The following is a 115343-nucleotide window of genomic DNA, read 5'->3' as shown; positions in this document are numbered from 1 at the left end:
CTTAACGACGTATGAAAATGTTGAACTTCCGCTCACTTTAAAAGGTGTGAAGCCGTCTGAACGAAAGGCGAAAGTAGAAGAAATGCTGAAACGAGTAGGTCTAGAAGATCATGCAGGGCATTACCCGAATGAGTTGTCAGGCGGGCAGCAGCAGCGTGTGAGTATTGCAAGAGCCTTGATTTTAAATCCATCTATTATTTTAGCGGATGAACCAACAGGCAGTCTAGATTCAGAAACCGAAGGAGAAATTTTAGCCTTTATCCAGCAGCTCAATCGTGAAAAAGGAATCACGTTTGTTATTATTACACATGACGATGAAGTCGCTTCAATCGCAGATACCACGTTCCAGCTTCATGATGGTGTATTAAAGAAAGGGGAACAATCCATTGAAATTTAGAGATCAGGTCAAATTCATTAGAAGAAACATGAAGAAAAATAGATTGCGTGTGTTTATGACCATTATTGCGACGACAATGGCATGTTCTTTCTTAATCGTTTTAGCATCTGTTGGTTTTGGTCTGCAAAAATCGGCGCAAGATGAAATCATGAAACAGCAAATCATCACAGAAGTGAAAGTGTTAGGCAAGGAAAAAGGTGACGTCAAAGTAGATGATTTAAAGAAATATGATCATGTGAAATCTGTCGTCTCGAGAACGGCGCTCATTCCAACGGTAAACGTCGAGCTCGATGATCGCTCAGGTGAAACGCAGGCTGCTCTAACCGATATGAAAGAAGAAAAAGAAGCAGGGCTTGAGCTAGACCGAGGGAAAGTCCCAACATCAGCGAACGAAATTGTGGTCGGGTATCATATGGCTGAACAACTGTGGACAAAAAAAGAACGCCAAGCCTATGAAAAAAAAATAAATCAGACATCAAATGGTGAAGAAATGCCAAAGGAGCCTAAGGGCTACACGAAAGATATTTTAAATAAAGTGATTCAAGTCAAAGTACCAAAACTCAATGAAGAAAATGAAGTCGTCAAAGAAAAAACATTTGATTTCCGTGTAGTAGGTGTGTTGAAAAAGCCGAATCTGGAGTGGCAAGAGGATCATAAAATTTTTATTCCGAATGCGTATGAAAAGGAATTTGGTCAAATACTCGATCTATCTCCTGAAGCAGGAAATGTCGAGAAAATGACTTCTGTTTATGCAGATAAATTCGACAATGTCGGTGCACTCACGAATAAGCTGACAGATGAGGGCTACCAAGTCATCTCTGTGACGAATCAGCTTGAAGGTATGGATATGTTCTTTACAGTCTTCAAAATTGGACTTATTTTTGTTGGATGTATTGCGGTCATTATTTCTGCAATTGGTATTTTTAATACGATGACAATGGCAGTAACAGAGCGAACACAAGAGATTGGTATTATGAAAGCCATTGGCGCGAATCCATCGATTATCAAGCGAATGTTCCTGATGGAAAGTGCTTATATTGGGGTGATTGGGTCAATCATCGGAATTATCATCTCATATATCATTAGTTTCGCCGTCAATTTAATCATTCCAGCTATTTTGTCGTCCATGTCAGAGGGAGGGTCAAGTGATCAATTCTCGATCACCTTCTCCTACATTCCACTCAGCCTTGTGATTACGGCAACAGTGATTAGCGCAGGGGTAGCGATCCTTTCAGGGCTCAACCCAGCACGTAAAGCAACAAAAACGAATGTATTAGCAGCATTAAGAAGAGAAATCTAAAAAAAGAACCTCCTAAGGCACCCAATTGGGCTGACAGGAGGTTCTTTTTTTCGTGACAAAAATGGCTATTGCTTAGGTGCCCGGTACCCTGCACGCTCTGCTTCTTCTACGGAGCAAAACATTTTGGTTACATTTTTGGTTCTAGAGTAGTATCTGCTGCTCGGTGTGTGATAAATACCGTTGACACTTCCTTTAATGTTACAGGCTGCAGATTCTTTTTTTGTTTCCTTCTGTGATTCATGACCGCCTGTGCTTTTTCCTTCATCTTTAGGAGCGGAGCGCTGAACGGTAGAAGACTCCGTATCGCTGCTATTTTTCTTGTTCTCTTTTTTAAGTGTTTCAATGCTTGAGGCAAGCTTGTCTATTTTCTCTTCAAGCGCTTGAATGGTCTTTTCTTGCTTTTTGACTGTTTCTTTTTCTGAGGTGATGGTTTCTAGCTTTTTCGCTAGTTTTTCTTTATCCTTTGTTGCGTCCTCTAAAGAAGCGGTAAGTTCCTCTTTATCAGCTTTTAAGCGCGTTATGTCAGATGTGAGCTGCTTTTGATCCTTTAACAGCTGTTCTGAAGATGGATCTGCTTGTGCCTTCGGTGCATCTGTGGCAGCAAACGGTAATGACATAATGGAAAAGATGAGACCCAAGATCAAGAAAGGATAAAATAGTTTCTTTGAAAAGATCTGCGCATTCTGGTGTTTGAGTAATAAGAAATTGACGGCATATCCTATGGCAAAACAAACACATAAAAGACCTATGATGAGTAACATCATCATCTAGTAGCCCCCCTACATCTTTCATTACACCTATCATACCTCATTTTTCCATTTTTAGGGGGCGTTTCAACTAAAAAAACCCTGTTTTACACAGGGTTTTCAGCTAATGGTAATCCTTTGATTGCTTCCTTAACCGTCAAATAAGTGATTGTATCCTGAAAATCTGTATCCAAGTCTTTCATTTTCATTGCAAGCTGCGGTTTGATCCCTGTGATGATCAGTTCGGTTCCGGTTAGATTAAGAAGACGATGCAGCTTGAAAATGCGTGCTGCAACGGAATCATCGACATCGATTAAACCAGAAAGATCGACAATTAAATAATCATCCTTTGAATCATCTAATATACAAGTTAACTTCGCGACAATGGCATCAAAGCGTTCTTCAGATAGTTTTCCAATGAGTGGGAGAGCAGATACACCATTTTTGATTGGGACGATTGGCGTCGAAAGAGAGGTGACTTCCTGTAAGGAATCTTCTAGGAGCTGTTCATATTCTTTCTGTTTCGTAATATCCTTTTGAAAGCCAATGAAAAATGTTTTATCATCTTGTTCAATGTATAGAGGATCTATATTGAGTTCATTCCAAAAAAAAGTTCCGTCTTTTTTATAATTTTTTAGCTGTGTGGTAATAGGTGTTTTATTCTGTATTCCATGACGTATTAAATCGAGCTGCTTTTGATCTGTGTCTTTCCCTTGAAGGAATCGACAATTACGCCCAAGAATCTCATCTGGTTTGTATCCAGTCATGTGTGTAAAGCCATGATTCACATAAACGATAGGGTTATCCTCTAAAGAAGGGTCTGTAATGACAACACCGATCCGCGCATGATCTAGCGCTTTTTTTATGAGTTCAAGCTGTTTTTGTAAGCCGAAGATGTTCGAGCTGACCATATTACCCTCCTTTGTTGCTGCTATCAGACATATCAAATGGTTGTCTTTTCAACCAAAGGTATTCCTTACTAACGTAACATAACATATGTTCTGTTTCAACGATTGCAATGGCTTTGTTAAATTTGTCATCATAGTTTGTCCTCCATTAGAATATAGTAAGTAAGGAGACTTTTCTTTAGAAAAAGAAGGAATCAATTTCTTATAATTCATAAAATGACATAAATAGTTAATATGAATTAGGTAAAAATGATTCCAATGCATCAAGATTGTTTTGGGTCATTCACATATAATGGAAGAAACAAGCTTTTTTTCTTCGTTAGAGAGAATAGACCTTTTACATGGATTATGACGGAACAGCAGAATGGCATTACAGGGGGCTGGACAGCCTGAAGTCGCTTTACTATTCTAAGGGCTTTAGGAAGGTGATGAAAATGCTGCAACAAGTCATTATTGCTTGCGCCATTGGAGGGGTCATGGGCATTCTCGGTCACGTAAAGAAAAAAGGCAGGCTAGAGAAGCCCAGAATGACAAAAAAGTTTATTTATTTAGGGTTTATTGAAGATTGGCTCGTTGGGATGATTGCCGCTACACTGCTTGTCTTATCCTCAAATCCCGATTCTAGTCTGCACTTGGTCATCTTATCAATTATTTCAGGTTACGGAGGAGAAGCAGTTCTGCGAAGCTTTGATTTTGTAAGAGAACAGCATTCACAGAATGCAGACTCCAACCGTCATAACCGATCTCCACACGAATAATATCCTCTACTTTACCCTGATCTAGGGTACATTCCCATTGTATACAAACCTGCTTGCACTTATGATCATAATTCTATAAAATACTACTTAGATGACGGTTACGATAAGAACAGTGAAGAGGAGTAGTAGGAAAGCAGTATTTGTCTTTAGAGAATTGACGGCTGGTGAAAGTCAATCAAATCTGCTTCTGAACTCGCCTCAGAGTTGCAGTTGCGTTAAAGCTTCTGTCGCATGTCTGCGTTAAAGATATTAAGTGAGCGTACAAACAGAAAGTTACGCTAACAAGGGTGGTACCGCGGGAACCAAAAAATCTCTCGTCCCTTTCCAGGGATGAGGGTTTTTTGTTGATTTTAGAAAAATCTGAATTCTTGCAGTGGTCATCTGAGCAGATACAGCCGTACATATTAAAGGAGGTTTTCACATTGAGTTTTCAGCATCGGGAAATTGAAAAGAAGTGGCAGGATTATTGGCTGACACATAAAACATTCGCCACATCTGACTCGGAAGATAAACCAAAGTTCTATGCACTTGATATGTTTCCATACCCATCAGGAGCAGGACTTCATGTCGGGCACCCTGAGGGCTACACAGCAACGGATATTTTATCACGCATGAAACGTATGCAGGGATATGATGTTCTTCATCCAATGGGATGGGACGCATTTGGTCTTCCAGCAGAACAGTATGCACTAGATACAGGGAATGATCCGGCGGTCTTTACAGAAGAGAACATCAATAACTTCCGCCGCCAAATTCAATCACTAGGGTTCTCATATGATTGGGATCGAGAAATCAACACGACTGATCCAAATTATTATAAATGGACACAATGGATTTTCTTGAAATTGTACGAAAAGGGATTGGCGTATATCGATGAAGTACCAGTGAACTGGTGCCCAGCGCTTGGCACAGTCCTTGCAAATGAAGAAGTCATTGATGGAAAAAGTGAACGCGGAGGGCATCCGGTTGAAAGACGTCCGATGAAGCAATGGATGCTAAAGATTACGGCATATGCGGACAGGCTGTTAGAAGATTTAGAAGACATTGATTGGCCTGAAAGCATTAAAGATATGCAGCGTAACTGGATCGGACGTTCAGAAGGTGCACATGTTCATTTCGAAGTAGAAGGACATGATGAACAGTTTACTGTATTTACAACGCGTCCTGATACATTATTTGGTGCAACCTATGCGGTACTTGCACCAGAACATGCACTTGTTGAAAAAATCACAACAGCTGCTCAAAAAGAAGCAGTCGAAGCATATATGAAAGAAATTCAATCTAAGAGCGACTTAGAGCGGACAGATCTTGCAAAAACGAAGACGGGTATTTTCACAGGCGCTTATGCCATCAATCCATTAAATGGTGAAAAGATGCCGATCTGGATTGCAGATTACGTGCTGGCTACTTATGGAACAGGCGCGATTATGGCGGTACCTGCCCATGATGAGCGTGACTATGAATTTGCCAAAACATTTGATCTGCCAATCAAGGCAGTTGTCGAAGGCGGAGACATTGAAAAAGAAGCTTACACAGGTGATGGAAAACACATTAACTCTGATTTCCTCGATGGATTAGGAAAAGAAGAAGCGATTGAAAAAGTCATTGCATGGCTGGAAGAACATCAAAAAGGCGAAAAGAAAGTCACTTATCGTTTAAGAGACTGGCTATTTAGCCGCCAGCGTTATTGGGGTGAGCCAATTCCAATTATTCATTGGGAGGATGGAACTTCTTCAGCTGTTTCTGAGGAAGAGCTTCCACTGATTTTGCCTAAGACGACTGAGATTAAGCCAAGTGGTACAGGTGAATCACCTTTAGCCAATATTAAAGATTGGGTTGAGGTTGTCGATCCTGTTACAGGTAAAAAAGGACGCCGTGAAACCAATACAATGCCGCAATGGGCAGGCAGCTGCTGGTATTTCTTACGTTATATTGACCCGCATAACTCAGAAGAGCTTGCATCTCCTGAGAAGCTAAAGAAATGGCTTCCTGTTGATGTATATATCGGCGGAGCAGAACATGCTGTACTTCATCTTCTATATGCACGCTTCTGGCATAAGTTCTTGTATGATATCGGTGTTGTTCCGACAAAAGAACCTTTCATGAAATTGTTCAACCAAGGAATGATTCTTGGGGAAAATAATGAAAAAATGAGTAAATCAAAAGGAAATGTCGTCAATCCAGATGATATCGTAGAATCTCATGGTGCGGATACATTACGACTTTATGAAATGTTCATGGGACCTTTAGATGCATCAATCGCTTGGTCTGAAACAGGACTTGATGGCGCTCGCCGTTTCCTTGATCGTGTATGGCGTCTATTCACAAATGAAGATGGCACAATCAGTGATAAAGTAACGAAGCAAACTGGAGGCGCATTAGAACGAAGCTATCATGAAACCGTGATGAAGGTAACAGACCATTATGAAGGCCTGCGCTTCAATACAGGGATCTCACAATTAATGGTGTTTATCAATGATGCCTACAAGGCTGATACACTTCCGAAAGAATATGCAGAAGGCTTTGTGAAACTACTTTCTCCAATTGCACCGCATGTAGCGGAAGAGCTTTGGAATAAACTTGGTCATGAAGGGTCTATTTCTTATGAAGCATGGCCGCAATATGACGAGTCAAAGCTTGTCGACGATGAAGTAGAAATTGTCGTACAATTGAATGGGAAAGTGAAAGCAAAATTAACCGTTCCTGCTGATGCAACAAAAGAACAGTTAGAAGAGCTTGCGAAAAATGATGCACGTGTAAAAGAACAGCTTGAAGGGAAAACCATTCGCAAAGTGATTGCGGTTCCTGGGAAGCTTGTCAATATTGTTGCGAATTAGTGATGACACCCATCGGTATGAACCGGTGGGTGTTCCTTATTTCCCGGGACATAATTTTGTCGAAAACAAGGTGATTGCACTATCGATCTCGTATGTTAACAGATGATCAACAAAAGGAGGAGTGACGTCAATGGAAAAGGAAAGCAAACGTGAACAACTGCTCAGTCTGTTAGGAGAAATGCCAGAACGCCATCGCGTGGAGGCATATACGTTAAAGATCGAGGATCGTGAATCGTACGTAGTCGAAACACTCATTCTTTCAATTCATGGTGTGGAGGAAGTGCCCGCTTATTTTGTGAAGCCAAAGGATACGGTGAAAAAAAGACCCGTTGTGCTCTTTCAGCACTCTCATGGTGGGAACTACGTCGATGGGAAGGAAGAGCTCATCAAGGGTGCTCATTATTTGCAAGAGCCTTCATATGCGAAAGAGTTCACCTCAAAAGGCTATAGTGTCCTGGCTATTGATCATGCAGGATTTGGTGAGAGAAGAGGAAGAACCGAAAGTGAAATTTTTAAGGAAATGCTTTTAACAGGGAAAGTGATGTGGGGCATGATGCTGTATGAAAGCATGTGTGCAATTGATTATGTGCTGTCTCGACCTGATGTGCTGCCGGACCGGTTAGCTGTTTTTGGAATGTCAATGGGCGGGCTTCTTTCCTGGTGGACGGCTGCGCTTGATGAGAGGGTCAGTGTGTGTATTGATCTTTGTGCACAGGTCGATCACCACACATTAATTGAAACGAACAATTTAGACAGGCATGGCTTTTATTACTATGTACCAAGCTTAGCAAAGCACTTTACGGCAGCTGATATTCAAGCAATGATTTTTCCAAGGCCGCATTTAAGCTTAGTTGGAAAACTTGATCCACTCACGCCTGCTGAAGGCGTCGCACGCATTCAAAAGGGATTGAGCCAAACTTATCAAGCGGCTTCATTGAAAGAACGGTATCAGCTTGTTGGTCTTCATGCAGGTCATTTTGAAACAGCCGCTATGCGTCACGAGGCCACTCGATTCTTAAAAAAATGGCTGTAATCTATAAAGGCTTGGACATACTACGTCATTAGAAAGGAGGAGACACATGAAGAAGATCACGATCATTGGCGGGTGCGGTGTGATCGGCCTTATTTTAACAAAAACGCTCTCTTCTGAGTATGAGATCACCATTATTGATCAAGCGAGCTGTGTAAAAGGAGTTATTATTGCAGATGCAACGAATGAACAGGAATTATATGAGGCGATTCCGCGAGATACAGATGTCATCATACACCTTTTAAACATGGAGATGACGCATGATGTGATGAATCATGAGGAGTTTGAAAAAATGAATGATATTTTTTGGAGGAGCTCTTATTCTATGTTTCGATCAGCTATAAGTCTCGGCATACGAAAAGTCATTTTTGCAAGCAGCAATCATGTGACTGATCGTTATGAAAAAGATGGACGCTCCTTACTAGGGAGACATATTACAACAAACGATGTACCTGCGACTAAAAATGTCTATGGCATTTTAAAATTTGCTTCTGAACAGCTAGGCCGTCTGTTCCACGATCAAACGGGAATGTCTGTTATCAATTTACGGATTGGAACGGTTGTGACAGATGAGATGGAGGCATTACACGAGAAAGAACGGACGAAACGAACACTTCTTTCACATGAAGATCTAGCAGGGATGATAAAGGCAGCGATTGAAACGGCCGTTCCCTTTGGGACATATTATGCCGTATCAGAAAACGAAGAAAAGCCTTGGTCTACGGAAAACACGAAGCAGGAGTTAGGCTACAGACCTGATGTGAATACGACGGAAATCCTTGAAGAAAATGATCGGGCGTAGGGCATAATCATGTCATTAGCTGATGATCTTATTCTTTTGTTTCATGAGCATAAAAGCACGACTGACAGGATCGACCCAGTTGGACTGTCAAGATGATTATAGACGCTTTCTTCCCCCATTTGTTACATTTTAATCACGATATCGTCACAGGCTGCAGCTTATTTTCGGATAAAATGATAACGCTTTCAAAGAAAGGGTGTGATGAACATAGATCGTTCTATTAAAGGCCGATTGTTCAACTTATTTAATTACTCTTTTCTACTCATGTTCGCATTAATATGTGTGCTTCCGTTCATCCATGTCATTGCAGCCTCTTTTGCTACAGTAGAAGAGGTCATCACGAAGAAGTTTATCTTGTTCCCGACCACGTTTTCTTTAGAGGCCTATCGGTATATTTTCTCTACGGATATTGTGTACCGCAGCCTTATCGTGTCCATTCTTGTGACACTCGTTGGAACAGCTGTCAGCATGTTTTTGTCCTCACTCATGGCATATGGGCTGTCTCGTCAGGAGTTAAAAGGCCGGAGAACATTGATGTTTCTCGTTGTCTTCACGATGCTATTTAGCGGAGGCATGATTCCGACGTTTATTGTGGTGAAAACACTTGGTCTACTTGATACCTATTGGTCACTGATTCTACCGGTTGCGATCAATGCGTTCAATTTGATCATTTTGAAAAACTTCTTTCAAAACATTCCGGCAAGCCTTGAGGAATCAGCAAAGATGGATGGCTGTAACGATTTAGGGATTTTCTTTAAAATTGTGCTGCCACTTTCTTTGCCAGCTATTGCGACCATTTCACTTTTTTATGCCGTGACGTATTGGAATACGTACATGACCGCCATCCTGTATTTAAATGATTCAGTGAAATGGCCGATTCAGGTACTTCTAAGGCAGATTGTCATTGTTTCGAGCGGAATGCAAGGGGATATGTCGGATATGGGATCATCCACACCACCGCCAGACCAAACGATTAAAATGGCTGTCATTGTGGTAGCCACCATTCCTGTTCTGCTTGTCTATCCATTTATTCAAAAGCATTTCAACAAAGGGGCATTACTAGGTTCTGTAAAAGGTTAAAAAGAAGGAACAACGGAGGGATCTTATGGGGAGAAAGAAATTATGGTTGATTGCGTTTGTCCTGTTATTTGCAGCAAGCGGTATTCTATCCGCATGTTCAAGCAAAGGAACAAGTTCATCAGATGAAAAGGTTGATTTAGACAAAAAAGTGAAGCTGACATGGATGGCCATTTTGTATCATCAGCAGCCGCCGAAAGATTCGGTTTTAAAAGAGATTGAGAAGCTCACAAATACAGAACTTGATATTACGTGGGTGCCGGATGCTGTGAAGGAAGACCGGTTAAATTCTGCACTTGCCGCCGGGAATTTGCCGCAGATCGTGACGATTCAAGACATTAAGAATTCGTCTGCTATTAATGCGTTCAGATCAGGTATGTTCTGGGAAGTTGGTCCGTATTTAAAGGATTATCCAAATTTAAGTAAGATGAACGAACTGATTAATAAAAACGCCTCTATAGACGGTAAGCTTTATGGCATTTATAGAGAGAGACCACTTTCAAGACAAGGAATTGTCATTCGAAAGGATTGGCTTGAAAATTTAAATTTGGATACACCAAAAACCTTAGATGATCTTTATGAGGTAGCGAAAGCCTTTACTGAAAAAGATCCGAATCAAAACGGAAAAGCGGATACAATTGGCTTTACGGATCGGAACGATTTGATTTATGGCGCATTTAAAACACTTGGTTCATATGAGGGAATGCCAACAGACTGGAAAGAAGAAAACGGCAAATTCACGCCAGACTTTATGACAGATGAGTACATGAATACGATGAATTATATGAAAAAACTGCGTGATAATGGCTATATCAACAAAGACTTCCCTGTGACAAGCAAAACACAGCAGCAGGAATTATTCTCACAAGGAAAAGCAGGAATCTATGTTGGAAATATGGTTGATGCTGTGAACTTGAGAGATGACGCGACAGATAAAAACATGAAAGTCGATATCTTGAACCGAATCAAAGGTCCAGATGGCAAAGAACGGGTGTGGGCATCAGGTGGTCATAATGGCATCTTCGCATTCCCTAAAACAAGCGTGAAATCAGAGGCAGAATTAAAGCGAATTTTGGCCTTCTTTGATCGCATTGCAGAAGAAGATGTCTATGGTCTCATGACGTACGGTATAGATGGTGAGCATTATAAGAAAGAAGAAGGGAATACATTTGTCAGGGAAGAAAGCCAAGTGAAAAGCTGGCAGACAGATGTACAGCCGCTTGTCAGTCTAGTAGGCATTGATAAACGTTACTTGAAAAATAAAGGGGATGCAGTTCGTACAAAATATGAAGAGCTAGAAGAAGACAATCAAAAGATCATCGTCGCCAACCCTGCTGAAAGCCTGTATTCAGAAACAGCCTCAGAACGAGGAAATGAATTGAAAAAAATCATCGATGATGCGACCTATAAGTTCATTCTTGGAGACATCAGTGAAGATCAATTTAAGAAAGATGTAGAGAAGTGGAAATCAAATGGTGGTCATAAAATCATAGAAGAATATGAAGCTTCCTTTAAAAAATCAAAATGATCAACATCAACACCCCCGCACAGTTAAAGAGCGGGGGTGTTTTTATTAAAAATCAAAGTTGTCTGGGTCTGGACCGATACGTTTGTTTTCATTTAAGTCAGAAAGACGTTTCATATCCTCATCAGATAAGACAAAATCAAATATATCTGCATTTTCTTTTAAACGATGCGCTTTCGTTGATTTTGGAATGGTAATGACGCCTTTTTGCACATCCCAGCGCAAAATAATTTGAGCAGGTGTTTTGCCGTATGTGTCCGAGAGTTCTTTGATCACCGGATGATGAAGCAGTTCCCCCTGCATTAGCGGTGACCAAGCTTCCATTTGAATACCATGTGTGTTCAAATACGTATAGAGTGCTTCCTGCGTTAGTTTTGGGTGAAACTCGACTTGATTGATGGCTGGTATGATGTCTGCATCTTTTAATAGTTCGTCTAGATGATGCGGCTGGAAGTTGCTCACACCAATGGCTCTAACCTTTCCTTCACGATACAAGGTTTCCAGCGCACGCCAAGCGTTTTTATATTTTCCTTCAACCGGCCAATGGATTAAATATAGATCCAAGTAGTCAAGCTGAAGTTTTTTCAAGCTTTCCTCATATGCTTGTAGAGTGGATTCATATCCTAAATCGGCATTCCACACTTTTGATGTCACAAAGAGGTCTTCGCGGCGCAGTCCTGTTTCTGCAAGACCAAGTTGTATGCCTCGTCCAACCCCTTCCTCATTGCCATAAATAGCCGCTGTATCAATACTGCGATATCCTATTTGAATGGCTGTTTTGACGGCGTCTATTAATTCTGCACCATCTTCCACCTTGAATACACCGAGACCAAATCCTGGCATGTGGACCCCATTGTTTAATGTTTTTGTACTTTGTAAATGATTCATATTGAACACTCCTTAGATGGTTTGATTTTGTTCTTGTTGTTCCATTCGAAAACTAATCATCGTGAGAATCGCTGCGATGAGGACCATGATACCGCCGACCCAGCCTGTATGCACAAGCCCAAGAGTATCTGTCACGATGCCTCCTAAAAATGAGCCGATGGCGATACCAGCATTAAAGGCAGCAATATTCATAGCGGAAGCGACGTCGACTGCTCCTGGTGTGTATCTTTCTGCAAAATCAACGACAGCTACTTGAAGCCCTGGTACATTCATGAAAGCAAACAGTCCCATCAGCATGACGGTTGCGATGCCTAGCACCGTAAATCCAGCAGTCAAGCTAAGGATAAACAAAATGATGCTTTGGATGATAAACATGTAAATCAGTGCTTTCATTGGCTGCTCATTAGCAGCCTTTCCGCCAATGACATTTCCAGCTGCGATCGTGATCCCGTATAAAAGCAAGATCAATGCCACCGCCCCAGGCGCAAGACCTGTCACATGCTGTAAGAGAGGGGATAAATACGTAAAGACGACAAAGGTTCCTCCGTATCCTGTTGCTGTAATGACAAATAGAAGCAAGATTCTTTTTGTTTTTAATAAAACAGCTTGATCCTTAAATGATGTTTTCACGCCTTGCTTTAATTGAGATGGAACAAGAAAATAGTTAGATATTAGTGAAATCAGACCAATAATGACAATCACACCGAATGATGTCCGCCACCCGAGCTCATGGCCAAGAAATGTCCCGAATGGTACGCCCGTCACAGTAGCAACTGTTAATCCAGTGAACATGAAGGCAATCGCACTTGCCCGTTTTTCTTTCACTACAAGGCTTGCAGCAATCGTAGAGCCAATGGACATAAAGATTCCATGGGACAAGGCTGAAATGATCCGTCCGATTAAAAGTACTGAAAAGGTCGGAGCCATCGTTGCAAGTGTATTTCCAATCAAAAAGACGAGCATAATGAGCAAAAGCAATGTTTTTCTTTTCATCGTTGAAGTCAGAGAAGTCAAAATAGGCGCGCCAAATGTCACACCAAGTGCATATAAAGAGACGGTCCAGCCCGCCTGGCTGACGCTCACTCCAAAGTCCTCCGAAATCATTGGCAAAAGACCGACACTAATAAATTCAGTGGTTCCTATAGCAAAAGCACTAATAGCTAGCGCGAGAAGGGCAAAGTGGTTTTGTTTTTTCTTCATGAATCAGTTCACATCCTTCTGTGATGACATTTTGATAGACGAAGCCGATCGGCAAGAGTTATTATCTAACATAGATGACGAAAAAAAAAGTACGTACTTTTTTGTAATATAGGTACTAAAAAGTGCCTGTTCGTATAAAGAGGAGTGAGGATTTAATGGAAAAGAAAAAATATAATATCTCCGTGGAAGCGACCCTTGAGGTCATTGGCGGAAAGTGGAAGTGCGTGATTTTATGTCATTTAACACATGGGAAAAAACGTACAAGTGAATTGAAGCGGCTCATGCCAAACATCACACAAAAAATGCTTACACAACAGCTGAGAGAGCTTGAAAGTGATGGGGTGATTAACCGGATTGTGTATGAGCAAGTGCCGCCTAAAGTGGAATATGAATTAAGTGAATACGGTCAGTCGCTCGAAAGAATTCTCAATGCGCTATGTGATTGGGGAGCAGCTCATATTGAACGTGTGTACGGAGAGCCGCTTTCAGTGCTAGAAGACAGCATTTTAAATGAACAGTTTAAATAAAAAAGTCCCGCTTCCTATGAGAGCGGGGCTTTTTGTCTTATATGCCTTTTTTCTGGTCACGGTATTTGCCAGGGGTCGTGCCTTCTAGTTTTTTGAAGGAACGGATGAAGTTTTGCGGGTTTTTATATTTCAGTTTTTCCGAAATTTCTTTGACAGACATATCGGTCTCCACGAGCCAGTTTTTGGCGACATGGTGTCTGTAGGATGAGAGATATTCACTAAAGGAAATATCCATTTCCTTTCTAAAAATACTGCTTAAATAATTTGGGTTGTAATGCAGGCGTGTGGCAATTTCATCCAATGTGAGATCTGAGTCGAATTCTTGATGAATGATATGGATGATCTTTTCTGAGATGTTTTTGTATTGTGATTCCTCGCGTGCACCTAGCTGGTCAATAATCGGCCGAATGATCTCATGTTTCAGCCATGCTTCGGTATCTTCAAACGTTTTAAATTCAAAAATCGTATCATACAGCATTTTATTGTCTTCGACCTCAAATAATTCAATGCCAAGCAAATGCATCAGCTCAATCAAATTGTTTAAAAAACGGGCGAGGGCGATATGGTACTCGTGCGGTCCTGCATTTTTAGAGAAAATGGATTGCAGGAGCACATGTAAATAGTGATCTGCCTTCCCTTGATCACCTGCTTTCATCGCATCAAATAGATCATGCTGCAGCTGCTTTGGAAAATGGGTTTTAAACGTTTTTCCTTGCTGGATATGTTCATATAAGATAATGGACTTTTTCTCTGCTTTGAGTCTGTATTTTAAGGCCTCTTTTCCTTCAATGTAAGCCTGTTTTGCCATCGTGAGCTCCTGAAACTGACGGCTGATTCCGATGCTGATCGATAAACCAAGCTGTTCCTCGATACGCAGCTGAATCGTTTCCGCTAATTGGTTTAAATATTCAGTAAACTCTTCATCTGACTTTGAGTGATTTAGGATAATCGTCGTTTGATGCTGATTGACAACTGTTGGCTGAAGGTGCTCCTCTTGCGGAATAATCTGCTCAATCAGTCCATTGATCGCAAATAAAAGTAAGTCAGCATCCTTTTTTTCATAAGGTGTTCCTTTTAGCGTATCAATTTGGGTCACAAGCATGGATAAATGAGACCAGTCCTGAGGGAATCCTAAACTTTGGAACCGGTTGTTAATTTCTTCTTCTGTCAGCTTTCCGAGCAATAGCCGCACCATAAAGTATTGCTGGAGGTGCGTGACTTGCTGCTCAATACGTTCCTCTAAATCATTGTTTTGATCCTTCATTTGTTTAATACTCGACTCAATCAACTCAAATTCATTTTGAAAAGGCTGCTTTTGCAAAAAGGATTCATTGCGTGCAAAGGACTCGTATAACAAGCGGATTGGTTTATAAAAATGTCTGGACCCAAACCATGAAAATAGTAATGAAAGCGCTAACAAAATAAAACAGATAATAAAGGTGATCCACCCAATTGATTTCGTTTGTGCCTTGAGTTCTGGAATGGAAACAAAGGATAGGTACGTCCATTCGTTATAGTCTGATTTTTGAAACGTAATTTGATAGTTTAGTTCCTCGATCTTCATGTTAAATTGACCTGATCGCTCTTCACGTGATAGGACATGCTTGACGAACTCTTGATTTTTCAAGGATTCACCAATTTGTTCTTTGCGGTTATGTAGCAGCACTTTTCCATTAGTATCAATGACAAACATACTGTCAGATTGAGAGAAGTCAGGCATATTGTCAGCAATCATGCAGCTCGGAATGCTGGCGACAGCGATCCCTTTTTTCTGGACACTGTTCATAGGGAGTTGTTTGATTAAGTTCACATTGTATTTGCAAAAGGAGGCTTTTCCTTCTTTTGTCGCAACAAGTGGATTATTCTCTTCAAGTGCCCAGCTGGAATGACTCGGAATATTGAGGTAAGAGGTGAGCGCTTTCTCTTGGTCTCCGCTTGTGACATGATAAAGCCCTGAATTGTTCATGTACCAGTCTTCCATTTTACTGACGAGCGTAATATTGGAAAGATCGGTGTCAAAGGTTTGCAGGTAGTTCAGTTCCTGCTGTACTTGATTATAAAGCTGGAATTGGTCTGGATTTAAAGGTTCTGCCAGTGTTTGAAGGAGAGGCGGCGAACTGACATAGTGAGTGAGAGAATGATCAACTGTCTTTAAAATATGCTCAATATTGGATTGCGTTTGTTTAACGCTGTCCAGCTTTTCATTTGAGATATTTTCGAGTGCTGTTTTTTGTGAATGCTGATAAGAAAAAATACCGACAATGATGACAGGAATCGTACTAAGCATGAAAAAAAACGTGACGAGCTTGTAATAAAATTTATATTGCCTTCTTTTCATAAAACCCCCCATTTCAAACGGAACAATCTTTTCCTCTTTATTTATTAATCCAAAAATCTGGTAGGTTTGTCAATAATCATTTTCTGAGATTAGGATCATTTTCTCATGTTTTATGTAACGTTTTGAGTAGCTTCCCCTAAGTAAATATGATCTGATGATATGATTGTAGACGGATTTTTCATCCTTAAGATACAGTTAACACATGCATCAGCATGAGGGGAGGCTTTATCTATGAAAACAGAGGATGTCATTGCCAAGGGTATGCCTGCGGCAGCTTTGAAAAAAGAAAGAAGAAAGCGCTTACTTAATCAAATGCTTAGTCAAAAGTTTTTGTATGTCATGATTTTGCCAGGGCTCATTTATTTTCTTGTCTTTAAATATGTGCCGATGTGGGGGCTGATCATTGCCTTTCAAGATTATCAGCCGTTTCTCGGTATTCTTGGCAGTGAGTGGGTTGGCTTCAAACACTTTATTCGATTGTTTACAGAACCAACATTTTTCATCTTATTAAAAAATACACTGATTTTATTTGCCATGAATGTTGTGATTTTCTTTCCAATTCCGATCTTATTGGCCTTGCTTTTAAACGAGGTCAGATTGGCCTTGTTTAAGAAATTTGTGCAGACGATGATATACATTCCTCACTTCATGTCATGGGTGATTGTCGTGTCCTTATCCTTTGTTTTGTTAACAGTAGATGGCGGGTTAATCAATGAATTGATTGCTTTCTTTGGAGGGGAAAAGATTAACTTCCTTCTTAGTCAGGAATGGTTTAGGCCGATGTACATTTTACAAGTGATTTGGCGGGAAGCAGGCTGGTCGACGATCATTTACCTTGCGGCGATTACAGCGGTAGATCCGCAGCTATATGAAGCAGCGAAAATGGATGGAGCCGGCAGACTGAGACAAATGTGGCACATCACTCTCCCTGCCATTAAAAGCGTAATTGTCGTTCTGCTTATTTTAAAAATTGGTGACACATTAGAGCTTGGCTTTGAGCATGTCTACTTATTACTCAATGCAACGAACCGGGAAGTAGCAGAAATCTTTGATACGTACGTTTATACAGCTGGTCTTAAGCAAGGGCAATTCAGCTATAGTACCGCTGTTGGTCTATTTAAAGCAGCCGTTGGACTCATTTTGGTTATGCTGGCGAACCGTTTAGCGAAGAAATTTGGGGAAGAAGGTATTTACTAAAAAGGGAGATGAAAAAGAATGACATTATCGACTAAAAAGGGATCACCACTTGAGCATGCAGAGAAATTAGCACAAACAATTATGAAAGCGCATACACCAATCGAGCTGCCTCCAGCTGGAAGATGGCATTATCATCAAGGCGTTTTTCTTTGCGGTGTGATGAAGCTATATGAGTCAACGGGGAACGAGACGTATTTCAATTATGTGAAAAGCTACGCAGATTCGCTCATTGATGAGTATGGAAACCTGTTATTCCGGAGAGATGAGCTTGATGCGATCCAAGCAGGGCTCATTTTATTCCCTCTTTATGAACGAACAGGAGAGAAGCGGTATGTGCTGGCAGCAGAGAAGCTCCGCGGGCTTTATCGCACATTGAATCGCACATCTGAGGGCGGATTTTGGCATAAAGACAATTATGCTTATCAAATGTGGCTGGATGGTCTCTACATGGGCGGACCTTTTGCCTTAAAGTATGCAAAGCTGAAAGGTGAAGAGGACCTGGTGGATATGGTGATCCAGCAAGAGCATCTCATGAGAAAGCATACAAAAGATGAAAAAACAGGTCTGTATTATCACGCGTGGGACGAACGAAAAGTGATGCCATGGGCTGATCAAAAGACAGGCTGTTCTCCCGAGTTTTGGGCAAGGTCATTTGGCTGGTATGTCCTTGCATTAGCAGATATGATCGAGGATCTGCCAGAGCAGCATGAGGGGCGAAAGGTGTGGAAGGAAACGCTGACAGACATGCTGGAAAGTGTAGCTAGGTACCAGGATCAAGACACAGGTCTCTGGCATCAAATCATTGATAAAGGTACTCATAGCGACAACTGGCTTGAAAGCTCTGGATCGTGTTTATTCATGTACGCCATGGCAAAAGCCATGAACGAAGGATATGTCAGCCTTCGCTACGCTGATCATGTGGTGAAAGCATATCAAGGCTTAATTCAGCATAAGACGGCTGAGACAGAAAACGGTGATTTTACCATCAATGATATTTGCATCGGAACATCCGCTGGATTTTATGATTACTACGTCGGTAGAGAGAGAAGTACAAATGATTTGCACGGGGCAGGCGCTTTTATTATGGCATTAACTGAGCTAGAGAAGCTGCCTGTTTTTCAAAAGGCATGAAGAGGCAAAAAAGGGCTGCTGCATGGCTCATCAGCTTCATCGCTGCCTTTTGTTTGTCAGCCTGTCATGGGAAAACAAACGGTATCGATGTTCTGATTTTTTCTGACATGTCAAAGGGGATGAAGGATCAATTAGTCGAGAAGGCTTTTCAAACGGACCAAGAAACGTATAGCGTCCACATCTTTCCGGCGATTCCTGAAAAGCTTCTTGTTGAAATTACCGCAAAAGAGGGGGACATCATGCTTGTCCCGGAAGAAATGTTTCGAACGTATGATGATCCTGAAAGCTTTCAACTGCTTGAAGAGATGGGCATAGATGATCAAGCGGCAGGGCCATATACGATCGAAGATCAAAAGACAGGGAAAATGGTCGATTATGCGGTTCAAGTCAATAAAGGCACGAAAAAGCTAAACGGCTATACCTTTCGATTACATCGAGATATGGTCGCTTTTATTCCCGTTTATGCAGACAAGTCCAAAGAGGCGCTGTCTCTCATGAAACAGCTTCGTGAAAATCGATAGAAAAAGGGGTGGGGCCTGTGAAACGGATCGTGGTTTGCGGACTCAGTCATCGTGCGTTCAATATGTTTATTAAACCACTCACAGAGGATTTCAATGAGCATTACAGGATTACAGGGCTTTTAGATATAGATCATCATCGTTATACACTTTGTCAGGAGCGTTTTCCATCACTGCGGGGCGTCTCGTTTTTTCATGAAGAGGCATTTGATCAAATGGTGAAGGAAGCAATGCCAGATATCGTCATTGTGGCAGGCAGGGATGACACACATGTCACCTATATTTTGCAAGCACTTGACTATGATCTCGATGTCATCACTGAAAAGCCGATGGTCACAACAGCAAAAGATGCCAAAAAAGTAATGGAAAAAGAAAAGGAAAGTAAAGGGAAGGTCACAGTCACTTTCAATTATCGCTACAATCCATTTCATCGAAAGATCAAAGAACTCATTTTAGAAGGAAAGATTGGAAGGGTCACATCTGTTGAACTGAGCTGGCTCATTGATACGTATCATGGTGCTAGTTATTTCAAAAGATGGAACCGAACGCGGCAATTCTCTGGCGGGCTATCCATTCATAAATCGACTCATCATTTTGATTTGGTCAATTGGTGGATCAATCAAAAGCCGAAGCAAGTATTTGCCTATGGGGCGCGGAACTATTACGGAGATAAAAGTCCTTGGAATCCTTTGCAGGGGGGAGAAAACAGGTATTGCGGAACATGTCATGTGAAGGATACATGTCATTATGAAGCAAGGTGGAATCCGAGGGTAGTACGCTCAAAGGTCGAGGACGATCATATCGAATCCGGTCAGGAGCAAACGCAGCAATACGCCAATTATCGCCCAGACGCCTGTATTTTTGATGAGGAAATTGACATTGAGGATACATATGTGGCATCAGTGGCATATGACCAAGGGGCTCTCTTCAGCTATTCGATTCAATTCTCAGCTCCATATGAAGGATATCGGCTTGCCATAAATGGGACGAAGGGGCGCATTGAAACAAATGAGTTTCATGTGCCATCAAGAATTCCTTTTCAATTCCCAGAACAGACGATTTCTTATTATCCGATGTTTGGTGCAAAAGAGACGATTGAAGTTGTGAAGCAGCCAGGAGGACATGGCGGCGGAGATCCTCTGCTTTTGGCCGATTTATTTATCGGTAAAGATCCTTTAATTCACTATGATATTTCGGCAGGGGCAGAGGCTGGTGCTTATTCAATTGCACTTGGGGAAGGCATGTGGCGGTCTGTTGCAGAGAAGCGCCCAATTGACATAGAAGAGTTGCTTCATAAAGAGACGGTGTCATAAAAAAGAGAGGAGGGGAAAGAGATGGATCATGATGGTTCAATGAGCAGAATGCTTCGAATGTGTGAGTGGGTGATGCGACTCGCCTATACGAATTTACTATGGCTGCTGTTCACCATGCTGGGGCTTGGGATCTTTGGATTGATGCCTGCGACCACTGCGTTATTTTCGGTGATGAGAAAGTGGATACAAGGGCATGAGCAAGTTAGCGTTTTCCGGACTTTTTGGAAGGTGTACCGTGAGGAGTTTGTACGCTCTAACTTGATTGGAGTGGCGCTTTTGATCATAGGAACGATTATATACGTAGACCTTGCGTATATTTATCCAACAAGCTGGTTTTTGCATGTGCTTCGTTTTGCCATTTATATCTTTGGTTTTCTCTTTGTTGTGAGCTTGTTTTATATTTTTCCGCTGCTGGCTCATTATGATTGGAAAAAACGTCTCTATCTGAAATTCTCTCTTTTGCTTGGTATTTCATATTTGCAATATACACTCTGTATGCTCGTTTTCTCGGCTCTGCTGTTTGTTCTCTTTGCTTATTTGCCGGGGATCGTGCCGTTCTTTAGTGTGAGTATACTCGCCTATGGTCATATGTGGCTGGCCTACCAAGTATTCAAAAAAGTAGAGTTCGAAAGTGAGCAGCAGACAGCCGAAGTAAAGAAATGCCTGCCGTCTTTCCTGCAATCGAAGCGGGTGAATACACAGTGATGGGGTTCATTTGCTATAATGGTGTCACCGTAATTAAAAGGAGAGATGAGCGCCGTGTCAGTAAAAGAAATCACAATAGAAGAATTAAAACAAAAGCTAGAGCAAGAAGAAGCGATTCAGCTTGTTGATGTGCGTGAGGACGAGGAAGTAGCAGAAGGAATGATTCCAGAAGCTGTCCACATCCGAATGGGAGATATTCCTGAGAAACTGGATGCATTCGATCAAACGCAGGAGTATTATATTATTTGCCGCTCTGGTAAACGTAGTGAAAATGTCTGCTATTTCCTAGAAGACCAAGGCTATCAAGCGACCAATGTCGTTGGCGGAATGCTTGCTTGGACAGGAGAAACAAAACCGAAGCTGTAAACAGAAGTCCTTTCATCTCATAGATGAAAGGCTTTTTTTGTTCATATGCCCGCCCTCATGTGCATAAAGATAGAGTAGCGAGAGAAGGGAGAGTGGCATATGTGCTAAAGGTAGCTGTATTTGATGAAGAGCACGAAAAAGATTTGCAGAGCGAAATCAATCTTTTTTTAAAAGGAATGGATGACGACCAAATCATTGACATCAAGTACAATGTAGCGGTGATCTGTGAGCAAGGAGGAGAACAGCTCTACTGTTTTTCTGCACTCATTTTATATAAAAAATAGACGGTATCAAAAAAAGGACCTGTTTGAAGGGTCCTTTTACTTTGTTTAACTGGCGTCAATATATAAACGATGCTTGTTGCAGTGAACACATTGAAAGAGATAGCCTTGCAGATCACCGAAGTTGACAAGCCATTGCTTTAGGTTCTCTTTCGTTAATCCTCCGCCGCTGCAAATGTCTTCGATATCTTCTGTGAGCTCTTCCTCTAAATGTTCTATCTCTTTCCATCCGACATACTGGACGATCGCACAAAAATCTCCGCAATGGCTTAACCAATATTCCTGCTGCCAGCCGCGATAACCTGGCGTTCTAAAGATCAGTTCATCTATATATTCCTCTTGCTCAACGTCGTCACAGCTTGCATCGTCTTGAAAGATGCCATCGTATTTTTTAGCGGCTGAACCATCTTTAATGCACCAAGGGCAAATTCCCTTCACATCTTCAACAGAATAAAATGGACCATGATACACATATTCTCTTTCTTTTTCACAAACAGGACATGTCGTAGGCTCTTTTTTGATCACGTTTAACGAAACTGGATCTGGGTTGTACTTGAATGTAGGCAGCGTCATATAAACCTCCATTATGTAGAAATGATTTCATCATTATTTTACAGGAGTCCTCCTGCTTGCAACAATCTTAAATTGTATATATAGATAGAAAAAAGCCGTTCTTATGAGGAACGGCTTTTCAGCGTGTAGACAAACCCTCGCATTCGGTGTCAGTCCTGCGTGCTGGTGCTCACGAATGTCAAATTCGCTCCGCTTCAGTACTCGTCCTTCCTAGACTTCAAAGGTTTTCTATCACGCTGAGCTGAAAAGAAGACAAATGGCTAAAATAAAGATCATTTTAGCCATTTGTCAACAATCTGAAAAGCCGTTCTTATGAGGAACGGCTTTTTTCGCTTGAGATTATGCTTTTTTTACTCTTGGACTTCGTGGTTTACTGACTTTATTGGCTTGCTTGATGGCTCTTCGTTCATCATTCAGTGACTTGTACAGTGAGATAATCATCAAAATAATGACAACGGAGAACGGCAAGGCTGCGAGCTTGGCTGTATTTTGCAAGGCTTCAAGTCCCCCTGAAAATAAAAGCACGGCAGCAACAGAAGATTGGATGATACCCCAGCTAACTTTGACACTGCCAGAAGGGTTCAATGATCCATAGGTTGTCTGCATTCCAAGCACAAATGTAGCTGAATCAGCCGATGTAATAAAGAATATAGCGATTAAAATAAGTGCTAGAATCGATGTGATCATCGCCAGCGGATATTCATTTAGTACACCGAAGAGCATTGTTTCTGTTGATAGACCCGCAACATCGACAATATTCTTTTGCTGTAAATCCATCGCAGATACACCGAAAATCGAGAACCATAGGAATACTAGGATAGAAGGAGCCACTAAGACACCTAATAAAAATTCTCGAATCGTTCGTCCGCGTGACACCCTTGCGATAAAGATACCGACAAATGGTGCCCAAGAAATCCACCATGCCCAATAAAAGATTGTCCATCCATTAATCCATTCTCTCTTCTCAGGATCATTTGGAGATAGACGGAAGCTCATTTGAACGATGTTGGATAAGTATTGCCCAATTGAGTCAGTAAATGAATTTAAGATAAAAACAGTTGGACCTACCAAAAGTAAGAAAAACATCAGAACAGCTGCTAATACCATGTTGATATTACTTAAGTATTTAATGCCTTTTCCAATCCCGCTTAGAGCAGATGCTAGGAACAGCACTGTCACAATCATGATAATGATCAATTGTGTGCTAAAAGCATTCGGAATTTGAAACAGGTAATTCAATCCACCGTTTATTTGTGCCGCGCCTAATCCTAGGCTTGTCGCAACACCAACTACAGTTGCAAATACCGCAATACAATCGATGGTTTTTCCGATCCATCCATTCGTTTTATTTCCTAATACTGGCTGCAACGTTGCACTGATTAAGCCAGGTGCATCTTTTCTGAATTTAAAGTAAGCAATACAAAGTGCAACAATGGCATAAATAGCCCATGCATGAAGCCCCCAATGGAAAAAAGTATATCGAAGTGAATCTCGGAATGCCTGCGCCGTTTCAGTATCACCTGTTGGTGACTGGATAGCATAGTGGCTGATTGGTTCAGCTGCTCCGTAAAAAACAAGACCAATTCCCATACCGGCACTAAATAGCATCGCAAACCAAGAAAATAAGCCGAATTCAGGCTCTTCCCCAGGTTTTCCTAGCGTAATCTTACCGATTGGGCTAAAGATAAAGAATAGACAAAAGCCGACGAGTAGTGACACCACTAACAAGTAATACCAGCCAAAGTCATTTGTAATGTATGTTTGGATTTGATCTGTGACATTTTGCAGTGTTTCTGGAGAAAAAGCTCCCCATATGACGGTAACAAATGTGATCGCAATCACAATCCAAAATACACTTGATACGTTTTTCACACCATCTCACTCTCCTGTTGTTCTACACGTTTAAGCAGAGGATTTACTTAATATCCCCTAACTCAACTAATTTCAAACAAAAAGAGGCGAGCTTCTCACTCGACCTCTACTTTACCGTAACATGTTTTGCTTCCATTAATCAACTATCGATATGTGAAGATGATTTTTCTTCGATTCGTTTACGAAGACGATAAACGTATTCTTTTAAACAAACAGCGAAGATGGTAAACGCCAAAACAATGGCTACTTTTAACGGGTTAATGGACAGCTTCAAGAAAAAAGCGGCTGTCAAGCTAATAACGACTGCAAATACAATTGGAAATGCACGTCTGATCATTGATCTCTCTCCTTTGCTTCTAGTGCAGCATTCATACCAGCAAGTCTGCCTGTTACAAGTGCTGACGTGATATTGTATCCGCCTGTATAACCATGGATGTCTAGAATTTCTCCGCAGAAATAAAGACCGGGCATTTTTTTAGACGCCATTTTTTTCGGTTCAATTTCTTTCACAGAAACGCCGCCTCCTGTGACAAACGCTTTGTCCAAAGAGAGTGTACCGTTCGCATGAACGATAAAATGTTTGCAATCATGGGCGAATGCGCGCAGTTTGTCCTTAGCAAGACCAGAAAAAGTGTCTTGCGGATCTATACCGTTCCTCTCTAACAGAAACAATAAATAGCGTTCTTGCATCCAAGACTTCAGGACATTTTTAATGGCTTTTTTTGGTTCATCTTTTAGGTCTCGATGAAGCTTTTGGAACAGATCTTCGTCATTAAGCTTCGGATATAAGTCTATTTGCAGACGGACGACCTGCTGCTTTTTCAATTCTTTCACCACAAATCCGCTGCATCTAAGAACAGCTGGGCCGGATAAGCCAAAGTGTGTAAAGATCATATCCATGACATGTGTGACGACGGGTTTTCCTTTTTTATTTAAAACACTGACAGCCACACTTCTTAAAGAAAGCCCTTGGAGCACTTTTTCTTTTATAAAACGTTCATCTGATGTGACCGGTACTTCTGTTGGGAAGAGCTCTGTAATTGTATGACCAGCGGCTTCTGCCCATGCGTAGCCGTCACCAGTAGAACCAGTATGCGGCACACTTTTTCCGCCAACAGCAATCACAACGGAATTACTTGAAATTTTTTCATCATTATTTGTAACAATTCCGGCTGCTTGTCCGTCTTGATACAGAACTGTTTTAATCTTCTCATTCGTTCGAATGGTAACATTGAGGTTGCGGAGCCTGTCTAAAAGGGCATCCACAACAGATTGTGCTTTGTTTGAGACAGGGAACATACGTCCATGGTCTTCTTCTTTAAGTTCAATGCCGAGGTTTTCAAAAAATGAAATAATATCTTCGTTATTGAACTCAGAAAATGCACTATATAAAAAACGGCCGTTTCCGGGAATATGCTTGATGATTTCTTCTACTGGAAGGCGATTGGTGACGTTACAGCGTCCACCGCCAGAAATGGCGAGCTTTCTACCAAGCTTGGTTCCTTTGTCAATTAACAGAACAGTTGCACCATGCTCTGCTGATGCAATCGCGGCCATCAGTCCAGAAGGTCCACCGCCAATGACAATGACATCATAATGTTTCATGTTACATTCCTCTTTCTACTTTCAGTCATTCATCTATTATAACGAAAATTGGGGAAGGCTGAAATATGAATTGATTGGTTTTGTACCTTCTGTATTGGATTTGTTACCTGTGCGTCGAAATGATGTGGTAAAATAGTTGAGTTGAATATTCATTAGAAAAATGGTGGTTAAGCGCATGTCTAATAAACTGCTTCGTGGTACGTTGGTTTTAACGATAGGGACTTATCTCTCTCGTATTCTTGGTATGATTTATTTAATTCCATTTAGCGCAATGGTTGGAGCTACTGGTGGAGCGCTATTCCAATATGGATACAATCAGTATACGATCTTTTTAAGTATTGCTACGCTTGGTTTTCCAACAGCGGTATCAAAATTTGTTTCTAAATATAATGCAATTGGCGATTATGAGACAACGAGAAAAATGTTCAGGGCGGGTATGTCGGTCATGCTTGTCACCGGGATTATCGCCTTTTCTATTTTATATTTGACCGCACCGATTTTTGCCAAGATTCAGCTTGGCGGATCAAATGAAATAGGCGGTTTGACTGTCGATCAAGTGGTATATGTGATTCGGATGGTCAGTTTAGGTCTTTTGGTTGTACCTATTATGAGTCTTGTGCGGGGGTTCTTCCAAGGACACTCTATGATGGGACCGACAGCTGTTTCCCAAGTCATTGAGCAGCTTGTCAGAATCATTTTCCTATTAACAGCAACGTTTATTATTTTAAAAGTGCTTGACGGTGGTCTTGTCATCGCTGTCGGATATGCTACATTTGCAGCACTTATCGGCGCATTTGGCGGCTTATTCACGCTTTATTTATATTGGCTGAAGCGCAAGGATCGGCTCTTATCCATGCAGCCGAATACAGGTGCTTCCTCTGACTTATCTTATAAGCAAATGTTTACAGAGCTATTTAGCTATGCGGCACCGTATGTGTTTGTTGGACTGGCGATTCCAATTTATTCTTATATAGATACAAACACTATTAACAGAGCCATGATTGCATCAGGACATCAGGATATTAGTACAGCGGTATTGTCTATTGTGACGTTATATTTACCGAAGCTCGTGATGATTCCTGTGTCGCTTGCAACAGCGTTTGGCTTAACCTTGATACCAACGATTACAGAATCATTTACAGCTCGTAACTACAAGCTGCTCAATAGACAAATTGATCAGACAATGCAGGTCATATTATTTTTCGTGCTGCCTGCTTCATTTGGTATCTCGGCATTGGCTGGACCGGTTTATTGGTTTTTCTATCCGTCTGTTCATCCTGAGATTGGGATGTCAATTTTATTCTGGTATGCACCTGTTGCGTTATTGTTTTCTTTATTCACCATTAATGCAGCGATTTTGCAGGGAATTAACAAACAAAAATTTGCCATCGTCAGTCTGTTGTTAGGGATCATCATTAAAACGGTTCTGAACATTCCGTTAATCAGTTGGCTGCAAGGAAATGGTTCTGTGCTTGCGACTGCGTTAGGCTATAGCGCGTCCATCTTGTATATGTTTATCATGATTAAGCGCCATGCCGGCTATTCGTTCCGCAGGATTTTCAAACGATTTATTCTCATTGGTATTTTGACTGCGATTATGGCTGTAGTGGCGTATGTGACATGTCAGCTTGTGAGCCAAGTGATTTCGTATGAAGGTGGAATTGTTAATGCGGGTATTGTCATTCTGATTTCAATGATCACTGGTAGCGGTGTGTATCTGTTCTTGTCTTATAAGGTAGGATTACTTGAGCGTGTACTCGGCAGCCGTATGCCGACATTTTTAAGAAAAAAGAGCTAAGAAGAGGTGGAGTTTCATGAGGCTTGATAAATTGCTTGCTAGCAGCGGCTTTGGTTCAAGAAAAGATGTAAAGAAGCTGGTCAAGGCACGGGCAGTCACCGTGAATGGAGAACTGGCGAAGCAGGTGAAAGATCATGTTGATCCATCGAATGATGAAGTGCTCGTACACGGAGAGCGTGTAGACTATAAAGAATTCATTTACTTAATGATGAACAAACCAGATGGGGTCATCTCAGCAACTGAAGATTTGCGGGATGAAACGGTTGTCGATTTACTTGAGCCGGAGGATATCGCAAGAGAGCCATTTCCTGTCGGGAGACTGGACAAGGATACAGTCGGTCTTCTCCTCCTCACAAATGATGGACAGCTTGCACATCAATTACTTTCTCCAAAAAAGCATGTGCCAAAAACGTACGAAGTTCATTTGAAATATCCATTAGGAGATCAAGACATCAAGCGCCTTGAAGAGGGTGTTATTATTTTAGATGATTACCGTACGAAGCCGGCAAAGGTTGAAGTAGATGCGAATGAAAGTGAAGATACACGCATCCGTTTAACGATTACTGAAGGAAAGTACCATCAAGTGAAGCTGATGGCGCAAGCAGTGGGAAATGAAGTCATCTTTTTAAAAAGGCTCTCGATGGGGGCTGTCTCTTTAGATGAAGACCTAGCGCCTGGAGAGTACCGTGAATTAACGGATGAAGAATTAGACAGCTTAATCAATCGACCATAAATATAGAACAAAAGACAAAAGAAAAGAACCGGCATGTCGCCGGTTCTTTTTGTTATATGGACAGTTCATTATACGCTTAAGATGATATTTTTACTTTTTTTCTCGTTGTTTCCCATTTGCCTCTGCTTGGACTATGAACAAGATCGTTATAGGCAAGCACGTTTAAGTCTCTTTGAATGGTTCTAGGTGTGATCCCGAATTCATCAACCAGCTCTTGTGTCGTCACAAGACCTTTCTCTTGAATGAACATATAGACTGATTTTATTCGAGTCATCATACGGTTTGTTGAAGGTTTCAAAAAACCACTCCCTATCAATAAGATCGGATGGACTTGACTAACCACAACTTACTACACTAAAACTGCGAAATAAGGACATGCAACAATGGTAAATGTTCGTGTTTCTTAATGTTTTATTCTATTATACACGTTATTATGCATCTAGTTCCACCAAAAAGTCAACTTTACATGTTATTTAACTTGTCTTCATGAATCGAAACATGGTATATACCATGTTTTGAATTCGGTTACAACCCAATGGGGGTAAGGCGTATGGAGAATACTGTCACATTCAAACGCCCAAAAATGAAACACAGAAAATTTACAAAATAAAAAATTCACTCATCTTAAAAAGACACATCCCTTGTTAGAATGTGCCTTTTTTGTTTCTGTTATCCTTCTAAGAAAAAGAGCTGAATGAAAAATAAAATGGCAAAGATAAGGACAAGAACATGTACTTCTCTCCATTTCCCTTTTGCCAGTTTCACAAGTGGATATGAAATAAATCCAAGTGAAATTCCGGTTGAAATACTAGATGTCAGCGGCATGGAAAGAATCACAAGAAAAGCAGGGAATGCTTCGTCTAGCTCGTTCCAGCGAATGCGTGACACGGAGTTCATCATCAAGCACCCGACAATGATGAGAACAGGTGATGTGATGGATGGTAAAGAAGAAATGGCTTGAACGAGCGGACCGAAAAACAATGCCACAATAAACAGTGCAGCGACTGTTAAAGACGTTAGCCCGGTTCTTCCGCCAGCAGCAACCCCAGAGGATGATTCAATATAAGCTGTTGTTGGGCTTGTCCCAAACATAGAACCGATCGTCGTTGCAGCAGAATCAGCGAGCAGGGCTCTGCGTACTTTTGGCAGCTGGCCTTTTTTCATGAGTCCGGCTTGTTCAGCCACTCCGATCATTGTGCCCGTTGTATCAAAAATCGTCACTAGTAAGAAGGAGAAGACGACCGCATATAAATGATGAGAGAATACATCACCAAAGGCAGTGAATGGATTTGTAATCAGCATACCTTCTGGCAGTGCCGGGATGTCCATCAGCATCTTAGGGAAATGAAGCTGTCCTGTTACAAGGGCAATCAGTGTCGTTGCTAACATGCCGATAAACAGAGCGCCATTTACTTGAAGTACCATTAAAATAACAGAGATCATTAAGCCGACAAGCGTTAAAATGACAACAGGCGAGCTTAAGTTGCCAAGCTTCACTAGATTTTCCGGGTCAGCTGTGATAATCCCAGACTGACGGAGGCCGATAAATGCAATAAAAAGCCCGATTCCGGCTGTAATGCCGTATTTTAAATTATCTGGAATGGCTTGAATCAGTTGTTTTCTAAGGGATGTTAACGATAAAATAATAAAGAGTATACCAGCAACAAATACCGCACTGAACGCTGTTTGATAGCTGATGCCGCCACCACCGACAACTGTAAAGGTGAAATAGACATTCAGCCCCATACCTGGTGCAATCGCAATCGGATAGTTTGCAAAAAGTGCCATCCAGAGCGTACCGACGACAGCAGCGATAATTGTTGCAGTAAAGACTTGGTCAAAAGGAATGCCTGCTTTTGAAAGAATTCCTGGATTAACGGCAACAATATATACCATGGTAAAGAATGTCGTCATACCAGCGATTAATTCTCTCTTTATGTTGGTTTGGTTTTCTTTTAACTGAAACATAAAATCCTCCATTTACGAACATTATTACAAAACAATTAATATAATATTCGTTTTAAGGGTGGATTGCAACCTTTTTTCAAGGAGGAATGGAAAAATGAATTGGGAAGCTGAAGTCATACGAAAAAAAGACGACTTAATAAAGGACACACAATCTTTTTTGCAAATTGAAAGTGTCCTTGATGAAGAAGGTGGAAAAGAAGGACAGCCATTTGGTGAAAAAGTCGATCAGGCCCTTCAGTATATGCTGAAGAAAGGGGAAGACGAAGGCTTCACAGTCAAGAATGTGAATGGCTATGCAGGTCATATTGAATATGGAGAAGGCGAAGACATTGTAGGTGTGCTATGCCATGTGGACGTTGTGCCTGCTGGTGACGGCTGGACAACCCCGCCATTTTTAGCAGACATAAGAGAAAATAAAATATTTGCACGAGGCGCCATTGATGATAAAGGGCCAACCATGGCGGCTTTCTACGCACTGAAGATGTTAAAAGATACTGGGATGAAGTTGTCAAAAAAGATTCGAATGATCATTGGAACAGATGAAGAAAGTGATTGGCGCTGTGTGGACCATTATTTCAAGCATGAGGAGATGCCACAAATTGGATTCGCGCCAGATGCTGATTTTCCGATTATTCATGCTGAAAAAGGGATCGTTGATGCCATTGTGTCATTTACATATCAATGTACAGAACAACATCAGCGCTATACGCTCAAGCAATTCACATCGGGTATGCGGCTGAATATGGTGCCGGATGATTCAACTGCCACTGTGACAGCGGCACAAGAACACGATGCTGAATCATTAAAAACAGCTTTTGAAGCTTATCTTGCTGACAATCAATTATCAGGTGAGGTAAAGAATGTAGCGGATGGACTGCATTTCACATTAAAAGGTGAATCAGTTCATGCCATGGAGCCGGCGCATGGCATCAATGCGGGCATTCATATGGCCAATTTCCTATGTGGACAAGAATTAGATGAAGACGGGCTTGCGTTTACCTCTCAAATCAATGCTTTATTTGATCAGGATACAAGAGGGAAAAAGCTGGGGATTGCTTGCAAAGATGACATTAGCGGAGATTTGACTTTAAATGTTGGCACGATCCGCTATACACAAAGCGAGGAAGCGAAGCTAGGATTAAATGTCCGCTATCCAGTGACAGCAGACGGCAAGGACGTTAAAAAAGGAATCGAAGGCATCAAAGGGGCTACCCTTCTGAAATTTGACGACAGCCCTCCGCATCACGTCTCAAAAGATCATCCGCTTGTGAAAACATTGCAGCGGGTATATGAGGAACAAACGGGAGATCCAGCTCATCTGATTGCCATTGGTGGAGGAACGTATGCGAGATCTTTAGAAGCGGGCGTTGCCTTTGGTCCTCTCTTCCCTGGCAGACCAGATTGCGCACATCAGAAGGATGAATATATCGAAATCGACGACTTACTAAGAGCAACCGCTCTATATGCTCAAGCCATGTATGAATTGGCAAAATAGAAAAAGAGAAGAGGGATTCACAGTGAAAAAAATGTTCTTATGTTCTTCATTCAAAGACAGCTATTCTCTCTTGTCTGACTTTGCGGGTGAATCATTAAAAGGAAAACGCGTGACATTTTTTCCAACAGCAAGTGCTGTGGAAGAAGTCACGCACTATGTGGAGGCAGCGAAAGAAGCCTTTCATCAACTCGGTATGCAGCTAGAAATCGTTCAAATAGCTGAGCAGTCTACCGAAGAAATCATAAAGATGATAAAACAAAATGATGTGGTGTACGTATCAGGAGGCAACACCTTCTATTTGCTGCAGGAATTGAGAAAGCACGGTCTCGATGACGTGCTAAAAGAAGAAATCAATAAAGGCAAGCTGTACATTGGTGAATCCGCAGGGAGTATCATCATGGCGCCAAGCATTGAATATATTTCCGTGATGGATGATCGGCAGAAGGCACCAGAGCTTTCATCTTATCAAGGATTCAATGAGATAAGCTACTGTCCGGTACCGCATATGTACAATACCTATTTAGGCGAGGCTGCGCAGCAAATCATGGAGCAGTATGAGCAGACGCTCGATTTATGCCCGCTTACTGATGAGCAGGCTTTACTCATCACAGGGGAGCAGGCTGAGGTGAAGGCTGTCAAATCGTCCTAACCGAGAAAAGAAGAAAAAGGAACAGGGATTCATTGCCCTGTTCCTTTTTTAATCTTGAAAAACATCACTTGATAAGTATCGTTCGCCTGTATCTGCTGTCATACAGATCACAATTTGATCTGCCGGTAATTGCTTGGCTGTTTCAATCGCAGCATAGCAGGCTGCACCAGATGATGGACCAACTAAAATTCCTTCAAGACGGGCAAGCTGACGTGTGATAGTGTACGCATCTTCATCGCTTACTTGCACGATCTCATCATAGACATGCTCATTTAAAATATGAGGAATAAATCCTGGACTTGTGCCAACAAGTTTATGTTTGCCAGGTTTCCCGCCAGATAAGACTGGAGATCCCTTCGGCTCTGCCACACGTATGGTTAAATGAGGGAATGCTTTCTTTAATTCCTCACCAGTGCCTGTAATGGTTCCGCCAGTTCCTGCTGTTGCGACAAAGGCTCCAAGGGGCTTGCCAAGTTGTTTGACAGCTTCCATGATTTCAACAGCCGTTGTGCCTCTATGAGCATCTGGATTCGCTCTATTATCAAATTGCATCGGGATAAAGCTATGGGGAATTTGAGCTGCCAGCTCCTCTGCTTTGCGAATACAGCCTGGCATTTTTTCTTCTCCTGGGGTTAAAATGACCTGCGCCCCGTAAGCCTTCAAAATATTGATTCGTTCCTTTGTCATCGTATCAGGCATCACAAGGATGGCTTGATACCCTCTAGCTGCTGCGTTCATAGCTAAACCAATCCCTGTATTCCCACTCGTCGGTTCAATAATGGTCGCTCCTTTTGTAAGCTTCCCTTGTTTTTCAGCCTCAACGATCATATTGTAAGCAGCGCGGTCCTTCACACTGCCGCTAGGATTAAACGATTCCAGCTTTAAATAAACAGCTGCCGCATTGTCTGGCTGAAGCCGCTGTAATTGAACAAGTGGTGTATCGCCAATCAGCTCAGCTATATTTTGTGCAACCTTCATCATGTGACACCCTTTCTTCTCATTCCGCATTTCTTTAGTTATACTATCATCAATGGGGATTCGTAAAGTTTGTTATAAAAGGACAGGTGATATTGTGTCAGAAAACCGTCATTATTTTATTGGGGTTCACATCCCTGAACAACTTGCGCATCAAATCAAAAAAGACATTGATCAAAGAAGCGGACTGTCTTTTCAAAAATGGACAGCACCACATGATTATCATGTGACCTTGATCTTTTTAGGTGCCATTCCAGATGAGCGCTTAAAGAAGATCATCGAGCTGCTTGAGATCCTCTCAAAGGAAGCCGCTGCATTTTCACTTGAGCTGAATGAGGTCGGACAGTTTGGCACGAAGGAGCGCCCAAGAGTCTTTTTTGCAAAACCTGATGAAAGTGAACCACTCATGCAATTAAGAGAAAAGGTGAAAGAAGCCGTATTGTCAGCAGGACATCCTGTTGAAAAGAGACCGTTTCATCCGCATATGACGATTGCACGCAAATGGAACGCGGATCACTCTTTTGCAGAACAAGCGCCTTTACGCAAAGAGCCATACGTGATAGAGGTTTCTTGTATGACTCTATATGAAATACGTCCGAGAGAAACCCCGCGTTATCACGCAATCAAACAATTTGCACTACATAAATGATTCTAAAAGTTGGAGTGAGCAGCAGATGGCGCAAATTATCAAAATTCAAGATTATATATCACGATATGAACAAGACCCGCATCACTACATCAATCAATTCATTCGATTGAAAAAGCAAAGGTGGGACGAGTTAAAAAAAGCTTCAAAAGAGAAGACGCAGCATTCATTTGACCAAATCTCTGAACAAGTGCCTAAACAAGAGGAGGAAAAGAGAAAGAAATTCTCCTTAAAGAGAAAGCAAAAAGAAGCCGATATGAAGAAGGAACGGGACCTGAGTCTTTTTAACGAGCCGACAGATATAGAGCAAGGTGTCTTTACAAACGTTCCTACAGATGAAACGAAGCTCATTCATTTTTTTAAGGATCATCTATTCGATGTTCAATTAAAATGGGCGAGCTCGACGATTTCCAACATTTCGACCGTTTCCCATCACATTCGATTTGACGAAAAGCTGCGCATGCTTGCTAGGCAGCTTCCGGATTCATATTTTGTGATGTACAAACCGGTGCTGCTCATTCAAAAAGCAGAGATGGAATTATGTCCAGTCCTCATTACGCCGCTGGAAGTGATTTGTTTATCCTTCTTAGAGGCAGAGCCTGACAGCGTATATATCGGAACGAAGGAACGTTTTTGGGAAAAGCGGGCGAATGGGAAAGCGGTTCAGTCCGTTTTGAATCCTTGCGCAAGCCTTCTACGCTCTGGCACCGTCGTGTCAAAGATCTTACAGCAAAGCGGTGCCCATCTTCCTGTGAAAAAAATCTTGATCAGCCGTACCTCTTATATTGACTTACCGGAAGTTCCATACGGGATGGAGGTTGTCGATAAGAAGAAGGCGGAAGATTGGTTTGAAAAGCAGCGGAAAAATACTGCGCCGACAAAGCATCAGCAATTTAAGGCGACAAAAGCATTACTTGCTTATGGTGAATCAGACAGCAAAAGAAGGCAGGAATGGCTCGATTAAAGGCATAATGGAAGGTCACGAAAAATGAGACCTGAGTGGAGCTAATATATGAATGAATGGTACTTTATCGTTAATCCAGCAGCAGGACATGGAAAAGGACTTCGTACATGGAGGAGCATAGAGAAAGAACTACAAAAGGTGGAGATCTCATATCGATCGTTTCTCACCCAGCATGAAGGTCATGCAGAAGTATTGGCAAGACAAATTAGCGCCATGCAAGATGACAGGCTGAAGCGCCTGATTGTCATTGGCGGTGACGGAACCATTCATGAAGTCCTAAATGGCTTAAAGGAAATGGATCATGTGCAGCTAAGCTTTGTCCCCGCCGGTCATTGGAATGATGCGGCGAAGGGCCTTGGCATCCATCGTCAAGATGTCCTAAAAGAAGTGAGAAAGCAAAAGAGAATGCTCACCAAAACATTTTCACTCGGCTCCTTTCAAGATCACGCAGAAAGCGCGCAATCCGTTCTCTTTCTCAATCATATCGGTGCGGGGTTTGATGCGCATGTGCTAAGGAAAACAGTGTATTTCAGAGGAAAAAAGTGGTTGAAACGACTGGGGCTTGGGTTTATCATCTACCCGCTGTCATTTCTCCATTCTTTATGGTCCTTTAAGCCGTTCGACCTTGCGCTGTTTATTGAAAACGAGAAGAAGGTCTTTCGCCAAGTGTGGTTTGTGATTGTTTGTAATCACCCCTATTACGGAGGCGGGCTGGAAGCAGCACCAGAAGTGAGCGCGAGGCAGCCAGGCTTTCAAACACTCGTTGTCACAGATTTGAATCCATTTAAAGTGCTATTGTTTCTAAGTGCGATGGTGTTTCGCAAGCACCTTGGAATGAAGGGCGTTACCCTGTTTCAGCACGAAGAAGCGTACTTGGAGGCAGATGGAAAAATCTTATTTCATGCAGATGGAGAAGTGATTGGTGCAACGCCTGTTTTTGTGAAGACGAGTGATCGCTCCTTAAAATTACGTGCTTAAATCATGTCTCATGAATGTCCTAGTCAAAGAACCATGAAAAAAGCCTTTCTTTTCATAAGGTTCTTGTCCTGATTTTCTAGTTTTGCTTGACGAGTATAAGAAGGTAACGATAAAATCTATAGGACGGCTATTGTTTAGCATCTCATTCTCAATAGCTGTCCTTTTTGTTTTTATGATCATATAAATAAAAAAACAGCCTATTGACCTTCAATCGGCTGAATTTTGTCGACTAAAAAAGCACGATTTAAAATATTTTAAGAAATGATGGGTTGAAAATTGATATGAACTGGTTGGGACAAATATTAGGTAGCGAATGGCACATCTCTCCTGCTGGAGGCGCTACGGGAGATGCGTACTTCGCAACACACAATGACCAAAAGCTATTTTTAAAACGCAATACGTCACCGTTTCTTGCGGTTTTGTCAGCTGAAGGCATTGTGCCGAAGCTTGTCTGGACAAAACGGATGGAAAATGGGGATGTCATCACTGCGCAGCACTGGCTGAGCGGCAGAGAGCTGAAGCCAAAGGACATGAATGACCGTCCTGTCGCAGAGCAGCTAAGAAAAATTCATACATCGAAAGAATTGCTTGATATGCTGAAACGATTAGAGAAGCACTCTCTAGACCCAGCATCCATTCTGAAGCATTTAAAACAGTCCATATTTAAAGAGCAAATTGATTCGCGCGATGTCACACGTGCCATCCAGTACTTAGAGAAGCATGTGGAGGCAGTTCAATTTGAAGACAAGGTCGTGTGTCATTGTGACCTCAATCATAATAATTGGCTGCTGACAGATGAAAACCAGCTTTACTTGATCGATTGGGATGGGGCGATGATTGCTGACCCAGCCATTGATCTTGGACCACTTTTATACCATTATGTTGAAGAAAAGAACTGGGAAAGCTGGCTCTCAATGTACGGTGCCCCGCTGACGGACAATTTGCGAAAACGCATGGCTTGGTACGTCCTCGCTGAAACCGTATCGTTTGTCGTGTGGCATAAAAGAAAAGGAAATGAAAAAGCGCAGCAAGAAGTGCAAGCGGAGCTGAGCGCACTCTTACAGCGGTTAAACATTCATTAAGACAGAGGAATATTCTCGACCCACTCTGACAAATGCGATTGATGCGCCTCAATATGTGCATCAATAGAACTGACAGAAGTGCCCTTTTGGCTGTAATCATAAATATCTGTTAATAATTGACGAATGTCGGCATCAAGGTCTTCTTTTGCCAGCATGAATTGAATCACGCGTCCCACCTGTTCATATTCTGCAACAGTCCCGCAGCAATCCAACTGGTGATCGGTTAAAATATCTTTGATTAATTGAAGCTGATGTTGACGGTTTAATCCCATACGTATGCTCCTTTTCTGCGTGTCATTTATGTGGTTAAACTGTGCATTCAGCGCCCAATTTATACATGCGGCAGACCAGCTCAAGCGAAGGGCTGGTCTTTTTCATATGCGCATAAAGATGCTGTCTTGCGGGTCTTTATGTTTCATGGTATCTTGATAAAATGTAAAGAAAATAGAGGTGTATCAAATTGAGAATGCGACATAAACCATGGGCTGATGATTACTTAGCTGAAAATGCTCATATTGCCTTAGCAAGCCCCGAGCAATATAAAGGGAAATGGCATGAGCTATTTGGAAATGATCATCCAATCCATATCGAAGTTGGCACAGGAAAAGGGAGCTTTATCGCTGGAATGGGCAAGCTTCATCCTGATATCAACTATATTGGCATTGAATTATTTAAAAGTGTCATTGTGACAGCAGTAGATAAAATCAAAGAGACAGATGTTGAAAATGTAAAGCTCTTGAACATTAATGCGGAAACGCTGACAGATGTGTTTGCGGCAAATGAGATTGACCGAGTGTATTTGAATTTCTCTGATCCGTGGCCAAAAGCAAGACATGAAAAGCGCAGATTGACGTTTAAGGCCTTTTTAGAGCGATATGAACATATTCTTCGTCCAGGCGGTGAATTGCATTTCAAAACAGATAACCGCGGGTTATTTGAATATTCTTTAAAGAGCTTTTCTGCATATGGCCTTCTTTTAACGTATGTAAGCTTAGATTTACATAAGGACGGACTAGAAGGAAATGTGATGACGGAATACGAAGAGAAATTCTCGTCTATGGGACAACCTATCTATCGATCAGAAGTGAAATTTCCAGAATAACAAGTGACATCAAGCTGGCTGCAAAAAAAATTGCAGTCAGTTTTTTTCATGAAAAGATTGATGCATGCGATTTTTGGCTGTATTTGCTACGATAGAAAAAGGAGGGATGACAGCAATGGAGACAATGAACATAGGTGACATGGAACTGTTCTGGTTAAACGGGGGAGATACACACATGGACGGCGGTGCGATGTTTGGTGTGGTGCCAAAGCCGTTATGGTCAAAAAAATACCCGGTGAACGATCGCAATCAAATTGAACTGCGGTGTGACCCAATCCTTATACGGTGGAATGGTCTCCATTTTTTAGTGGACTCCGGCATCGGATCAGGTAAGCTGACGGATAAACAAAAACGCAATTACGGCGTAACAGAAGAGACGAAATTGGAAGAGTCACTCGCGGCACTCGGCCTGCAAACAGCAGATATTGATTACGTTTTAATGACGCATCTTCACTTCGATCATGCAAGCGGATTAACAAAACGTGAAGGAGAAAAGCTCGTGTCTGTTTTTCCGCAAGCAAAAATCATCACATCCAAAATCGAATGGGATGAAATGAGGGCGCCTAACATCCGCTCAAGAAATACATATTGGAAAGAAAACTGGGAGCCAATAGCAGATCAAGTAGTGCCATTTGAAGAAAGCATCGAAGTAATAGAAGGCATTGAGCTGCATCATACAGGCGGTCATAGCAATGGCCATAGCATCTTAACGCTCACAAGTCAGGGCGAAACAGCGATTCATTTAGCTGACATTATGCCAACGCACGCTCATAAAAATCCATTATGGGTCTTGGCATATGATGATTACCCAATGACTTCAATTCCAGCTAAGCAAAAATGGCAGGCATATGCAGAAGAAAAAAATGCGTGGTACTTGTTTTATCATGATGCGATTTACCGCGCTGTTAAGTGGGATGAAGATGGGCAAATCACACATGAAGTCAAAAGAGAAACAGGGAGATAAAAGATCATCTGCATGTTTTTTCGCCTTTCACACAAAATAACGACAAAATGAACTTGTGAAAGGAAGAGTGCAGGTGAACCAATTTTATCGTGTACATGGTGATGTCATTGAAACACCATTAAGAGGGATGGAAGTCATGTCCGTCCCTTATTTAAACAAAGGGGTTGCATTTACGAAGGAAGAGCGGGAAGAGCTTGGTTTAAAGGGATTTCTACCGCCTAAAGTTTTAACATTAGAGGATCAGGCAAAGCGTGCATATGAGCAGTTCAAGGCACAGCCGGATGAACTTGGGAAAAATGTGTATTTAACATCACTTCATGACAGAAACGAAGTGCTTTTTTACAAATTATTAAATGAGCACTTGGCAGAGATGCTGCCGATTGTCTATACACCGACGGTTGGAACAGCCATTCAGCGTTATAGCCACGAGTATCGAAAGCCAAGAGGGCTTTATTTATCAATTGATGACTTGGAAGGCATGGAAGAGATATTTGCCTCTTACGGTGTGGATGAATCCATTGACTTAATCGTTGCGACAGATGCAGAAGGTATTTTAGGTATTGGAGACTGGGGTGTTGGCGGTATTGCCATTTCAGTCGGGAAACTTGCTGTTTATACAGCTGCAGCAGGCATTGATCCTAGCCGCGTGCTGGCCGTAGTACTTGATGCCGGGACGAACCAAGAAAGTCTCTTGAATGATCCGCTTTATGTTGGAAATCAGCATTCTCGCGTTCGAGGCGAGCGTTATGATCAGTTTATCGATCAATATGTAGAGCTTGCCCGCGCAACCTTTCCAAATGCACTCCTTCACTGGGAAGACTTTGGGACAAAAAATGCACGAGCCATATTGGAAAAATATAAGGAACGGATCTGTACATTTAATGATGACATTCAAGGAACTGGAGCTGTTTCACTTGCTGCGGTTCTGGCATGTGCAAAAGCTTCGAAGGTTCCGCTGAAAAATCACCGAATCGTCATTTTCGGAGCGGGTACGGCAGGGATTGGCATAGCGGAGCAGATCCGTGATGCGATTGTCAGAGACGGAGTCAAAGAAGAGGAATCATATGATCATTTCTGGTGTATTGATAAAACAGGTTTACTTACAGATGATTCGCCTGACATTCAGCCATTTCAAAAGCCATATGCAAGACGTTCTGACGAAGTAAAGGATTATGCCCGTAATGGTCCTAAGCATTCCATTGATTTATTAGAGGTCGTCAAACAGGCTAAACCAACCATCTTAATTGGCACCTCGACAGTAGGAGGAGCATTTACAGAGGAAATTGTGAAAGAAATGGCGTCACACGTAGAGCGCCCAGCCATTTTACCGATGTCGAACCCGACACCTCTTTCAGAAGCAAAGCCTGCAGATCTCATTGAGTGGACAGAAGGTCGCGCCCTTGTGACAACGGGAAGCCCATTTGACCCTGTCGAATATGGTGGCGTGACATATGAAATTGGGCAAGCGAATAATGCTCTTGTGTTCCCAGGGCTTGGTCTTGGAACGATTGTGTCTAAAGCACGCCTCATGACAGATAGCATGTTTGTTGCGAGTGCTGAAGCGATTGCCAGCATGGTCAATGTCGGAAAGCCGGGTGCAGCGATGCTGCCAAGTGTTGATCAGCTTCGAACCGTTTCAGCGACAGTAGCTGTTCGTGTGGCGCAAGCAGCGATCGATGAAGGAATTGCAGAGGAAACGCCTGAGGACCTTATTCAGGCAGTACAGGACGCTATGTGGCATCCTGTGTACAAAAAAATCAAAGCCATATAAAAAAGAAGCTTCGCAAGGACACCCTTTGCGAAGCTTTCTTTATCAAGCCACAGAATCAATGACATCCACAATCATGCCTGTTTTGGCATCAATCATGACCTCGTACTGTTCAAGCTCGCCAAAGGCTGAGCGAGTAATGCCAGATTTGTACACATCAATCGTTTCACCATTTACGTTATACGGTTCTGGTACAGTATAAATCCAAGAGCCATCAATCGGGCCGCGCTGTTTAAAAGCGGATTTCACAATTTTTAATGCTTTTTCAGACGAGATATACGTAGGGAAAAATACTTTCTTTGCAACAATTGCAGCGGCTACGCCAATACTCGCACCAATCAGAACATGTTTTAACTTCAACGTGCTGCACCTCCGTATTGCTGTTTTTTCCATTATACAAAACTTGTCCATTGATGTTAAGGAATCCGAATAGTTGAAAGCATATTCAAAATTTCTGGAGAGATACTTGGAAAACCGAAAGAATTCTTATAGTATAAAGTGAGTGTTATTTTTATAGGAATATATATGGTCATTACATAGAAACGAGGTAAATCGTAGAATGAATGAAGAAACATTGTCGCTTTTCCGAAATTTAACAGAATTACAAGGTACTCCAGGTAATGAGCACCATGTGCGTGCTTTTATGAAAAAGGAACTTGAAAAATATTCTGACGAACTCATTCAGGATCGTCTTGGCGGTGTGTTTGGGGTTCGCAAGGGACCAGAGAACGCACCTAAAATCATGGTGGCTGGTCATATGGATGAAGTGGGATTCATGGTTTCATCCATTACAAAAAACGGGATGATACGCTTCCAAACACTCGGCGGCTGGTGGAGTCAAGTCATGCTGGCGCAGCGTGTCGACGTTCATACCGATCACGGGCCAATTCCTGGTGTCGTCTCTAGTACACCGCCTCATCTTCTAACACCAGAACAAAAAAGCAAACCTGTGAAACCATCAGACATGCTCATTGATATTGGTGCAGACAGTGAAGAAGAGGCAAAAGAACTTGGCGTTCGCCCAGGACAGCAAATCGTGCCTGCAACAGTCTTTACCCCTATGGCGAATCCTAAAAAGATTTTAGCGAAGGCTTGGGATAACCGCTATGGCTGCGGACTTGCGATTGAATTATTAAAAGAAATAAAAGACGAACCACTTTCATGTCATCTGTATTCAGGTGCAACGGTTCAGGAAGAAGTAGGGCTTAGAGGGGCAGAAGTAGCTGCGAATATGATTCAGCCGGATCTGTTTTTTGCTTTAGATGCAAGCCCTGCAAACGATGTGACAGGTGACAAAACCCAATTCGGCCAGCTTGGTAAAGGTGCACTTTTGCGTATTTTTGATCGAACCATGATTACGCACCGCGGGATGAAAGACTTTGTACTTGATACGGCTGAGTCAAACAATATTCCATACCAATACTTCGTATCACCAGGTGGTACGGACGCTGGACGTGTGCATATTTCAAACCAAGGTGTGCCTTCTGCTGTCATTGGAGTGTGTGCTCGCTACATTCACACAAGTCATTCAGTATTGCATGTGGATGACTATGCAGCGGCAAAAGAATTAATCGTCCGTCTTGTGAAAAACTGTGATCAAAGTACAGTGGATTCTATATATCAACAGGTGTAAATGTAATCAAAAGGCTGCCTCTTTCAAGAGAGCAGCCTTTTGTTATTGCTGTTCAAACACGTAAGATAACGCTTTGATCGCTTGGTTCACGGTTTCCACAGTGATATTCGCTTTATTTGATAGTTCCTTTAACGGATGGTGCAGTTCTTTTGGGCGGATCAAAATGAGAGGTTTCCCTTTTGCGATGGCAGCAGATGCATCCATTGCCGTGTTCCACTGTTTATATTTCTCACCAAAGCGGGCAATGACGACGTCTGCCTTGTTTAATAGGATCTCAGTACGGAAATTGTTCAAATCAGAAGCAGCATCATCTTTGAATATGGCATTCGGCTGCTCACCTAAAATGTCCTCACCAATGTGATCGGAGCGGTCATGATTCTCCATTGGACCAACAAATGTCACTGGCAGTTTCAACGATTGGCTTTTCTCCTTGATTTCATCACGCCACTTGCTATGAATTTCTCCTGCTAAATAGACGGTTAATTGCATAACGATCTCCTCCTTTTGTACAAACTTAGTAAAGGTTTGCCCTGTTTCTTTTCATGTTACACAAGAAGTGCTTGATAAAGCAAAAAAAATATGATTATGATATTCATGGTAGAGACTATTTTTTCATCGTAAGAATACTACATATAATGGGAAGGACAGGCCTTTTCGTCTTTCCTATGAGAAAGCAGGAAGACGACGTTGATGACTTATTTGAAAAGAAAGGGAATCTCCCTTTCGCCAAAAGTGTACTTCATTGATGCACTCTCTTATATGGCTTTAGGTCTATTTGCTACATTAGTAGTAGGTCTGATTTTAAAAACAGCAGGCGGTTTGTTATCACTTCCGCTCATCATCAAAATGGGAACACTCGCAATGGGGCTCATGGGACCAGCGATTGGCGTAGCCGTGGCGTACCGGTTACAGGCATCTCCATTGATCATTTTTGCAAGTGTTGTTTCAGGTGCTGCAGGAGCAGAGCTTGGTGGACCTGCTGGAAGCTTTGTCGCAGCATTAATTGGTGTAGAACTTGGCAAACTGGTCAGTGGTGAGACAAAAATTGATATTATTTTGACACCGCTTGTCACCATCATCACTGGTTTTTCCACCGCCGCTTTGATCGGTCCAGGGATTGAAGCCATGATGACAGGGCTTGGCAGGCTCATCATGTGGGGGACTGACCAAAGTCCGCTGATCATGGGCATGCTAGTAGCAACCATTGTTGGACTTGCCCTCAGCTCACCAATTTCAAGTGCTGCGCTTGCACTCATGCTTGATTTAAGCGGTCTTGCTGCTGGTGCTGCAACGATCGGCTGCTGCGCTCAAATGGTCGGCTTTGCCGCTGCAGGCTTTAGAGAAAATCGTTTTGGTGGTCTTGCTGCTGTCGGTATTGGCACGTCAAAATTGCAGCTGCCGAACATTGTAAAAAATCCCCTTATCCTTATTCCGCCGACGATAGCGGGCCTCATTCTCGCGCCAATTGGTATTATTGGCTTTGGGATGGTCAATAATGCGGCAGGGGCAGGAATGGGAACGAGTGGCCTTGTTGGACAGCTCATGACACTGACGGTTATGGGATTTCATCCATCTGTTTTTCTAGCGATTGCTCTTTTGCATATCGTTGGCCCGGCAGTGATTAGTTTGGTAGTATCAGAATGGATGAGAAAGAAAGGCTATATACAATTCGGAGATTTAACCATACAAACTGGAGGAATGAAACATGAAAAAAATTGAATCAAACGAAGAATTACAAAAAGTGATTCAAGAAGACTTAACAGTATTGCTATTTTCAGCGGACTGGTGCCCAGACTGCACCTTTATCGAACCATTCTTGCCAGAGCTTGAAGCAAACTACCCAGAATTTGAGTACTTCTATGTGGATAGAGATCAATTTATTGACACTTGCGCAGAGTGGGAAATTTACGGCATTCCAAGCTTTTTAGTATTTAAAAATGGGCAAGAGATTAACCGCTTTGTCAGCAAGGATCGTAAAACGAAGGAAGAGATTGAAGCATTTTTAACAGATTCTCTTTCTAAATAATGAAAGGAGAGTCTAAATCATGGCAAAAATGACATCAAGACAGCTTGCGAACGAACTCAAAAGCCGTCTGACAAATGACAGCTGGTCACACCAGTTTGACCGAGAAAAAGACACGCTTCGTATTGAAGATAAACAAACAGGCAAAGGGATCACACTAGAGCTCCCGCCAATCATTGCAAAGTGGGAAGTAAAGCCTGATGAAACATTGGATGAGATCGTTTATTATGTGAAAGAGGCGCTAAGTGCCATGAAAGGCGAAGCGCAGCACATCTCAGGAAAAGAAAAGCAAATTTATCCGGTCATTCGATCCACTTCCTTTCCCGAGACATCAAGTGACGAGATTCCGCTCGTTTTTGATGAGCATACAGCTGAAACGAGAATCTACTATGCACTTGACCTTGGAAGCACCTACAGGTTAATTGATGAAAAGATGCTTCAAAAGGAAAACTGGACAAAAGAGCGAATCAGGGAAACCGCAAGCTTCAATGTCCGCTCACTTGAAACTGTGGTGAAAATGGATGAAGTGGCAGGCAACCGGTTTTATTTCTTCCGTGCGAATGACGGATATGATGCAAGCAGACTTTTAAATGAATCGATTTTACAAGAATACGCGCAAAAAATAGAAGGACAGATGGCCATTTCTGTCCCCCATCAAGATGTATTCATCATTGCAGATGTTCGCAATGAATCAGGCTATGATATTTTAGGACAGATGTCGATGAGCTTCTTCGCCAGCGGCACGGTTCCGATTACCGCATTGTCATTTTTATATGATGAGGGCAAGCTTGAACCGATTTTTATTCTTGCTAAAAGCAGACCAAAACAGCAGTAGAAGGGAATTTTGAAGAATGAACGTTTTTTATAATGCAGAAGGTGTAGGCGACACACTCCTTATTTCATTGAAAGATGTGACGAGAGAAGAAGTAGGTCATGAGACGTTTGGAGATGTCGTAAGAATCTTCAATCAAGAAACAAAAGAAACAACAGGTTTTAATATCTTCAATGCGTCCACTTACATGAAAATTGAAGAAAACGGATCTGTACCGCTTTCTGAAACACTTGTTCAAGATATCAACGAAATTTTAAACCGCAATGGTGTCAGTGAAACGTTGACTGTGGATCTATCACCAAAATTTGTTGTCGGTTATGTAAAGGAAAAAGAAAAGCATCCGAATGCAGATAAATTAAACATTTGCCAAGTGGATGTTGGCGATGAAACATTACAAATCGTGTGCGGTGCACCAAACGTTGATCAAGGTCAATATGTCGTGGTTGCAAAGGTTGGGGCAGTGATGCCAAGCGGTTTAATCATCAAAGATGCTGAGCTAAGAGGTGTTCCATCAAGCGGAATGATTTGTTCAGCAAAAGAATTAGATCTTCCAGACGCGCCTGCTGAAAAAGGAATTCTTGTTCTAGAGGGAAGCCATCAAGCTGGCGAACCCTTTCAAGCATAACCTCCCATAAACGGGCACATCAGAGCGAAGATTGTGTTATACCAAAAGTCACTAAGTACGTACTTAGTGACTTTTTTTCATCTACAGACAGCACAAATAGCAAAGAGCGGCACTTTTCTCGCTTTTCTGCATGAAAAAGCAATGGTATACTAAAAATCGCCCAAGAAAACGTAAGGGGAGTTAAAGTGAGTGATAAATGATGAGTTGGTTAGATAAATTTTTTAGTGTATTTTTAGGAGAAGAAAAGAAAGAAGAAAAAGCTGTGAGACCTGAGGAAGGTCCAGTTGCACCAAAGCAGCCAGTTTTTGAACAGCATAAAGAATATAAAAAAATTGAAGATACAAAAGTCTATTATGAATATCCGACAGGCAACTTCCGCTTTCCGCTCGTTCCAGATGAACCTCAGCGTGACGGAGTAAAGCAGGAAAGAAGACGCCCAAAGCAAGGCCAGCCAAAGGCTAAGCAGAAGACCTATGAGTCAAAACAAACGGTTCAGCCTGACATGAATAAAAAGCCATTCAAACCAGAGCAAATTCCATCACCGATCTATGGCTATCATCAGGATATGCGTCCGAAACGAACAGAGTCGAAAGAAGAATCATCTTCTGTTCAAATGAAAGCAGCAGAAACAGCGCAGCGTGTCACCCTGTTATCAGAAGAGGCAGAGCGTGAACGAAATGTCAGACAGCAAATGAACATTCCATCAATACGGAAAGAAAATCGTATGGAAGAAACAGTTCCAGCGCCAGCAGAAGAAAGAGTGGACATGCAAACAGACGTGACCCCGCTTACTTTGCAAGAGGAGCTCGCTTATCACGATCACGTTCAATCAACGATGGAGCGTTTAAATGACGAGCCTTTCATTCAAACAGAGGAAAAAGAGCCAGCCTTTTCTGAGCCTCAAGACCACATTGAAGCTGACTTACATCATCAGCAAGCCGAAGTATATCACGAACCGCCGGTAGAGTCTGAGCCTGTACAGGATGTTTCCAGTGAAAACGAAGAAATACAAGACAAACCGGTAGAACAGTTTGTAGATCATACTCAGGAAATAGAAATAGAACCGTTGACATTCGAAACAGCGGAAGACACGCATTCCGCTATTGAAATGGAAGTAGACATGCCGGCAGAAGAAGTAGAGGTACTAGACGTCATCTCAGCAGAATCAGTCGAGGAAATAGAAGCTGATTCCTTAGAAGACCATCAAGAAGAAGTGCCAGCGGCAGCATTAGAAGAAACAGAGCCAGTTGCCGAGCATGATCTGCAAGAAGAGCAATTGATAGAAGAAGCGGAAATAGTAGAAGATCAAGTGGTGCCAATAGAACAAGAAGCAGACGAACAGACCGCTACTGAACGAGTAGAACCTGTCATAGAGCAGCAAGAAAAGCAAGAACAAGTGCATGAAGTGATGGAAGAAAAACCGAAACAGGCATCTCCTCAGCCACAACGTACAAGCGGACAAACCTCAACGGTTCCTTTTAACGTCATGATGTTAAAAAGTGATCAACGCGTGCAAGGACAAAAGAAAGCAGCAGATGGACAAGGATATGTGTTTCCAAGCCTCGCCCTTTTAGATGTACCTCCGGCTCAAAAAGGAGAGGACGGGACATGGGTGAAAGAGCGGGCAGAGCTGCTCAATGCCACGCTGAAAAATTTCAATGTCAGAGCAAGTGTTGTTCATGTCACGCAAGGCCCTTCTGTGACAAGATTTGAAGTACATCCAGAACCAGGTGTCAAAGTGAACAAAATCACGAACCTGTCAGATGATATTAAACTCAGTTTGTCCGCAAAGGATATACGAATTGAAGCACCGATTCCAGGAAAGAACACGATCGGGATTGAAGTGCCGAACCTTCACAGCAAAATGGTTTTCTTACGAGAGATGATCAGAAGCAGTGCATTTAGAGACAATCCATCTCCTTTAACAGCAGCACTTGGATTAGATATCTCAGGACAGCCTGTTGTCGTTGATTTGCAAAAAATGCCGCATGGCTTAATTGCTGGAGCAACAGGTTCAGGAAAAAGTGTCTGCATCAATACCATTTTAGTAAGCTTAATGTTTAAAGCATCACCAGATGAAGTGAAAATGCTGTTAATCGACCCTAAAATGGTCGAATTAGCGCCGTATAATCATATTCCGCATCTCGTGAGTCCTGTTATCACTGATGCTAAGACAGCGACAGCTGCTCTGAAATGGGTAGTGGATGAAATGGAAAGACGCTACGAGCTGTTTGCGCACTCTGGTGTGAGAGAAATCAAACGATTCAATGAGCTTGTCAAAGAAAAACAAATGGGTGAAAAACTACCTTATCTTGTCGTGGTGATCGATGAGCTCGCTGATTTAATGATGGTCGCACCAAATGAAGTCGAAGAAAGCATTTGCCGAATCGCGCAAAAAGCAAGAGCGTGCGGCATTCACTTATTGATTGCGACACAAAGACCTTCTGTAGATGTCATCACAGGTCTGATTAAAGCCAATATTCCAACAAGAATTGCTTTCTCTGTCTCAAGTCAGGTAGATTCTAGAACGATCATCGACATGGCAGGTGCAGAAAAGCTTCTCGGAAAAGGAGACATGCTCTTCTTAGAAAATGGCTCCGGCAAGCCTACGAGGCTGCAAGGGAACTTTGTATCAGACCGCGAGATCGATCAAGTAGTGGCACATGTGAGGAAACAGCGCAAGCCGGTGTTTCTTTTCGAACAGGAGGAATTAATGCTTCAAGGCTCTGCGATTACAGATGAAGACGAATTGTTTATGGATGCCTGCCGTTTTGCCATTGAGCAGAATAGCGCTAGTACATCGAGTTTGCAGAGAAGATTTAGAATTGGCTACAATCGTGCAGCCAGATTGATCGACATGATGGAACGCGAGGGCATGATCTCTGGTGCAAAAGGCAGTAAGCCAAGGGAAGTCCTCATGACACTGAGTGACTTAGAACAGCTGATCTAAACAAACCACTTCATTTTTTTCATAAACATGGTATGATAGCACATAGGTGCAATTTTTGAATTGGACGCTTTTCGCATGCCTGTCAGAACGCTTTTTTATGTAAAATGAGCGAAAGCAGGTGTTAGAAATAGGAAAGTTGTCGGATACTAATCATAGTTAATATTGATTAGAATAGGAAGATCGGAAAAAATCTTTATTTGGAGCTGCGATCTGTGAGCCGCTAGAGGCGAAAATCACAAGTTGCAAATTGAAATGAGCGTCATATACTGTAAGTCAGATAGACGTTTGTTGGAGGTACAATTATGACTGTTTATCATTTTGTTGGAATAAAAGGGACAGGTATGAGTCCACTGGCCCAAATTCTTCATGATACTGGGTATACTGTCCAAGGATCGGATATCGAAAAACATATCTTTACACAAAAAGCATTAGAAGAACGAAATATTAAAATTCTTCCATTTGACCCAGATAATATTCAGCCAGGGATGACCGTCATTGCAGGTAATGCATTTCCTGATACACACCCTGAGATTGAACGCGCCCTTTCTGAAGGGATTCCTGTCATTCGTTACCATAAATTCCTTGGAGAATACATGGATACATTCACAAACGTTGCGATTACTGGTGCTCATGGTAAAACGTCAACAACAGGTCTGCTTGCCCATGTGATGCAATCAGCGAAACCAACTTCATACTTAATCGGTGATGGATCTGGTATGGGGAAAGAAAACAGCGAGTATTTTGTATTTGAAGCATGCGAATACCGCAGACACTTCCTCAGCTATCATCCAGACTATGCGATCATGACCAATATTGATTTTGATCATCCTGATTACTTCTCGGATATTGACGACGTGTTTGATGCGTTTCAAAACATGGCACTTCAAGTGAAAAAAGCCATTATCGCTTGCGGTGATGATGAGCATCTGCCTAAGATTCAAGCGAAGGTACCTGTTGTGTACTACGGTTTCAATGAAGAAAATGATTTCCAAGCACGCAATGTTGTGAAAAACACGGAAGGCACTACATTTGATGTCTTTGTACGAAATACGTTTTATGATACCTTCTACATCCCTGCCTATGGAAATCATAATGTCCTTAATTCATTAGCTGTGATTGCATTATGTCACTATGAAGCCATTGATGTAGAACTCATCAAAGGGGCACTAACGACATTTGGTGGTGTCAAACGCCGCTTTAATGAAAAAGTAGTCGGTGAGCAGGTTTTAATTGACGACTATGCCCATCACCCAACGGAGATTGAAGTCACAATTGAAGCAGCACGCCAAAAGTATCCAGACCGTGATATTGTCGCTGTCTTCCAGCCACATACCTTCACACGTACACAGCAATTCTTAAGTGAATTTGCTGATAGTCTGAAAAAAGCGGACTATGTATACCTATGCGATATTTTCGGTTCAGCCCGTGAAAACATTGGGAAGCTGAGTATCGAAGATTTACGAGAAAAAATCCCGCAGGCCCAATTGATTGCAGAAGAAGATACATCTGTGCTGAAAGCGCACAAAGATGGGATTCTGATCTTTATGGGAGCAGGAGACATTCAAAAATATTTGCGTGCTTATGAAAAAGTCGCTGTATAAATACTTAAACGAAAAGTGCCGTTTTGATCGGCACTTTTTTTATTTTGAATAAAATGTGACAAAGGGGCTAAATGTGTCAAGAACTGCTGCTTTTTTTCATTCGCTGTGGACAGGAATTAGCCAATAAGTGTAGAATTATTAATCAATCGGTCATTCTAAGCGATGTTTGAATGATACAACGAGAGGGTATTGAATTAAATATGCCCGCAACAAAGGAGGTATCAGATGATTATTATTCTATATCTAAGCGTTGCACTGATCGCAATTGCTTTCCTCATTCTTGTCATCTACTTGTCCAAAACATTAAAATCCTTACAGCTGACATTAAAGAATGTTGCATCAACTTTAGAAGGTCTTGAAGGTCAGATGCAAGGGATCACCACAGAGACAGCACAGTTGCTACATAAGACGAATCAGCTTGCTGAAGATATTCAAGACAAATCGGCAAAACTCAACACAGTTGTGGATGCGGTGCAGGGAATTGGCGGCTCGATCAACCAATTTAATACAAGCATAAAGCAGGCAGCTGGTGCGGTTTCTTCATCCGTTGAACGAAATCAAGAAAAAGTCACGGATGTGGTAAGCTGGAGTAACGCAGCACTTGAAATTTATAAAAAATGGAAACAACGAAAACACCAAAAATAAACCATTTTCGCATAGGAGGAATAATCATGAGCAAAGACGGAATCAATAGCAAAGACTTTTTGATCGGAACACTTATTGGTGGCATAGTTGGTGCAACAACAGCATTATTCTTAGCGCCGAAGTCAGGGAAAGAGCTTCGCGATGATTTGAACAACCAAGCGAATGCTTTAAAAGACAAAACAGATCAACTCACAACAGATGCAAAGGAAAAAGGCACTGAATATGTGACGATTGCGAAAGATAAAACGTCTGAATTATCTCAGCTGGTGGCAGAGCAGTCAAACCAAATTTTAGACAAAGTGAAAGACATAAAAGAACGTGCAGCTGGAAAAGCTAATCATGTGAAAAGTGAAGCAGAAGATGCGGCAGCTGATCTTGCGAGCGAAGCGTCAGATGTAGCAGATGAAGCCAAAGTAAGAGCACAAGAAGCGAAATCAGAAATTGAAGATGGCATTAAAGATGTCAAAGAAAAAGTAGAACAATCAACTAAAGGCTAACTCTTACTGCACAGAGTGAAGAAGGAGAACATCATGTCAAAACAACTCATTGAAACAAAAGAACAGTTTGATCAACTAACGAATCAAGATGGGACCTTTGTCTTTTTTAAGCACAGTTTGACATGTCCGATCAGTCAAGCGGCTTTTCAAGAGTTTGAAGCATTTGCGTCTGCACATGAAGACGTGCCAACTTATTTCTTGCAAATTCAAAACACAAGAGAGCTTTCATCCTATGTGACAGAAAAGTCAGGGGTAAAGCACGAAAGTCCCCAGGCACTCGTCTTTAGCGGTGGAAAAGTAAAATGGCATGCATCCCACTCAAGCATTACAAAAGAAGCGCTTGAACATAATGTGTAGAAGAAACGTCAGCAATTGCTGACGTTTTTTTGATAAAAAAAGGTTTACTTCAATCAAAACTATGCTATAATCTTACACATAATACTTTATCGCTTAAAAGCGTTTGGGTAATAAAGAAAATTTTCGTGACAATTCCGAAATCTTTGTTTATAATAAACCCTATCATGAGAGAATGAAAAAAAAGCGAGAACAGGCAGAGGAAAGGATGACAAAAATGAGCAACAATGAACTAGAACAATTGAGACAGCAGGCAGATGAACTAAATCTTCAAATCTTAAAACTGATCAATGAAAGAGGAAGCATTGTAAAAGAAATTGGAAAGGCGAAAGAAGCGCAAGGTGTCAACCGTTATGATCCTGTCAGAGAGCGCACAATGCTGAACCAAATTCTTGAAGCAAATGACGGACCATTCGAAAACTCAACAATTCAGCATATTTTCAAAGAGATTTTCAAAGCAGGCCTAGAGCTTCAAGAAGATGACCACAGCAAAGCACTTCTTGTTTCTCGTAAGAAAAAATCGGAAAATACAATCGTGAACATCAATGGAGAAGCGATCGGTGATGGGAAACAGCGTTTCATCGTTGGACCATGTGCTGTTGAAAGCTACGAGCAAGTCGCAGAAGTGGCGGCAGCAGCGAAACAGCAAGGACTAAAACTACTTCGCGGAGGTGCATTTAAACCACGCACAAGTCCATACGATTTCCAAGGACTTGGTGTAGACGGTCTGAAAATTCTAAAGCGTGTAGCGGATGAATACGGTCTTGCTGTCATTAGTGAAATCGTCAATCCTGCTCATATTGAAGAAGCGATTGAGCATATCGATGTCATCCAAATTGGTGCACGAAACATGCAAAATTTCGAGCTATTAAAAGCAGCCGGATCTGTGAAGAAACCAGTTCTTTTAAAACGTGGTCTTGCAGCGACTATTTCAGAATTCATCAATGCAGCTGAATACATCATCGCCCAAGGAAATGACCAAATCATCCTTTGCGAGCGCGGTATCCGCACATATGAAACAGCGACAAGAAATACACTAGATATTTCTGCTGTGCCAATCTTGAAACAAGAAACACATTTACCAGTCTTTGTTGATGTGACGCACTCAACTGGACGTAGAGATCTTCTCCTTCCAACAGCGAAAGCAGCTCTTGCGATTGGAGCAGACGGTGTCATGGCAGAAGTGCATCCAGATCCATCTGTTGCTCTATCTGACTCAGCGCAGCAAATGGACATTCCTCAATTCGAAAAATGGTTAGATGCGTTAAGACCACTTGTTAACATTCACGCGTAATCATAGATAGAAAGCCGCCGGATGACTGCCCGGCGGTTTTTCTATGGATAAAACATGATGGATATTGGGAATGAAAGGAAAAGAGCACATTGCAAGCTTTAAAAGTGCTTGTTCACAATGTTTTCATTTTTAAAATTCAATAGAATCTGCTAAGATCGTTGTCATAGCTGACGTTCTAGACGATTTTTCATGAAATATGATTCAATTTACAGGTAACAAGCTCATTAAAGTTTGTTTAATTTAGTTATAAAAAGAAAGGGAACGTTTTCATATGGTGAAAAAACGTGTATAATTTCATAAAAGAATGTCATTTTGATGTAGATTGAAAAATTATGTGTCTCTTTTCATCGTTTTAATGACAAATAGGATATTATTTTCCTCGTATCTGACATGTCTCTATCCAATTGGTGAATGCTATAGATATGAAGTGTATTTGAAGGAGTGATTTATGTGAATAATGTTACAATATATGATGTAGCAAGAGAAGCAAATGTAAGTATGGCAACGGTATCACGCGTAGTGAATGGGAATCCGAATGTAAAACCAACAACAAGAAAAAAGGTACTTGAAGCGATTGATCGCCTTGGCTATCGCCCGAATGCTGTGGCGCGAGGCCTTGCAAGTAAAAAAACAACAACGGTTGGGGTCATCATCCCTGATATTTCTAGTATCTTCTATTCGGAGCTTGCTCGCGGAATTGAAGATATCGCCACAATGTATAAGTACAACATCATTTTGAGCAACTCAGATCAAAATACCGATAAAGAGCTCCATCTTTTAAATACAATGCTAGGTAAACAAGTAGATGGGATTGTCTTTATGGGTGGGAATATCACAGATGTGCTTGTTGAAGAATTTAAGCGCTCTCCTGTGCCAATTGTTCTTGCTGCATCTGTTGAAGAGCAGGCTCAAACACCATCTGTCAACATCAACTACGAGCAAGCGATTTATGATTCAGTTCAGCTTTTAGTTGAAAAAGGACATAAGCGAATTGCCTTCGTATCTGGCCCAATGTCAGAACCGATTAACTCTATGAGAAAGCTTGCAGGCTATAAGCGTGCGCTTGAAGAAGCGGGCATCGCATTTGACGATGCGCTCGTCGCTGAAGGCGATTATTCGTATGATTCTGGAATTGAATCACTTGCTCACTTGCTTGAGCAGTCTGACAAGCCGACAGCTGTTATTGCGGCTACGGATGAAATGGCGCTAGGTGTCATTCATGGAGCACAAGATAGAGGCGTATCCATTCCTGAGGATTTAGAAGTGATTGGTTTTGATAACACGAGACTTTCTCTCATGGTGCGTCCTCAGCTGACAACTGTTGTTCAGCCGACGTATGATATTGGTGCTGTCGCAATGAGACTGCTGACAAAGCTGATGAACAAAGAGCAAGTGGATGACCAAATTGTGGAACTTCCACACAGAATTGAAGAAAGACAATCAACAAAATAAAACGAAAAAGCAGGCTTACACATCAGTGAATGCCTGCTTTTCTTATGCATTTTTCTTTTCTCGTCTAACGGGCATCAGTGCTTTTTCTACAGTTTGAGCATTTTTTTCTGTGATTTCTGCTTTTCTTGGGATCGGTGGATATAAATCGTCAGGATCTCCCCATGTGGATGGCAGGGTGACAGGCGATTGTTTATGCCAAGCCTGAACCCAGTCCTGAGGCAGTTCATCAGGCGGTGTAATGCCTTTCATTTCAAGCCAAATCCGGCTCCACGCCCTTGGCACGACACGCCAAATATCATATCCTCCTCCGCCGACAGCGATCCATTTGCCATCACAATATTGATGCGCTAACTCATGGGCAAGTCTAGGAATTTCCTCATATATTTTCATGGTGGCAGATAAATGGGTTAACGGATCATAGTAGTGTGCGTCTGCACCGTTTTGCGTCAAAATCACATCTGGTTTAAAAAAAGCAGCAATTTCAGTCACTGCTGTTCGGTATGCTTCAAGGAACGATTCGTCTTCTGTAAATGCATCAAGCGGAATATTGTAGGCGTAGCCATAGCCTTTATCATGACCTCTTTCCTGTACTTGTCCAGTTCCAGGGAACAAATAGCGTCCCGTTTCATGAATTGAGACTGTACAAACCTCAGGGTCGTCATAGAAACTGAATTGTACACCATCTCCGTGATGGGCATCCGTATCAATATACAAAATTCTTGCACCGTATGTCTTTTGAATATATTGAATCGCCACTGAGCTGTCATTATAAATACAGAAGCCAGATGCACGCCCTTTAAACCCGTGATGAAGTCCCCCGCCAAGATTCAGTGCATGCTGCGAGTGTCCCATCATTACTTGGTCAACGGCTGTGAGTGTCCCGCCAACAAGGAGAGAAGCTGCCTCATGCATACCTGCAAACATCGGTGTATCCTCCGTACCAAGACCGTAGCGCTCACCCTCTGCTGTAGAGAGCTTTCCTTCACTAGCCCGCTGCACAGCTTGAATATAATCGGCTGTATGGACGAGCTTTAATTCCTCAAGGGTCGCCATACGCGGTGCGACGATCTCATCATTTGTTAACGCCTTCATTTTTTGAAGCAGGTCATATGTTAAGTAGACACGAAGCTGATTGAAGGGATGGTCTTGGTGAAACTGGTACGTTTGAAAAGAGGGTGAAAAAACAAAGGTCGCTTCCTTCATTTGATCGTCTGCTCCATAGGCCACAGCACCTTATAGCCTTTTGCACGAATCAGCTTCGTCACATGATCTGCATGCATGGTTTGAAGGCGGAAGACGAGTACTTTAGATGATTCATTTGCATGCGGATACACAAGCACACTCAGCATTTGAATATGCTGCTCCTTTAAAATGGTCGTAATGTCAGCAAGACCTTCTGTCATTTGGTCCACTTCTACCTCTAAGTGTGACCCAGGCTGATCTGCACCTGTCAGTCTGACAAACGTACGAAGCAAATCAGTCTTTGTGATAATGCCTACAAGCTTGCCGCGTCTCACTACTGGAAGGCAGCCAATTCCGTGTTCAAAAAAGACACTAGAAATCTCTTCAACGAAATCAAGCGGATGAGCAGTAATCGTCTCTAATACCATGATCTCTTCAACAGGCCGCTGAATAAAGAGCTTCCTTTTTTCTGTTTCAAATATACTTGGACTGGCATTTTTAATATCTCGATCTGTCACCATCCCAATGACAGAACCTTGATCAGATACGATCGGAATATGCCGAATGTGATGTGCACTCATTTTTTTTATGGCTTCTTCAATCGTATCGGTTTTTCGCAGCGTGATCACATCACGCTTCATAATTTGTTCAATCATCATTGTTTACCAATCCCCTTTGCCAAAAAAACGAATTGAACGTTAATACATAAAGCGTTGATGGAAGCGAAGACGATCGAAACGCTCAATCGAATCAGGATTCACATTTTTCCCGATTCTGGCCATTAAACAATTGGCTGGATGTGAGCTGATCTCTGGCTCGTCTGTTGCAAACCAAACAAGACCGCCTGCGTTCATCATTTTCTCCATCATCTTGCGGTACTCCCACACATTTTTCTTTGTCCCCTTTAAATCCCAATGCCAGTAATATTCAGTTGTAATGATGATATAATTTTCCATTTGCTCATCCATCATGCTCACATCAAGTAAATGCTTACCAAGTGAGCAGCCTCTAAATGGAGGAGCGACCTCAATCGCGCCAAGCTCGATTAAATTGTCCATGTTGCCCTCTGACCAGCGCTCAAGCGGATCAGGATATAAATACGTGACATAGCCGACAACAAGCTCATCCACTCGTGCAATGATAATACGTCCTTCTGGAAGGTCTGCTATTTCAACAAGTGCTTGTTTCTGTTCCTCTGGCGTGCGAAATGCCGTTAGGCCTTCATGAAACGTATAGTTCGCAAGCTCTGATGCAGGTACCGGACCTTCAATAAGGATGGTACCTGTTTCTCGCTCAATGGTTTTTGAATAATAAGTTTTAGGATGCTCCACGTATCCACCGCCTCAAATTCTAGTGAGTCGTCTCTATTTTATCTTAAAACCTGCAAGAATTAAAACGGTTTCACTATAAGTTTTTTAAAAATTGAGAAAAAAAGTCATCTATACTATAATGGTCATTGTAAACGTATGCAAAGGGGGACTGTTTGATGAAAGTGGAAACGCTACCATCAGTAAAAGGAAACTATCATTTAAATGATTATGAGCAGGCATACAAAGAATTTTCATGGGAGGAAGCAAGAAAAAACTTCTCATGGTATGACACAGGAAACATAAATGCAGCCTATGAAGCGATTGACAGACATGCGGACTCGTTTCGTAAGAACAAGGTGGCGCTTCACTACAAAGATTCACAGCGGGATGAAAAGTATACGTTCAGGGATATGAAAATCAACACAAATAAAGCGGGAAATCTATTCAGAGAAAAGGCGTATGTGCAAAAAGGGGATCGCGTATTTATCTTTATGCCAAGATCACCTGAGCTCTATTTTCTTCTGCTTGGCGCAGTTAAAATTGGTGCGATCGTTGGCCCGTTATTTGAGGCATTTATGGAAGGTGCGGTCAAAGACCGTTTAGAAAATAGCGAGGCGAAGGTCATTGTGACAACGCCCGATCTGCTTGAACGAATTCCGTTTGCAGAGCTTCCGAAACTTGAATCCGTCATCATTGTCGGCGGTGAAAAGGAAGATGTCGATGGCGTTCGGACAATCCATTATGAAGAGGCTTTTGCGCAGGCGGCGAAGGACCTTGAAATCGAATGGATGGATGAAAAAGACGGCTTTCTGCTTCATTACACGTCAGGGTCGACAGGTACGCCAAAAGGTGTGCTGCATGTCCATGGTGCAATGGTGCAGCAAGACCAGACTGGTAAATGGGTGCTTGATCTGAAAGAAGACGATGTCTACTGGTGTACAGCTGATCCAGGCTGGGTAACAGGCACAGTGTACGGCATTTTTTCACCGTGGTTAAATGGGGCGACGAATGTCATTTTAGGCGGCAGATTTAACCCTGATACGTGGTATGAAACGATTGAATCACTAGGTGTGACCGTTTGGTACAGTGCACCGACCGCCTTTAGAATGCTAATGGGGGCAGGAGATGACCTCATTCAAAAATATGATCTCAGCTCGCTCCGTCATGTGTTAAGTGTAGGTGAGCCTCTTAATCCAGAAGTCATCCGCTGGGGAGATGCTGTATTTGGCAAACGAATTCATGACACTTGGTGGATGACTGAAACCGGTGCTCAGCTGATTTGTAATTATCCATGCATGGACATTAAACCAGGCTCAATGGGAAAACCGGTTCCAGGCGTAGAAGCTGCGATTGTGGATAATGCCGGAAATGAACTTCCGCCATATCGGATGGGCAACCTCGCCATCAAAAAAGGCTGGCCGTCTATGATGCATACGATCTGGAACAATCCTGAAAAATATGAATCTTACTTTATGCCGGGAGATTGGTATGTTTCAGGAGATTCAGCTTATATGGACGAAGACGGATACTTTTGGTTCCAGGGACGTGTCGATGATGTGATCATGACATCAGGAGAGCGGGTCGGTCCTTTTGAGGTGGAAAGCAAACTGGTCGAACATCCAGCCATTGCAGAGGCTGGTGTCATTGGAAAACCAGATCCGGTCCGCGGTGAAATTATTAAAGCATTCATTGCGCTTAGAAGTGGTTATGAGCCGACAGATGAGCTGAAAGAAGAGATTCGTACGTTTGTGAAAAAAGGACTCGCTGCACATGCGGCACCGAGAGAAATCGAGTTTAAGGACAAACTGCCTAAGACGCGAAGCGGAAAAATTATGAGACGTGTGCTAAAGGCGTGGGAACTGAATTTACCGGCTGGCGACCTATCGACAATGGAAGATTAATTTTTTTCATCAGTTGACTTGATATCAAAAGTATGTTTAAAATGACATTAGTTGAATATGTAAAGGTTTTGACTGAGATTCAGTAGAATCATCTTTCCCTGTCCAAGAGAGCTGACGGCTGGTGCGAGTCAGTACAAAGAGATATTCGAATTACCCTCACGAACCGCTTTTACGAAAAGGAGCATACGTGCTGCCCTGATTAGTGAAAGAACGGATCTGTCCGTTATCAGTGTAAGTGAAAAGATGTGATTTGTTATCTTTTAAGCAGGGTGGTACCGCGATATATATCGTCCCTTCGTTCATTCGAAGGGGCGTTTTTTATGTTGAATTGTAAAAAAAGGAGAATGAAATATGAGTCAATTGATGGAAGAGTTATCGTTCAGAGGATTAATTCAGCAGCAAACAGATGAAGAAGGTTTAACAAAATTATTATCGGAAGAAAAAATCAAGCTTTACTCCGGTTTTGACCCAACAGCGGACAGCTTACACATTGGTCACCTATTGCCAATTTTAACATTACGCAGATTCCAGGAAGCAGGCCATCACCCGATTGCCCTCGTTGGCGGCGCAACGGGACTAATCGGCGACCCTAGCTTCAAAAAAGCAGAACGTTCACTAAACCCAGCAGAAATCGTCGAACAGTGGTCAGATAAAATCAAAGGACAGCTCTCACAATTTCTTGATTTTGAAGCAGGCGAGAACCCAGCCGTTATCGTGAATAACTACGACTGGATCAGCCAAATGAATGTCATCACGTTCCTTCGTGATATTGGAAAAAACTTCGGTGTGAACTTCATGCTGGCAAAAGATATCGTCAGCTCACGGATTGAGACAGGGATTTCGTACACAGAGTTCAGCTACGTCATCCTGCAATCTTTAGACTTCTTAAACCTTTACAGAAATGAAAACTGTAAGCTGCAAATTGGCGGTAGCGACCAGTGGGGAAATATCACATCTGGACTTGAGCTGATCCGTAAGTCTGAAGCAGAAGGGGCAAAAGCATTCGGTTTAACGATGCCGCTTGTCACGAAAGCAGATGGCACGAAGTTTGGTAAAACAGAAGGCGGCGCCATCTGGTTAGATAAAGAAAAAACATCTCCATATGAATTCTACCAATTCTGGATCAACACAGATGACCGTGACGTCGTGAAATACTTAAAATACTTTACGTTCTTATCGAAAGAAGAGATCGCATCGTACGAAGAAAAAGTGCAAACAGCACCTGAAAAACGTGAAGCACAGCGCCGTCTAGCAGAGGAAGTCACGACACTTGTACATGGCCGTGAATCACTAGAACAGGCAGTCAACATCTCAAATGCGCTATTCAAAGGCGAGATTAAATCTCTTTCAGCCGAAGAAGTCAAAGTAGGCTTTAAAGATGTTCCATCAATGGAGAAAAGTAGCACAGAAGAGTTAACACTTGTCGATGTCCTTGTGGAATCAAAGCTGTCACCATCAAAACGTCAAGCACGTGAAGACATCACAAATGGGGCAGTTTCCATTAACGGAGAGAGACAAACCGATAAAGACTATGTCCTTTCAGCTGAAGATAGAATTGAAAACCAATTTACTGTTTTAAGAAGAGGGAAAAAGAAATACTTCCTTGTGAATTACAAATAAGAACGATGTGCAGCCGGCTGCGATAACCGGCTTCTTTTTTTATTCAGAGTTAAGAGTCTATTAGACTGCTAATAGAGACTTAGTCTAGTCTTTTGGCATTGGCGTTTTAGAAAGTCAAAGGTGCTTTTTCAGTAATTATTTTCTATAAAATAAAGCAACAAACAGTGCCTTGTTCACTTTTCTGACATATTTTTCTTGTATAAAATAGAGTCGAATAAGATGAATTAGGGGGAATGAAAGTGATTTGTTTTAAGAAAAAGAGTTTGCAAATTCTTGTTGCCCTTGCCTTAGTGATAGGTTCAATGGCCTTCATCCAGCCGAAAGAAATCAAAGCGGCTGAGCACAATCCGGTTGTGATGGTGCATGGTATGGGAGGAGCGTCTTACAACTTCGCTTCGATTAAAAGTTACTTGGTCACACAAGGCTGGGATCGAAATCAATTATTTGCTATCGATTTCATAGACAAAACAGGGAATAACCGCAACAATGGCCCGCGTCTATCTAGATTCGTCAAAGATGTGCTAGGCAAAACAGGTGCCAAAAAAGTAGATATTGTGGCACATAGTATGGGCGGAGCGAACACGCTATACTATATTAAGAATCTAGACGGCGGTGATAAAATTGAAAACGTCGTCACACTTGGTGGAGCGAATGGACTCGTTTCACTCAGAGCATTACCAGGCACCGATCCAAATCAAAAAATTCTTTATACATCTGTCTATAGCTCAGCCGATATGATTGTTGTCAACAGCCTCTCGCGTTTAATTGGCGCAAGAAATGTCCTCATTCACGGCGTTGGTCACATCAGTCTATTAGCTTCAAGCCAAGTCAAAGGGTATATCAAAGAAGGACTGAACGGCGGGGGCCAGAATACGAATTAAAGGAAAAATGAAAAAAGACAGCGAAATGTGCTGTCTTTTTTGATGTTATTAGAGAGATTGTGACGAATAGATCATGAGAGAGGCTTTGATGGAGGAACGTGAAAGCAAAAGCATGCAGACGATGACGCAAAAGCTAAAGCTATATTTTTTAGGATACTTTCTTTATTTTTCATGCTCATTTTTCATCATCTATTTCATCTGGATGAATATCGTCAAATCAGTTCAAATGGGAGAGGTGATGTCTAACTGTACCTCGACCATCGCGGTATCTATTACATTCTTGCTAGTGTATGGTTTGTCTTGTTGATTCAAAAACAAGCAAAACATCATGAAGAGAAATAAAAGCATATACAAATGGATCACCATTCCTTACACTACATGTATTGGATAAGAATTTTCGGAGGTGGGCATTTGTGCAGAAGAATCAAAAAGCTTTAATCATTGTGGATGTACAGAAGGCATTCGAGCATGAAAAATGGGGAGAACGAAATAACCTTGATGCAGAGAAGAATATCAGTCGTCTATTGACGTTTTGGAGAGAGAAAGGCTGGAAAGTGATTCATATTCAGCATACAGCTGACAATCCGGATTCTTTATTTCATCCGGCAAATGAAGGGCATTGCTTCAAAGGTATCGCCAAACCGCTAGATGATGAAATGGTGATACAAAAGAAAGTCAACAGCAGCTTTATAGGCACAAACTTAGAGGAACAACTAAGATCAAACGAGATCGACACTGTTGTAATCGCAGGATTAACAACACCGCACTGCGTATCTACAACAACAAGAATGAGCGGCAATCTAGGCTTTGATACATTTCTCATTTCTGATGCATCTGCTGCCTTTGGACTAACAGATCAAAACGGTACATATTATGATCCCGAAATGATTCATCGGCTATCACTTGCTACATTGCATGATGAATTTGCTACTGTCTTGACAACAGAGCAAATGATTAGTGATTTGATGGAAAAATAAAAAATCACACTTGAGAGAAACATGGAACAAAAGATCCTTTAGAATTCTAGGGGATTTTTTTTATGATAGATTTTATGGATTTGAACAGTTTCTAGTCATCATGAAAAAAATAGACAAATTTAGCGCAAAATTCAATCAAATTTTCATAAAAGGCTTTTGTCAGAGTCTAGCAAATGATGTTTATTCTACGCTTATCTTTATTCTTTGGATATTTAACTTATCTGCACGTATTTATAGATGTAACATATCTATAATGATAAAGGAGATGAATAACTAATGGGTTGTGATAAGTATAAAAAATGCCCTAAATGTAAACAGAAACTATCAAAATCAAATTGTTGCATCATTTGTGAAACAAAAGTAATTGTAGGACGAAGAGGATTACGGGGATTACGAGGGGTTCGAGGAGCCACAGGAGCGACCGGTCCAACAGGCACGGGCACAGGAGCAACGGGAGCAACGGGTGCCGCAGGAGCTACAGGAGCCACAGGTGCAACAGGTGCAACGGGTGCCGCAGGAGCCACCGGTCCAACAGGTGCAACAGGAGATACGGGGGCTACAGGAGCAACCGGTCCAACGGGTGCAACAGGAGCAACGGGCGCCGCAGGAGTTACAGGTGCAACAGGTGCAACAGGAGATACGGGGGCTACAGGAGCCACCGGTCCAACAGGTGCAACAGGAGATACGGGGGCTACAGGAGCCACCGGTCCAACAGGAGATACGGGAGCAACAGGAGCAACAGGTGCAACAGGAGCAACCGGTCCAACAGGAGCAACCGGTCCAACAGGAGCAACGGGTGCCGCAGGAGCCACAGGCGCAACCGGTCCAACAGGTGTAACAGGAGATACGGGAGCTACAGGAGCAACCGGTCCAACGGGTGCAACAGGAGATACGGGTGCCGCAGGAGCCACAGGTCCAACAGGAGATACGGGAGTCACAGGAGCGACCGGTCCAACGGGTGCAACAGGAGATACGGGAGCCACAGGAGCGACCGGTCCAACAGGAGCGACCGGTGCCGCAGGAGCAACCGGTGCAACGGGTGCAACAGGAGATACGGGAGCTACAGGAGCGACCGGTGCAACGGGTGTAACAGGAGATACGGGAGTCACAGGAGCGACCGGTGCAACGGGTGCAACAGGAGATACGGGAGCAACAGGAGCCACCGGTCCAACAGGAGATACGGGTGCCGCGGGAGCTACAGGAGCGACCGGTCCAACAGGAGATACGGGAGCCACAGGAGCAACCGGTGCAACGGGTGCAACAGGAGATACGGGAGCCACAGGAGCAACCGGTCCAACAGGAGATACGGGTGCCGCGGGAGCTACAGGAGCGACCGGTCCAACAGGTGCAACAGGAGATACGGGAGCCACAGGAGCAACCGGTCCAACGGGTGCAACAGGAGATACGGGAGCCACAGGAGCAACCGGTCCAACGGGTGCAACAGGAGATACGGGAGCAACAGGAGCGACCGGTGCCGCAGGAGCAACCGGTCCAACGGGTGCAACAGGAGATACGGGAGCAACAGGAGCGACCGGTCCAACAGGAGCGACCGGTGCCGCAGGAGCAACCGGTGCAACGGGTGCAACAGGAGATACGGGAGCAACAGGAGCGACCGGTCCAACGGGTGCAACAGGAGATACGGGAGCCACAGGAGCAACCGGTCCAACGGGTGCCGCAGGAGCTACAGGAGCGACCGGTCCAACGGGTGCAACAGGAGATACGGGAGCAACAGGAGCGACCGGTGCAACAGGAGCAACGGGTGCCGCAGGCGCAACCGGTCTAACAGGAGCCACAGGAGATACGGGAGCCACAGGTGCAACAGGAGTAACCGGTGCCGCAGGAGCTACAGGAGCGACCGGTGCAACAGGAGCAGGGCTAGCTGAATTTGCATATGTATACAATCTAAGTGCTGAAACAGTAGCTTTAGAGGCCCCGGTGATTTTTGACTCAACTGGAATTATTACTTCTGGTATTACACATGCCCCTGGAACTTCTCAAATTATAGTCACCAATCCAGGAAACTACGAGGTTACTTTTTCAGTTTCTGGCGTAGAGCCAAATCAATTTACCCTATTTGTAAATGGAGGTCCTGTGACGAACACAGTTTATGGGTCAGGAGCTGGTACTCAACAGAATAACGGTCAGGCAATCCTCGCTCTAGCAGCGGGTGACACGCTTACTCTTGTAAACCATACTTCCGCAGCAGCAGTTACTCTTCAAACCCTAGCAGGAGGGACTCAAACAAACGTGAATGCTTCTATTATTATTAAAAAATTAGACTAACTTCAATGTGTAGAAATGCTTTTAGAAGTTTTGTCTGGTGCTCGTCTTGTGTATAGTCTGTTTTCTATATATGTTTTAAATTCATTTGTTCATAGGAGAATGCAAACAAAAAACCCTAGACCACCTTGAACAATCAAGGGATCTAGGGTTTGTTTGACCTCTCTTTGGAGAGTCATGAAATTAACGAGAGTAGAACTCAACGATTAGTTGTTCGCTGATTTCAGGCGCTAATTCAGAACGCTCTGGAAGACGAGTGAAAGTTCCTTCAAGCTTTTCAGCATCGAAAGTAAGGTATTCAGGAACGAAGCTGTTAACTTCAACTGATTCTTTCACAACTGCAAGGTTTTGAGATTTCTCACGAAGAGCAATCGTTTGACCTGGTTTCACAGAGAAAGATGGGATGTCTACACGGCTTCCATCAACAAGGATGTGACCATGGTTGACTAGCTGACGAGCTTGGCGGCGAGTACGAGCAAGGCCAAGACGGTATACTAGGTTGTCAAGGCGAGTTTCAAGAAGGATCATGAAGTTTTCACCTTGTTTACCAGGAAGTTTATCAGCTTTGTCAAATAGTGTACGGAATTGACGTTCGTTGACACCGTACATGTGACGAAGCTTTTGCTTCTCTTGTAATTGTAAACCGTATTCAGATAGTTTTTTGCGTTGTCCTGGACCGTGTGGGCCTGGAGCGTAAGGGCGTTTTTCAAGTTCCTTACCTGTTCCGCTTAATGAAATGCCTAAACGGCGGGAAATCTTCCAACTTGGACCTGTATAGCGAGCCATAATGTGACTCCTCCTTATTTGTTTTTATTTGTGAAAAATAAAAACCGTCTGTTCTTTGTCTTTTCCGTCATTATGTTTTCATGCATCCTCGCTCCAGCAGCAGGGAGTTACAAGATGCACCTTCATATAGAAGGAACAAAATGATACAAAAAAGCCGAACAAAAAGGCTGCCATATTTCACACAAATTCTATTATATGACGCTGGATAGGAGAAGTCAACCTATTTAAAGGGCAATGGCGATGCTTTGCGTCTGCGAAGAAAACAAAAAAGCAGACAATATGCCTGCTTTTTTGTAAGATTACGCATTTGTAGAGGCGGATAATGCCTTTTGGAGTACCTCGGTAAATTGAATTAAGTAGGTTTCATCTAATTCACTGAAACGGTCTTTCACGGGACTGTCAATGTCGAGCACCCCAATGATCTCTCCATTTACCTTGAGCGGAACGACAATTTCAGATTGTGATGCTGCATCACATGCAATATGTCCAGGGAATGCGTGCACATCAGCGATACGCTGGACTTCACCTGTTGCAAATGCAGTACCGCAAACGCCTTTTCCAGATGGGATACGCACACATGCAGGCAGTCCGTTAAACGGTCCGAGCACAAGCTCGCCGCCTTTAGCCAAATAAAATCCTGCCCAATTGACCTCTGGGAGTGAATGATACAATAGCGCCGCCGCATTTGCTAGGTTGGCAATTAGATCAGGCTCGCCATCTGTAATGGCTTCGACCTGTTTAACGAGCAATTGATAGTCTTTTGATGGATCGCCAGACTGTTTTTCGACATGAAACATGAAAATCTCCTACTTTCTATCTCAAAAATACATAACTTGCGTTTCGCATGTGGGATTTGTCGAGCAAATATAAAAGGAACTTCCGCCTTCATCTTGAAGTATGTACACATGAAGAGGGGTGAGCGGATGAAAGCATCAACAACCGTGCAAACAAAAGACCGTATTATTGAAGCTGCCATCAGACTTTTTAACCAAAAAGGATTTTCTGGAACCTCTGTCCGTGAGATTGCGAAGGAAGCAAACGTCAACGTTGCCCACATTTCTTATTACTTTCAAGGAAAAGGAGGGCTGCTTGAGCAGCTCGTATCCGATTTTTATGAAGGCTATATTCACATGATTGAATCACATATCCATCACATGGAAACTCGTCATGCAAAAGAATGCTTACTACATGTGGTTTTTGATATTTTATCTTATCAGCACAAGCACCGTCAATTAACCCGTTTCGTTTATCGAGAGGTGACGATTGATTCGACGCTCATTAGAGAAATTATGTCGACCTATTTAACGAAAGAAAAATATTTGTTTCAGCTCATCATTGAAAAAGGAAAAAGCACCCATGTGATTTGTGAGCAGCTTTCCATCTCATCTTTTATGATTCAGCTGAAATCACTACTCATGATGCCCTATTTACAGCCGCAATATTTAACGGAGGTGCTTTATTTAAATCCAAATGAGCCTTATTTCTATCAAATGTATTTTAAGGAACTGAGCCGCTCGCTTCATCATTTACTAGAACCAAAAAAGCCGGCATTAGATTCTCATTTAAAACTCATGATGTCTTCGAATTGATCATAAGCATATCCGAGATCTTCCGCTTGATGGGCATCAGACCCAAAAATGAGCGGAATTTTTTTCTGTTTTGCAAGATCAATCATCCATTGATCTAAATAGATACTTCTGGCATATGTTTTACGAAGACCTGATGTATTAAAATCTAAGGACATGCCTTTTTTTCCCGTTTCTTCAAGACAAAGGGTGACCTTTTGACAAAGTGCAGGTGTCATCTCAAATGGGAAAAGCTGTTTAAATTTCTGCACAAGGGTGATATGACCGATTCTATTTGGCTTATAGCGACCTAAAGATGATAGAATAGAAGAGTAAATTTGGTCATAGTAGCTTTGATAGACCTGTTCGATGCTGCCGTAGAGGCTTATTAGCTGCTGGAAGGCATGCTCGTCAAAATCAAGGCAAATATAATCATCGCAAGCAGGAAGAAAGTGAACAGATAAAATGCTATCGTCTAGTTCTGGACCATAGCAGTCTAAAAAGGCACTTGTTTCCTCTTCATACTCTTTGATATAGTCAACCTCAAGCCCAGTTTTTACTATTAATTGGCCTTTATATTCCTGTTTCAACTGATCCAATTTCGTTATATACGATTCAAGTTCTTGGAGCTTCATGGCACTATCCTGCTCTGGTGTTGGATCATGGAACGATGGAGGCAGAGGGGCATGCTCGGTAAAGGTTATGGAATCAAATCCCTTTTTGATGGCTTTTTCAATATAAGAATGAAAAGAATCAAGCGAGCCGTGCGGGCAAAACGGTGTATGTAGATGTGCATCTTGCTTCAGCATGTCGTCACCTCTTGTCGATATTTTGAAAAACGTCATGTTTATCAGCGAAAATAATGAAAAATCATGACCAAAAATGCTGGTTACATGGTATCATAATAACAATGAAAACGACAGCTTCCGCATACATAAAAGCAGGTCACATGGAGACGTGTGATCAAATGATAGAAAGCACTCAAATACTTTCTTGAAAAACATACATACAACCGTGAATGGATGGTATTGGAAAACATACGATCCTGTTTATAAAAAAACAAATGCAAAGCGGACACGAAAGGGTTCTCAGGTCTACTCGGGACACTTTTACCCTGACATCACTTAGATCACAACAAGGGGGCTCATTATGGAGTTTATCATCGGTTTAATTGTCATTTTGCTTGCTTTGTTTTCAGTCGGTTATTTCCTCAGAAAAAATATATATAAAGAGATTGACCGATTGGAAGCATGGAAAATTGAAATTTTGAACAGATCAATTGTAGAAGAAATTTCAAAAATCAAACACTTAAAAATGACCGGAGAAACAGAGCAATTTTTTGAAAGATGGCGTGCAGAGTGGGACGATATCGTCACAGCCCATCTTCCAAAGGTAGAGGAGCTATTATATGACGCAGAAGAGTATTCTGATAAATATCGATTCTCCAAAGCCAAGCAGGTTCTAACGCATATTGAGGACTTGCTGAGTGCTGCTGATTCGAACATTGAAGACATTTTAAAAGAAATTGCAGACCTTGTCACAAGCGAGGAGCAAAATCGCAAGGACATTGAAAAGGTCAAAGAGCAATATCAAACGGTTCGAAAAAATCTACTTGCGTACAGCCATTTATATGGCACCCTTTATGACAAAATGGAGCAGGACTTAGATGAGGCCTGGGAAGGGATCAAGCAGTACGAGGAAGAAACAGAAAACGGAAACTACATGAAAGCAAGAAAGATTTTGCTTGAGCAAGACCGCAGACTCGACCAGCTACAACTATATATCAATGATGTACCAAAGCTTATTGCAGACTGCAAACAAACCGTACCAGGTCAGCTGACGAAGCTGAAAGACGGATATCAAGAAATGTCAGAAAAAGGATACAAACTGGAGCACATTCAGATCACGAAAGAGCTGGAGACTTTAAACAAACAGCTTGCGAGGGCGGAAAAATTGCTCATTGATGAACTCAATTTAGAAGAGGCATCAAGCATTCTGCAAATGATTGATGATGCGATTGAGACGCTGTATGATCAGCTGGAGGCGGAAGTAGAGGCAGGTCAGGAAATCAAAAGCAGAATGCCTGAGCTCACAGAAGCATTCGAAAAGCTCGAGCAAGATCACACACAAACAAAGGCAGAAACGGCTCTTGTGAAAGAAAGCTACAAGCTGACAGCAGGAGAACTCGATCAACAGAAAGCATTTGAAAAACGTTTAGAAGAAATTGAAAAGCTGATGAAACAAATCCGTGAGAAGCTTGATCGTGATCACGTGGCATATTCATTATTAATGGATGAAATCAATCAGCTGGAGACCTTTATCGAAGATGCAAAAGCATTGCATGACACATTTAAAGGTCATCTCCAATCGTTAAGAAAAGAAGAATTACAAGCGAGAGAAACACTGGCTGAGCTCAAAACCATGCTGACAGATACAGTACGCCAGCTGCATAAAAGCAATATTCCAGGTGTACCTGCTGAGATGAAAGAGCGGGCTGAAAAAGCGCAGGAGATGATTCATCAAGTGCATGAGCAGCTGGAAAACCTGCCGCTCAACATGCCGGCAGTAAATCAGCAATTAAAAGATGCCTCTGACACAGTCAGAAATGTTGTGGATGAGACAGAAGAAATGCTTGGTAAAGTGGATCAAATTGAACGAATCATTCAATACGGCAATCGTTTTAGAAGTCAAAACCATATTCTTTCAGAACAATTAAAAGAGGCTGAACGAAGATTTTACGCCTATGATTACAACGGATCATTTGATATAGCAGCAGCGGCTGTTGAAAAAGCATCACCCGGAGCTGTTCAAAAGCTGTTAGCTCAGCAAGAAAAAGAGTATCAGCATCAATAAAAAAGCTGAAGTCCTATCAATGGACTTCAGCTTTTTTTATATTATGACGCTTGTTTTTGACGCTCTTCTGAAGCAGAAGAAGTGAAAAGAGAGATTACAAATCCGATCACGATCCCAAGTATTGCAGGGACAATCCAGCCTATGCCAAGGTCATATAAAGGTAGTATTGATTGGAAGAAGTCTTTTATTGGATCGATTGGAAGTTTCGCAGCTGCTAAGCCGTCAAATAAGCTGACGCAGCCTGTTAAAATTAAAGAGAGAGCATATACAGGTCTTCTATGTCCAAGCCACTTATCAGCAAGTGACAAAACAATGATCACTATCGCTAGCGGATAAATCGCAGTTAAAACTGGTACAGAGAAAGCGATAATATGAGCAAGTCCAAAATTCGAAATGATAAAACTGAATAATGTCACGAGTGTAACGACCATTTTATACGAAAGCTTAGGTAGTAACTTCGAGAAATACTCTCCGCATGATGTAACGAGGCCGATACTTGTTGTTAAACAAGCAACCGTAATCGCAGCACCCAACACAATATTTCCTAAACTGCCAAATAGGAATTGAGAAGACTGAGCCAAGATTTTACTGCCATCTCCAACAAAACCAATGGCGTGTGTACTTGAAGCGCCTAAATAAGCTAGAGATAGATAAACAAATGTTAATCCGCAAGCTGCAATCAGACCCGCTTTGATACAAGCAGATGTCAGTGCCTTTTTACTTGTCACACCGCGTCCTTTAATGGCGTTGATGACAACAACCCCAAACACAATAGAAGCAAGAGCATCCATTGTTTTATAGCCCTCTAAAAATCCTTTGAAAAATGACCCGTTGCTATAGGATACATCAGGTGTGCCAATGACGCCCATCGGCGTTAAAATGGCTTTGACAATAATAAGAAGAATAATCGTAAATTTAATCGGTGTTAACACTTTCCCTACACGATCTACAATCTTCGTTGGATTTAGAGCAAGATAATACGTAATACCAAAAAAGACAAGTGTGAATAAAAGAAGGGAGAGCCAAGCTGGTACACCTGCTAAAAAGGGTAATGCACCAATTTCATATGAAACTGTTCCTGTACGAGGAATAGCGAAAAGTGGCCCAATAGATAAATATAAAATGACGGTAAACGCTGTTCCAAAAGCTGGGTGAGCTTTATCAGCTAATCCTTTCGCATCTCGACCTGTCAAAGCGATTGCAATAATCCCTAGAAGAGGTAAACCGACACCTGTTAATAAAAATCCGCCCATTGCTTTCCATACATTTGTGCCAGCATATTGCCCAAGTTCTGGTGGATAAATCATATTTCCGGCGCCGAAGAATAGAGCAAATAACATAAAACCGATAATAACTGTATCTTTCGTCGACAATGTTGCCTTCATTGAATATAAAGCCTCCAATATTATGTTGAAATATTCTGTTAATTAGTTGCTAAAACCGTTCTTCATTAACATTCACTAATTATAAAGGATGTGCGTCTGATGTCAACATGTGTTTTCGTACAAAAGTCATGAATTTTTCTATTTTAGTATATGGAGGACAATAAAAAAACATCCCCTTCATCTTTGGAAGGGGATGTTTGAAGCATGATTATGATGCGAGCTGTTTAGGCGGGCTAGTAAACATAGAGATGAGTACGCCAATACCTGCGCCGATAATTGCTGGTACGACCCATCCAATGCCTAAATCGTAAAATGGAATGAATGTGTCTAAGAAGGCAGGCAAACCACCGAGATTGAATTTGGCAGCCAGTAAGCCGTCAATAATGGCAAAAAATCCAGTGAAAATCAGGGGTACTGCATAAATCACTCGTCTACCGTTAATCCAGCGGTCAAGGAATGACAATAAAATAATGACAATTGCCAGTGGATATATCGCTACGAGTACAGGGACCGATAGAGAGATGATTTGTGCCAGTCCAAGGTTTGCAACCAATGTGCTAAATAAAGAAACAATGAGTACGATTGTGCGATAAGAAAGTGCTGGGAAAAGCTTTGAAAAATATTCGCCGCATGATGAGACAAGCCCAACACTTGTTGTGAGACAAGCAAATAAAATGGCTACACCAAGGACAATGTTACCAGCAGAACCAAATAAAAAGCTTGCTGATAGTGAAAGCAGTTTGCCGCCTTCATTTGCCCCAACCATTCCGGTTGTATCAGGACTTGAAGCACCGACATAAGCAAGCGAGATATACACTAGTGCTAGTCCAGCTGCTGCAACAAGGCCAGCTTTTATACAGGCCGCCGCAAGAGATTTGCGCTCTGTGATGCCTCTTTCTTTAACAGCTGTCACAACAACGATTCCAAATACGAGAGAAGCGAGAGCATCCATTGTTTTATAGCCCTCTAAAAACCCAGTGAAGAGAGGGTTTGCTTTATAAGTCGCATCAGGCGCACCGATCATTCCCATCGGTGTAGCTATGGCTTTAAATACAATAATCGCAATGACCGTTAATAAGATAGGTGTCAACACTTTGCCGATTCGATCAACAAGCTTTGAAGGGTTCAAAGCGAGCAGATACGTAATCGTGAAAAACACAAGGGTGAATAAGAAAAGCGGTACCCATGAAGAGGTTTGTGTTTCAGATAGAAACGGTGCTAATCCAATCTCGTAAGAAACCGTACCTGTTCGCGGGATAGCAAAAAATGGTCCTATGGATAAATACAGAATGACAGTGAAAATGGTTCCAAATATAGGATGGGCTTTATCCGCAAGGCTTTTTGCACCGGTACCTGTAAGGGCGATAGCAATAACTCCTAGAAGCGGAAGACCAACTCCTGTGAGTAAAAATCCACCGATAGCAAGCCAAACATTCTCACCTGCATATTGTCCAAGGACAGGCGGGAAAATCATATTTCCTGCGCCAAAGAATAATGCAAAAAGCATTAAACCAATGGCTAATGTCTCTTTTATACTTAAACTATTTTTCAAAATAGTTCCTCCTTATCCAATGTAATGTGCTAAATTTAAATATTCTGACAATTTAGGTGTTTATGTGCCAATTGCACTATGCATGATATAGTGAAAATGAAAAGTTGTCAACTGCCATTTTCAGAAAATTCTCTGTCTGACTTCATTATGGTAACATATAAATGCATTTATTTTTAAAGCTTTTTGTAAGGAGTCCAAGTATGATTTATCTCGATAATAGTGCAACAACAAAACCGTACCCTGAGGTTTTACAAGTATATCAGCAAGTGAGTGAACGTTTTTTTGGGAATCCGTCTTCGCTACATCAGCTCGGAATTGATGCGAGCCGCTTGCTAAGTGAAACGAGAAAACAAATCCTTCACTATACAGGTTTGAAACAATATGAGGTTATTTTTACTTCTGGTGCAACAGAAGCAAATAACATCGCCATTAAAGGAGCAGCTCTCGCCAAAATGAATCGGGGGAAACATATTGTGACAACAGCAATTGAACACCCCTCTGTCATCGAATCGTTTGAACAGCTGAAGGCTTTATTTGGTTTTGAAATCTCCTATATTCAAGTAAATGAGCATGGCCATGCAGATATGAATCATTTAAAAGAAGTGCTTCGTCTTGATACAGTGCTTGTCAGCATGATGCACGTCAATAACGAAACGGGTGCCATCCAGCCGATTGAAGAAGCTGCTGGCATGATTCGTGAGCATGCTGAAAATGCCCTATTTCATGTCGACGGGGTGCAGGGAATGTGCAGAGTAGCACTTGATAAACAACTGGATGTGGATCTTTTGACGATATCTGGCCATAAAATTCATGGCTTAAAAGGCACAGGAGCGCTCTTTTTAAAGAAAGGTGTAGTGCTCGCACCTTTTATCACAGGAGGAGAGCAGGAATTAGGCCTACGTTCAGGTACCGAAAACCCTGCTGGTGCTGTCAGCTTAGCAAAAGCCATGAAACAATCATTCGAACTGCTGAAAATACATCATGATGAAATGCTAAACTTAAAAACGCAGCTGCAAAAGCAGCTTGGAGAAATAGAAGGTATTGTCATCAGCACACCGCTGACGCAAAGTGCGCCGCATATTGTGAATTTTTCAGTGCCAGGTATTCAAATCGAGGTCCTTCTTCATATGCTTGAAAAAGAAGGCATGTATGTTTCGACAACCTCTGCCTGCTCAGCCAAGAAAAAGGAGCCAAGCCATGTTCTCCTAGCGATGGGGAAACCGGAAGAAGTGGCAAAAAGCAGTATGAGAATCAGTTTGACGTATGGACAAGGACCAGAACTAGCGCCGCAAATCATCACATCGATCGCACAAAGTGTGAAAAAATTAAAAGGAATGAGATAACAACATGAAATATGATCATATTTTAGTCCGTTTTGGTGAAATTTCAACAAAAGGAAAAAATAGAAAGAAGTTTATTGAAAAACTAAGGCAGCATATCCGGTTTGTATTGAAAGACTTTGAAGCATTAAAGTATGCATCTGACAGAGACCGCATTACGATTATGCTGAACGGAGAAGACCCTGAACCGATTTCAGAACAGCTTAAAGGTGTATTTGGCATTCAAAGCTTTAGTCTGGCGGTGAAATGTGAGACAAATCTCGATGCCATTAAAGAAGCATCTTTAACAGCGGTACAGGAAGTGTATGAACAAGGAAATACATTTAAGGTCTCAACGAAACGCTCTTATAAGCAATTTGAACTTGATTCAAATGAAATGAACCGGGAAATTGGCGGACATGTGCTGAAGAATACGGAAAACTTAACGGTCAATGTCAAACAGCCGGATGTGCATTTGCGCATTGAATTAAGAGAACATGCGACATATATTACATTTAAAGATGTCAAAGGTGCAGGCGGACTGCCAGTTGGTTCAAGCGGAAGAGCGATGCTCATGCTTTCAGGCGGCTTTGACAGCCCAGTTGCCGGCTATCAGGCCATGAAACGCGGAATTCAAATTGAAGCTGTACATTTCTTTAGTCCCCCATATACAAGTGAACGTGCCAAGCAAAAGGTCATTGATCTTGCAGAATGTTTAGCGGCATATGGAGGCGAAGTGAAGCTGCACATTGTTCCTTTCACCAAAATTCAAGAGCTGATTCACAAACAAGTACCTGAAAACTATACGATGACATCAACAAGAAGAATGATGCTGAAAATAGCAGATAAAATAAGAGCGAAGCGTGATGCACTTGCGATTATTACCGGTGAAAGCCTTGGCCAAGTCGCAAGCCAGACGCTTGAAAGCATGTATGCCATTAATCATGTCACAAATACGCCAATCATTCGCCCGCTGATTGCGGTTGATAAAAATGACATTATTGATGAAGCGAGACGAATTGGCACATATGATACAAGCATTCAGCCTTTTGAGGATTGCTGTACGATCTTTACGCCGCCGTCGCCTAAAACTAAACCAAAGCTTGAAAAAGTAGAACGCTACGAAAGCTTTGCTGATTTCGAGCCAATGCTTGATGAGGCAGTAGATCAAATCGAAACGATTATCGTCAAAAATGAGAAGAAAGCGGCTGACGAATTCGCTGATTTATTCTAAAATAAAAATTTCATAATAATTACCATAAAATCAATCGCATGAAGTCATGTGTTTCTACACATTCTATATTCACAAGGAGGTGAGAACACATGGCTCAACAAAACAGACAAAGCAGTTCTAACCAATTAGTCGTTCCAGGCGCTGCACAAGCGATCGACCAAATGAAGTATGAAATCGCTTCAGAATTTGGTGTAAACCTTGGACCAGAAACAACAGCTCGCGCTAACGGATCAGTTGGTGGAGAAATCACTAAACGTCTTGTATCTTACGCTCAACAACATATGGGTGGCGGATCTTTCTAAGACACACAATTGAAAAGCTATGGCTTATGAGCGGGATTATTCCCGCTCTTTTCTTTTTGTACATATAAATTGTTAGAATATTTTTTAAAAAGAGGACGAATGGCGAAAATTATGGCATAATACTAGGAGTAGGTCCTAATTCAAGCATTTTTCAGTTATGAATGTTAGAATAGGTAAATTGAAACATGAATGGTTTCATAGAAAGAGGCAAAAAGGAGCTGTACCATGAAAAGAGAAGACTTAATTGCACCAGAACAATATAACTTAGTCAGCGAGATTGAAGCATTCAGTCATAACCGCGAGAAAATGGCTCTGCACTGGCAGGACGGAAATGGCGGGGAAGCACATGTGACTTATGCAGCTTTAGTGGAAGATGCCAATAAAATCGGACATGTGTTGTTAGATGCAGGCTTTAAAAAAGGCGATAAAATCATTGTGATGGTGCCGCGCATGCTAGAGGCATACAGCATTTATTTGGCTATTTTGAAAACAGGGATGGTCGTCATTCCTTGTTCAGAAATGCTGCGTGCAAAAGATTTAGATTACCGAATTGAACATGCAGAAGCAAAAGGAGCGATCGTTTACTCTTCATTCATTCAATCGTTCGATGGAACCAATCAGCCAAACGATTTTAAAACATTCTCAATCGGTGAAAACGATCATGGCTGGACAAACATTTTCGCGCAAAAGGAAGAGCAATCAAGCGAGCTGCAAATGGCTCCAACAACACGCACAGACATGGCGTTCTTATCCTATACATCAGGTACAACTGGTAACCCAAAAGGGGTTGTTCATACACATGGCTGGGCATATGCACATTTACGCACTGCTGCCAAAGCATGGCTCTCCATTAATGAAGGAGATAAAGTGTGGGCGACAGCAGGACCAGGCTGGCAAAAATGGGTGTGGAGCCCTCTCTTATCTGTGTTAGGAAGTGGCGCAGAAGGCTTTGTATACGGAGGGAAGTTCAATCCAAATACGTACTTAGAGCTACTTCAAAAAAATGAAATCAATGTCCTATGCTGTACGCCGACAGAATACCGATTTATGGCGAAAGTAGATGACTTGAGTCAATACGAGCTTCCAAAGCTGCATAGTGCCGTGTCTGCGGGAGAGCCGCTGAACCGTGAAGTCATTGATACATTCAAAAAGCATTTCGATATAGAAGTACGAGATGGCTATGGCCAAACAGAAAGCACACTGCTCGTAGGGGTGCTAAAAGGAATGGACATCAAGCCTGGTAGTATGGGCAAACCAACACCTGGTAACGAAGTCGAGATCATTGATGAAGACGGCAACGTATGCGTTCCTGGAGAAGTTGGTGACATTGCGGTTCATCTCGAAACGCCAGCGCTATTTAAGGAATACTACAAAGATGAAGAGCGTACAAAGGCGCAGCGTCGCGGGAATTACTTTATTACCGGTGACCGAGCGAAAAAAGATGAAGATGGATACTTCTGGTTTGAAAGCCGCAGAGACGATATCATCGTCAGCTCAGGCTATACCATTGGGCCGTTTGAAGTAGAAGATGCGCTGATTAAACACCCAGCAGTTAAAGAATGTGCGGTTGTGGCTAGTCCAGATGAAATCAGAGGATCCATCGTGAAGGCATATGTTGTCCTGCGTGATGAATCAGCGCAAAGTGATAAGCTGATCAAAGAGCTGCAAACACATGTCAAAAACACAACAGCACCTTACAAATACCCAAGAGAAATTGAATTCATTGACGAACTGCCAAAAACACCGTCAGCGAAAATCCGTCGTGTCGAGCTGAGAGAAAGAGAGCTTGCACGTAAAGGATCATGATGAATAAACGAAAAGCGTTTGGATGAAAGCATCCAGCGCTTTTTTTATGGAAAATTAAATCTGCTGGAAGTGATTATGTTGTTTTATGTTAAAATGTGTAGGAATTGCTGGAAAAGGAGAATGTTAGAAGATGTTCATTGCCATCGTTCATGGAATTGTGCTTGCCTTTGGCCTCATTTTACCATTGGGCGCACAAAATGTATTTGTGTTTCAGCAAGGAGCGCTTCAGCCGCGATTATATCAGGCCTTACCTGTTGTTATCACTGCTGCTCTTTGTGACACACTTTTAATTACGTTAGCTGTCATTGGAGTTTCTGTTGTGGTGTTCACCATTCCTATGCTGCAAATGTGTCTTTATCTCATTGGATTTTGTTTTTTAGTTTATATGGGATGGTCTGTGTGGAACACAAGCTCATCAACAGATGCTAAAGAGCAGCGGGAATTCATGCCTGCGAGAAAACAAATTCTCTTTGCCTGTTCAGTTTCACTTTTAAATCCCCACGCCATTCTCGATACCATTGGCGTGATTGGAACAAATTCGCTTCAATATAACGGGGCAGAAAAACTGGCATTTACACTCGCTTGTATCATCGTGTCCTGGTTATGGTTTATTGGGCTCGCTCTTTTAGGGAAAATGCTAGGGAAGTTAGATACAAACGGTAAGTGGATGAACCGTATCAATAAAGCTTCAGCGGTCATGATCTGGCTTGTCGCGTTATATATTGCGTATCAATTGGTTGTATAAAAGTACATAGAGGATAAAGCAAAGAAGCGCTTGGGAGGTAAGATCCGGCGCTTTTTTGTGTATTGGAAAGGCTCTTCAGCCAGTATCACTATCATCGCAAGAGGAAGATCACATTCAATTGCCTATAGGAAATGATAAGAAATAGGGTATATGATACATTACCACTAGTGGGTTTTATTAGCAAAAAGGACTATTACATTATTTTCCTTTAGAGGTTATAATTTTTATGAAATTTGCTAAAGGAGGATATATGATGAAGTTAAGAAAAATGTTTTGTGTGTTAATGTTTATAGCACTTTTATTCGGACAATTTCCTGTAGGAAAAGCTATTACTATAAAAGAGGACGAGTCTTTTAAAAAGATACAAAATGATAAAATAGAAGAAAAACTCATAAAAAAGGCAAAAAAAAGCTCTCAATTTTTAAAGGCAAAAGAATTAGCCCAAAAGAAAGGTTATCTATTAAATGGAGAAAGTGCAGCGGTTCATCTGAACGCTGCTGAAACGGATGTTGTTTACTTTTATCTTAAAAAGAAGAAGTCAGATAATCAGCTGTTAGACAATGTTTCCTTCATTTCAGTTTCATTGAGCCAAATAAAAGCTTACTATATTCAACTTGCAGAATACGATGAGAAAGGAAATTTGCACTCATATTTCTTCCAAAATGGAAAATTGAAAAATAAGTTCCATATCAACCAAAAAGGGGAGTTTTTAAAAGGATCTTTTACCTATGGTGAAAATGGTGCAAAGCAAGATATGATGGAATTAAATAAAAAAATTTTCCAGGCAGATGATTCAGAAATTCAAACGAGTTTTAGTTGGAACAAGTTTTGGAACTGCTTAAAAAAGCAAAGCGGCCCGAATGAATCTCTTCCGCTACGTTCAATGGTTTTAGGAGCGTGCTATTATATTTGTTTAACGGGACCTGCTAGCTGTATAGCATGCGCAGTGATTAATGGAGGAATATCTGCAGGAATAGCCGGTTATTGTGTGAAAAAAGTTTGGTGAATGGGGGTTTTAGAATGGCTCATAATGAACAGCGCAAGGGAGTAGTTCTTGCTGTTTTTGATACGTTGACATTTGGTATACCAGTGCTGCTATGGAATTTATATAAGAATACAAATACAACATTGAAATTCATGATTCCAATTATTCCTATTGTTGGTTTCATTACGTATCTTTTAGCATCTCTTCATTAATAAAATAAAAAACCTTTGCATGAGCATACCGCTCATGCTTTTTTAGATTTTTTTTTAAAGATTGTTCGGTTTAAAAGACGGAGAGCTTGTACGATGTCATCCACCTGTTCTATATCTGAGGAAGAGAGACGGTCTATCAACATCTTTTCGATATACATGAAGGCTTCGTTCATACAAGCGCGGCCTTTGTCAGACAGCGTAATGACATGCTTTCGTTTATCAACTGGGTCTTCCTTTTTATCTATCAATTGTTTTTCGTGTAGTTTTTTTAGTTCTCTGCTGACATTCGGAAGAGACATGTGCTGACATTCGGCAATTTCACTAGGCGTAAGCGGTTCGCTGACTGCTAGCTGCTCTAGTATTAAGTATTGCAAGGTCGTTAAGTTAGCTGGTTTGACTTTGTTCATCAGGTCATGTTTTAGTTCTGAAAAAGTAGAAGCAAATGCTACGAATTCCTTGAAGAAATGGGGATGCTTCATGTTTATCACCTCCTACGTAACATACCAAAATTATTATCAAAAAACAATTATCATTTGACAACTATATAACGAAGGTATATCCTTTAGTTATCAAATGATAATAAAAGGAGATCATACATGAATGTACTCATTATTTATACTCACCCCCATCACAATAGTTTAAATGGTGCTTTTTTAAAAGAAATTATGAAAGGCAGTGAAGAAAATCCACTAGTTCATGAAGTGAAAATCATCGATTTATACAAAGAAGAATTTGATCCCGTGCTGATTTTTAATAAAGAGAAAAAAAGGCGTGACATGCATAAGGACCCTGACATTCAGGTGTATCAGGAGAAGATCAAATGGGCGGACAAAATCGTGTTCGTATATCCTATTTGGTGGGGAAGACCTCCAGCCATGCTGCTTGGCTTTATTGACCGCATGTTTGCTGCGAATTTTGCTTATCGTCAAACAGGCGGGCTGTTTCCAGAAGGACTGTTAAAAGGAAAAAGTGCTGTTTGTATATCGACGATGCAAGGACCAACCAACTACCCTTTGTTCTTTTTGCAAAATGCACACAAGATCTTAATGAAACGAGCCCTTTTACACTATGTCGGAATCAAACCTGTGAAGTTCTTTGAGTTCGGCATGATGGAAAGCCCAAAAGGAAAACATGACGTCAAATTAAAACGTATTTACAACTATTTCAGAAAAATCAGCTCATAAAACAGTTAGCGAAGTCACTTTTCTTCTAATTCGATCCTTTTATGTTTTAAAATAACAGTGAGGGTGGGAGAACTCTTCCTCGTCATTTGAAAAGGGGGATATGGATGAAGAAAACATTGTTTAAAGATGCAGCGCTTTTAACTCTTGATCCAACTTTAGGTTTTTTAGAAAAAGGAGATTTATTAATTGAAGGGACACACATTTTAGAAGTCGGACCTTTAATTGAAGCAAATGATGCCGCCATTGTTGATGCGTCCGATATGGTGATCATGCCAGGGCTTGTGGATACACATCGTCATGTGTGGCAGTCTGTCATCAGAGGCATAGGCACAGATTGGTCTTTGCAGACATATTTGAGCAAAATCTATTATGGGAACTATGGTGCGATGAGACGCCCATCTGACGATCGAATTGCGAATTATTTAGGGGCATTAGAGGCGTTAGATGCCGGAGTGACCACATTTCTAGACTGGACGATGATCAATTCAATGGATCATACAGAAGAACTCATCGGAGGGTTGAAAGATGCGGGCATTCGAGCTGTTTTTGCTTTCGGTTCCTCTGGAGATGCTGAGTATTGGGATAGGGGGAGCACGCTCACCAATATGGAGGACGCAGCACGCGTGAAAAAAGCACATTTTCAATCATCAGATCAGCTTTTGACAATGGGGCTTGCGATTCGTGGACCAGAGTTTTCTTCATGGGAAACTTCAGTATTTGAAATTGAAACAGCCCGGTCGCTAGATGCTCTATGCAGTATGCACATTGGCTTTGGGAACTGGGGAGCGGAGGATCGTTCGATTGAGCTGCTTCACAAAGCAGGGTTACTTGGACCTGACCTCAACATGGTGCATATCAATGCAATCGATGCGGATCAAATGAAGATGCTGGCAGATAGCGGAAGCTCCATATCCATTACACCTGAAATTGAGATGATGATGGGTCACGGTTATCCTGTCACAGGGCTTGCGATCGAACAAGGTGTTCTTCCAACGCTCGGTGTAGACGTGGTCACAGCGACAGGCGGTGATTTGTTTGCTCAAATGAAATTCGGGCTTCAGGCAGAGCGTGCGATCCAAAATCAATCATTGCTGATGGAGGGCATCATGCCAGGACCTGAACTTGGGATTTCTGCTCATCAAATGCTTGAAGCTGCGACGATCAATGGAGCTCGTGCATTACAGCTTGATCATAAAATTGGCTCGCTCACACCTGGAAAAGAAGCTGATTTCATTCTGATCGACCGGACAAGCATGAATCTTCTGCCGATGACAGACCCTGCTGGAGCGGTTGTCCAAACGGCACATCCTTCAAATGTTGATTCTGTCTATGTGGCTGGAAAAGCAGTGAAACGAAACGGAAAGCTTGTCGGTGTGAACCTAGAAGAGGTCAAACGGAAAGCTTATGCGGCAAGAGATCATATTCTATCGCATAAGTTTGAATCAACTCCATCATAAACAAACATATCCCCATAGGCAACTGCCTATGGGGAATAAATTACAAGGATTCTTTAATGACCTTTTTGTAATACTGGACAGATAGGAATCCGAAGATAGAATATAAAACCGTATAAATCGACATGACGATGAGCATTGGTGTCCACAGTTCACCGCCGAATAAAAACCAGCCTGACTGTATTGCAAAGTAGCTGTGCAGTAATCCGATGATGAGCGGAATCCCAAAGTTAAATAGCTGTTTGAGCCGAATGCCTTTTAATAGATCTTTCTCTGTAAAGCCAAGCTTACGTAAGATCGTGTACGAGCTTTGTTCCTCTTCACTTTCATTCATCTGTTTGAAGTATAAAATACAGCCTGATGTGACAAGGAAGCTTAGGCCTAAAAATCCGAGGACAAACATCATCAGTCCCATTGTTTGTTTCTGCTGCTGAGCTGAAGCTAATTGAGACATGCTGTCATCACCTAGTTTTAAAGAGGTAAACACATCATTGGCTTGTTCAAGGTTTTGATCATCTTTTATATTGACCGCGTTATATTGGTTATTCTCAAGCTGCAGTTTAGGATCTTTCTGCTGGTCAAGCTGCTCAAAGACACTTTGACTTACGATGGCAACAGGCAGACCGCCAAAAGTGAACTTGTAAGAAATGATGTAATCTTTTTTCATATCAATGACTTTTAAATCAAGCGGTTGCTTGATAAGAAGTTTCACATCACCCGAGCTTTGAATCGGCATGAATTTCTTCAATAAATCACTGTAGCCGCTTAAGATGACTTCGTTGTTTTCAACATGAATATGAGGTGCATTTTTCTCACTGATCACAGGCAGTGTCAAGACTCCTGGATCCTTCTTCAAACTTTGTAATTCCGAATCCATGATCTTCTTTGCGTCAAAATCCGCTTGAATGACCTTGAACTGCTTTTTTTCATATGCAATATGCTTGTCTGAAAGTGCACGAGTGAAGGTGGCTGCTTCCTTTTCAGAGCCCATGACAAAATGTGATGGAATCTGTTGTTCAGCCGTTTTTTCTGCTGAGTAATAGGAAATGTAGCTTAAAGATAACAACCCGATCGCAAGAGCAGATACGGTTGTAATAATCGTTAAAAGCAGTGCACTTGATTTTAACCGGAACATAATAGATGACAAAGACAGGACTTCATGAATGGCGAGATAGCCATTTTTTCTTTTCCGTACAATATTGGCAATGAAAGAAACAGAGCCTTTATAAAAAAGAAAGGTACCGATAATGACAGAGGCTAGAATATAAATCATGGCTGAAAATAACTCAAGCATGGACGTATATGAGCCGCTAAAAAGCTGAGAAGAAATATAATAGCCTGAGCCGATCAAGACAATACCGAAAACCCCAATGATGATTTCAAACACAGAGATTTTTTTCACACGCTGCTCTGTAGAAGACGTGGTTCTAAACAAAGATAAAATCGTCTGTCTATTAATAAACCATCTATTTCTTAACATAATTAATCCATAGATGATGAAAAAGACGATGAGTGTCTGCAAAAGGGCCATGCCTGAAAAATGCAGGTTGGCGATGGCATTCACGCCGGTTACTTTAAATAACACCATCAGCATGAGCTTTGAACCGATAAATCCAGCTATGATGCCAACAGCCATTGAGAACACGTAGAGGATAAAATTTTCTGCATTGAGCAGTTTGGCAATTTTTTGTTTCGTCATGCCAATGAGCTGCAGGAGACCTATTTCTTTCCCTCGGCGTTTAATAAAAATGCTGTTCGCATATAACAGGAAGATGCCGACGATGGCAATGAGCAGGACCGAAGCGGCTTTAATCGACGCACCGCCCTTAATGGACCCTTTTACATCATCAAGTGCTGGTGAGTACTGCAAGGTGACAAAAGAAAAGTAGAGCGCCACACTAAATACAAGAGCGAACACGTATAAGTAGTAATTTTTCAAATTTTTCTTCAGGTTTCGGAAGACGAGCTGATTAATGTTCATGCTTCACACCGCCTAAGACACCTTGCGTTTTCATAATATCCTCGAAAAACATCTTTCTCTCTAAAGCACCTTTATTTAACTGAGTATAGATTTGCCCGTCCTTGATAAAAATGACGCGTCTTGAATAGCTGGCTGCGACAGGATCATGTGTCACCATGACAATGGTTGCTTTTCGTTTTTGATTGAAATCTTGCAGCTTATTGAGTAAATCAGATGCAGATTTGGAATCAAGCGCTCCAGTAGGTTCATCTGCGAAAATCAGACTCGGCTCATGAATGAAGGCACGGACCGCTGATGTCCGCTGCTTTTGTCCACCAGAGAGTTCATTCGGGTATTTGTCTCTTAGTTCATAGATACCCATGTCCTCCGCAAGCTGTTGAAAACGTTCGAAAGCTTCTTTCTTCGGCGTTTTGGAGATAGATAATGGCAAGAGGATGTTCTCTTTGACCGTGAGTGTATCAAGTAAGTTATAATCCTGAAAAACAAAGCCAAGCTGCTTTTTTCTGAATTCTGCGAGCTGCTGATCCTTCATTTGCGTCATCTCAGCATCTGCGATACGAATGGATCCGCTGGACACATGATCGATCGAGGACAATACGTTCAGAAGGGTTGTTTTCCCCGAGCCTGATGGCCCCATGATGCTTACGAATTCTCCGGCTTCAATGGTCAAGTCAATGCCACTCAGCACCTCTTGTTTGTTGAATTTATTTCCGTAGCTTTTATATATTTTGCGAGCTTCTAAAATGTTCATTTGTCGATCCCCTTTTCTATTTAATTGATACCTCTAGTATAAAAAGAAGCCCGCCGCTTTTCCTTCGATTTGGCGAACAAAACAGACGAGCATGTGACATTGTTGTCACATGCTCGCAATATGCACAAAATCATTCTTTTTCGGAAAGATGAAGGTGAAGGTTGTGCCTTGATCTATCGTGGAGTTGACCTCGATCTTGATATGAAGAGCGTCTGCTCCTTTTTTTGTTAAATAGAGTCCCATTCCTGTTGAGGCTGTGTCATTGTGATGTCTTGTTGAGGTAAAGCCTTTTTCAAAAATACGTGGAATGTCTCTTGGGTCAATTCCTCTGCCTTGATCTGTAATCGTCAGCATCACTTGGTCATCCATTTTCTTGCTTTCAATGGCAATATCGGACGAATGACTGTACTTGACTGCATTTGTGAGTACCTGCCTGATCATAAAGGATAACCATTTTGTATCACTTAATACGTGACGTTCTTCTAGCGTGATTTCAAAGCCGATTCCTTTTTGCATGCACCATGATTGGAGCGCTTTGATTTCCTTCGCTATGATGCTTTGCAGGTCCAGCTGTTCAATAAATAAATCATTTTCGATATGACGTATTCTGCTTTGATGCAGCTGGGCATCGAGTAATAAATGAATTCTGAGCCATTCGTACGTCATATTCGATTTCAGCGGCTGTTCTGTTAAACGGTCAATCATTAAGTGCATCGCTGTGAGAGGTGTTTTCACTTCATGTATCCATGAGAGCAATTCATCCTTCTCTTCTTCAAGGGCGATTTGCTGCTCTGCTGCCATTAGCCTGTAGCGGGCAATTTGCTCAGACGTCGCATCATGTACAAGCTGTTCAAATGGGGAAGATGGAGTGAGCCGCATTTGATGATCAATATGATCGTCCCATTCTTTCAGACGCTCATAATACGCCGTTTCTTTACGGTATCGGAAAAAGAGAAAGACGATCATGAAAAACGTAGATAATAACACAATATAAAAAAGCGACGCCATTGGAATGGTCGTATCCAAATAAGCAACAAACAGAATGAGGAGCTGCAAACCAAGAAAGAACAGGATCCAGCTTCTTCGTTCTTTTAAAAATGCTTGCAGCATCATTGATCATCCTTTTCTTTTGCAAGATAGCCTTGGCCCACTTTTGTTTCAATGTAGGTGCCAAGGGAGATCTCATCTAGTTTTTTTCTAAGGCGATTGACGTTTACGGTCAGTGTGTTGTCACTGACAAACCGTTCATCCTCCCACAATGCTTGAATGAGTGATTCACGGCTGACAATATGATTTTTATGCTGAATCAATTCCTTAAGAATAAACAGTTCATTTTTTGTTAATTCCACTTCACCGTGGTCATTTGTGACGGTGTTTTTTTCTAGATCAATCGTAGCGCCGCACCATACCTTTAGGCTAGCCGGTTCTGCATTATAATCATGCACGCGGCGAAGAACAGCACTGACTTTGGCAATGAGCACGTCAAAGTGAAAGGGCTTTTGTACAAAATCATCGGCACCGAGCTGCATTGACATGACCATATCAGCAGGATGGTCACGAGAGGAGAGGAAGATGATTGGTACATTTGAATGATGCCGAATCATCCGGCACCAATGAAAGCCATCGTATTTTGGCAGCTGTATATCAATAATGACGAGATCAGGCTGAACAGAAGTGAATTCCTGCATAACCTGTTGAAAATCGTGAATCCCATAAACATCATAGGACCAGTTGACTAGACGTTCTTTGATTTCTTGGAAGAGGGTTGTATCGTCCTCAATGAGTAGAATTTTAAACAAAACCAGCACCACACTTTTTGTATTCGCTTGTATGTCATTGTAGCGGAAAAAAGATGCTGCCGCTAGAAGCAGATAAGAAAAAAGCAAGGGAAGGGGTCCCTTGCTTCTGTTTATTTACCTAAAAAGTGCTTTTTAAAGAATGATAGTTGATACTCGAGTGTGAGCGGATCATTAAAATAGAATTCTTCTGCATTTGCCACATACACACGATGTTTTTTCACAGCTGGTATGGACTTGTAAATTTCACTGTTTTGATAGGAATTGTCCATTTCGCTGTTTTTACTAATGATCATATAGTCTCCAGCAAATTCAGGGATGACCTCTTGCGAAACTGCATAGTAGCCAGCTTTTAATGCTTTTTCTTTTACTTTTTCAGGCATTTTTAGTTTCATTTCTTGGTAGAGAATTTCTGTGCCGCGGCCCCATGCATCTCCAAACACGTAAAGATCTTTTGTGCCGCTTTCAAATACAGAAACCGTCGCATCCTTACCGATTTTTGCTTTGATTTCTTTTCCAGCTTCAGCTGCGCGTTTTTTAAAATCTTTTACCCATGATTTGGCTTCTTTTTCTTTGTTTAATACTTTTCCAATTTCAATATGCTGCTGAAGGTAATCGACTTTGTTATACGTAAACAAGACGGTTGGTGCGATTTTTTTTAGTTTTTCTACATTTTTTGTATTGCTTAAGCCAATGATGACATCAGGCTTTAGCTTCATGATTTTTTCCACATTCTCATCCGACACTTCTTCCACATTTTTTAATTCCTTTTGGAAGCGTGGGTTCTTTTTTGACCAAGAGTCGACGCCGACCAGGTTCACACCAAGTGACTTGACATTACCTGTGTAGGAACCAAGTACAACGACACGTTTTGGATGCGCTGGCAGCTTCACAGGGCCATTTTCAGATTCATATGTAATCTTGTCTGATGATGTTGATTGATTTCCTTTATTTGAGGAAGAGCTGCTGCTATTGCCACATGCGCTCAATGCAAGTACAAAGATGAGCATCAGAGGGAACAATATTTTCTTCATGAATGTAGACTCCTTTGAAATCGGCACATTAGCCGGGTATTTGATTGTATGAGTGATAATGATAATTATTATCACTTGGATATCATATCATAGAAGTACGGTCTATTGTCAATTACATTTTGATAGTTGGTGATAAAAAATAGGAGGGGAGATTTTTGGTAGAAAAAAAAGATCAAGGCACCGTATGACCTGATCTTTTTTTATTTAAACCAGCCTTTTTCTTTAGAGCGTGTGATAGCCTCAATACGGTTTTTGACTTCTAGTTTATCTAAAATAATGGAAATGTAGTTACGGACAGTGCCGCTTTTAATGCTGAGTTCCTTTGCGATCTCTTTCGTGTTTTTGCCGTCTGCGACGAGTTCAAGGACGGATTTTTCTCGTTGGGTTAAAGGATTTTCGTCGCTATATAAGTCTTCCATTAATTCAGGGGCGTATACCTTTTTTCCTTTCATCACGCTGCGAATGGCACTTGCCAGATCTTCGCTTGGGCTGTCTTTCAGCATATAGCCGCTAACGCCAGCTTTCAGCGCCCTTTGGAAATATCCAGAACGGGCAAAGGTCGTTAAAATGATGATTCTCACATCTGATTCCTTGAGTTCTTCGGCTGCATCCAGTCCCGTTTTCCCTGGCATTTCAATATCCATTAAACAAATATCAACGGGGTGTTTTTTAGCAAAATCAATGGCGTCCTGGCCGTTTGTGCCTTTTCCAACAACCGTCATATCATCTTCTAAATCAAGTAGTGAACCGAGTGCACCAAGCAGCATTTGCTGATCCTCTGCGATAAAGATGTTGATCATTTCATCCCCTCCTTGTCTTTTGCTGCTGAATCATTTGGAATGCTCATGATCAGCTTTGTTCCGTTCTTTGTCTCAATACGCAGGCGCCCATTTGCAAATTCCAATCTTTCTCTAATTCCTAAAAGGCCATGACCCTTCGTTTGAGAGGGAGGATAATCGCCTTTAAATGTCCCGTTATCCTCAACGGTAATGATGGCTTCCTTTGATTTTTGATGAATAGTGATTTTGCAGACGGTCGCATTACTATGTTTGACGACATTTGTCACAGCCTCTTTGATGCACATGCTCACAATGTTTTCGTTAAGAAGAGAGATGTGTTTTGGCGCTTCCTTTTCATCATAGATCAATTCAATTCCAGCTGCTTCGAGAATTTGCTCAATGTTCGACAGTTCATCCTTGATCCGAATACCTTTCATGGAGGAAACAATTTTCCGCACTTCATTGAGAGACGTTCTGGCTGTTTGCTGGACGCTTTTCAGTTCGGCGCGTGCCTGCTCTGGGTCTTTATAAACCAGTTTTCGGGCAAGATCACTCTTTAAACCGATGAGGGACAGCTTTTGTCCAAGGGTATCATGCAGATCACGTGCAATGCGCTGCCTTTCTTCAATTTTTACAAGGTCAGCGATCCGTTCATTGGCATCTTCTAATTTCTCTTCGAGCCGTTCACGTTCCTTCCTGCTTCGAATGCTGAGAGGGAGGAGAATGGCACTAATGAGTGTAATGAGAACCAAGGGAATTTGCGTGAGAAACCAGCCCTTTTTTAAGATCAGACTGAAGTTTACCGCAATGGCCGCGCTCCCGACATGAATATAGTATAAGATATAGAAAGGTACTTTTCTTTTAATATGCCCATTGAAATAGGCGATGCAAAAAGCGAAATAAATGTAGCTGTAGAGCATGACATAGCCAGTAGAAATCGCAATCAAGAGAAGGCCTAATACATATAAAGACCAGCCTTTTGCGATAAAGGCAAAACGATAGACAGCGAAAAAGACAACGTTCAAAATAATGCCGATCACAATGCCTAAAGTCGAAGGAGCCTTAATGATAAAATAAAAGGGAAGGATGAAAAAAATGGCCCATATATACGGGGATATCCCATGCAATTTTTGAATTTTAAGTTGTTTTTTCATCCGTGAATCACCTTTTCCATTTTTTCATTCTTTTTCACTACTTTATCAAATTGAACACGTTATCGCATCCTGTAAATACCAACAAGCTCCTTCTGTTGTAAGAAAGAGCTTGCGTCGTTTATGCATTCTTCTTGAGAATGTCTCCTTTGATGACAGGTGTGCTTCTCGTCTGACGTGCTTCTTTAAAGGTAACGAATGCTTTCGTTTCTTCATCCCAAAGTCTAAATTTCATTGACTCGATGCTTGTTTTTAAAGTGATGGTTGGAACATTTTGAAGCGGCTCACTATGCTCATGTGCATGCTCCAAGTGATAATTTGGTACCCTCGGACTTAAATGATGGACATGGTGATAACCGATATTACCTGTTAACCACTGAAGAAGCTTTGGCAATTTGTAAAAAGAACTGCCTTCTACAGCTGCTTGCACATAATTCCAATTCTCATCTGCTTCAAAGTAAGAATCCTCAAACGTATGCTGCACATAAAACAGCCATACACCGATTGATCCAGAAATCAGAAAGATTGGACCTTGGACAAGTAACAAACCTTCCCAGCCAAAAAGGAGATAGGTAGCTCCTGCCAATAAAACAATTGATATGTTTGTGAAATACGTGTTCCAACGCTCTTTTTTACGAGCATTTTTGACGTTGAAACGGTTTTGAAACAGGAAAACAAAGATCGGTCCTAAAATAAACATGACAAAAGGATTGCGATAAAATCTGTAGCGGAATTTCGTCCAAGCTGATGCTTCTTGATATTCTTTGACTGTCAGGAGCCAAATGTCGCCAGTACCTCGTTTGTCTAAATTACTGCTTGTGGCATGGTGAATTGAATGATCTCTTTGCCATTGAAGATAAGGGAAAAGGGTGAGTACACCCGTTATGAAACCAAACAGGTGATTCAGCGGCTTCTGTCTGAAAAAGGATTGGTGGCAGCAGTCGTGAAAAATAATAAAGACACGTACTAAAAAACCAGCTGCAATAACCGCAAAGAAGAGGGTTAAAAGGTAGGAGATGTTCAGGCTATAATAGGCAAGAAACCAAAGCCCCAAAAATGGAATAAATGTATTAAGGAGTTGCATGATACTTTTTTTTGAATCAGCACCAGAAAATTGACCTACTTGTTTTCTTAAAGTGGCTTGCTGCTGTGTGTTTGTTGAAGTCGTCATGAACGTTCAAGTCCTTTCCGTTTCTTTCTACTTCAAAGTATAGAAGGAAAGGTGTCATGCTCATAGTAGCACCCATCATGTATTCGATATGACATTTGTCATGTTGATTGCAGGAAAGGCTGACGGTATCAAGGTTTGTAAGCTTATTTTATTTTAAATAAAAAAGTAAAGGCGATTAGCCTTCACTTTTTATGAACGTGCTTCATGAACTTTTAATTGCTTGCCTTTAATGGTTGTGTGGCGCATGGCATTCAGCACAAGAGGGCCTTTACCGTTTAAAATATCGACATATGTTTTTGTATCTTGAATGGTAATAATCCCAATGTCATCAAAGGCAACGCCTTCTATTTTGGCAATGGTCCCAACGAAATCAACAGCCCGCAGCTTCTTTTTCTTCCCGCCGTTAAAATAAAGCTTCATTATATCCTTTTCAACGCCTGCCTGTTTATTTTCCTTTTGAATCGGCTTTTCAATCTTTTCTTCAAAGCGTTCTACATGCTGCTCTGCGTCTTCCTTTGTTGGGTATGGCTGCGTCTTGAAATCAATACCTGCTTCCTGCTTTAATTCATCAATCAGAGGCTTTGCATTATTGGTCATAAACGCAATGGTTTTTCCGCTTTTTCCCGCTCTGCCTGTTCTTCCTGTTCGGTGAATATAGCGCTCTTTTTCATAGGGGAGGTCATAATGAATCACATGTGTCATATCACTGACATCAATGCCCCGGGCTGCTATATCGGTTGCGATCAAATAACGGAATTCGCCGTTTTTGAATTCATCCATGACAGCGAAGCGGTCTTCTTGTCTCATGCCTCCATGAATTTTGTCACAAGGCACATCCCATTCATCCAGCTTCATCGTGAGTTCATTCACTCGGTCCTGTGTATTACAGAAAATAATGCAGCTATCTGGATTTTCAATGACGATCGTACGCTGAAGAAGAGAGAATTTCGCTTCTTCTTCCGTTTCAATCACGGTGTGGGTGATTTGTGGTACAGACGTTTCCGCGCGTGCTATTTCAATTACTTTTGGTGATTGTAGAAACTGTTCACTTAATTTCTTCATCTCATCAGACATGGTCGCTGAAAAGAGCATTGACATGCGCTTTGGCGGCAGATACTGAATAATAGAAGAGACTTGATCAATAAATCCCATGTTCAGCATTTCATCCGCTTCATCTAACACGAAAAATTTAAGGTTTTCTAAGGAAAGAGTACCTTTCTCAAGGTGATCTAAGACTCGTCCTGGTGTTCCGCACACAATGTGGTTTTTTTGTGCAAGCTCTACTTTTTGAGCTTGGAAAGGGGCTTTTCCATAAATGGCAGTGGCTTTGATTCGTTTCAATCGTCCAAGGCTTGTGAGATCCTGTTTGACCTGCATGGCGAGTTCTCGCGTTGGAACGAGGATAAGGGCTTGAGGTTTATTTTCAGCCCAATCGACCATTTCACAAATCGGGAGACCATAGGCTGCGGTTTTGCCGCTGCCAGTCTGAGATTTGACAATCAAATCCTGCCTTGAAAAAGCAACGGATAATGTCTCGTGCTGAACAGGTGTAGGTGTATGGAAGTGAAGTGCTTCTAGCGCTTGTTTTAATTCATGGCTTAATGGATATTGATCAAATTGTTGTAATGTCATCGTGTTCTCCTTTTCGTACATTCATACTTGTGACATCATACCATAATCATGACCGGGAATGAAAAAACATGAAAAAAAGCCCCATAAAGGAGCTTTTTGATTAAAGGAATCTGCGTTTTACTTTTTCCCAGTAGGAGTTGTCTTTTAATTTCACCGTTTTAATGACTTTTCCTGAAAGGCCGATGTCAATTTGTTTGACGTGTTTCGTGCCAAGCGCTTCGTTATCAAGCCCGATAATCGGATGGTCGTTGCCGTCCTGCACAACCTTCAGCGTTAGCTTGCGGTCACTGCTTAAGATGAAAGGAGCACCCAGTGTACGATACGAGTTGTTGTTTAGCGATGCGAGCTCTGTGACTTGCATACAAGGGAGCATCGGATCAACCACTGCGCCGTTTACCGATTTATTGTAGGCTGTTGAGCCAGTCGGAGTAGAAATAATCATTCCGTCTCCTCTAAATGTTTCAAAGTGGAAATCATCTATATGCACATCGATCACAAATGTTTTAATAATGCTTGAGCGGATCGACAGTTCATTTAAGCAATGGAACTGGTTTGTACTGTCAACGCTTACATCAATGATCGGATATTTTCTCACTTCAATCTGTTCAGTGTTCATGGCATCAATCATTTTATCAAAATGTTCTAATGAAAAATCGCAGTATAGATGCGAATTCTCTGTTTTTGATACCCCTACATACAGGCAGTCATCCCGGAAATTCGTTTTACGGACTGCTTGAAGAAATGTGCCATCTCCGCCAATTGAAGCAATAATATGGGCATCCTCTGCACGCTTGACGACTTGAAAGCCTTGATCGGTAGCGAGCTTCTCCAGAGAAGAAATGTGTCCATCCAATTCATGATCTTTTTTGTAAAAGAAAAATACATTGCGACGATTGTCTGTCATTGACGTTCTCCCCTTCGTTGTCAAAAGTAGATTTAGAGTAATAAAGGGCTTACATATGAAGCCTTGCTCACATTTTACACTTTTTTCATATGAAAGTAAAAACATTAGAAAAACCTTCATGATGGTGGCATTCATTTTTAGAAATGAGTCAATGTAAGGGATTTGAAAAGGGCAGAATTTGAGCATAATTGAATAGCTGTTTTCTCATGAAAGAGTGGATTAGGTGTTTCGTTGTGGTGAAGCTCTAGACTATTAGATGCAGCGAGAGGAGAAAAAAGCCAATTTTTCGTCGTGCGTATCACTTGGCAGACGATGTAAAGTTGATCGTGAATAAAGAGAGGTGCTATCATATGATGAAATGAAATGTAAAAAAACCACAATTCCTGTGAAACATTTCATGTGAATATTCGTATCAATGAAGAGAGACAAAAAGGAGGAGAAAAAGATGAATGCGAAAAGATGGGTAGCGTTAATCATTGCACTTGGAGTTTTCGGATTTTCAATTGTGATTAGTGTCACGACGGCTTTGTATGAAAGCTTCAATGACAATAAAATGAGCTATCAATTTGGGGATGAAATAGAAGAAAAGGTACTAGAGGATGGAAGCGGTGCTGGAAAAATAGCGGTTCTTGAGATTAATGGAACCATTCAAGATAATGGCGGCGCATCAAGTCTATTAGGCGGAGAAGGTTACGATCATCGTGCATTTCTTAAGGAACTAGAAAAAGCGAAAGATGATGCTTCAGTAAAAGGTGTACTGCTGCGCGTCAACTCTCCTGGCGGCGGTGTCTATGAAAGTGCAGAAATACATAAAAAATTAGAAGAAGTGAAAAAAGCGAAGAAGCCGATTTACGTCTCCATGGGCTCAATGGCAGCTTCTGGCGGTTACTACGTATCAACTCCAGCCAAGAAAATCTTTGCTTCACCTGAAACATTAACAGGATCGTTAGGTGTGATCATGCAAAGCTTGAACTATTCAAAGCTGGCAGATAATTTAGGTATTAAATACGAAACAATTAAGAGCGGAAAATTCAAAGACATCATGTCGCCAAATCGTGACATGACAAAAGATGAGCGCGACATCATGCAAAGCATGGTCGATAACTCGTATGAAGGATTTGTCAAAGTCATCTCTGAAGGACGCGGCATGTCAAAACAGAACGTCAAGAAAATTGCTGACGGCCGGGTCTATGACGGAACACAGGCGAAATCCAACGGATTAGTCGATGAGCTTGGATATTATGAAGATGCAATTAAAGCAATGAAGAAAAATGAAAAAGGGTTAAAAGGAGCGACAGTGATCAGCTATTCTCAAAGCTTTGGCTGGAACTCTCTCTTCAATATGAGTGCAAGCAAACTTTTTAAAAGCGAAATTGATTTTCTCAATCTAAAAGAAACACTGGCTGGCTCAAACGGGTCTAAACCGATGTATCTCTATTCAAAATAAAGGAGGGATCATAGATGGATTCTACATTCGATGAAGTAACCGAAAGCCGTAGCCAAGAAGAATCGAATCCGGCCTTTGCGAAACGTGCAGTGATTGAAGCACAGGCGTTTGCAGGCTTTTGGATTAGGTTTTGGGCGTTTATTCTTGATTGGCTTGTCGTCTGGGGTGTCAACCATTTGACGGTTTCTCCAATCTTTAGTCTGTTTGGCTGGTCCAAAGGAGGAGGATGGTTTTCTCCATTCTCTGTCACAACGACGATAGTATTCCTGCTTTATTTCGCCATCATGACGAAAATCTTTCAACAAACGCTTGGGAAAATGGTGTTTGGGATCAAAGTGGTCTCACTTCAACCTGAGAAGAAACTGGCATGGGATGTCATTTTCTTTAGAGAGATTGTGGGACGCTATATTAATACGCTTTTTGTACTCTATGCTGTTGTTGGATTCACACCGAAAAAGCAAGGGGTTCATGATTACTTTGCCGATACGGTGGTCGTCCATGAACATTTATATGAAAAAACAGAAGCAAACGTATAATCAGAGGAGTTTGGCCGGGTACCGGTCAAACTCTTTTTTCATGATTGGGTATAAAATCCAGAATGAGAGCCATAATCGTAGAGGAAGCATCATTTGTTATGGAGGAAGTGAGCACAGTGCTTTACGTTTGGATCGCAGCTATTTTGTTCCTTGGGATCTTATTGATCTTCATGAAAGTGACCATTTCACTGGATTATTCACATGCAAATGACAATGACCACCTTGCACTGAAAATCATCACCTTATATGGAATCATCAGACTCAAAAAAGACATTCCGATGGTGAGGGTCAATCCAGAAGATCAAACGATCGATATACGTGAAAAGAAAATGGCGAGCGCCAAAACCCCTAGTCACGAAAAAGAATCTATACATAAAAAAGTGGGAAAACGTGATATGAAGCAAATCCTTCATCAAATGGAGCGCATCACAAAAGAGATCGTCGATTTAAACCGGATCATGCATAAATTCTTCATTCACATGAGAATTGTATCGTTTCACTGGTCAACATGGATCGGCTTTCATGACGCCGCTTTAACAGGTGTAGCAGCCGGCGGGGTGTGGTCAGTGAAAGGAGCACTGCTTGCCTTTATGCAGGAGCATCTCACCTTTAAGCATAAACCGGTATATGAAGTCATTCCTGCCTTTCAGCACAATGTGTCACAAACCCAGTTTACATGTATAGCTTATTTTCGTATTGGACATGCTATGCTTGCAGCCATTCGTTTACTTGTCCATTGGTTAAAAGGAAGAAAGGCGAGAAAAAGTGCCTCTCTTCAAGCAACGAAGAATGAATCATCTGTTTAAGGAGGAACCCGAAAATGGCAGATCATCCAATCCAAGGTCTTATGAAGACAGCGATGGAAAACTTAAAAGAAATGATAGATGTGAATACGATCATCGGCGATCCAGTCGAAACACCTGACGGCAGTGTCATCCTTACTGTATCGAAGGTTGGTTTTGGATTTGCAGCAGGCGGCAGTGAATTTAACGGGAACCAAAAGAAAGAAAAACGTTCTGATGATCAAGAACGAAAAGAACCGAGACTCCCATTTGGCGGAGGAAGCGGCGGAGGTGTGTCTATTACACCAATCGCCTTCTTAATTGTCGGAACAAACGGCGTTCGAATGCTTCATTTGGATGAACATACACATCTGCTTGATAAAATATTGGATTCTGCTCCTCAAGCAATTGAACGTCTTCAGCACATGTTTAAGAAGGATGAACGGGAGAACCGTCATAAAGAACGAAAACTAGATGACATAGACCTTTAAAAAGTTAGCTGCGCTGCAGTTAACTTTTTTTTCAAAAGCGAAGATTAGGCTTTGCAGTTTTTTGCTTTCTCTACTATGATAGAACCATACATTTGATAAGGGAGGAATTGTTTTGGCATCGATCACATTTAAAGGGAGTTCTGTCACGCTTGTAGGAAATGAAGTAAAAGTAGGCGAGCAGGCTCCGGATTTCACGGTATTAACGAACTCACTAGGGGAAGTTTCACTTTCTGATTTAACAGGAAAAGTGACGATCATCTCAGTGATTCCTTCTATTGATACAGGTGTGTGTGACGCACAAACAAGACGTTTCAATGAAGAGGCAGCCGGTTTAGGTCCGGTCAATATCTATACAATTAGTGCAGACCTTCCATTTGCACAAGCACGCTGGTGCGGAGCAAACGGAATTGAAAATGTCGAAACATTATCTGATCACAGAGATATGTCATTTGGTGAAGCATTCGGTGTATATATGAAAGAATTGCGTTTATTGGCGCGTGCAGTTTTCGTATTAGACCCTAATGGGAAAGTGGTTTACACTGAATACGTAAGCGAAGCAACGAATCACCCAAATTATGAAAAAGCCATTGAAGCTGCAAAATCACTGTTATAAAAGCAGCATCGACAAGAGCTCCGGCTTCATACTGGGGCTCTTTTCAATGAGAACATATAGCTTTTAACAAAGCGAGGAGAGAAAAGCATTGCAGAAAGATCAAGTAAGTACGATTTTCGAGCTGCTCGATACAGCTTCTATTCGATTAAAAAAGGATCAAAGCATTTCCTATATTGAGGCATTAGCTGAAGCAGGAGAAGCCTTTTTCCAAGCAAATGATCGAGACGGTTTACTAAAGGATGTAATAGAGAAAGCAGATTTTGCTTCTTATGATCATGAGCAGATTCGTAAAGCGTTTCAGCTCGCCGTATTGAAAGGACAAAAGGATATTTCCCATCCAAATCGTCAGATGACCCCAGATACGATCGGGCTGTTTGTCAGCTATTTGGTGAATAAATTTTTAGAAGGTCAAAAAGAGCTAGTTGTCTTTGATCCAGCAGCAGGGACAGGGAACTTACTGCTTGCTGTCTTAAATAATCTGACTGCAGAAACAAAGCGCGGTTTTGCGTCTGAAATTGATGATGTACTCATTAAAATTGCATGGGCACAGGCGAACTTGGAAGAGAAGGAAGTCGAGCTTTTCCATCAAGACAGTCTTGAGCCGCTTTTGATCTCTCCAGTAGATGTCACTGTATGCAGTCTGCCAGTTGGTTATTATCCAAATGATGAGCGTGCAGCAGACTATGAATTAAAGGCAAAAGAAGGACATGCATTTGCGCATTATTTATTTATTGAACAAAGCCTTCGTTACACGAAAGAAGGCGGCTTCCTATTCTTCATCATTCCAAACGATTTGTTTGAAGGAAAAGAAAGCGTGCAATTAAAGGACTTTATCAAAGATCAGGCATATATGAATGCATTAATTCAGCTGCCGGTCTCCATGTTCAAGGACAAAAAGCACGTCAAAAGCTTGTTTGTGATGCAAAAGAAAAAGGAAGGCTTGGAAGCACCAAAACGGATGCTGTTTGCCAATCTGCCGTCTTTCTCACAAAAAGAATCAATGGTGGGTGTAATGAGAAAATTAGACCAATGGTTTATAGAAGAAAAAGAAACGAAAGAATAGCCAGAGTGATGTCTGGCTTTTTTATTATTCAGAAAATAACGACTTATCGATGTAAGCGATAACAGTTCGAAGGTGCACTTGAAATGCAAAGTTTTCAATGTTTAAATGAAAAAGTCAGATATTTTTCGGACTAATCGTTAAACTATAAAAGACCCGTCAAACAGGTTGAATATAGCACCGGAAAAAACGTGAAACCTTATATAACAACTGAGTAAAAGGAGCGACAAGAATGTCTAAAATTATTGCAATCAACGCAGGAAGCTCATCTCTTAAATTCCAATTGTTCGACATGCCAGAAGAAACCGTTTTAACAAAAGGTCTTGTTGAAAGAATCGGAATGGACAACAGTATCTTCACGATTTCTGTAGATGGAGAAAAGAAAACAGAAGTCACAGATATTCCAGATCATGCAGTAGCGGTTAAAATGCTGCTTGAAAAACTAATTGAATTTAACATCATAAAAGACTTTAATGAAATTGATGGTGTAGGACACCGTGTTGTTCACGGCGGAGAGAAATTCAGCGACTCTGTTCTTTTAACTGATGAAGTCATCAATGACATTGATAAGCTTTCAGAGCTAGCACCACTGCACAACCCTGCAAACGTTGTAGGAATCAAAGCATTCAAACAAATTCTGCCTGACGTACCAGCGATTGCTGTGTTCGATACAGCCTTCCACCAAACAATGCCAGAGCAGTCTTACCTATACAGCCTTCCGTACGACTACTATAAAAACTTTGGTATTCGTAAATACGGATTCCACGGGACAAGCCATAAGTTCGTAACAGAGCGTGCATCAGAGCTCTTAGGCCGTCCTCTTGAAGAGCTTCGTTTGATCTCTTGTCACCTTGGAAATGGTGCGAGTATCGCAGCAGTTGAAGGCGGAAAATCAATCGATACTTCAATGGGCTTCACGCCGCTTGCGGGTGTTGCAATGGGTACACGTTCAGGTAACATTGACCCTGCCCTTATTCCATTTATTATGGAGAAAACAGGACATACAGCTGAAGAAGTACTTTCTACTTTGAATAAGAAGAGTGGTCTTTTAGGTGTGTCTGGTCTATCAAGTGACCTTCGTGATATTGAAGAAGCAACAGAAGAAGGAAACGACCGTGCAGAAGTAGCTCTTGATATTTTTGCAAGCCGTATTCATAAATACATCGGTTCTTATGCAGCGAGAATGAATGGCGTAGATGCGATCATCTTCACAGCTGGAATCGGTGAAAACAGTTCAGAAGTAAGAGCACGTGTCCTTCGTGGTCTTGAATTCATGGGCGTTTACTGGGATCCTTCTCTTAACAACATGAGAGGCGAAGAAGCATTCATCAGCTACCCGCACTCTCCTGTGAAAGTCATCGTCATTCCAACGAACGAAGAAGTCATGATTGCAAGAGACGTTATGCGCTTAGCATAATCAAAATGAAGAAGCTCTTTTCCAATAAGGAAAAGAGCTCAGATTGTTGACAAAGGGCTAAAATGACTTTTATTTTAGCCCTTTGTCTTCTTTTCAGCGTGATAGAAAACCTTTGCAGTCTAGGAAGGACGAGCACTGGTGCGGAGCGAATTTGTCATTCGTGAGCACCAGCGCACAGGACTGACACCGAATGCGAGGGTTTGTCTACACGCTTAGCTCTTTTCTAATAAGGAAAAGAGCTTTTTTCTGTTAAAAGCAGCATGCTATAATGTTGTCCAATACGAAGCAAAAGGGAGCGGAGCGAAAATGAGCGTGACAGAACATAAACGTGAGGCGAAAACGAGGCTTTATGTGAAAGTCATTACGGTCAGTGATACAAGAACGAAAGAAACAGATAAAAGCGGCCGCTTGATGATTGATTTGCTTAAAGAACAGGGACATCTCATTCTTGCATACGATATTGTAAAAGATGACATTGGAGCGATCCAAGATGCTGTGTTAGAGGGAACAAGCGAACCGAAAATAGATGCCGTCTTGTTAAACGGGGGCACAGGAATTGCCGCAAGGGATGTCACCATTGAAGCGATCACCCCGCTTTTCTCCAAGGAGCTGCCAGGCTTTGGCGAAATCTTCCGCATGCTGAGCTATACAGAAGACATTGGTTCAGCCGCTATCTTGTCCCGGGCAGCGGCTGGGGTCGTCAATCAAAAAGCGGTCTTTGCCACACCAGGCTCTACCGGAGCAGTTCGTTTAGCCATGACAAAACTCATTATTCCTGAGCTTCCTCACGTCTTGCGAGAGCTTGAAAAGGATCAAAAATAGCCCAAAATGACTCTGCCAAGAAAAATTGGCAGAGTTTTTTTCATAAAGGGGTTGAAAAAAAAATTTTTCCTTGTTACAGTGTATACATACTAAATGCATGTTTATAAACTAAAACTTATTTTTATGCAAAAAACATTCACAGAATCAAAACAAGTGAGAGGAGTTTTTCAATCATGTCACAAAATAAAAAAGTCGTATTAGCATATTCCGGAGGTCTTGATACCTCTGTTGCAGTTAAATGGTTACAAGAGCAAGGATACGAAGTCGTTGCTTGCTGCCTGGACGTAGGTGAAGGAAAAGACTTAGCATTCGTTCAACAAAAAGCACTTCAAGTTGGAGCGGTTCAGTCTTACATGATTGACGCAAAAGAAGAATTCGCAGAGGAATTTGCACTAACTGCTTTACAAGCACACACGATGTATGAAGGGAAATATCCGCTTGTATCTGCATTATCTCGTCCACTTATTGCAAAAAAACTAGTGGAAGTCGCAGAAAAAGAAAATGCAGTAGCGGTTGCGCACGGATGTACTGGAAAAGGAAACGACCAAGTCCGTTTTGAAGTATCCATTAAAGCGTTGAATCCAGACCTAGAAGTTCTTGCACCAGTGCGTGAGTGGAAATGGTCTCGTGATGAAGAAATCGATTATGCACAAAAACATGGTATTCCAATTCCGATTAACTTAGACAGCCCATATTCAATCGACCAAAACCTTTGGGGCAGAAGTAACGAGTGCGGCATTTTAGAAGACCCTTGGGCTGCGCCGCCAGAAGGAGCATATGATTTAACGACGCCACTTGAAAAAACACCTGACACACCTGAAATCATTGAAATCACGTTTGAAAAAGGAAAACCAACAGCTATTGATGGTATTCAGTATTCATTATCTGATCTCATCCTTCATTTAAATGAAGTCGCTGGTCAGCATGGGGTTGGCAGAATCGACCACGTTGAAAACCGTCTTGTAGGCATTAAATCTCGTGAAGTGTACGAATGCCCAGGTGCTGTCACACTTCTAAAAGCACATAAAGAGCTTGAAGATTTAACACTAGTGAAAGAAGTCGCACACTTTAAGCCAATCGTTGAACAAAAAATGGCTGAATTAATATACAACGGCTTATGGTACTCACCTCTTAAAGGAGCACTAGATGCTTTCTTACAAGAAACACAACAGAACGTAACAGGTGTTGTACGTGTGAAACTATTTAAAGGCCATGCCATTGTAGAAGGACGTAAATCACCATATTCACTTTATGATGAAAATCTAGCAACTTACACAAAAGCAGATGAATTCGATCATGATGCAGCGGTAGGATTTATTAACCTTTGGGGCTTACCAACAAAAGTAAACAGCATCGTGAATAAAAAGGAGCAGGTTAAAGCATGAAAAAGCTTTGGGGAGGCCGATTTCAAAAAACACCAGAAAAATGGGTCGATGAGTTTGGCGCGTCCATTCATTTCGACAAACAATTAGTCAAAGAAGATCTGACCGGCTCCCTTGCTCATGCAAGTATGCTGAATACATGCGGTATCCTGGGCGATGACGAGGCCGCTGCCATTAAAGATGGACTGAATACGCTCATGAAAAAGGCAGAGGCAGATGAACTCGAATTCTCAGTGGATTATGAGGACATCCATTTAAACCTTGAAAAAATGCTCATTGATGAGATTGGTCCGCTTGGCGGCAAATTGCACACAGCGAGAAGCCGGAATGATCAGGTTGCAACCGATATGCATTTATATTTGAATAACCAAGTAGAGCATATCATTGAACTGATCTCTTCCTTTCAAACAGTGCTAGTGGAAAAAGCAGAACAGCACGTTGAGACGATTTTTCCAGGATATACGCACTTGCAGCGTGCACAGCCTATTTCCTTTGCGCATCATATGCTCGCCTATTTCTGGATGCTAGAGCGTGACAAAGCGCGTTTCCAAGATTCTTTGAAGCGAATTAACGTGTCTCCACTTGGATGCGGGGCGCTAGCAGGAACGACATTCCCGATTGATCGTGAATATACAGCAGAGCTGCTTGGCTTTGATCATATTTACGAAAACAGCCTTGATGGCGTGAGTGATCGGGATTTCATTTTAGAGTTTTTGTCTAATAGCAGCCTTGTGATGATGCATCTCTCACGTCTTTGTGAGGAAATCATTTTATGGTGCTCTCAAGAATTCAAATTCATTGAGCTTGATGACACGTATGCAACAGGTAGCAGCATGATGCCGCAAAAGAAAAACCCGGATATGGCAGAATTGATCCGCGGGAAAACTGGCCGTGTGTATGGCAACCTGATGGGGCTTCTCACCATTATGAAAGGCTTGCCGCTTACGTATAACAAAGACTTGCAAGAAGATAAAGAAGGCATGTTTGATACAGTCAAAACCATTGCTGGCAGCCTGCAAATCTTCACAGGCATGATTCAAACAATGACAGTGAACGAAGATGTCATGAAAAAAGCAACAAAAGAAGATTTCTCAAATGCGACCGAAGTGGCAGACTACCTTGCGAAAAAGGGCATGCCATTCCGTGAAGCACACGAAATCGTTGGCAAGCTCGTGTATACATGCATTCAAAAAGGCATCTACTTAAGTGATCTTCCGTTTGAGACATTTACAGAAGCGAGCGATCTTTTTGAAGAAGACATTTACACCGTTCTTGATCCTTATGTTGCTGTTGAAAAAAGAACAAGTGCAGGTGGAACTGGATTTAAACAAATTCAACTCGCTTTAGAAAAAGCAAAAGCCTGCCTAGCGTAACTGACCAAAACCATTCGTTTATACGGATGGTTTTTTGTCATGGAAAAAGGAGATTGATCATCATTGGAGAAGTTTGAAAACATACCAGTGTTAAGCTGAAGAGGGAGTGACAGCAGTTCATGAAGAAAACGCTTCAGGCTTTGTTTGACCAGCCCATCGTAGCAGTTGAAACGGTAGGAGAACAATATGAAGGACGGGCTAATGATGTGTGGCTGATCTCCTTACATGACAAAACGGAATATGTGAATAAATCTCCTAAAACTGCAAGAGAAGAAAGTGAATTTGTATAGGGATCAACATGATCTATGGAGTAAATGCTCATACAGGACAAGAGCATCTCGAACAAATCAATGAAAAGCTGGCTCATACGAATTCCTTTCATATTCCGGAAGTTGTTCGTAAAGTGAAGAAGGCGGGGAGACACTATTATGTCATGGAAAAAGTAGAAGGAACGCCTTCTATCGTTTTGTTTCGCTACTTCTTGATATCCATGGCTCATGGGATTTGAAAAAGTGGATGAATCACCCTATACTGTTTTACCCGCATTGATAAGGGGTTCATAAGTGCGAAGGGAGCCGGTTTATAGTAAAGTAAAGATAACAAAAGAAACACATGAACTTGCAACCTTTGTTTTAGGAGGAGATTGTGTGCGACACGCATTAATAACAGCGGGTTCTAAGGGACTTGGCAGGAAAGTCACCGAGTCTTTACTGAATATGGGGTATTCTGTGACAGTAAATTATCGAAGTGATGATGAAGCTGTGCGCCAGATGAAAGAAGAATTGCAGCAATATGAAGATAAGCTTCAATTTGTCCAAGGTGATGTGACAAACAAAGAAGATTTAAAAAATATGGTCGAGCTGGCAGCCGAGCGATTTGGGCGGATCGATGCCTTGATTAACAATGCCGGACCTTATATTTTTGAACGAAAAAAACTAGCGGATTATTCCGAAGATGAATGGTATCAAATGATGGAAGGCAACCTATCTGCTGTGTTCCATTTGTTCCGAATGGTCATCCCAATGATGAGAAAGCAAGGCTTCGGCAGAATTGTCACATATGGCTTTCAAGGCGCAGACCATGCGCCGGGATGGATGCACAGATCAGCCTTCGGAGCAGCAAAAGTGGGGCTGGCGTCACTTACGAAAACCATTGCGATTGAAGAAGCCGAAAATGGCATCACAGCCAATATGGTTTGTCCAGGCAAAATCGTTGGAGACATGAAAGAATCGACAATAGAAGAAGCACGCCAGATGAAAGACGATGAAACGCCGATTGGCAGGTCTGGTACTGGAGAAGATATCGGGCGCATCATTTCCTTTTTATGCGATGACCGCTCTGATCTGATTACAGGAACCGTTATTGAAGCAACAGGTGGTCTTAACGTCATTCACAGACATTAAGTTTTTCAGTTTTTTTATACAGGGAATAGATGAAATGAGATCAAATTCGAAAGGTGGATATACTCACATGAAAGCTACATATCACGGACATTCAGCCGTACACATTGAAACAAACGGATACCATATTTGGATTGATCCATTTTTAAATGGAAATAAGCACACAGATATCAAACCGCAAGATGTCAAAGCGGATGTCATTTTGCTCACGCACGGGCATGGAGATCATGTCGGTGATACCATTGAAATCGCTAAAAACAATGACGCGCTTGTTATCGCGCCATTCGAGCTTGCCACTTATTTAAGCTGGCAAGGGGTGAAAACGCACCCGCTTTCTATTGGGGGCGGACGTGAGTTTGAATTTGGTAAAGTGAAGCTCACTCAAGCGTTCCATGGTTCTGCTATCATTGATGAAGATGCAAAAACGATTACGTATACAGGCATGCCATCAGGTATTTTATTTACTGCAGAGGGCAAAACGATTTATCATGCCGGAGACACTGCACTCTTTTCAGATATGAAGCTGATCGGTGAGCTGAATCATATTGAGCTTGCATTCCTTCCGATCGGTGATAACTTCACGATGGGACCGGACGATGCAAGAATCGCAGCCGAATGGCTTCGGGCGAAGCAAGTCGTGCCGATTCACTACAGTACATTCCCGCCGATTGAGCAGGACCCACATGCATTTGCAGACAGCCTGCATGGCGGCGTCGGTCATGTGTTAAATAGCGGAGAATCGATAGAGATTTAATCAACATAGCAAAAAGCCGGCACTCAAATGCCGGCTTTTTTTGTTTACATGTATCGCGCTGAAAAAAAGACAAATTGCTATTAAAAGCCTCCTGCCCTTATAATGAAACTTAGATGAAAACGCTGAAAACAAAAAGGGTGAACGGGATTGGCGACAAAGCATGAACAAATTTTATCGTATATTGATTCATTAGAAGTCGGAGAGAAAATTTCTGTCCGGCGTATTGCGAAAGAAATGAAAGTGAGTGAAGGGACCGCTTACCGGGCCATCAAGGATGCTGAAAATAAAGGATTCGTTAGTACCATTGAACGAGTTGGTACCATTCGAATTGAACAGAAGAAAAAAGAAAATATTGAAAAACTGACATATGCAGAAGTGGTCAATGTGATTGACGGACAGGTGCTTGGAGGACGAGCTGGCTTACATAAAACATTAAACAAATTTGTCATCGGAGCGATGGAGCTTGATGCGATGATGCGCTATACGGCAGCTGGAAACCTGCTGATTGTCGGAAACCGGATCAATGCCCACAGACAAGCATTAGAGGCAGGAGCAGCTGTGCTGGTCACGGGCGGCTTCTCAACAGATGATGAAATCATTCAGCTCGCAGATGAGCTTGAGCTGCCGATCTTATCGACAAGCTACGATACATTTACCGTAGCAGCTCTCATTAACCGGGCCATTTATGACCAACTCATAAAAAAAGAGATTGTGCTTGTGGAAGATATTTTAACGCCGATCGAACGAACAGTGTATTTATCACCAGAGGATAAGCTTGAAAAATGGTATGAAAAGAACTATGAAACTGGTCACGGACGCTTTCCGGTCGCAGACGACCAAATGAAGATTCACGGCATTCTCACCTCAAAGGATATCGCGGGGCATGACCGCTCCACACCGATTGAAAAGGTGATGACGAAAAACCCGCTGACAGTCATTGGCAAAACCTCTGTCGCTTCTGCTGCTCAAATGATGGTATGGGAAGGCATTGAGGTGCTGCCTGTTGTAGATGATTATGCGAAACTGATTGGAATGATCAGTCGTCAGGATGTGCTGAAGGCGCTTCAAATGATTCAAAAGCAGCCGCAGGTCGGAGAAAAACTGGATGATGTTGTCTCAAGAGGGTTTAAAGAGACCGATACAGAAAAACCAAAGGCAGATGCCGTGTATCAATATGAGGTCACACCACAAATGACAAACCAGCTCGGAAACATTTCATATGGCGTGTTCACGCAAATTTTAATTGAATCCGCCAACCGCTTCTTAAAGTCTCATAAAAAAGGAGAGCTGATTGTCGAAAGTCTCTCTGTCTACTTCTTAAAACCGGTTCAAATGGAATCCACGATACAGATTAAGCCAAATATTTTAGAAGTAGGACGCAAGTTTGGAAAGCTGGAAGTAGAGGTTTATCATCAATCGAATATCGTTGGTAAAGCGATGCTGATGGTGCAGCTCATGGAGAGAGGATAATCAATCATAAAAGGGCGATGATGAAAAAGACAAAGGGCTAAAATAAGCATCATTTTAGCCCTTCTCTCTTATTATGCGTGATCTTTTTCGCCTTCCTTTAAAAAGAGTGGAAGGTAATGCTTGTAGGCTTTATATGCAGCCCACGTACTGCCGATACCGACAGCAACAAAAATAAATCCAATGACAAATGCGAGTGACGAGCGGTTTAAAAATAATTGATTCACACCGAAGAGCAGGACAAAGCAGCCAAGTGCCATACTGGATTTCGCCGACCAGAATTTCTTTTCGACTGGGCGGTTCGTACGGACATTCTTTGCTTTGTAGTATAAATAAAACATGGCAGAACAAATAATAAACACAATCAAAACAAGCATGTGCCAAGCCTCCATTGTAAGTGGTTACAACCCTATTTTAAACGTAAATAGGCTTGCTTACTAGAATAAATTGTCTATTCCTCACTTTTCCGTCAGGATAGATTATGATTTAATAATAAAAAGAGTATCGGATAAGAAGGAGTTTTTATGAAAAAAGAACTGATTAGAACCATATCATTATATGACACCATCATCATTCATAGACATGTAAGACCAGATCCTGATGCGTATGGATCGCAGTGCGGCCTTACGGAAATCTTGCGTGCCACCTATCCAGAAAAAAATATTTATGCAACAGGAACCCCGGAGCCAACCCTTTCATTTTTGTATGAACTTGATGAGGTGCCGGATGACGTGTACAAAGATGCCCTTGTCATTGTCTGTGATACAGCCAATCAAGCAAGAATTGACGATCAGCGCTATTCAATGGGCGACAAGCTGATGAAAATTGACCATCATCCAAATGAAGATCCTTATGGTGATTTGCTTTGGGTAGATACAGAGGCAAGCTCTGTGAGCGAAATGATTTATGAATTGTATTTAGAGGGGAAAGAAGAAGGATATCAGCTGAATACAAAGGCGGCTGAACTCATTTATGCCGGCATTGTAGGAGACACAGGCCGCTTCCTTTTCCCAAATACGACGAAAAAGACGCTCAAATATGCTGGAGAACTGATTGAATATCCATTTTCATCTTCAGACCTTTTCAATCAATTGTATGAGACGGATCTGAATGTCGTGAAATTAAATGGCTATATTTTTCAACATATTTCTTTGTCAGAGAATGGGGTCGCTTCTGTTTTCATTAAGCAGGATATTTTGGAATCGTTCCAAACGACAGCGCAGCAAGCCTCACAGCTTGTTGGGACACTTGGAAATATTGCAGGGATTAAGGCATGGGTCTTTTTTGTGGAAGAAAATGATCAGATTCGTGTTAGATTCCGCTCGAAAGGCGTCGTCATTAATACCATTGCGAAAAAATATCATGGCGGCGGTCACCCGCTTGCAGCTGGTGCGTCTATTTATGATTGGGCCGTGGCAGATGAGATTTTGCGTGATTTAGAAGAAGTATGTAAATCATCATCATGAGAGAGGGGGGCTTCAAGTCCCCTCTCTCTTTTTTTGTCATGGAGAAAAGGGTTACTTGCATACAGGGATAAACCAGCAGCCGATGTCAGTTGAATCTTCATAGGCTTGGAGATTTTGATGTTTTAATTCTTTTTTAATTAAATGAGCCATCATTTCTGTCTCAGCATAAGCACACATGCCGTCCTTGATCCGGCTTGCTTTGTCTCGTGCCATTTGACGATAGCTATAAACCTCCATTGTCCTCACCTCTTTCTGTTTTAGATCTCGTTCTACTTTTAGTGTATAAAAATTAAGGGGGAAAAGCGATCATTGAGGGCAGAAATTCATAAAAATTCCACATGATCATTTATTCAGCAAATGAAATGCGCACTTCAAGTGAAAGCTTCGTATAGATCGTCAGCTCCGTCACTTTGGCGCGGTATGCTTTTTCCCGAATGGTATATTCTTTGTTTTCGACCGTGCGTTTTAATAATTCCTTTGTTTTATAGACACTTTCAATATCCTTTGTAATAACCTCTGAGATATCCTCCTTGACCTGATCTTCAAATTTTAGCGTATCTGGCTCTGGTATTTTATATTGCTCACGATTGACGAGATGGACATCTACGCTTTGGATCAGCAGCCGCTTCTTATTATCCTCATTTAACTTATGCAAATCTTCCCGATAGAGTGTGATTTGTTCTTTCAGACTGTCCATATGGTGCTGCTGGCTTCTCAGCAGTGTCACCTGCTTTTCCTGAAAGGTTCCGTATGTAAAGAGGAAAATGAGCCAGCTCACAATCGCGCCAAACATCATCCCCGCAAAAAAACGCTGCCAGCCTGGACGTTTGTAAAGCTCCGGTACCCTCATGATGACACATGCTCCTGTGTGAGCCACGTTATAATAAGATAACCCGTTTGCGCACCGCCCATGGCAGAAACAATTAATAAAATCTGTTTGAAAATATCACGCGTGTTCCCTTCAAAAATGCCTCGTTCAAAGCTATAAACAGCATCAAACGTTCCGCCGATAGCTGCGACAAGTGCCCAAATCTTTAAACGGTTGGCAAGACTCGTAATAATGGATAAAGGCGGCTGACCAGACAAATAAGCACCAACACCGCCTATAATGGCACCACCCAAAATGACCCCAAGTGCAATAAAATAACAGCTAATAAAATTTGGAATAAAAGCTTCCTTCACATCCATTTTGTCCACCTCACTCTATTCAATATATGGTGCGTGCGGGACAAGTATGAACGGACAGAAAAGAAAGAACATTTGTTTCTCATCGCATCGCGTTTTATAATGAAAGAATGACTTTAGACGAAAGGAGTGGATTAAGCATGTCTTATGTTCATCTTCAGGTCCACAGTGGATACAGCTTATTAAGCAGTGCAGCAAAAGTAAAGGAGCTCGTGCTGAAAGCAAAAGAACTTGGCTGCAAGGCGCTTGCTCTTACCGATGACCATGTGATGTATGGAACGGTTGAATTTTATAAGGAATGTAAAAAACATGGCATCAAGCCGGTCATCGGTTTAACAGCTTCTGTCTTCATAGATGAACAAGAGACAGAGGCTTATCCCTTGGTACTCCTTGCCAAAAACAATGAAGGCTACCAAAATTTGATCAAGATCAGCAGTGTGCTGAAATCAAAATCAAAAGCTGGACTGAAAGAGAAATGGTTGAAAAGCTATCACCGCGGGCTCATTGCCATCACACCAGGCGTTTCCGGCTACATTGAAACGCTGCTTCAGCATGATCAGATAGAAGAAGCGCATGATGCGGCGAAACAATTGAAACATATTTTCGGTGAGGGACATGTGTACATCGCACTTCAGCCATTTCAGCAAGACGAATCGCTTGCCGGTAAACTGAGGGACGTCTCAAAAAGTGCGGACATTCCTCTTGTTGCGACAGGAGATGTCCACTACATCAACCTGGAAGACAAAACGGCCTATACGTGTTTAAAGGCTATTAAAGCAGGGCAGCAGCTGCCTGAGGTTGTGGAAGACCGAGCAGAAAAGCATTTCAGAACCTTTGAAGAAATGAAGGAATGGTATACGCAGGATATGGAGCTGCTGACAAGAACTGTGGAGATTGCAGACCGCTGCGAAGTCGATTTAAATCTTGGGCAGACAAAACTCCCATCCTATCCGACCCCTGATCAATCAACAGCAGATCAGTTTTTACGCAAAGTGTGTGCAGAAGGGATGAAGCAAAGAAAGATTGCTTCAAATGACGCGTATGTTAAAAGGCTTGAGTATGAACTGAGCATTATCCAAAAAATGAATTTCAGTGATTATTTTCTCATCGTGTGGGATTTTATGAAGTATGCCCATGACCAAGGCATTGTCACAGGGCCAGGACGGGGATCGGCAGCAGGCTCACTTGTTGCCTATGTACTGTTTATTACGGATGTTGATCCGCTCCGTCACGGTCTGTTATTTGAGCGTTTCTTAAATCCTGAGCGAATCAGTATGCCTGATATTGATATTGATTTCCCCGATACGAGAAGAGATGAAATCATTTCTTATGTAAAAGACAAATACGGAGACATGCATGTGGCGCAAATCGTCACGTTTGGAACCCTTGCAGCAAAAGCAGCCTTAAGAGATGTCGGACGTGTGATGGGGATTGATTCAAAAGCAGCGGACCGTCTCGCAAAGCTGATTCCATCAAAGCCAGGAACGACGCTGAAAGAAGCGCTCACTTCATCTCCTGAATTAAAAACAATGCTCCAGCAGTCCGAAGAGCTCAGGCAAGTCTTTCAAACTGCTTTAAAGGTTGAAGGCTTGCCAAGACATACCTCGACACATGCAGCCGGCGTTGTGCTGAGCGAGGAGCCGCTGACAGAGATCGTTCCTATTCAAGACGGCCATGATGGTGTGTATTTAACGCAGTATGCGATGAATTATTTAGAAGATCTCGGGCTTTTAAAGATGGATTTCTTAGGACTAAGAAACTTAACCTTAATTGAATCCATTAAAAACCAGATTGAAAGACAGGAAAACGTCCACATTAACTTTAGTGACATTTCATATGAAGATCAGAAAACATTTGAATTGTTATCAGCGGGAGATACAACTGGGATTTTCCAGCTTGAATCACAAGGGATGCGTCAGGTGCTGAGACGCCTCAAGCCCTCTAGTTTAGAAGACATCGTGGCAGTCAATGCCCTCTATCGCCCAGGTCCAATGGAGAATATCCCGCTTTTTATCGACCGAAAGCACGGCAGAGTCAAGGTCTCTTACCCGCATCGTGATTTGTATGACATTTTAAAAGACACATATGGCGTCATCGTCTATCAAGAGCAAATCATGCTGATTGCAGCGAAGATGGCAGGCTTTCAGCTTGGCGAGGCAGATCTATTAAGAAGAGCCGTTTCGAAGAAGGATAAAAAGGTCCTTGACGAAGAACGGAGCCATTTTGTTGAAGGATGCCTAAAAAAGGAGTATCCTGTTAACATTGCAAATGACGTTTATGACTTAATCGTCAAATTTGCAAACTATGGTTTTAATAGAAGCCATGCTGTTGCATATAGCATGATTGGCTTTCAGCTTGCTTACTTAAAAGCGCATTATCCGTTATATTTTATGTGCGGACTTTTAACGAGTGTGATTGGAAATGAAGACAAAGTCGCTCAATATTTCTATGAGGCAAAGGAAAAAGGGATATCTGTGTTGAAGCCTTCTATTAATAAGAGTGAATTTCCATTTACGGTTGAAAAAGGGGAGATCCGCTACAGCTTAAGAGCGATCAAAAATGTCGGAGTGTCAGCTGTAAAGGATATATACAGGGCAAGACAGGAAAAGCCGTTTGAAGATTTATTTGATTTTTGCGCAAGAGTATCAGTAAAGAGTGTCAACCGAAAAACGATTGAAGCGCTCATTTTTTCAGGGGCGATGGATGAGCTTTATCCAAATCGTGCGTCGTTATTGGCATCAATAGATATTGCATTAGACCACGTGTCATTTTTAAATCCAGATGATCAGCTCGACTTTCTGGGGGATACAACCTTCTCCATTAAGCCAAAATATGCGGAGATAGAAGAATTGCCGCTTGTCGATCTCCTGCAATTTGAAAAAGAGGCACTTGGACTATATTTATCAAATCATCCTGTACAAGCGTACCGAGATCGCTTAAGAGAGAATGGTGCAGTGGAAATCATCAGGCTTTCTTCCTATATAAAGCGAAGAGTCTCAATGGGTGGTCTTTTGACAAAAGTGAAATCGATTCGAACAAAAAATGGACAATCGATGGCATTTGTCACATTTGGGGATGAAACGGGAGAAATGGAAGGCGTCGTCTTTCCAGAGCAATTTAGAAAGCTGTCCCCCTTACTTGAGGAGGGCGCCATGCTTTATGTTGAAGGCAGAATAGATGTCAGAAATGACAGCAGCCAGATCATCGTGCAAGAAGCCGTTCTGCTTGAAGAGATGGGCACACAAAGAAAAGAGTCTGTCTACATTCGGGTGAAAGAAGAAAATCATACGCAGGAGCTGCTAGAGCAAGTAAAGCGGGTGATCTCGATGCACAGCGGAGAAGCAGATGTCTATTTGTATTATGAGAAGCAAAAAAAGACAGTGAGACTTCCAGATGCATACAAAGTTCATGCAGATCATGCTGTCATTTTCCAGTTAAAAGAGCTGCTCGGTGAACAAAACGTTGTGATTAAATGATGACAAATCGCCTGAATATGTTTTACAAATTCACCTATTGTGTTATCATTTTAAAGATTCTGTGTATTTAAAACTGCCAGTATGTGCTTATCAACTTAGCAATTCATTAAATCATTTTCCACTTGAAGGAGTGTTCATCACATGTCATTAAGAGAAGAAGCATTACATATGCACAAAGAGAATCAAGGCAAACTTGAATCAAAATCAAAAGTACAAGTGAAAAATGCGAAAGACTTGAGCTTGGCTTACTCACCTGGTGTTGCAGAACCATGTAAAGATATTTATGACGACACAAGCAAAGTGTATGATTATACAATGAAAGGCAATATGGTCGCTGTTGTCACAGACGGAAGCGCTGTTTTAGGGCTTGGAAATATTGGTGCAGAAGCATCTCTTCCAGTCATGGAAGGAAAAGCTGTATTATTCAAAAGCTTCGCTGGCGTTGATGCCTTCCCAATCGCGCTTGCGACAAACGATGTAGACAAAATCGTTGAAACAGTAAAGCTTCTTGAGCCAACGTTTGGCGGTGTCAACCTTGAAGATATTGCAGCTCCAAACTGCTTTATTATCGAAGAGCGCTTGAAAAAAGAGACAAACATTCCAGTGTTCCACGATGATCAGCACGGAACAGCGATTGTGACAGTAGCTGGACTTGTAAATGCACTGAAACTGTCTGGAAAATCAATGTCCTCTATCAAAGTGGTGGCAAACGGCGCTGGAGCAGCGGGAATTGCGATTATCAAGCTTCTATATCATTTCGGTGTACGTGATATCATCATGTGTGATACAAAAGGCGCAATTTACGAAGGCCGCCCGAACGGTATGAATGCAGTGAAAAATGAAGTGGCTAAATTCACGAACCAAGACCGTAAAGAAGGTTCATTAGAAGAAGTTATTGAAGGCGCTGACGTCTTCATCGGGGTTTCGGTAGCAGGTGCTTTAACAAAAGAAATGGTTGGAAAAATGGCAAAAGATCCTGTCATCTTCGCAATGGCGAATCCTAGTCCAGAGATCATGCCAGAAGATGCACATGCAGCAGGCGCAAGTGTTGTAGGAACTGGCCGTTCTGACTTCCCGAACCAAGTGAACAACGTACTGGCATTCCCAGGAATTTTCCGCGGAGCTTTAGATGTACGTGCAACCCACATTAACGAAGAAATGAAAATTGCAGCCGTAGAAGCAATTGCTTCTCTTGTTTCAGATGATAAATTGTCAGCTGAATACGTCATCCCTGACCCATTTGATGCACGTGTAGCACCAGCGGTAGCAAAAGCGGTAGCAAAAGCAGCAATGGAAACTGGTGTTGCAAGAATCAAAGTCGACCCAGAAGAAGTCGCTGAAAAAACAAGAAAATTAACGATTATCGGCGAATAATCAATTGGAAAAGTGTGCACGTTCTTTCTGAAATTGGAGGAAAGACGTGCACTATTTCCTCTCATACGCGAAATTTTTTTCATCCGGAATGATATTTTTTTGTAGACGTTCACAATTCACATATATCAACTGCTCAGCGCCCCAAACACATACTCATTTCTCATCAATTCCCCACTGAAAAAATTGAATGAAGGATGACAGCGTTTGACAAAAAAAGTACAATAGTTTCGGTACAGTTATGACATGTCCTATAATAGTGGATGTGCGTGTAAAGAAAAAACCCTTCAAAAAGGGAGGTAGTCATTTGTCAATCAAAAATATTTTCAGTAAAAAGAAAAAATATGCATCTGTACCCTCTGAACAGGCAAGTCAAGATGTGCCTGAAGGCATCATGACCAAATGTCCGCAATGTAAAAAAATAATGCTCACCAAAGAACTAGATAAAAATTTACGTGTTTGCATGAATTGCGGTAGACATTTGCAAATGAATGCAAAACAGCGTATTGACAGCCTTGTTGACGAAGGCACATTTGAAGAATTTAACGGGCATCTGATCTCAGAAAACCCGCTCGGATTCCCAGGCTACGAAGAAAAGCTTGAGAAAGACAGAGAAAAAACGTCTTTGAATGAAGCCATTGTTACAG

112 protein-coding genes and 2 other annotated features (2 of these 114 running past the window's edge) are annotated in these 115343 nt (G+C 41.9%); of the genes, 74 read left to right on the top strand and 38 right to left on the bottom strand.

All coding sequences use genetic code 11. The features are described 5' to 3' along the window. Window positions 1–397 carry the 3' portion of an ABC transporter ATP-binding protein gene (locus tag MKY18_RS13650; protein ID WP_065098648.1) on the top strand. It extends 302 nt beyond the left edge of the window, so 397 of the gene's 699 nt are visible here — the last part of the coding sequence; the start codon falls outside the window, past its left edge; its stop codon occupies window positions 395–397. Further along, window positions 387–1697, top strand: coding sequence for an ABC transporter permease (locus MKY18_RS13645; protein WP_268453143.1), 1311 nt, complete (start codon window positions 387–389; stop codon window positions 1695–1697). Before MKY18_RS13650 ends, MKY18_RS13645 begins: the two co-directional genes overlap by 11 nt. Window positions 1698–1762: 65 nt before the next feature. On the opposite strand, the gene MKY18_RS13640 is transcribed toward MKY18_RS13645, so the two are convergent. Together MKY18_RS13640 and MKY18_RS13635 are read right to left on the bottom strand one after the other, a co-directional pair. Continuing rightward, window positions 1763–2464, bottom strand: coding sequence for a hypothetical protein (locus MKY18_RS13640; RefSeq protein ID WP_065098646.1), 702 nt, complete (start codon window positions 2462–2464; stop codon window positions 1763–1765). Window positions 2465–2550: 86 nt separating this feature from the next. Further along, window positions 2551–3354 (bottom strand): STAS domain-containing protein, encoded by an 804-nt coding sequence (locus MKY18_RS13635; protein ID WP_003217570.1) that lies wholly within the window; start codon window positions 3352–3354, stop codon window positions 2551–2553. A 425-nt stretch (window positions 3355–3779) separates the two neighbouring features. Between MKY18_RS13635 and MKY18_RS13630 the strand changes: the two genes are divergently transcribed. From MKY18_RS13630 to MKY18_RS13605, 6 genes are all read left to right on the top strand, one after another. Next, window positions 3780–4109 (top strand): DUF4257 domain-containing protein, encoded by a 330-nt coding sequence (locus MKY18_RS13630; protein ID WP_223250657.1) that lies wholly within the window; start codon window positions 3780–3782, stop codon window positions 4107–4109. A 103-nt stretch (window positions 4110–4212) separates the two neighbouring features. Beyond that, window positions 4213–4434: a binding site (T-box leader), on the top strand. 97 nt (window positions 4435–4531) lie between these two features. Further along, a complete protein-coding gene (leuS, locus tag MKY18_RS13625; RefSeq protein WP_185107179.1) occupies window positions 4532–6946 on the top strand; it encodes a leucine--tRNA ligase in 2415 nt (804 codons plus the stop codon). A 130-nt stretch (window positions 6947–7076) separates the two neighbouring features. Then, window positions 7077–7979: a dienelactone hydrolase family protein gene (locus tag MKY18_RS13620; protein WP_111911352.1), complete on the top strand. Its 903-nt coding sequence runs from the start codon at window positions 7077–7079 to the stop codon at window positions 7977–7979. A gap of 46 nt (window positions 7980–8025) precedes the next feature. After that, a complete protein-coding gene (locus tag MKY18_RS13615; RefSeq protein WP_185107177.1) occupies window positions 8026–8778 on the top strand; it encodes an NAD(P)-dependent oxidoreductase in 753 nt (250 codons plus the stop codon). 219 nt (window positions 8779–8997) lie between these two features. Continuing rightward, window positions 8998–9858 (top strand): carbohydrate ABC transporter permease, encoded by an 861-nt coding sequence (locus MKY18_RS13610; RefSeq protein WP_087976618.1) that lies wholly within the window; start codon window positions 8998–9000, stop codon window positions 9856–9858. A gap of 25 nt (window positions 9859–9883) precedes the next feature. Next, window positions 9884–11383, top strand: a complete 1500-nt coding sequence (locus MKY18_RS13605; RefSeq protein ID WP_065098641.1) for an extracellular solute-binding protein — start codon at window positions 9884–9886, stop codon at window positions 11381–11383. A 45-nt stretch (window positions 11384–11428) separates the two neighbouring features. On the opposite strand, the gene MKY18_RS13600 is transcribed toward MKY18_RS13605, so the two are convergent. Then, window positions 11429–12268, bottom strand: a complete 840-nt coding sequence (locus MKY18_RS13600; RefSeq protein ID WP_185107175.1) for an aldo/keto reductase — start codon at window positions 12266–12268, stop codon at window positions 11429–11431. Between the two features lie 12 nt (window positions 12269–12280). After that, window positions 12281–13468 carry an MFS transporter gene (locus tag MKY18_RS13595; protein WP_268453144.1) on the bottom strand — a complete coding sequence of 396 codons (1188 nt, stop codon included), beginning with the start codon at window positions 13466–13468 and terminating at the stop codon, window positions 12281–12283. Window positions 13469–13623: 155 nt separating this feature from the next. Here MKY18_RS13595 and MKY18_RS13590 point away from each other — a divergent pair, with 155 nt between their 5' ends. Continuing rightward, window positions 13624–13995, top strand: coding sequence for a winged helix-turn-helix transcriptional regulator (locus tag MKY18_RS13590; RefSeq protein ID WP_003217763.1), 372 nt, complete (start codon window positions 13624–13626; stop codon window positions 13993–13995). 37 nt (window positions 13996–14032) lie between these two features. Here the strand turns inward: MKY18_RS13590 and MKY18_RS13585 are convergent, their stop codons facing one another. Further along, window positions 14033–16333, bottom strand: coding sequence for a helix-turn-helix domain-containing protein (locus tag MKY18_RS13585; RefSeq protein ID WP_065098638.1), 2301 nt, complete (start codon window positions 16331–16333; stop codon window positions 14033–14035). A gap of 231 nt (window positions 16334–16564) precedes the next feature. Here MKY18_RS13585 and MKY18_RS13580 point away from each other — a divergent pair, with 231 nt between their 5' ends. The 7 genes from MKY18_RS13580 (at window position 16565) to MKY18_RS13550 (ending at window position 21847) form a co-directional block, all read left to right on the top strand. Next, window positions 16565–17530, top strand: a complete 966-nt coding sequence (locus tag MKY18_RS13580; RefSeq protein WP_065098637.1) for a sugar ABC transporter permease — start codon at window positions 16565–16567, stop codon at window positions 17528–17530. A gap of 18 nt (window positions 17531–17548) precedes the next feature. Then, on the top strand, window positions 17549–18661 hold the full coding sequence (locus MKY18_RS13575) for a glycoside hydrolase family 105 protein (protein WP_106066863.1): 1113 nt from the start codon (window positions 17549–17551) through the stop codon (window positions 18659–18661). Then, on the top strand, window positions 18658–19182 hold the full coding sequence (locus MKY18_RS13570; protein WP_268453147.1) for a lipoprotein YteS: 525 nt from the start codon (window positions 18658–18660) through the stop codon (window positions 19180–19182). The genes MKY18_RS13575 and MKY18_RS13570 overlap by 4 nt, the downstream gene beginning before the upstream one ends. 17 nt (window positions 19183–19199) lie before the next feature. Next, on the top strand, window positions 19200–20492 hold the full coding sequence (locus MKY18_RS13565) for a Gfo/Idh/MocA family oxidoreductase (protein WP_268453149.1): 1293 nt from the start codon (window positions 19200–19202) through the stop codon (window positions 20490–20492). A 21-nt stretch (window positions 20493–20513) separates the two neighbouring features. Then, window positions 20514–21197 (top strand): YesL family protein, encoded by a 684-nt coding sequence (locus MKY18_RS13560; RefSeq protein WP_126740827.1) that lies wholly within the window; start codon window positions 20514–20516, stop codon window positions 21195–21197. 54 nt (window positions 21198–21251) lie between these two features. Then, on the top strand, window positions 21252–21563 hold the full coding sequence (locus MKY18_RS13555; protein WP_044142182.1) for a rhodanese-like domain-containing protein: 312 nt from the start codon (window positions 21252–21254) through the stop codon (window positions 21561–21563). 101 nt (window positions 21564–21664) lie between these two features. Continuing rightward, window positions 21665–21847, top strand: a complete 183-nt coding sequence (locus MKY18_RS13550) for a sporulation protein Cse60 (RefSeq protein ID WP_003217582.1) — start codon at window positions 21665–21667, stop codon at window positions 21845–21847. A gap of 45 nt (window positions 21848–21892) precedes the next feature. Here the strand turns inward: MKY18_RS13550 and MKY18_RS13545 are convergent, their stop codons facing one another. The 4 genes from MKY18_RS13545 to MKY18_RS13530 all read right to left on the bottom strand — a co-directional run bounded on the left by MKY18_RS13545 (window position 21893) and on the right by MKY18_RS13530 (window position 25894). After that, complete coding sequence (locus tag MKY18_RS13545; protein ID WP_185107166.1) at window positions 21893–22417, bottom strand: CbrC family protein; 525 nt, start codon at window positions 22415–22417, stop codon at window positions 21893–21895. 339 nt (window positions 22418–22756) lie between these two features. Next, window positions 22757–24289 (bottom strand): BCCT family transporter, encoded by a 1533-nt coding sequence (locus MKY18_RS13540; RefSeq protein WP_185107164.1) that lies wholly within the window; start codon window positions 24287–24289, stop codon window positions 22757–22759. Between the two features lie 139 nt (window positions 24290–24428). Next, on the bottom strand, window positions 24429–24626 hold the full coding sequence (locus tag MKY18_RS13535; RefSeq protein WP_003217594.1) for a hypothetical protein: 198 nt from the start codon (window positions 24624–24626) through the stop codon (window positions 24429–24431). Next, the gene (locus MKY18_RS13530) at window positions 24623–25894 is read right to left on the bottom strand and encodes an NAD(P)/FAD-dependent oxidoreductase (RefSeq protein WP_185107162.1); all 1272 of its coding nucleotides are present in this window, start codon (window positions 25892–25894) and stop codon (window positions 24623–24625) included. The genes MKY18_RS13535 and MKY18_RS13530 overlap by 4 nt, the downstream gene beginning before the upstream one ends. Before the next feature lie 175 nt (window positions 25895–26069). Between MKY18_RS13530 and MKY18_RS13525 the strand changes: the two genes are divergently transcribed. Both MKY18_RS13525 and MKY18_RS13520 read left to right on the top strand, forming a co-directional pair. Further along, window positions 26070–27692 (top strand): polysaccharide biosynthesis protein, encoded by a 1623-nt coding sequence (locus tag MKY18_RS13525; protein WP_065098631.1) that lies wholly within the window; start codon window positions 26070–26072, stop codon window positions 27690–27692. A 16-nt stretch (window positions 27693–27708) separates the two neighbouring features. After that, on the top strand, window positions 27709–28425 hold the full coding sequence (locus MKY18_RS13520) for a pseudouridine synthase (protein WP_268453153.1): 717 nt from the start codon (window positions 27709–27711) through the stop codon (window positions 28423–28425). A 76-nt stretch (window positions 28426–28501) separates the two neighbouring features. Here MKY18_RS13520 and MKY18_RS13515 read toward each other — a convergent pair whose 3' ends face one another. Together MKY18_RS13515 and MKY18_RS13510 are read right to left on the bottom strand one after the other, a co-directional pair. After that, on the bottom strand, window positions 28502–28723 hold the full coding sequence (locus MKY18_RS13515) for a DeoR family transcriptional regulator (protein WP_008356419.1): 222 nt from the start codon (window positions 28721–28723) through the stop codon (window positions 28502–28504). A gap of 371 nt (window positions 28724–29094) precedes the next feature. Further along, on the bottom strand, window positions 29095–30393 hold the full coding sequence (locus MKY18_RS13510; protein ID WP_126740824.1) for an NCS2 family permease: 1299 nt from the start codon (window positions 30391–30393) through the stop codon (window positions 29095–29097). A 94-nt stretch (window positions 30394–30487) separates the two neighbouring features. On the opposite strand from MKY18_RS13510, the gene pepV reads away from it, so the two are divergent. Together pepV and MKY18_RS13500 are read left to right on the top strand one after the other, a co-directional pair. Continuing rightward, window positions 30488–31888 carry a dipeptidase PepV gene (gene pepV, locus MKY18_RS13505; RefSeq protein ID WP_268453157.1) on the top strand — a complete coding sequence of 467 codons (1401 nt, stop codon included), beginning with the start codon at window positions 30488–30490 and terminating at the stop codon, window positions 31886–31888. Between the two features lie 22 nt (window positions 31889–31910). Continuing rightward, window positions 31911–32537: a Type 1 glutamine amidotransferase-like domain-containing protein gene (locus MKY18_RS13500; RefSeq protein WP_065098627.1), complete on the top strand. Its 627-nt coding sequence runs from the start codon at window positions 31911–31913 to the stop codon at window positions 32535–32537. Between the two features lie 48 nt (window positions 32538–32585). Here the strand turns inward: MKY18_RS13500 and cysK are convergent, their stop codons facing one another. Further along, complete coding sequence (cysK, locus tag MKY18_RS13495; RefSeq protein WP_111911330.1) at window positions 32586–33518, bottom strand: cysteine synthase A; 933 nt, start codon at window positions 33516–33518, stop codon at window positions 32586–32588. Between the two features lie 91 nt (window positions 33519–33609). Here cysK and thpR point away from each other — a divergent pair, with 91 nt between their 5' ends. From thpR to MKY18_RS13475, 4 genes are all read left to right on the top strand, one after another. After that, on the top strand, window positions 33610–34161 hold the full coding sequence (gene thpR, locus MKY18_RS13490) for an RNA 2',3'-cyclic phosphodiesterase (protein ID WP_052465550.1): 552 nt from the start codon (window positions 33610–33612) through the stop codon (window positions 34159–34161). A gap of 25 nt (window positions 34162–34186) precedes the next feature. After that, window positions 34187–35122 (top strand): hypothetical protein, encoded by a 936-nt coding sequence (locus tag MKY18_RS13485; RefSeq protein WP_342497539.1) that lies wholly within the window; start codon window positions 34187–34189, stop codon window positions 35120–35122. Window positions 35123–35170: 48 nt separating this feature from the next. Further along, a complete protein-coding gene (locus tag MKY18_RS13480) occupies window positions 35171–36100 on the top strand; it encodes a YegS/Rv2252/BmrU family lipid kinase (protein ID WP_044142195.1) in 930 nt (309 codons plus the stop codon). A 281-nt stretch (window positions 36101–36381) separates the two neighbouring features. After that, window positions 36382–37182 carry a phosphotransferase family protein gene (locus MKY18_RS13475; RefSeq protein ID WP_185107156.1) on the top strand — a complete coding sequence of 267 codons (801 nt, stop codon included), beginning with the start codon at window positions 36382–36384 and terminating at the stop codon, window positions 37180–37182. On the opposite strand, the gene MKY18_RS13470 is transcribed toward MKY18_RS13475, so the two are convergent. Continuing rightward, window positions 37179–37454: a YtzH-like family protein gene (locus tag MKY18_RS13470; protein WP_126740821.1), complete on the bottom strand. Its 276-nt coding sequence runs from the start codon at window positions 37452–37454 to the stop codon at window positions 37179–37181. The two genes, MKY18_RS13475 and MKY18_RS13470, sit on opposite strands and share 4 nt — an antisense overlap. Window positions 37455–37642: 188 nt before the next feature. On the opposite strand from MKY18_RS13470, the gene trmB reads away from it, so the two are divergent. The 3 genes from trmB to MKY18_RS13455 all read left to right on the top strand — a co-directional run bounded on the left by trmB (window position 37643) and on the right by MKY18_RS13455 (window position 41019). Next, window positions 37643–38284, top strand: a complete 642-nt coding sequence (gene trmB / locus MKY18_RS13465; RefSeq protein ID WP_044142198.1) for a tRNA (guanosine(46)-N7)-methyltransferase TrmB — start codon at window positions 37643–37645, stop codon at window positions 38282–38284. Window positions 38285–38399: 115 nt separating this feature from the next. After that, window positions 38400–39248 carry an MBL fold metallo-hydrolase gene (locus tag MKY18_RS13460; protein WP_185107155.1) on the top strand — a complete coding sequence of 283 codons (849 nt, stop codon included), beginning with the start codon at window positions 38400–38402 and terminating at the stop codon, window positions 39246–39248. Window positions 39249–39321: 73 nt separating this feature from the next. Continuing rightward, entirely contained in the window at window positions 39322–41019 is a 1698-nt protein-coding gene (locus MKY18_RS13455) for an NAD-dependent malic enzyme (RefSeq protein ID WP_185107153.1), read from the top strand. A 42-nt stretch (window positions 41020–41061) separates the two neighbouring features. Here the strand turns inward: MKY18_RS13455 and MKY18_RS13450 are convergent, their stop codons facing one another. Beyond that, on the bottom strand, window positions 41062–41376 hold the full coding sequence (locus MKY18_RS13450; protein WP_065098623.1) for a PepSY domain-containing protein: 315 nt from the start codon (window positions 41374–41376) through the stop codon (window positions 41062–41064). 199 nt (window positions 41377–41575) lie between these two features. Between MKY18_RS13450 and MKY18_RS13445 the strand changes: the two genes are divergently transcribed. Then, on the top strand, window positions 41576–42649 hold the full coding sequence (locus MKY18_RS13445; RefSeq protein ID WP_106066874.1) for a M42 family metallopeptidase: 1074 nt from the start codon (window positions 41576–41578) through the stop codon (window positions 42647–42649). A 42-nt stretch (window positions 42650–42691) separates the two neighbouring features. Here the strand turns inward: MKY18_RS13445 and MKY18_RS13440 are convergent, their stop codons facing one another. Next, window positions 42692–43138, bottom strand: coding sequence for a YtoQ family protein (locus MKY18_RS13440; RefSeq protein ID WP_044142201.1), 447 nt, complete (start codon window positions 43136–43138; stop codon window positions 42692–42694). A gap of 201 nt (window positions 43139–43339) precedes the next feature. On the opposite strand from MKY18_RS13440, the gene MKY18_RS13435 reads away from it, so the two are divergent. From MKY18_RS13435 to ccpA, 11 genes are all read left to right on the top strand, one after another. Further along, window positions 43340–44368 (top strand): PTS sugar transporter subunit IIC, encoded by a 1029-nt coding sequence (locus MKY18_RS13435; RefSeq protein WP_065098621.1) that lies wholly within the window; start codon window positions 43340–43342, stop codon window positions 44366–44368. Continuing rightward, on the top strand, window positions 44355–44675 hold the full coding sequence (locus MKY18_RS13430; RefSeq protein WP_003217665.1) for a thioredoxin family protein: 321 nt from the start codon (window positions 44355–44357) through the stop codon (window positions 44673–44675). The genes MKY18_RS13435 and MKY18_RS13430 overlap by 14 nt, the downstream gene beginning before the upstream one ends. Window positions 44676–44694: 19 nt before the next feature. Further along, window positions 44695–45507: a DUF1444 domain-containing protein gene (locus MKY18_RS13425; RefSeq protein WP_044142203.1), complete on the top strand. Its 813-nt coding sequence runs from the start codon at window positions 44695–44697 to the stop codon at window positions 45505–45507. Window positions 45508–45523: 16 nt separating this feature from the next. Further along, window positions 45524–46129 carry a YtpR family tRNA-binding protein gene (gene ytpR / locus MKY18_RS13420; protein WP_044142204.1) on the top strand — a complete coding sequence of 202 codons (606 nt, stop codon included), beginning with the start codon at window positions 45524–45526 and terminating at the stop codon, window positions 46127–46129. A gap of 196 nt (window positions 46130–46325) precedes the next feature. Continuing rightward, a complete protein-coding gene (locus tag MKY18_RS13415; protein ID WP_311771795.1) occupies window positions 46326–49079 on the top strand; it encodes a DNA translocase FtsK in 2754 nt (917 codons plus the stop codon). Window positions 49080–49381: 302 nt separating this feature from the next. Next, window positions 49382–50680, top strand: a complete 1299-nt coding sequence (gene murC, locus MKY18_RS13410; protein ID WP_065098618.1) for a UDP-N-acetylmuramate--L-alanine ligase — start codon at window positions 49382–49384, stop codon at window positions 50678–50680. 225 nt (window positions 50681–50905) lie between these two features. Further along, complete coding sequence (locus tag MKY18_RS13405; RefSeq protein WP_024424855.1) at window positions 50906–51325, top strand: DUF948 domain-containing protein; 420 nt, start codon at window positions 50906–50908, stop codon at window positions 51323–51325. A 26-nt stretch (window positions 51326–51351) separates the two neighbouring features. Next, window positions 51352–51822 carry a YtxH domain-containing protein gene (locus MKY18_RS13400; RefSeq protein ID WP_065098617.1) on the top strand — a complete coding sequence of 157 codons (471 nt, stop codon included), beginning with the start codon at window positions 51352–51354 and terminating at the stop codon, window positions 51820–51822. Between the two features lie 33 nt (window positions 51823–51855). Further along, on the top strand, window positions 51856–52179 hold the full coding sequence (gene ytxJ, locus MKY18_RS13395) for a bacillithiol system redox-active protein YtxJ (protein WP_113768672.1): 324 nt from the start codon (window positions 51856–51858) through the stop codon (window positions 52177–52179). Between the two features lie 214 nt (window positions 52180–52393). After that, on the top strand, window positions 52394–53470 hold the full coding sequence (locus MKY18_RS13390) for a bifunctional 3-deoxy-7-phosphoheptulonate synthase/chorismate mutase (RefSeq protein WP_003217626.1): 1077 nt from the start codon (window positions 52394–52396) through the stop codon (window positions 53468–53470). A gap of 450 nt (window positions 53471–53920) precedes the next feature. Further along, a complete protein-coding gene (gene ccpA, locus MKY18_RS13385; protein ID WP_034665514.1) occupies window positions 53921–54922 on the top strand; it encodes a catabolite control protein A in 1002 nt (333 codons plus the stop codon). A gap of 42 nt (window positions 54923–54964) precedes the next feature. On the opposite strand, the gene MKY18_RS13380 is transcribed toward ccpA, so the two are convergent. The 3 genes from MKY18_RS13380 to MKY18_RS13370 are packed head-to-tail and all read right to left on the bottom strand — an operon-like array spanning window position 54965 to window position 57435. Next, window positions 54965–56125 carry an acetoin utilization protein AcuC gene (locus tag MKY18_RS13380; RefSeq protein ID WP_065098616.1) on the bottom strand — a complete coding sequence of 387 codons (1161 nt, stop codon included), beginning with the start codon at window positions 56123–56125 and terminating at the stop codon, window positions 54965–54967. Then, window positions 56122–56763, bottom strand: coding sequence for a CBS and ACT domain-containing protein (locus MKY18_RS13375; protein ID WP_126740816.1), 642 nt, complete (start codon window positions 56761–56763; stop codon window positions 56122–56124). Before MKY18_RS13375 ends, MKY18_RS13380 begins: the two co-directional genes overlap by 4 nt. Window positions 56764–56802: 39 nt before the next feature. After that, complete coding sequence (locus MKY18_RS13370; RefSeq protein WP_044142211.1) at window positions 56803–57435, bottom strand: GNAT family N-acetyltransferase; 633 nt, start codon at window positions 57433–57435, stop codon at window positions 56803–56805. A gap of 155 nt (window positions 57436–57590) precedes the next feature. On the opposite strand from MKY18_RS13370, the gene acsA reads away from it, so the two are divergent. The 5 genes from acsA to MKY18_RS13345 all read left to right on the top strand — a co-directional run bounded on the left by acsA (window position 57591) and on the right by MKY18_RS13345 (window position 65076). Continuing rightward, window positions 57591–59315, top strand: coding sequence for an acetate--CoA ligase (gene acsA / locus MKY18_RS13365; RefSeq protein ID WP_126740815.1), 1725 nt, complete (start codon window positions 57591–57593; stop codon window positions 59313–59315). A gap of 59 nt (window positions 59316–59374) precedes the next feature. Continuing rightward, window positions 59375–59613, top strand: a binding site (T-box leader). 53 nt (window positions 59614–59666) lie between these two features. Continuing rightward, complete coding sequence (gene tyrS / locus MKY18_RS13360; RefSeq protein WP_106065767.1) at window positions 59667–60935, top strand: tyrosine--tRNA ligase; 1269 nt, start codon at window positions 59667–59669, stop codon at window positions 60933–60935. A 233-nt stretch (window positions 60936–61168) separates the two neighbouring features. After that, the gene (locus MKY18_RS13355) at window positions 61169–61816 is read left to right on the top strand and encodes a triacylglycerol lipase (RefSeq protein ID WP_065098612.1); all 648 of its coding nucleotides are present in this window, start codon (window positions 61169–61171) and stop codon (window positions 61814–61816) included. Window positions 61817–62229: 413 nt separating this feature from the next. After that, window positions 62230–62793, top strand: coding sequence for a cysteine hydrolase family protein (locus MKY18_RS13350; protein ID WP_065098611.1), 564 nt, complete (start codon window positions 62230–62232; stop codon window positions 62791–62793). A gap of 276 nt (window positions 62794–63069) precedes the next feature. Next, window positions 63070–65076 carry a collagen-like protein gene (locus MKY18_RS13345; protein ID WP_342497538.1) on the top strand — a complete coding sequence of 669 codons (2007 nt, stop codon included), beginning with the start codon at window positions 63070–63072 and terminating at the stop codon, window positions 65074–65076. Window positions 65077–65256: 180 nt separating this feature from the next. Here MKY18_RS13345 and rpsD read toward each other — a convergent pair whose 3' ends face one another. Further along, window positions 65257–65859 (bottom strand): 30S ribosomal protein S4, encoded by a 603-nt coding sequence (rpsD, locus tag MKY18_RS13340; RefSeq protein WP_003216816.1) that lies wholly within the window; start codon window positions 65857–65859, stop codon window positions 65257–65259. A gap of 299 nt (window positions 65860–66158) precedes the next feature. Then, the gene (locus MKY18_RS13335; RefSeq protein ID WP_065098609.1) at window positions 66159–66656 is read right to left on the bottom strand and encodes a GAF domain-containing protein; all 498 of its coding nucleotides are present in this window, start codon (window positions 66654–66656) and stop codon (window positions 66159–66161) included. Window positions 66657–66782: 126 nt separating this feature from the next. Here MKY18_RS13335 and refZ point away from each other — a divergent pair, with 126 nt between their 5' ends. After that, window positions 66783–67448, top strand: a complete 666-nt coding sequence (gene refZ, locus MKY18_RS13330; protein WP_044139330.1) for a forespore capture DNA-binding protein RefZ — start codon at window positions 66783–66785, stop codon at window positions 67446–67448. Here refZ and hisJ read toward each other — a convergent pair. Next, complete coding sequence (hisJ, locus tag MKY18_RS13325; protein WP_065098608.1) at window positions 67418–68233, bottom strand: histidinol-phosphatase HisJ; 816 nt, start codon at window positions 68231–68233, stop codon at window positions 67418–67420. The two genes, refZ and hisJ, sit on opposite strands and share 31 nt — an antisense overlap. A 340-nt stretch (window positions 68234–68573) precedes the next feature. Between hisJ and ezrA the strand changes: the two genes are divergently transcribed. Continuing rightward, window positions 68574–70277 (top strand): septation ring formation regulator EzrA, encoded by a 1704-nt coding sequence (ezrA, locus tag MKY18_RS13320; protein WP_044139328.1) that lies wholly within the window; start codon window positions 68574–68576, stop codon window positions 70275–70277. Between the two features lie 41 nt (window positions 70278–70318). Here the strand turns inward: ezrA and brnQ (MKY18_RS13315) are convergent, their stop codons facing one another. Together brnQ (MKY18_RS13315) and brnQ (MKY18_RS13310) are read right to left on the bottom strand one after the other, a co-directional pair. After that, entirely contained in the window at window positions 70319–71662 is a 1344-nt protein-coding gene (gene brnQ / locus MKY18_RS13315) for a branched-chain amino acid transport system II carrier protein (protein ID WP_065098606.1), read from the bottom strand. Between the two features lie 208 nt (window positions 71663–71870). Beyond that, complete coding sequence (gene brnQ / locus MKY18_RS13310; RefSeq protein WP_185107149.1) at window positions 71871–73214, bottom strand: branched-chain amino acid transport system II carrier protein; 1344 nt, start codon at window positions 73212–73214, stop codon at window positions 71871–71873. A 200-nt stretch (window positions 73215–73414) separates the two neighbouring features. Here brnQ (MKY18_RS13310) and MKY18_RS13305 point away from each other — a divergent pair, with 200 nt between their 5' ends. From MKY18_RS13305 to MKY18_RS13275, 7 genes are all read left to right on the top strand, one after another. Then, window positions 73415–74557 carry a cysteine desulfurase family protein gene (locus MKY18_RS13305; RefSeq protein ID WP_342487429.1) on the top strand — a complete coding sequence of 381 codons (1143 nt, stop codon included), beginning with the start codon at window positions 73415–73417 and terminating at the stop codon, window positions 74555–74557. Between the two features lie 4 nt (window positions 74558–74561). Continuing rightward, window positions 74562–75767, top strand: a complete 1206-nt coding sequence (gene thiI, locus MKY18_RS13300; protein WP_185107145.1) for a tRNA uracil 4-sulfurtransferase ThiI — start codon at window positions 74562–74564, stop codon at window positions 75765–75767. An 89-nt stretch (window positions 75768–75856) separates the two neighbouring features. After that, the gene (locus MKY18_RS13295) at window positions 75857–76069 is read left to right on the top strand and encodes an alpha/beta-type small acid-soluble spore protein (protein WP_003216385.1); all 213 of its coding nucleotides are present in this window, start codon (window positions 75857–75859) and stop codon (window positions 76067–76069) included. A gap of 225 nt (window positions 76070–76294) precedes the next feature. Further along, complete coding sequence (locus tag MKY18_RS13290; RefSeq protein ID WP_065098602.1) at window positions 76295–77875, top strand: acyl--CoA ligase; 1581 nt, start codon at window positions 76295–76297, stop codon at window positions 77873–77875. A 130-nt stretch (window positions 77876–78005) separates the two neighbouring features. Then, entirely contained in the window at window positions 78006–78620 is a 615-nt protein-coding gene (locus MKY18_RS13285; protein ID WP_065098601.1) for a LysE/ArgO family amino acid transporter, read from the top strand. A gap of 253 nt (window positions 78621–78873) precedes the next feature. Continuing rightward, window positions 78874–79626: a hypothetical protein gene (locus MKY18_RS13280; RefSeq protein ID WP_065098600.1), complete on the top strand. Its 753-nt coding sequence runs from the start codon at window positions 78874–78876 to the stop codon at window positions 79624–79626. Window positions 79627–79640: 14 nt separating this feature from the next. Then, complete coding sequence (locus MKY18_RS13275) at window positions 79641–79817, top strand: hypothetical protein (RefSeq protein WP_185107143.1); 177 nt, start codon at window positions 79641–79643, stop codon at window positions 79815–79817. A gap of 32 nt (window positions 79818–79849) precedes the next feature. Here the strand turns inward: MKY18_RS13275 and MKY18_RS13270 are convergent, their stop codons facing one another. After that, window positions 79850–80296, bottom strand: coding sequence for a MarR family transcriptional regulator (locus MKY18_RS13270; protein ID WP_185107141.1), 447 nt, complete (start codon window positions 80294–80296; stop codon window positions 79850–79852). 117 nt (window positions 80297–80413) lie between these two features. Here MKY18_RS13270 and MKY18_RS13265 point away from each other — a divergent pair, with 117 nt between their 5' ends. Beyond that, complete coding sequence (locus MKY18_RS13265) at window positions 80414–81001, top strand: NAD(P)H-dependent oxidoreductase (RefSeq protein ID WP_185107139.1); 588 nt, start codon at window positions 80414–80416, stop codon at window positions 80999–81001. A gap of 104 nt (window positions 81002–81105) precedes the next feature. Continuing rightward, a complete protein-coding gene (locus MKY18_RS13260; RefSeq protein WP_106066883.1) occupies window positions 81106–82458 on the top strand; it encodes an amidohydrolase family protein in 1353 nt (450 codons plus the stop codon). Between the two features lie 40 nt (window positions 82459–82498). Here the strand turns inward: MKY18_RS13260 and MKY18_RS13255 are convergent, their stop codons facing one another. The 10 genes from MKY18_RS13255 to MKY18_RS13210 all read right to left on the bottom strand — a co-directional run bounded on the left by MKY18_RS13255 (window position 82499) and on the right by MKY18_RS13210 (window position 93654). Beyond that, window positions 82499–84436, bottom strand: a complete 1938-nt coding sequence (locus MKY18_RS13255; protein ID WP_106066884.1) for an ABC transporter permease — start codon at window positions 84434–84436, stop codon at window positions 82499–82501. Continuing rightward, window positions 84426–85187: an ABC transporter ATP-binding protein gene (locus tag MKY18_RS13250; RefSeq protein ID WP_044139317.1), complete on the bottom strand. Its 762-nt coding sequence runs from the start codon at window positions 85185–85187 to the stop codon at window positions 84426–84428. The genes MKY18_RS13255 and MKY18_RS13250 overlap by 11 nt, the downstream gene beginning before the upstream one ends. A gap of 105 nt (window positions 85188–85292) precedes the next feature. Further along, on the bottom strand, window positions 85293–86297 hold the full coding sequence (locus tag MKY18_RS13245; RefSeq protein WP_065098595.1) for a sensor histidine kinase: 1005 nt from the start codon (window positions 86295–86297) through the stop codon (window positions 85293–85295). Next, window positions 86297–86986, bottom strand: a complete 690-nt coding sequence (locus MKY18_RS13240) for a response regulator transcription factor (RefSeq protein WP_148660152.1) — start codon at window positions 86984–86986, stop codon at window positions 86297–86299. The genes MKY18_RS13245 and MKY18_RS13240 overlap by 1 nt, the downstream gene beginning before the upstream one ends. Before the next feature lie 110 nt (window positions 86987–87096). After that, window positions 87097–88017 (bottom strand): iron-hydroxamate ABC transporter substrate-binding protein, encoded by a 921-nt coding sequence (locus MKY18_RS13235; protein WP_106066886.1) that lies wholly within the window; start codon window positions 88015–88017, stop codon window positions 87097–87099. 200 nt (window positions 88018–88217) lie between these two features. Next, a complete protein-coding gene (locus MKY18_RS13230) occupies window positions 88218–88817 on the bottom strand; it encodes a response regulator transcription factor (protein ID WP_044139312.1) in 600 nt (199 codons plus the stop codon). Then, window positions 88814–89950, bottom strand: a complete 1137-nt coding sequence (locus MKY18_RS13225) for a sensor histidine kinase (RefSeq protein ID WP_185107137.1) — start codon at window positions 89948–89950, stop codon at window positions 88814–88816. Before MKY18_RS13225 ends, MKY18_RS13230 begins: the two co-directional genes overlap by 4 nt. 118 nt (window positions 89951–90068) lie before the next feature. Further along, window positions 90069–91118 carry a fatty acid desaturase gene (locus MKY18_RS13220; protein WP_065098593.1) on the bottom strand — a complete coding sequence of 350 codons (1050 nt, stop codon included), beginning with the start codon at window positions 91116–91118 and terminating at the stop codon, window positions 90069–90071. A 189-nt stretch (window positions 91119–91307) separates the two neighbouring features. Beyond that, window positions 91308–92750, bottom strand: a complete 1443-nt coding sequence (locus tag MKY18_RS13215; RefSeq protein WP_185107135.1) for a DEAD/DEAH box helicase — start codon at window positions 92748–92750, stop codon at window positions 91308–91310. A gap of 100 nt (window positions 92751–92850) precedes the next feature. Next, on the bottom strand, window positions 92851–93654 hold the full coding sequence (locus MKY18_RS13210; RefSeq protein WP_185107133.1) for an NAD kinase: 804 nt from the start codon (window positions 93652–93654) through the stop codon (window positions 92851–92853). 445 nt (window positions 93655–94099) lie between these two features. On the opposite strand from MKY18_RS13210, the gene sppA reads away from it, so the two are divergent. The 15 genes from sppA (at window position 94100) to MKY18_RS13135 (ending at window position 107201) form a co-directional block, all read left to right on the top strand. Continuing rightward, the gene (gene sppA, locus MKY18_RS13205) at window positions 94100–95101 is read left to right on the top strand and encodes a signal peptide peptidase SppA (protein WP_050943576.1); all 1002 of its coding nucleotides are present in this window, start codon (window positions 94100–94102) and stop codon (window positions 95099–95101) included. A gap of 14 nt (window positions 95102–95115) precedes the next feature. Beyond that, window positions 95116–95637, top strand: a complete 522-nt coding sequence (locus MKY18_RS13200; RefSeq protein ID WP_065098589.1) for an RDD family protein — start codon at window positions 95116–95118, stop codon at window positions 95635–95637. 98 nt (window positions 95638–95735) lie between these two features. Then, window positions 95736–96443, top strand: a complete 708-nt coding sequence (locus tag MKY18_RS13195; RefSeq protein WP_185107131.1) for a DUF2953 domain-containing protein — start codon at window positions 95736–95738, stop codon at window positions 96441–96443. Window positions 96444–96457: 14 nt separating this feature from the next. Next, the gene (gene ytfJ / locus MKY18_RS13190; protein WP_003216488.1) at window positions 96458–96910 is read left to right on the top strand and encodes a GerW family sporulation protein; all 453 of its coding nucleotides are present in this window, start codon (window positions 96458–96460) and stop codon (window positions 96908–96910) included. Between the two features lie 112 nt (window positions 96911–97022). Beyond that, window positions 97023–97523: a thiol peroxidase gene (tpx, locus tag MKY18_RS13185; protein WP_003216787.1), complete on the top strand. Its 501-nt coding sequence runs from the start codon at window positions 97023–97025 to the stop codon at window positions 97521–97523. 88 nt (window positions 97524–97611) lie between these two features. Beyond that, window positions 97612–98586 (top strand): class I SAM-dependent methyltransferase, encoded by a 975-nt coding sequence (locus tag MKY18_RS13180; RefSeq protein ID WP_268508592.1) that lies wholly within the window; start codon window positions 97612–97614, stop codon window positions 98584–98586. 229 nt (window positions 98587–98815) lie between these two features. Beyond that, window positions 98816–100000: an acetate kinase gene (locus MKY18_RS13175; protein ID WP_044139304.1), complete on the top strand. Its 1185-nt coding sequence runs from the start codon at window positions 98816–98818 to the stop codon at window positions 99998–100000. Between the two features lie 306 nt (window positions 100001–100306). Beyond that, window positions 100307–100822, top strand: a complete 516-nt coding sequence (locus MKY18_RS13170) for a molybdenum cofactor biosynthesis protein B (protein WP_044139334.1) — start codon at window positions 100307–100309, stop codon at window positions 100820–100822. Between the two features lie 173 nt (window positions 100823–100995). Next, a complete protein-coding gene (locus MKY18_RS13165) occupies window positions 100996–102207 on the top strand; it encodes an argininosuccinate synthase (RefSeq protein ID WP_319609889.1) in 1212 nt (403 codons plus the stop codon). Continuing rightward, on the top strand, window positions 102204–103577 hold the full coding sequence (argH, locus tag MKY18_RS13160; protein ID WP_106072418.1) for an argininosuccinate lyase: 1374 nt from the start codon (window positions 102204–102206) through the stop codon (window positions 103575–103577). The genes MKY18_RS13165 and argH overlap by 4 nt, the downstream gene beginning before the upstream one ends. Before the next feature lie 119 nt (window positions 103578–103696). Further along, a complete protein-coding gene (locus MKY18_RS13155; RefSeq protein ID WP_223250634.1) occupies window positions 103697–103867 on the top strand; it encodes a hypothetical protein in 171 nt (56 codons plus the stop codon). Window positions 103868–103875: 8 nt separating this feature from the next. Beyond that, a complete protein-coding gene (locus tag MKY18_RS13150) occupies window positions 103876–104085 on the top strand; it encodes a hypothetical protein (protein WP_223250633.1) in 210 nt (69 codons plus the stop codon). A 139-nt stretch (window positions 104086–104224) separates the two neighbouring features. Continuing rightward, window positions 104225–104980 carry an SDR family oxidoreductase gene (locus tag MKY18_RS13145; protein WP_065098681.1) on the top strand — a complete coding sequence of 252 codons (756 nt, stop codon included), beginning with the start codon at window positions 104225–104227 and terminating at the stop codon, window positions 104978–104980. Between the two features lie 67 nt (window positions 104981–105047). Next, window positions 105048–105731, top strand: a complete 684-nt coding sequence (locus tag MKY18_RS13140; protein ID WP_106065740.1) for a metal-dependent hydrolase — start codon at window positions 105048–105050, stop codon at window positions 105729–105731. A 147-nt stretch (window positions 105732–105878) separates the two neighbouring features. Next, the gene (locus MKY18_RS13135; RefSeq protein WP_003216834.1) at window positions 105879–107201 is read left to right on the top strand and encodes a CBS domain-containing protein; all 1323 of its coding nucleotides are present in this window, start codon (window positions 105879–105881) and stop codon (window positions 107199–107201) included. A gap of 71 nt (window positions 107202–107272) precedes the next feature. On the opposite strand, the gene MKY18_RS13130 is transcribed toward MKY18_RS13135, so the two are convergent. After that, window positions 107273–107575: a YtpI family protein gene (locus tag MKY18_RS13130; protein ID WP_342497537.1), complete on the bottom strand. Its 303-nt coding sequence runs from the start codon at window positions 107573–107575 to the stop codon at window positions 107273–107275. A gap of 147 nt (window positions 107576–107722) precedes the next feature. Here MKY18_RS13130 and MKY18_RS13125 point away from each other — a divergent pair, with 147 nt between their 5' ends. After that, the gene (locus tag MKY18_RS13125) at window positions 107723–108664 is read left to right on the top strand and encodes a bifunctional oligoribonuclease/PAP phosphatase NrnA (protein WP_044139298.1); all 942 of its coding nucleotides are present in this window, start codon (window positions 107723–107725) and stop codon (window positions 108662–108664) included. Between the two features lie 51 nt (window positions 108665–108715). Here the strand turns inward: MKY18_RS13125 and MKY18_RS13120 are convergent, their stop codons facing one another. From MKY18_RS13120 to MKY18_RS13110, 3 genes are all read right to left on the bottom strand, one after another. After that, complete coding sequence (locus tag MKY18_RS13120; protein WP_003216400.1) at window positions 108716–108901, bottom strand: hypothetical protein; 186 nt, start codon at window positions 108899–108901, stop codon at window positions 108716–108718. A gap of 109 nt (window positions 108902–109010) precedes the next feature. Continuing rightward, window positions 109011–109514, bottom strand: a complete 504-nt coding sequence (gene ytrI / locus MKY18_RS13115) for a sporulation membrane protein YtrI (RefSeq protein ID WP_003216226.1) — start codon at window positions 109512–109514, stop codon at window positions 109011–109013. Continuing rightward, a complete protein-coding gene (locus tag MKY18_RS13110; protein ID WP_034661856.1) occupies window positions 109511–109852 on the bottom strand; it encodes a YtrH family sporulation protein in 342 nt (113 codons plus the stop codon). The genes ytrI and MKY18_RS13110 overlap by 4 nt, the downstream gene beginning before the upstream one ends. Window positions 109853–109989: 137 nt before the next feature. Between MKY18_RS13110 and dnaE the strand changes: the two genes are divergently transcribed. From dnaE to accD, 3 genes are all read left to right on the top strand, one after another. After that, window positions 109990–113325, top strand: coding sequence for a DNA polymerase III subunit alpha (dnaE, locus tag MKY18_RS13105; RefSeq protein ID WP_106066891.1), 3336 nt, complete (start codon window positions 109990–109992; stop codon window positions 113323–113325). 141 nt (window positions 113326–113466) lie between these two features. Continuing rightward, window positions 113467–114699 carry a malic enzyme-like NAD(P)-binding protein gene (locus MKY18_RS13100; RefSeq protein ID WP_342497536.1) on the top strand — a complete coding sequence of 411 codons (1233 nt, stop codon included), beginning with the start codon at window positions 113467–113469 and terminating at the stop codon, window positions 114697–114699. 304 nt (window positions 114700–115003) lie between these two features. Continuing rightward, window positions 115004–115343 carry the 5' portion of an acetyl-CoA carboxylase, carboxyltransferase subunit beta gene (gene accD, locus MKY18_RS13095; protein WP_342497535.1) on the top strand. 536 nt of this gene lie beyond the right edge of the window, so 340 of the gene's 876 nt are visible here — the first part of the coding sequence; it begins with the start codon at window positions 115004–115006; its stop codon lies beyond the right edge, outside the window.

It is taken from the genome of Bacillus sp. FSL R7-0672, from assembly GCF_038601465.1.
Lineage (GTDB): Bacteria > Bacillota > Bacilli > Bacillales > Bacillaceae > Bacillus > Bacillus pumilus.
The sequence above is the reverse complement of the archived record's forward strand: the minus strand, read 5'-3'. Positions and strand labels throughout refer to the sequence as shown.

Coding starts and splice junctions, on each gene's coding strand:
- MKY18_RS13640 (WP_065098646.1), bottom strand. CDS start 2,464: ATGATGATGTTACTCATCATAGGTCTTTTATGTGTTTGTTTTGCCATA.
- MKY18_RS13635 (WP_003217570.1), bottom strand. CDS start 3,354: ATGGTCAGCTCGAACATCTTCGGCTTACAAAAACAGCTTGAACTCATA.
- MKY18_RS13630 (WP_223250657.1), top strand. CDS start 3,780: ATGAAAATGCTGCAACAAGTCATTATTGCTTGCGCCATTGGAGGGGTC.
- MKY18_RS13620 (WP_111911352.1), top strand. CDS start 7,077: ATGGAAAAGGAAAGCAAACGTGAACAACTGCTCAGTCTGTTAGGAGAA.
- MKY18_RS13615 (WP_185107177.1), top strand. CDS start 8,026: ATGAAGAAGATCACGATCATTGGCGGGTGCGGTGTGATCGGCCTTATT.
- MKY18_RS13605 (WP_065098641.1), top strand. CDS start 9,884: ATGGGGAGAAAGAAATTATGGTTGATTGCGTTTGTCCTGTTATTTGCA.
- MKY18_RS13600 (WP_185107175.1), bottom strand. CDS start 12,268: ATGAATCATTTACAAAGTACAAAAACATTAAACAATGGGGTCCACATG.
- MKY18_RS13595 (WP_268453144.1), bottom strand. CDS start 13,468: ATGAAGAAAAAACAAAACCACTTTGCCCTTCTCGCGCTAGCTATTAGT.
- MKY18_RS13590 (WP_003217763.1), top strand. CDS start 13,624: ATGGAAAAGAAAAAATATAATATCTCCGTGGAAGCGACCCTTGAGGTC.
- MKY18_RS13585 (WP_065098638.1), bottom strand. CDS start 16,333: ATGAAAAGAAGGCAATATAAATTTTATTACAAGCTCGTCACGTTTTTT.
- MKY18_RS13580 (WP_065098637.1), top strand. CDS start 16,565: ATGAAAACAGAGGATGTCATTGCCAAGGGTATGCCTGCGGCAGCTTTG.
- MKY18_RS13575 (WP_106066863.1), top strand. CDS start 17,549: ATGACATTATCGACTAAAAAGGGATCACCACTTGAGCATGCAGAGAAA.
- MKY18_RS13570 (WP_268453147.1), top strand. CDS start 18,658: ATGAAGAGGCAAAAAAGGGCTGCTGCATGGCTCATCAGCTTCATCGCT.
- MKY18_RS13560 (WP_126740827.1), top strand. CDS start 20,514: ATGGATCATGATGGTTCAATGAGCAGAATGCTTCGAATGTGTGAGTGG.
- MKY18_RS13545 (WP_185107166.1), bottom strand. CDS start 22,417: ATGACGCTGCCTACATTCAAGTACAACCCAGATCCAGTTTCGTTAAAC.
- MKY18_RS13535 (WP_003217594.1), bottom strand. CDS start 24,626: ATGATCAGACGTGCATTTCCAATTGTATTTGCAGTCGTTATTAGCTTG.
- MKY18_RS13530 (WP_185107162.1), bottom strand. CDS start 25,894: ATGAAACATTATGATGTCATTGTCATTGGCGGTGGACCTTCTGGACTG.
- MKY18_RS13525 (WP_065098631.1), top strand. CDS start 26,070: ATGTCTAATAAACTGCTTCGTGGTACGTTGGTTTTAACGATAGGGACT.
- MKY18_RS13520 (WP_268453153.1), top strand. CDS start 27,709: ATGAGGCTTGATAAATTGCTTGCTAGCAGCGGCTTTGGTTCAAGAAAA.
- MKY18_RS13510 (WP_126740824.1), bottom strand. CDS start 30,393: ATGTTTCAGTTAAAAGAAAACCAAACCAACATAAAGAGAGAATTAATC.
- pepV (WP_268453157.1), top strand. CDS start 30,488: ATGAATTGGGAAGCTGAAGTCATACGAAAAAAAGACGACTTAATAAAG.
- cysK (WP_111911330.1), bottom strand. CDS start 33,518: ATGATGAAGGTTGCACAAAATATAGCTGAGCTGATTGGCGATACACCA.
- MKY18_RS13485 (WP_342497539.1), top strand. CDS start 34,187: ATGGCGCAAATTATCAAAATTCAAGATTATATATCACGATATGAACAA.
- MKY18_RS13480 (WP_044142195.1), top strand. CDS start 35,171: ATGAATGAATGGTACTTTATCGTTAATCCAGCAGCAGGACATGGAAAA.
- MKY18_RS13475 (WP_185107156.1), top strand. CDS start 36,382: ATGAACTGGTTGGGACAAATATTAGGTAGCGAATGGCACATCTCTCCT.
- MKY18_RS13470 (WP_126740821.1), bottom strand. CDS start 37,454: ATGGGATTAAACCGTCAACATCAGCTTCAATTAATCAAAGATATTTTA.
- MKY18_RS13460 (WP_185107155.1), top strand. CDS start 38,400: ATGGAGACAATGAACATAGGTGACATGGAACTGTTCTGGTTAAACGGG.
- MKY18_RS13445 (WP_106066874.1), top strand. CDS start 41,576: ATGAATGAAGAAACATTGTCGCTTTTCCGAAATTTAACAGAATTACAA.
- MKY18_RS13440 (WP_044142201.1), bottom strand. CDS start 43,138: ATGCAATTAACCGTCTATTTAGCAGGAGAAATTCATAGCAAGTGGCGT.
- MKY18_RS13435 (WP_065098621.1), top strand. CDS start 43,340: ATGACTTATTTGAAAAGAAAGGGAATCTCCCTTTCGCCAAAAGTGTAC.
- MKY18_RS13430 (WP_003217665.1), top strand. CDS start 44,355: ATGAAAAAAATTGAATCAAACGAAGAATTACAAAAAGTGATTCAAGAA.
- MKY18_RS13425 (WP_044142203.1), top strand. CDS start 44,695: ATGGCAAAAATGACATCAAGACAGCTTGCGAACGAACTCAAAAGCCGT.
- ytpR (WP_044142204.1), top strand. CDS start 45,524: ATGAACGTTTTTTATAATGCAGAAGGTGTAGGCGACACACTCCTTATT.
- MKY18_RS13415 (WP_311771795.1), top strand. CDS start 46,326: ATGATGAGTTGGTTAGATAAATTTTTTAGTGTATTTTTAGGAGAAGAA.
- murC (WP_065098618.1), top strand. CDS start 49,382: ATGACTGTTTATCATTTTGTTGGAATAAAAGGGACAGGTATGAGTCCA.
- MKY18_RS13405 (WP_024424855.1), top strand. CDS start 50,906: ATGATTATTATTCTATATCTAAGCGTTGCACTGATCGCAATTGCTTTC.
- MKY18_RS13400 (WP_065098617.1), top strand. CDS start 51,352: ATGAGCAAAGACGGAATCAATAGCAAAGACTTTTTGATCGGAACACTT.
- ytxJ (WP_113768672.1), top strand. CDS start 51,856: ATGTCAAAACAACTCATTGAAACAAAAGAACAGTTTGATCAACTAACG.
- MKY18_RS13390 (WP_003217626.1), top strand. CDS start 52,394: ATGAGCAACAATGAACTAGAACAATTGAGACAGCAGGCAGATGAACTA.
- MKY18_RS13380 (WP_065098616.1), bottom strand. CDS start 56,125: ATGAAGGAAGCGACCTTTGTTTTTTCACCCTCTTTTCAAACGTACCAG.
- MKY18_RS13375 (WP_126740816.1), bottom strand. CDS start 56,763: ATGATGATTGAACAAATTATGAAGCGTGATGTGATCACGCTGCGAAAA.
- acsA (WP_126740815.1), top strand. CDS start 57,591: ATGAAAGTGGAAACGCTACCATCAGTAAAAGGAAACTATCATTTAAAT.
- tyrS (WP_106065767.1), top strand. CDS start 59,667: ATGAGTCAATTGATGGAAGAGTTATCGTTCAGAGGATTAATTCAGCAG.
- MKY18_RS13355 (WP_065098612.1), top strand. CDS start 61,169: ATGAAAGTGATTTGTTTTAAGAAAAAGAGTTTGCAAATTCTTGTTGCC.
- MKY18_RS13345 (WP_342497538.1), top strand. CDS start 63,070: ATGGGTTGTGATAAGTATAAAAAATGCCCTAAATGTAAACAGAAACTA.
- rpsD (WP_003216816.1), bottom strand. CDS start 65,859: ATGGCTCGCTATACAGGTCCAAGTTGGAAGATTTCCCGCCGTTTAGGC.
- MKY18_RS13335 (WP_065098609.1), bottom strand. CDS start 66,656: ATGTTTCATGTCGAAAAACAGTCTGGCGATCCATCAAAAGACTATCAA.
- refZ (WP_044139330.1), top strand. CDS start 66,783: ATGAAAGCATCAACAACCGTGCAAACAAAAGACCGTATTATTGAAGCT.
- hisJ (WP_065098608.1), bottom strand. CDS start 68,233: ATGCTGAAGCAAGATGCACATCTACATACACCGTTTTGCCCGCACGGC.
- ezrA (WP_044139328.1), top strand. CDS start 68,574: ATGGAGTTTATCATCGGTTTAATTGTCATTTTGCTTGCTTTGTTTTCA.
- brnQ (WP_065098606.1), bottom strand. CDS start 71,662: ATGAAGGCAACATTGTCGACGAAAGATACAGTTATTATCGGTTTTATG.
- MKY18_RS13305 (WP_342487429.1), top strand. CDS start 73,415: ATGATTTATCTCGATAATAGTGCAACAACAAAACCGTACCCTGAGGTT.
- thiI (WP_185107145.1), top strand. CDS start 74,562: ATGAAATATGATCATATTTTAGTCCGTTTTGGTGAAATTTCAACAAAA.
- MKY18_RS13295 (WP_003216385.1), top strand. CDS start 75,857: ATGGCTCAACAAAACAGACAAAGCAGTTCTAACCAATTAGTCGTTCCA.
- MKY18_RS13290 (WP_065098602.1), top strand. CDS start 76,295: ATGAAAAGAGAAGACTTAATTGCACCAGAACAATATAACTTAGTCAGC.
- MKY18_RS13285 (WP_065098601.1), top strand. CDS start 78,006: ATGTTCATTGCCATCGTTCATGGAATTGTGCTTGCCTTTGGCCTCATT.
- MKY18_RS13280 (WP_065098600.1), top strand. CDS start 78,874: ATGAAGTTAAGAAAAATGTTTTGTGTGTTAATGTTTATAGCACTTTTA.
- MKY18_RS13275 (WP_185107143.1), top strand. CDS start 79,641: ATGGCTCATAATGAACAGCGCAAGGGAGTAGTTCTTGCTGTTTTTGAT.
- MKY18_RS13270 (WP_185107141.1), bottom strand. CDS start 80,296: ATGAAGCATCCCCATTTCTTCAAGGAATTCGTAGCATTTGCTTCTACT.
- MKY18_RS13265 (WP_185107139.1), top strand. CDS start 80,414: ATGAATGTACTCATTATTTATACTCACCCCCATCACAATAGTTTAAAT.
- MKY18_RS13260 (WP_106066883.1), top strand. CDS start 81,106: ATGAAGAAAACATTGTTTAAAGATGCAGCGCTTTTAACTCTTGATCCA.
- MKY18_RS13255 (WP_106066884.1), bottom strand. CDS start 84,436: ATGAACATTAATCAGCTCGTCTTCCGAAACCTGAAGAAAAATTTGAAA.
- MKY18_RS13250 (WP_044139317.1), bottom strand. CDS start 85,187: ATGAACATTTTAGAAGCTCGCAAAATATATAAAAGCTACGGAAATAAA.
- MKY18_RS13245 (WP_065098595.1), bottom strand. CDS start 86,297: ATGCTGCAAGCATTTTTAAAAGAACGAAGAAGCTGGATCCTGTTCTTT.
- MKY18_RS13235 (WP_106066886.1), bottom strand. CDS start 88,017: ATGAAGAAAATATTGTTCCCTCTGATGCTCATCTTTGTACTTGCATTG.
- MKY18_RS13230 (WP_044139312.1), bottom strand. CDS start 88,817: ATGATCAACATCTTTATCGCAGAGGATCAGCAAATGCTGCTTGGTGCA.
- MKY18_RS13225 (WP_185107137.1), bottom strand. CDS start 89,950: ATGAAAAAACAACTTAAAATTCAAAAATTGCATGGGATATCCCCGTAT.
- MKY18_RS13220 (WP_065098593.1), bottom strand. CDS start 91,118: ATGACGACTTCAACAAACACACAGCAGCAAGCCACTTTAAGAAAACAA.
- MKY18_RS13215 (WP_185107135.1), bottom strand. CDS start 92,750: ATGACATTACAACAATTTGATCAATATCCATTAAGCCATGAATTAAAA.
- MKY18_RS13210 (WP_185107133.1), bottom strand. CDS start 93,654: ATGACAGACAATCGTCGCAATGTATTTTTCTTTTACAAAAAAGATCAT.
- sppA (WP_050943576.1), top strand. CDS start 94,100: ATGAATGCGAAAAGATGGGTAGCGTTAATCATTGCACTTGGAGTTTTC.
- MKY18_RS13200 (WP_065098589.1), top strand. CDS start 95,116: ATGGATTCTACATTCGATGAAGTAACCGAAAGCCGTAGCCAAGAAGAA.
- MKY18_RS13195 (WP_185107131.1), top strand. CDS start 95,736: ATGGAGGAAGTGAGCACAGTGCTTTACGTTTGGATCGCAGCTATTTTG.
- ytfJ (WP_003216488.1), top strand. CDS start 96,458: ATGGCAGATCATCCAATCCAAGGTCTTATGAAGACAGCGATGGAAAAC.
- MKY18_RS13175 (WP_044139304.1), top strand. CDS start 98,816: ATGTCTAAAATTATTGCAATCAACGCAGGAAGCTCATCTCTTAAATTC.
- MKY18_RS13170 (WP_044139334.1), top strand. CDS start 100,307: ATGAGCGTGACAGAACATAAACGTGAGGCGAAAACGAGGCTTTATGTG.
- MKY18_RS13165 (WP_319609889.1), top strand. CDS start 100,996: ATGTCACAAAATAAAAAAGTCGTATTAGCATATTCCGGAGGTCTTGAT.
- argH (WP_106072418.1), top strand. CDS start 102,204: ATGAAAAAGCTTTGGGGAGGCCGATTTCAAAAAACACCAGAAAAATGG.
- MKY18_RS13155 (WP_223250634.1), top strand. CDS start 103,697: ATGAAGAAAACGCTTCAGGCTTTGTTTGACCAGCCCATCGTAGCAGTT.
- MKY18_RS13150 (WP_223250633.1), top strand. CDS start 103,876: ATGATCTATGGAGTAAATGCTCATACAGGACAAGAGCATCTCGAACAA.
- MKY18_RS13140 (WP_106065740.1), top strand. CDS start 105,048: ATGAAAGCTACATATCACGGACATTCAGCCGTACACATTGAAACAAAC.
- MKY18_RS13130 (WP_342497537.1), bottom strand. CDS start 107,575: ATGCTTGTTTTGATTGTGTTTATTATTTGTTCTGCCATGTTTTATTTA.
- MKY18_RS13125 (WP_044139298.1), top strand. CDS start 107,723: ATGAAAAAAGAACTGATTAGAACCATATCATTATATGACACCATCATC.
- MKY18_RS13120 (WP_003216400.1), bottom strand. CDS start 108,901: ATGGAGGTTTATAGCTATCGTCAAATGGCACGAGACAAAGCAAGCCGG.
- ytrI (WP_003216226.1), bottom strand. CDS start 109,514: ATGAGGGTACCGGAGCTTTACAAACGTCCAGGCTGGCAGCGTTTTTTT.
- MKY18_RS13110 (WP_034661856.1), bottom strand. CDS start 109,852: ATGGATGTGAAGGAAGCTTTTATTCCAAATTTTATTAGCTGTTATTTT.
- dnaE (WP_106066891.1), top strand. CDS start 109,990: ATGTCTTATGTTCATCTTCAGGTCCACAGTGGATACAGCTTATTAAGC.
- MKY18_RS13100 (WP_342497536.1), top strand. CDS start 113,467: ATGTCATTAAGAGAAGAAGCATTACATATGCACAAAGAGAATCAAGGC.